We start from the raw sequence: 115,343 nt of genomic DNA on the forward strand, positions 1-115,343 counted from the left end.
CTTCCACCAGTCCTTGATGCAAGAACATAACGTGATTCGAAACGTCACGTGCAAACGCCATTTCATGGGTCACCACGAGCATAGTTCTGCCTTCCTCGGCCAAATCGCGCATTACGCCCAATACTTCACCAACCAACTCGGGATCGAGTGCTGATGTAGGTTCATCGAATAGCATCACTTCTGGGTCAACCGCGAGCGCTCGAGCAATAGCGGCGCGTTGTTGTTGGCCACCAGACAGGTGCCCTGGGTAGTAGTCTTTACGCTCATATAAGCCAACTTTCTTGAGTAACATTTCTGCATTTTCAAGCGCTTGAGCTTTGGGAACCCCTAATACATGAACAGGCGCTTCAATAACGTTTTCAAGCACCGTCATGTGCGACCAGAGGTTGAACCCTTGGAAAACCATCGCGAGTCTCGAGCGAATACGCTGAACTTGTTTTTCGTTGGCAGGAATAGCCTCACCTTGGCGGTTATTTTTCATTTGAATCAATTCTCCATTGACCCAAATTTCTCCAGCGGTAGGCGTTTCGAGTAGGTTGATACATCGTAGAAAAGTACTTTTACCAGAACCAGAAGAACCGATAATCGATATTACGTCCCCTTTGTGGGCTTCTAACGAGATGCCTTTTAAAACTTCATTTTGTCCAAATGTCTTGTGCAGTTCTTTTATATCCAGCGCTGGTACATCTTTCATGCGCTTTTACTCCCTGATTTTATTATTCCCAGCGTTTCACCAGCGGCAAGCGGCGGGTTTTGGGTTCCACCCATATTTCGATACAAACTAGCACTCCCCCGGCCAAGTTGCAACAAATTATTAACCTAAAAATCAGCAATATATAGCCACTTTATATGAGTAATAATGCACCAAACAGTTAAAAAAGCTTCATTTGACGCATAAAACCTTTTAACCAGCAAATTATCAACAATAGTGATTGATTAACATTTTTATAAAAACAAGATCTGACTCAACTTCATCACACGCAGGCAATGGCTGAGTAGCGGCGACCTCTTTTACCTTTGTTAGTTTAATGAACAATATGAAATTTAGTTTCACCGAATAGCGCCTTGTTAATCTTGCCAACGCAAGGTTGTGTAGTTTTCTTTCACAACATTTCATAAAGTGATCTAAATCAATCACTCATCAGGGTTAGCACGTTAAACTCGGCGAAAAGATAAAAGCCTCAATGAACATCACTTTTTGTCTTTCAATCCTCTATGCTTTAGCACATAGTTAACGCGCTACTCAGAGGTAAAGTGACCATCAATTGCAGGAAGCTGTAGCAGGTTTTTACCGGATGACCGACACAAAATAATAATCGGGTCGTTCTTTGAAGAATTACTAACAATTTTGAATATGAGGAATCTATGTCAGACGCAGTCAAACAACCGCACTCTGATTCGGATATAGAAAACAAGAGCTATAATGAGCTTCACCGCCCAGCTTCTGAGTTTGCAAACCGTTCAGACTACCTAGACCACGAACTCCAAATCATGAAGCCACGTCGCTTCGGATTAAACTTACCCGGTCGTGATTTCCGTTTTGAGCTTGAAGACTTAGTCCCAGCGCTAGCAGGTACCATTGGTATTATTGCCATGTATTCTGCGGTCATGATGTCTTGGGCCGAAGGCCTAACGGCAGCATGGGACCACGTCAACTTAGGCAAAGAATTCGCTATCGAAGTGGCACGAGTAGAGATGCTGATCCCAGCATTACTATTCTGTATTCTTGCTTCTGGCTTTATTAACCCTAAAGCAAACCTCGCCGGTAACCACGGCCCAATGATCCCTCTTATCGGTACCATCGCGCTTGCTGGTGCTCACCCTCTTGCATTGGCCATTTTGATTGGTGTATTTGGCCTACTATTGAGTTTCCTCAAAGGGGGCTCCAAGCTAGTTAACTTAACCTCACAAGGTACCGCTGGCGGTTTGTTAATATTCTTGGGCCTTACGGGAACGATGAGCCAAATTAACTCCATTCAAGCATGGGCTGTGGGTCTTCAATCTGACACCGTTGCCGCTGGAAGTATGGGGTATGTTGGGCTGATCGTACTCGCAGTCACGATTGTACTTTACGCATTCTTGGCAAAAGTAAACAAACGTTGGTTAGCCATTCCAGTTTGTGCTTTCACAGGTTTAGCAATTGCATTGGTTCTAGGCGCCGGATTTGACATCAAGTTCGTGACTGAAACCGGTCTACCTAACCTAAACCCGGTTTACTGGTGGGGCAGTACAGAGCAAGGTTGGATGCTAGGTCTGCCTAACGTGGAACACTTCATTGCTTCGCTACCGTTTGCAATCCTTGCTGTTGCAATGTGGTCACCAGACTTCTTGGGGCACCGTATCTTCCAAGAACTTAACTACCCGAAAAAGACCGAGAAAGTGCTTATGGATGTCGATGATACGATGACCATGTGTTCAGTACGCCAAATGGTCGGTACTGCGGTTGGTGGTGGTAACATCACATCTTCATGGGGGACTTACATGATCCCTGCAGCTATCGCGAAGCGTCCAATCCCTGCAGGTGCAATTCTACTCGGTTCTCTGTGTATCATCGTCGCTATCCTTGGCTTCCCTATGGATATCGCAGTATGGCCACCCGTGATGCGCGTTGCCCTTCTGGTAGGTGTTTCTCTACCATTACTTGAAGCTGGCATGCAAATGGTGAAAGACTCTAAAGATTCACAAGCAGCAGGTATCTGTATCTTTGGTAGCGCTGTGGTTAACCCAGTATTAGCTTGGGCTCTGACAATGCTACTTGATAACAACGGTCTTATTGGTGACAAAGAGCGCGCAGCCCGCCTATCTTTCGTTGACAAGATTGTTATCCCTGTTGGCGTCCTTGCCATCTGTTTGATCGCCATGCTGGCGGTAGGCATGCTTGAAAGCCAATTTGGTATTCCTGCATTCTTGTAATACTTGTTCTAGAGTTGAGAGTCAGCTTTGGCTCTCAACTTTTTTTTAATTTAACGCAAATATTCTCAAAAATTTTAGTAAACGTGTCATTTATTGATTTAGTTTAAGGTTTGCAAAAAAATTTTAGTTTACCCTTAAAGCCAAGTTGATAAGGCAGCATCAAGAAACTAGTAACAATATTTATAGCTTTATGTTCTTTCGGTAAGTGTATTTAAAGGCTATACATATTGTTATTCATAAGAGTGTACCGTCCCAACCAAGGGAATCTGACTCGCTCAACGGATCAGATAGGTACGTGTTTTTTCTACTAAAAAGGTAGGTATGTCATGGCAGAGCAATTTGCTAAAGCTTGGGAAGGTTTTGCTGAAGGTGATTGGCAAAACGAAGTAAACGTTCGTGATTTCATTCAGAAGAACTACGCACCGTATGAAGGCGACGAATCTTTCCTAGTTTCTGAAGGTACTGAAGCAACTAACAAGCTTTGGGCTAAGGTAATGGAAGGTATCAAAATTGAGAACTCAACTCACGCACCTGTTGACTTCGATACTGACGTTATCTCTACCATCACTGCTCACGATGCAGGCTACATCGAAAAAGATCTAGAGACTATCGTTGGTCTACAAACTGATGCTCCTCTTAAACGCGCTATCATCCCTAACGGTGGTATCCGCATGGTTGAAGGTTCTTGTAAAGTTTACGGTCGTGAACTGGATCCTAAAATCAAAGAAATCTACACAGATTACCGTAAAACACACAACGCGGGTGTTTTCGATATCTACACTCCTGATATCCTAAAATGTCGTAAATCTGGTGTTCTAACGGGTCTTCCAGATGCTTACGGTCGTGGTCGTATCATCGGTGACTACCGTCGTGTTGCACTATACGGTATTGACTTCCTAATGAAGGACAAGCTAGCTCAATTCGCTTCTCTACAAGAGAAATTCGAAAACGGCGAAGATCTTCAAATGACGATGCAGCTTCGCGAAGAGATCGCTGAGCAACACCGCGCACTAGGCCAAATGAAAGTTATGGCTGAGAAGTACGGCTGTGATATCTCTCGTCCAGCTGAAACTGCGCAAGAAGCTATCCAGTGGACTTACTTCGGCTACCTAGCTGCGGTTAAGTCTCAAAATGGTGCTGCAATGTCTCTAGGCCGTACTTCTACGTTCCTAGATATCTTCATCGAGCGCGATATCGCTGCAGGTAAGATCACTGAAGAACAAGCTCAGGAAATGATCGACCACTTCGTAATGAAACTACGTATGGTTCGTTTCCTACGTACTCCTGAGTACGATGACCTATTCTCTGGCGACCCAATCTGGGCAACAGAATCTATGGGTGGTATGGGTCTTGACGGCCGTACGCTAGTTACGCGTACGAACTTCCGTTTCCTAAACTCTCTATACACAATGGGTCCTTCTCCAGAGCCAAACATCACTGTACTTTGGTCTGAGCAACTACCTGACGGCTTCAAGAAGTTCTGTGCGAAAGTATCTATCGATACGTCTTCTATCCAGTACGAAAATGATGACCTAATGCGCCCAGACATGGAGTCAGACGACTACGCGATCGCATGTTGTGTATCTCCAATGGTTGTTGGTAAGCAAATGCAGTTCTTCGGCGCTCGTGCGAACCTTGCTAAAACAATGCTTTACGCAATCAACGGTGGTGTTGATGAGAAGCTGAAGATGCAAGTTGGTCCAGCTATGCCTAAGATCACTTCTGAAGTACTAGACTTCGACGAAGTATGGAACAACCTAGACCACTTCATGGATTGGCTAGCTAAGCAGTACGTTGCTGCACTAAACAGCATCCACTTCATGCACGACAAGTACAGCTACGAGTCTGCACTAATGGCGCTACACGACCGTGACGTTTACCGTACTATGGCTTGTGGTATTGCTGGTCTATCTATCGCTGCTGACTCACTATCTGCAATCAAGCACGCGAAAGTTAAACCAATCCGTGACGAAGATGGCGTAGCGATCGACTTCGAAATCGAAGGCGACTACCCTAAATTTGGTAACAACGATGCTCGCGTAGATGACATCGCTTGTGAACTTGTTGAAGTGTTCATGAACAAGATCCGTAAGCTTAAGACTTACCGTGATGCTGTTCCTACTCAGTCTATCCTGACTATCACGTCTAACGTGGTATACGGTAAGAAGACGGGTAACACGCCAGATGGTCGTCGCGCAGGTGCTCCGTTTGCTCCAGGTGCAAACCCAATGCACGGCCGTGATGAGAAAGGTGCGGTAGCATCTCTAACATCGGTAGGTAAACTGCCATTTGCTCACGCGAAAGACGGTATCTCTTACACCTTCTCTATCGTGCCAAACGCACTGGGTAAAGAAGAAGATTCACAGCGCGCTAACCTTGCTGGCCTTATGGATGGTTACTTCCACCACGAAGCAGGCATTGAGGGTGGTCAACACCTAAACGTGAACGTTCTTAACCGTGACACTCTAGAAGACGCAGTTAAGCACCCTGAGAAATACCCTCAGCTAACAATCCGTGTATCTGGTTACGCTGTACGCTTTAACTCTCTAACCGCAGAGCAACAAGCTGACGTCATCGCACGTACCTTCACTGAGTCTCTATAATCTCAGTCGATGAATGAAAAAGCCCCGCTTGTCGCGGGGCTTTTTATTTGTCGTTACTTATCAGTCCAATTCAGTATCGCACAACTTGTTTGCGTAAAATTCGTCGCTAGCTTGCTTTTTTCCGTGCTTGGGTTAATCCTTAATTATCAGGCACCTAATTGAGTAGGCGAGTACTATGAGATCAGTCCGAAGCGATTATCTACTGCTATTGATTACTTCATTGACTTGTGCGCCTGCTATCGCGTCCGATGAATCTAGCTTGTCGTTTGCTATCGACAATGATGCACTCTTCCGTGTCGATTATGACTACACTAACGGTCTATTTTTAAGTTTTGCCACAGGCCGCATTGCCCCTGATGCACTATTGAGTCCGCTCAGCCTCTCTTCAAACGAGAACACTGCCTTAGATAAGTTTGAACTTGTGCTTGGTCATAAGATGTACACGCCATCCGACTTGGACGCGGCGGTCCCCTTAGCCAACGACCGACCATACGCCGGGGTGCTGTACGGGGAGGTCAATTACATTAGCCTCCAAGCTGAGCACTCTCATCGTTATAACCTGACTCTAGGTACAACAGGCAAGCACTCGTTAGCTGAACAAGCACAAAATGTGGTACATGATATGACCGACTTTTCTCAACCACGCGGTTGGGCGTATCAAATTGACGACACATTTGTCGCCAACATCGGTTACCTTCACCACTCTAATTTATGGCGTGATAACACGACCACGGGCATCGATTGGGAGCTGTCCAACATCTCGGAAGTCAACGCCGGTAACTTTCGTAGCGATGTGTCCACGGGTTTGATGTTGCGCTGGGGGGCTGATCTTGCCAATAACATGGGGGCGGCAAATATTGACAACGAGAACCCTTTCAGAGCGAGTATGCTTGGAGAGTCTAGCGAAGGCTGGTTCGTGTTTACTGGAATAAAGGTGCGCTACCGCTTTAACGATATCACCATTGAAGGCGAACGCTCAGAAGTCACACGCTATGCACAACTTGAAGGCGAGGATCCCAGCCTGTATGACGTTAGGTTAGAACCGGTACAAGCTTTTGCCGTTGCTGGCTTTGCTTGGTACCACCAAGACTTTGGCATCACACTGACCACGACGATTAAAACACCAGATTACAAACACGCGCCTGATAACCTCTACGGTACTGGCGCGCTGTCTTTGTACGTGTTTTTCTAATGCCGTGCTAAATAGTAAATTTCTGACAATCTTGATTGAGGCTCTCTGAGCGTTGCTCGACTACGCCACTGATACTGCGTAATTGTTCATTGTTCTCTTCTAACTCTTTCATTGCAGAAGAAATCTGCGTCATGTTGTCGGCCATGGATTGGCTAGTGGTCGCCAGCTCCTTGATAGAAGTAAAGATAACCTCTGTTTGATGCGAAGCTTCGTCGGCTTTTTCGGTAATCAACTTGAGTGCATTCATTGCTTCTTGGCCTCTTTCTCGTCCCGACGTCATTGAAGACTCAGATTGGCCGATATATTGAATCACCTCAGCACTCTCTTTCTTCATTGTATCTATGGTTCCGGAGATCTCAGATACCGCATCCACCGTTCTGACGGCTAAACTGCGAACCTCATCTGCGACCACGGCAAAACCTCTTCCTTGTTCACCAGCCCTCGCCGCTTCGATTGCCGCATTCAATGCGAGTAAGTTGGTCTGCTCTGCAATACCGTTGATGATCTCCATAACCGAGTCGACTTTCGATGACGCTTCCTCTAGCTGATTGATATGACTGGCCGCTGATGTCAATATCGCTCCAACTTCGTCAAGCGAACCAATCGCAGCAGAGATAACTTTGGCTCCCTCTTCAGCCGATTGCGTTGAAGAGCGACTGATTTCTGCCACAAACTCCAACGAGTTGGACACCTCTTGAGTGGTAACACTCACCTCTTCTGTCGCAGACGCCAGTAGTTGAGTTTGCCCCAACACTTCAGACTGATGGTGAGCGAGCCTGTCTAGCCCCTGATTGAGTTCAACCGCGTTGCTAGTTAGCGCCAAACTGCTGCTTTGAACCCCAGAGACCAACTCCCCCAAATTGTTGCAACTTTGATTAATGCTAGTCGCCAGTTGATTAAACTCATCGTTTGGGTTCTTACTCAGCTCAATACGCTGTGACAAATCACCTTTCGAAAGGCCATTGAGAATCTCTTTGGTGCGATTGAGTGAACGTGATAATGATACGTTTTGCATTGCTGATATCGCAATGGTGAACACAGCAAGCACCACACAGGCAACCAAGATAGACCACTGAGTTTGAGAAGATGCACTTGCCGCAACACGCTGGTACTCAGTACTGATCCCCCCAAGTTCCGAGGTAATAGACCCGATCAATTGGGTCATACTCGTTTTGGTAACTTCGACCTGCTGCTCAATGGTGGTCAACTGTTTAGAGATGTCACTGACACTGGTAAATGTTTGTTTATACTGTTCAATTTCTTCTTCATACAGCTCTAGCATGGCGTAGACATTCGACATGCTTTCAAAGGCGCCCATCGCGCGATTAAACAGTTTCAGGTTTTCTTCGGTAGGCTGTAACAAGTAATTTTGTTGGGCTTTAACCATCGCCTGAAAATCGGAGTTGAGTGTCACCATTCCTGTTTCAGCGATCTTTTTCTCAATGGTGGTGGCCAGTTGCTTTAACTGTCCCAGTTTACCTTCATCGATATTAAAGCCGAGTTCTTGTTTCATCGATAGCCAAGGTGACACTGCGTCTTTAAAATCAACCACACTTTGGGTCAGCTGTTCACTCTGGTTGACTAGCCCTACCTGCTTGAGAAACTGTGCATCCTGACCAATCGCCGCAACGATCTCTTCAATACGAGTTATTGTGGCGGGCACCTTGGCTCCCGTCATATTGTCAAGATCGCCACCTAACGCCAAAATGTGGCTTTGTGTTTGGTAAATAGACAACGATCCCGCAGCAATATCCGCACTACTTTGATACTGACTGGTCATTTGTGACAAGCGATCTGAAGTAAAAAAGGCGAGTGACGCAAATCCTATCGTTAATACAAGCAAAAACAGAGTGACCTTCTGTTTTTGCGAAAGCGCAAGCATATCCATATTAAAAGTCCTTCAGCAACAATCAGATGTTTAACACCTTGCCTGACGGTAAGCGTTATTTGTTATTGTTATTTATATTGTTTAAACATTTTTATAACATAAATTTTAGCAAATAAACCCATTTTTTCTCAATTCCTGTTTTCTTCCTGCCAAAGCCCGGAAAACCTATTTTATCCCTACCTTTTGTAATAAAATAACGGATAAATAACTAAGACGAGATGAGCACATGTCAACAACTGGTCGTATTCACTCTTTCGAGTCATGTGGAACGGTAGACGGTCCTGGAATTCGCTTTATCGTGTTTATGCAGGGCTGCTTAATGCGCTGCATGTACTGCCATAACCGAGATACCTGGGATACTCATGGCGGTAAAGAAGTGACCGTTGAAGAGATCATCAATGAAGCAAAATCTTATCGCCACTTTATGAATGCGTCTGGTGGTGGCGTCACTTGTTCAGGCGGAGAGGCGATGCTGCAACCTGAGTTTGTGCGCGATTTTTTCCGCGCAGCACAAGCGGAAGGGATTCATACTTGCCTCGACACTAATGGTTATATCCGTAAGCACACTGAAGTCATCGACCAAGTTCTTGATGCCACTGATTTGGTCATGCTCGATCTCAAACACATGAAAGACGAGATTCATCATGACTTTATCGGTGTATCCAATAAGCGTACCTTAGACTTTGCGCGCTATTTGCACAAAATCGGGCAAAAAACATGGATACGCTATGTGGTTGTCCCTGGTTACACTGACGATGAAGAAGCGGCCCACATGTTAGGTGCCTTCATCAAGGATATGGATAATATCGAGAAAATTGAATTGTTGCCGTATCACAAACTAGGTGCACATAAGTGGGAGGCGCTCGGAGTCGAGTACCCACTTGATGGCATCAGCCCCCCATCCAAAGAGACGATGGATAAAGTGGTATCAATCCTTGAGCAATATCACTCTAACGTAAAATACTGATATCAAATACCGGCAAAGTCGTAAAAAATACCAACAAGTTCGTTGGTATTTTTTTTGAGGTTATTTTGAGTCTGAATGCGATAGCTTGCTTACTACTCGTTTTCATTGCCACTGCTTTGGTGTGGCGCGACGTGACACAAATACTCCTACATAAACTTCAGACAGAACGGTCGTTTCAACACATCACGTTTGCCATCATCGTTGTATTTTGGGCTTTATGGTCAGCGGAAGCTGGCGTCAAGCCGGGCCTGTCGATTCATTTTCTTGGCCTGACAAGCTTAACGCTAATGTATGGTTGGCGCAGTGCTTTCGCCCTCTCTTTACCTATCACGTTACTGATGAGCTTACTCGGCCCACTCACTTGGGCCAACGTCCCTGAATTTTTGGTTTTCTCGGCTCTGATACCGATTCTAATGAGCTACGGCGTATTTCTCGTCAGTTATCACTATCTGCCACGCAACATTTTTGTATTTATCTTTATCGCTGGTTTTCTCAATGGCGCTTTAACCGGTAGTGTCCACCTACTAATTAATTCGCTGTACTACCTGTTCGTCACCGAGTACGACTGGCAAACCATCTACAATAACTACCTGATGTTTACCCCGTTACTCGCGTTTCCCGAAGGGTTGATAAACGGTATGGCCGCCGCGATGTTAACGGTGTTCAAGCCAGAACTGTTGCGTGTTTTCTCTGATCGCGACTATATCTACAATCACTACCACAATAATGACCGGTAAATCTTGCTGAATTTGTGTGCTTTTCCTATTAAATATGTGTTGAGATCATGTTTCAGCGTATCGGGAAACGATAACCTAAGCACATTAAAAATGTATTAGATTGTACTAGTGAGGCCACTATGGAAATGACTAACGCTCAACGTCTGATTTTATCGAATCAGTACTACTTAATGTCACAAATGGATCCTGCTAACGCTGCCAAGTATCAACGTCTACAGACCATTGTTGAACGTGGTTATGAACTGCAGATGAGCGAGTTTAACAAAGATTTTGGCTGTTTAGTCGAAGCGGAATGTCGTGAAGTCATCGATATTATGGAGATGTATCACGCCATGCAAGAGTCTAATAAGATGCTGTCAGAACAAGAGCAAAAAGAGGTGGATCAACGTCGACTGACTTTCTTGGGTTTTGACATTGCCTCAGAAGCGCAGTTGGTAAACTACGTACGTTTCTTAATTGACTCTGAAGGCCTATACCCTCAATTTAGTAAAGGTGAGCATCACTTTAACGCGCAAATGCCAATGTTAGACAAGTACCGCCGCATGCTCGCCACTTGGCGTAACTGCCCAAGGCAGTACCATTTATGTGCTAATGAACTTAAGCAAATCTTTAACGCATAACGAGTGACAAACATGACAATGGGGCCAAGATGGCCCCATTTTAATGCGTGCAATGCAGTCCTTATGAAAGCTTAAAGGTCGCAACTTTTGCGCTCAGCGCTTCTGCCTGGCTCTTAACCTCATAAGCGCCTTGAGAGCTCTCATTTGCGCCAAGTACCAGTTGATCCGCCACATCCTTAATCGAAGTGATGTTTTGTGTGATTTCACTGGTAACGTGGGTTTGCTCCTCTGCTGCAGTCGCAATTTGCGTCGCCATATCACTGATCAGTGTTACTGCGGTATTGATTTCGGCAAGGGCATTCGCGGCTCGATCAGCATCAGAAACCGAGTGACCGGCCAGATCGGCGCTACTGCTCATTATCGATACAGCACGCGCTGTGGTCTCTTGCAGTACGGTAATGGTTTTATTGATTTCCTCTGTCGAAGAATGGGTACGTTGAGACAGTACCCTCACTTCGTCCGCAACAACCGCGAAGCCTCGCCCTTGTTCACCCGCTCTCGCGGCTTCTATCGCGGCATTGAGTGCTAACAAGTTAGTTTGCTCGGCAATATCTTGAATCGTCGACAACACGGTTGATATTTCTAAACCATGACGCTCCAACTCTCCCACAACAGCGCTTGCGCTTTGCAGTTCGCTGGCCAACTTGTTAATCGAACCTTTCGTTTGTTCGACCAATTGATGGCCGTTATCCGTGCTCGAGGTCGAGTCTTGAGCTGCTTGCGCTGTGCGCTCTGCGTGCGAGGCGATCTCTTGAGTGGCGCTCGCGAGTTCAGTGACCGCCGTCGCCACCATAGTGATCTCTTGTTGCTGATGATTGATTTCATCAACCGCGCTTTGCGCTCTGCTGGTGCTCAGATCGGACTGCTGGTTAAGCTGGTGTGACTGCTCGCGAATGTGGCCAATTAACTGTTGTAAGCTACCGACAAAGGTATTGAAGTTATGGGCGAGCTTGCCGACCTCATCGTTAGATTCAACATCAATGCGCTGAGTCAGATCGCCACTACCGTTGGCAATTTGCTCCAACGCAGATGAGACATTGTTGAGTGGTCGGAATAAAATATTGCACAGAATGTTGAACAGTAAGATACAGACTACTACTACGATTCCGGTGACCAGCAACTGGCCCCAAACCGCGCTGAACAATGGCGCAACCAAAGACTGACGATCAACCACCACTACGGTTGTTAAGTCGGTACCCTCAATATTTTGGGCATAAATCACTGATTCACGCCCCTTGATATCTGTGTAAATATCTTGGCCACTTGAAGAGGCTTGCTTAACATACGCGCTAGACAAGCCTAATTCGCTCAATGGTTGGTTCAGTAGTTTCGTGTTCTGATGGACAAACACATTGCCTTGCTTATTGGCAATAAACATATACCCATCACCTGGCAAGATCACTTTCTCAATACCACCGACAATGTCAGTGATTTCAACGTCAGCACCTAGCACCACTTGTTGTCCATGCAAGTTAAGTGCTTTGCCCAGTGAGACCACGTTTGCTCCTGTCGCGGCCGCAACTGTCGGATTATCCATAAATACTTTACTTGGCTGCTTCACCGCATTGGTGTACCAGCCCCACTTTCTTGGGTCGTCGTTACCTGGCGGTAATACCACGCCATTTGCGTTATCTTGACTACCATCAGGGTAAGCGAGGAACACATTATCAAATCCCGCAGAATTTTTGACTTGTTGTAGGTGGGTGACAATTGATTCGCGCTTTGAGTCTTGTGACAGCGAGGTCAATGCACGCTCTTTGGAGACAATCCAGTCTGATACATATTGGTTGTAGGAAGCAGTGGTGCTTTGCAAACGTTGCTCTACTTCTACATCAAGTCGATCTAATGCAGCTTGAAAAGACAACCCTTCCACCAATAGTCCCCCGATGACTATGGCAAGGCTCGCTGAAATCGCGAGCTTATTTTTTAACGATAGGTTTTTAAACATATTCTTCAGTTCACTTTAATTTTATTTATGCAATCAATAGTTTGATCTCAGGTATTATATTTTGAGGTCAAAAATAAATCATGATCTGCCTCGAAAGTTAACAAATAAGCTCAATAAGGATAGAAGCCCGTAGCACGTTACGACAGTGAATTATGTGTTTAACTTCATATTAAGCATAACTTTTCAACCTATGCCACATAATCGAAATATCATCATGGCGCGTACTAACGTCTGTGACCAATCACCCCGTACCCAGCAAAATGAACGATGGTTTGTCCATATTTGGCTATCGCGCCGATGATTTAAGCGGGATTAATCAGTGAGATAAATAGCTGGTGTGAGGGAGTGAAATCTACCGAACTCACACAACTAGTGCTTAGTCACAAATTGCAATTAAACACATATTTTTTAAGCAGAATTCTAAAAACCAACTAGGATTATATAAGAAAGGATTTGCTTTTCTATGCGGGTTTATTGTCAGTTCGACAAGTTCAGAGGGGAATTCATTATGAGTATTTTCGACCATTTCCAAGCGCGCTACGAAGCCTCCAAGGACGAGGAGTTATCGCTACAAGATTTTCTAGCGCTGTGTAAAGATGATAAGAGCGCTTATGCTAACGCTGCAGAACGACTGCTTATGGCTATTGGGGAGCCAGAACTCATCGACACAGCGCAAGATCCTCGACTCAGCCGCATTTTCTCTAACCGAGTTATCTCACGCTACGAAACGTTCAAAGATTTCTACGGCATGGAAGAAGCGATTGAGCAAATTGTCTCTTACCTTAAACATGCCGCACAAGGATTAGAAGAGCGCAAACAGATCCTATACTTGCTTGGCCCTGTGGGCGGGGGTAAGTCTTCACTAGCTGAAAAACTGAAAGCGCTCATGCAACAAGTGCCTATTTACGTACTCTCGGCCAATGGCGAACGCAGCCCGGTCAATGATCACCCATTTTGTCTATTTGACGTCAACGAAGACGGCGAGCTACTCAAGCAAGAGTATGGTATTGATAAGCGCTACTTACGCTCGATCATGTCTCCTTGGGCAGCGAAACGTCTGCATGAGTTTGGCGGCGATATCTCCAAATTCAAAGTAGTAAAAGTGCGCCCTTCTATTCTCGATCAACTCGCTATCGCCAAAACCGAGCCGGGTGACGAAAACAACCAAGATATCTCCTCTCTAGTGGGTAAAGTCGATATTCGCCAATTAGAACATTTCTCGCAAAACGACCCTGATGCATACAGTTACTCCGGCGCGTTATGTCGGGCCAACCAAGGTCTAATGGAGTTTGTCGAGATGTTTAAAGCACCCATCAAGGTGCTCCACCCACTATTGACCGCCACTCAGGAGGGTAACTACAACGGTACTGAAGGGTTATCCGCCCTACCCTTTGACGGCATGATCCTCGCTCACTCGAACGAGTCAGAGTGGCAGACGTTCCGTAACAACAAAAACAACGAAGCGTTCCTTGACCGTGTTTACATTGTCAAAGTGCCGTACTGCTTGCGCGTATCTGAAGAGGTCAAGATCTATCAGAAATTGCTTGATCACTCAGAACTATCGAAAGCACCGTGCTCACCTAGCACTCTAGAGTTGTTATCGCAATTTAGTATTCTCTCGCGTCTAAAAGACCCCGATAACTCTTCCATCTTCTCAAAAATGCGTGTCTACGATGGTGAAACGCTTAAAGACACCGATCCAAAAGCCAAAAGCTACCAAGAGTATCGAGACTTTGCTGGTGTCGATGAAGGCATGTCCGGCCTCTCAACACGTTTCGCATTCAAGATTCTTTCGCGCGTATTTAACTTCGATCAAACAGAAGTGGCGGCCAACCCCGTTCACTTATTCTATGTTATCGAGCAACAGATAGAGCGTGAGCAGTTCCCACAAGAAACCGCAGAACGATACCTAGAGTTCTTGAAAGGTTATCTGGTGCCGCGCTATGTCGAATTTATCGGTAAAGAGATTCAAACCGCATACTTAGAATCTTATTCTGAATATGGGCAAAATATCTTCGATCGCTACGTGACCTATGCCGACTTCTGGATTCAGGACCAAGAGTACCGCGATCCTGAAACTGGCCAGTTGTTCGACCGCTCTGCGCTCAACAACGAGTTAGAGAAAATTGAAAAAACTGCAGGTATCAGTAACCCTAAAGACTTCCGTAATGAAATCGTGAACTTTGTGCTTCGTGCACGCGCTAACAACAACGGCACTAACCCCGTTTGGACCAGTTACGAGAAACTACGCACAGTGATCGAGAAGAAAATGTTCTCTAACACTGAAGAGTTATTACCTGTTATCTCGTTCAACACTAAGACCTCTTCCGAGGATCAGAAAAAACACGACGACTTTGTCGCACGTATGATGGAAAAAGGCTACACAGAGAAACAAGTTCGCTTGCTCTCTGAATGGTACTTACGCGTGCGCAAATCTTCTTAGTAGCAGTGTTCAGCCCAAATTCCATCGGCCTTCCACGTGAAGGTCTGATGGGAAGCAGTAACTATGGCAGCCTGTTAAAAGGTATGTGCGAGATAAGGGGTAACTCATGGCGCAATTTATTGACCGACGTCTGAACGGCAAAAATAAGAGCGCGGTTAACCGCCAGCGTTTTTTACGCCGCCACAAAGAGAAGATTAAAGAGTCTGTGGCTGATGCAGTAAATCGCCGTTCAATTACGAACACAGAGACCGGAGAAGACGTCTCTATTCCACACAAAGATATTAATGAGCCGGTTTTTCATCAAGGCAAAGGCGGGCTAAAAGAGCGAGTCCATCCCGGTAACGACCAGTTTACTACCGGTGATAAAATTGAGCGCCCTAAAGGCGGAGGGCAAGGAGGTGGCTCTGGTGAGGGTGACGCGAGTCCAGACGGCGAAGGCCAAGATGAATTCGTTTTCCAAATCTCTAAAGATGAATATCTCGATATCTTGTTCGAAGATTTGGAGCTACCTAATTTAGAAAAGAACCAAATCAACAAGATTACCGAGTGGAAAACCCACCGTGCTGGCTACCAGACCGCGGGGGTACCAGCCAATATTTCTGTGGTTAAATCATTGCAGCAATCACTCGCTCGTCGAACCGCTATGACCGCGGGTAAAAAACGCATGCTGAGAGAGCTCGAACAAGAGCTTGATCGGGTAAAAATGTCCGAGCCTGCGCAGCTTCTTGAAGAGCAGCGCCTACAAGACGAAATCAAAGCATTACGACATAAAATCCAAACCGTTCCCTTTATCGATACATTTGATTTACGCTTTAAAAACTATGAGCGTCGCCCTATCCCATCCAGTCAGGCCGTTATGTTCTGTCTTATGGATGTCTCTGGTTCAATGGATCAAGCGACCAAAGACATCGCTAAGCGTTTCTATGTTCTGCTGTATCTGTTTTTAACACGTACTTATGAAAACGTGGATGTAGTCTTTATTCGCCATCACACCCAAGCGAAGGAAGTCGATGAACATGAATTCTTCTATTCTCAAGAAACCGGCGGAACCATAGTGTCAAGTGCGCTAAAACTAATGCATGAAATCGTCGCAGAGCGCTATCCCACAGGTGAGTGGAATATCTACGCAGCCCAAGCCTCAGACGGTGATAACTGGGCTGACGACTCACCGCGCTGTCGTGAACTACTGACCAAACACTTGCTGCCAAACTGTCAGTACTACTCGTATATCGAGATCACACGCCGTTCGCATCAAACTTTATGGCACGAGTACGAAAAGCTGGAAGGAGAGTTCGCCAACTTTGCGATGAAAAACATTCGCACGGTTGAGGATATTTTCCCTGTATTTAGAGAGCTTTTCAAAAAAGAGCACGCTTAGGGAGGCCATATGACAACGACTAAAGCAAAGAAAAAACCGGCCAAAAGTAAGGCACTTCCTGACGGCCCAGATTGGACATTCGAACTGCTTGAGCGTTATCACGTAGAAATTAAACGCGTCGCAGATCACTACCGCTTAGACAGCTACCCAAACCAAATTGAAGTCATCACGTCCGAACAGATGATGGATGCTTACTCCAGTATCGGTATGCCGATTAACTACAATCACTGGTCATTTGGTAAGAAGTTCATTCAAACGGAACAAGGCTACAAGCACGGTCAGATGGGCCTTGCTTATGAAGTAGTGATCAACTCCGACCCGTGTATTGCGTATCTGATGGAAGAGAACACGGTCACTATGCAAGCACTGGTTATGGCTCACGCATGCTACGGGCACAACTCTTTTTTCAAGGGTAACTACTTATTTCAAACCTGGACCGATGCCAGTTCGATTATCGATTATTTACTCTTCGCCAAGAAATACATTGCTGAGTGCGAGCAAAAGTACGGTGTAAAAGAGGTAGAAGAGCTGCTCGACTCATGTCATGCGCTGATGAATTTTGGGGTCGACCGCTACAAACGACCTGAAAAAATCTCCATTGCCGAAGAGAAACTTCGCCAAGAGGAGCGAGAGAGCTACTTACAGTCCCAAGTTAACGACTTGTGGCGCACGGTGCCCAAATCGAAAGTAGAAGAAGAAAGCCAAAAGATTCGCTTTCCTTCCGAGCCACAGGAAAACATTCTCTACTTTATTGAAAAACACGCCCCGTTACTCGAGTCGTGGCAACGCGAGATTGTGCGTATCGTGCGTAAGATAAGCCAATACTTTTACCCACAAAAGCAAACTCAGGTCATGAATGAGGGGTGGGCAACTTTTTGGCACTACACCATCCTAAATCACCTTTACGATGAAGGCTTAGTAACAGACCGCTTTATATTGGAGTTTCTCCACAGTCATACGAGTGTTGTCGCTCAACCTCCATACAACAGTCCATACTTTAGTGGCATCAACCCCTATGCGTTAGGGTTTGCTATGTTTCAAGATATTCGACGCATTTGTGAAAACCCCACCGAAGAAGACAAAGAGTGGTTTCCGGAGTTGGCAGGGACTGATTGGCTGGACGCGGTCCATTTCGCCATGCAAAACTTCAAAGACGAGAGTTTTATCAGTCAATATTTATCGCCGAAACTTATCCGCGACTTTAAGCTGTTTGCGATTGTCGACGACGACCGGAAAAACTTTATCGAGGTCAGTGCAATTCACGACGACACGGGGTATCGAGCGATTCGTGAAAAGCTCGCCGCGCAATACAACCTAAGCAACCTAGAGCCCAACATACAGGTGTATAACGTCGATGTGCGCGGGGACCGTTCACTGACATTACAATACGTTCCTCATGATCGTATTCCATTAGACGATAGCTATGAGGAGGTATTGAAGCACCTCTATCGCTTGTGGGGTTTTGATGTTGTCCTTGAGGAAGTTAAAGAGAGTGGACGGCGCGAAATCTTGGCAGCGTGTCCAAAACGCAATGATTACGACGCTAAAATCTAACCCAGAAACAATAAGGCCCTTGTTAGGGCCTTATTTTATGGTCATCGGTTAGCAATGATTTGTCTCACAACCTCTAGGTCATGAGGCGTATCGACTCCCGCGGCAGGCGCTTGTTTAGCGACAGCGACATGAATTTTTTCACCATGCCACAACACTCGAAGTTGTTCTAAGCATTCAATTTTCTCTAATGCTGTAGGCTGCCAGTTAATGTAGGTATTAATAAAACCTGCCCGATAGGCATAAATACCGATATGGCGCATCAAAGGTTGGGCGATGAGCTTTGGCTCTCCCGCGAACTGATCGCGATCCCAAGGAATCGTCGCGCGACTAAAATAGAGAGCGTAACCGTCTTTATCGGTGACCACTTTGACCGCATTCGGGTTAAACACTTCAGCTTCGTCATTAATTTCCACGGCAAGCGTTGCCATAGGAGCATCGCTGTCGGCCAGGTTGTCCGCTACTTGTTTGATGATACTCGGAGGGATTAACGGCTCGTCTCCTTGAACATTGACGATTATATGTTCATCAGGAATCGACATCTTATCCACCACCTCCGCCAAGCGTTCCGTGCCTGATTGATGATCCGGTGACGTCATACAGACCTCGCCATTAAACGCCTTCACCACTTGCTCGACACGCTGATCATCAGTGGCAATAATCACTTTTTCGGCGCCAGCTTGAATCGCTTGCTGGTAAACCCATTGAATCATGGGTTTACCAGCGATATCCGCCAACGGTTTGCCTGGAAGGCGAGTAGACTGGTAACGCGCGGGAATCACAACAGTAAATGACATTATCTGCCCTCGTCCATGTTCATTTTGCGCGCTTCTGGTTCGAGGAGAACAGGAATGCCCTCTTTAATCGGGTAGGCAAGACGGTCAAATTTACACACAAGCTCTTGCTTCTCTTTATCAAATGCGAGTTTACCTTTACACACTGGACAGGCAACAATCTCAAGCAGACGGTGATCCATACTTTTCCTTAACCTCTTTAATTATATTTAGAATATGCGTTTGGTCTTGTTGCCCAAATGAGGCACTAACCGGTAAAAACCACCAATTCTGTTTGGCGTCATCCGCACATTTTACGGCATCTTTTTCGGTCATGATCAAATGCTGCCCTTTTTGGGCTAACTCATCTAATCGCGATACTTGAATCTCTTCATGATCAGCAAAGCCTTGTGCATGAACGAGTTTGGCACCCAGCTGTTCTAATGTATGAAAAAATCTTGGTGGATGACCAATGCCTGCAATCGCCACTAGGCCATCGAGCTCTGTCACATCAACCTGCTCACCCGTTAGAAGATTTACTGCGAGTTGCGGCTCTAACGTCATCGCTAGCTCTCCAGCATGGGCATCTCCGCCATTGGTAATGATCAAGTCGACTTCATTCAATCGCTGCACTGACTCACGCAACGGCCCCATTGGCAGTAAGGCCTGGTTACCAAAACGACGTATACCATCTACTACGACGATTTCTATATCACGTTGCAGCGCGTAATGTTGCAGTCCGTCATCGGTAATGATGATATCGACTCCAAGTGGCAACAAGGCTTTAACCGCATCACTTCGGACCGGGGAAACAGCCACAGGCACACCTGTTCGTCTATGGATCAGTTTCGGTTCGTCTCCACAATGCTTGGTTGATGTTGTCGATTCAACCAATAGCGGGTAGCTCGGCGCTTTAGCACCATAACCACGAGAGACCACCCCAGGCTGGTAACCAAGCTGTTGCAACTGTTCGACTAACCAGATAACGACAGGGGTTTTACCGTTTCCTCCCGCGGTGATATTCCCGACCACAATAACAGGCACTGGCGCGCGATAACTACGCTTCTTACCACTTTGGTACTCATAGCGGCGTTTAGTGCTGATGAAAGAAAATAGCTTGCTGAGTGGCCACAAAAGCGGCCACAACAAATATTTCACCGGGTGCGCAGAAAACCAGACTTTGTCAATCAAGGTTAAGCCCCAAACTGGATACGGTGCAACTGTGCATACGCACCACCTTGCTCGATTAACGTCGGGTGGTCACCGCGCTCGACAATTTCACCTTCATCAACGACCAAGATTTCATCGGCATTTTCAATCGTGGACAGACGGTGAGCAATCACCAATACTGTTTTGTTCTTTTGCAGTTCATCAAGCGCCGCCTGAATCGCTTTCTCTGACTCAGTATCAAGCGCTGATGTTGCCTCATCAAGAATCAGCACTGGTGCATCACGTAACAGGGCACGAGCAATCGCAATACGTTGACGCTGACCTCCCGAGAGACTAGCACCATTTTCACCAATCACAGTATCTAAACCATCGTCCATCGCTTCAATAAAGTCCATCGCGTAAGCTAGCCTCGCTGCGTGTTCGATTTGCTCTCGACTGTACTTATCGGTTGCCGCATAGGCGATGTTGTTGGCTATAGTATCGTTAAACAAGTGAACATTTTGCGATACCAAAGCAAAGTGCGAGCGTAGATTACTTAACTTGTAGTCACGAATATCGTGGCCATCGAGACAAATCGTTCCAGCATCCACATCATAAAAACGGGTGAACAGGTTAGCGATGGTACTCTTGCCCGAACCTGAACGCCCGACTAAGGCAACTGTTTTCCCCTGTGGGATGGTAAAGCTAACATTGCTAAGCGCTGGCTTCTCTTTACCCGCGTAAGTGAAGGTGACCTCTTTCACTTCGATATCACCACGGGCTTTTTCGACTTCATATTGGCCCGTATCGCGTTCAGTTTCTAAATCCATCAGAGCAAACAAGGTTTGGCTTGCAGCCATACCGCGCTGAAAATCTGACGTCACGTTGGTTAAGGCTTTGAGCGGTCGCATTAAACCAAACATCGCAGAAAACACCACGGTGAAGGTGCCGGGTGTCAACTCTGAGCGAATGGAATCGACACTGGCTAAGAATAGAACCACAACCAAAGCGATAGAAGCAATCAGTTGAATTACCGGATTAGCGATTGCTTGTGCGGCGACCAGCTTCATCGACTGCTGACGCATCTTGTTGCTCACCACATCGAAGCGCTCACTCTCAATCCGCTGACCGCCATAACTCAATACCACTTTATGGCCTTTAAGCATCTGCTCTGCCGATGAGGTGACGTGGCCCATCGCGTCTTGCATGTTTTTAGAGATTTTACGAAAGCGTTTTGAGACAACACCAATACCCCAGGCAACCAGAGGAGCGACAACAAATAAAACCAATGACAGTTCCCAACTGTTCCAAAACATGAGAACAAGTAGACCGATAATACTGGCACCTTCGCGAACTATGCTCACTAACGCTCGACTGGTTGCGCCAGCAACTTGCTCTGAGTCATAAGTAATTCGAGACAACAGACCGCCCGCTGACTCTTTGTCGAAGTAGGCCACAGGCATCTGCATAAACTGGTTAAAGATGGAACGACGCATTTCCATAACCACATTGCCCGAGACCCAGCTCAAACAGTAAGTGGAAATAAAACCACTTAAGCCTCGCACCGCCATCATGCCAAAAATAATAAACGGCAGGATTCGCAAAAAGTTGGATTCAGTATCACCAAATCCTTCATCAAGGAGCGGTTTAAGTAAAGAAACCATGTAAGTATCGGCCATCGCATTGACAATCAATGCAACAACCGCAACCGCCAGACCTGCTTTGTATAAACGAATATAAGTCCATAATCGTTTAAAGGTTTGCCAGGTTGTTTCGTCTTGATTCAGAGACATAGAAGTGCTTATTTTTCTTTTGCAATAATCCGCCTATTCTACTCCCTTACGCAGCATCTGCCTATACCAAGTCGCCCCTTTCCTTCCCCTTAACGTGGTGTAGTGATAGCCATCAGAATAGAAATTAACCGTTATCTGGCCTTGACTGCCGCTATCGAGCCATTGAGCGCCAGATTGACGATATCGGTCAACAACTTCAGGATGAGGTAGCCTCCAACGCCCCTCTTTTTCAGTCGAGGCTAGTGCTAGAGTTGGCTTGATGCGCTGAATAAACAGAGGGAGTGACGAAGTTCGACTGCCATGATGCGGTACGGTCATGATGTCGGCCTCTAGACCTTCGGGGCTTCTCATCAGTAACCATTCTGCAATCGTTTCAATGTCGCCAGTGAGCAGTACCGCCAGATCAAGCTGTGGATCATAAACACGTATCACGCACGAATGGGGGTTGAAGGCACGAGTCACCAGTTTAGGAGGCCAAACGACCTTTAAGCTGAGAGCTCCCCAACGCCACATCGCTCCCGCGACACAAGCACGATTTCCGACACCTTGTTGACTGGTTACAGTATTGCTAGGTTGCCACCGCCTGTTTAAGTCATCCCACCCACCAGCGTGGTCATTGTCCATATGACTGGCAATTAGCCAGTCTACTTGGTCTATACCGTGTTTGATCAAATACGGAGTAAGAATTTGCTCGGCAATACTTCCTGTGTCCCACCCAGCGCCCGTGTCGTAGATAAGCGCACGTGAATCTTGACGAACAATCACAGCCAACCCATGGCCGACATCTAACATATCCAGAACCCAACTTGGCTTTGTACGCCAAGAATCGCTGAGCGACATAGCAATCAAAACCGCAAACAGAATAGCCAAGCGAGAGAACAACAGGCACATTGCGAGAGCAATCATCACCACCAGTAACACGTACAACTGCTGATGCGAAACTGACCACCAACCCCAAGCGGAGTTTTGCAGTGCCCAATCGAGCGGAGCCAATAACGCGTCGGTCACCCCCCATAACACGTCAGCGCCTCCGAACAATAGAGTCATACACATGGCAACGAACAAGCATGGAATAACAACCCAGCTAAACCAAGGCACCATCAACAGATTGTTGCCCAACGCCGCTGCACTTACCCCGTAAAAAAGCCAGCCAACCAAAGGTGCCATCGCTACGACTATTACCAACTGAGTCAGTAATGCTTTTACCGCCCAATGCCAGTCGCGTGGACATAGAGCAACACACAGCATCACACAAGCCACCGCATACATAGACATCCACAAACTGGCACTCACGACCGAAAAAGGCGCAACAAACAAAAGTAGTGACAATACGATGAGCCACTTTAAGGGGAACGGAAGATGCCCACCGCGCAGTTGAACAATGCACAGCAGCACACACATCAAACGCGCTCGCTGAGTCGGAATCAAAAAGCCTGCTAACCATGCATAGAGTGCAGCTAACCCAAGCCCAAGCAACACAGGCAACCATGACAGCCTCGGGAAAACTAGCATCAGCGTTAGACCAAGTATCCACCCTATAGAGAACGCAATGCCAATGTGTAATCCAGAAATCGCCACTAGGTGGCTGAGTCCACTCTGTTGCAGTTGTTGCCACGTGGGCGAGGAAATATCCTCCCTAAGACCAAACAGCAGGGCTTTAATGACAGCTGCATGCTCGATATTGCTCGTGGCTTTGTCGATAGTCTCTATCCATTGATTTCTTGTTCGAGCGTCACTCACCACATAATAACTTTGACTCGCCTTTATCGAAGCGCGTCCAACGACACCTCTCACTAACGCATGCTGCTCAGCGTCAAACCCCACTTCATTCAACTTGGCGACTATCGGGCGTAGACGCACAGTAGCCGAAACACGTTGACCAGGTTGCAACCGAGAAGGCGAAGAGAGAGTCACTTTTGGTCGCTCTAATCTGGTTAAAGCTTGGCCGTTAATTGATCTAACTATAACTATGCCCTGAAAGCCGTATTTTATTGGCGTAAAAAAGCTGTCAACCTCGGCAATTATGCTAATATCGCTTCCTGCTTGGAAAAGTGTTTCGCTTTGCAGCCGCATCCAGTTACCGTGCGCCAAAGTCACAACACACGCTAAAGCTAAACCAACAAAAACTCTTACTCTCCTATACTTAATCGTTATCACTAAAACTAGAGTGGCAATAAATAAGTAATCCCACCCTGGCATAATGGGCCAGAGCGGGCTGGATAGAACCAGAAACGAGAACGAGATTAGCGTCCAATAATGTAAGTAGAGAGTCATATTCCCTTATGCCAAGAAAATTCATTAAGCGCTTTATGCCTGACCACGAACTTATTAAGCGTCAAAAGGCACTAAAGATTTTTGGCAATGTGCTATACAACCCAAACCTATGGTGCTTGAACCGACGCTCTGCCGCTGGTGCTTTCGCTGTTGGGCTCTTTATGGCTTTCGTTCCACTACCGAGTCAGATGATCATGTCTGCGGGTCTCGCCATCGCATGCGGGGTAAACTTACCTTTGTCGGTGGCTCTGGTGTGGGTCAGTAACCCTGTCACTATGCCGGTGCTTTTCTACTTTGCTTATAAAGTGGGCGCTTGGGCGATGCACGTCCCGCCGCAACATTTTCACTTTGAGTTATCGTGGGAGTTTCTTCTGCATCAGATGAGCACCATAGGACCACCCTTCCTTTTGGGCTGTCTGATATGTGGCCTTGCTTCCGCTATGCTGGGTTACTTCGGCATCAAAGCACTTTGGCGCTACTCTGTGGTAAGAAGTTGGCAGAAACGTCAAATCAGAATAAGAAACCTACTGAAGAAATAAATACCGCCGAGATCGAGTTTCGATCAGCTCGTTTAATCAATGAATACGTGATGTACTCAAAGAATGAAAAAAGGACCACTGAGGTCCTTTTTTGCTTTTGACTATTATTTTGCGCTCAGAACCGACGCAGGATTGAGTTTGCTCGCTCTCGATGCGGGATACCAGGTGGCTAACAAGCTTAAGACAACCGCAGTACTTGACACCATCATTACGTCAATAATATTGACTTGCGAGGGTAAAAAGTCGACAAAGTAGATATCTCCAGACAGAAACTGATGGCCCACTAACTGCTCAAGCGCGGCGACCATTGGCGTTAAGTTAAGCGCCATCAACACGCCGACAATACTGCCAGCGACACTGCCCAACACGCCGGAGAAAACACCTTGCCAGACAAAAATCCGTTTGACCAACCCGTCGCTGGCCCCCATGGTTCTTAAAATAGCGATTTCCGCAGCTCGGTCTTTCACCGCCATCATCAAGGTGGAGACGATATTAAAACTCGCCACACCAATCACCAACACCATGACGAGATACATAATGGTACGGACCAACTGAATGTCGCGATATAAAAAGCCATATTTCTGTTGCCAACTGCGCAAATAAACGTAAACGTTGAGTGTGTTGCCCACTTCACGCACGATCTGCGTTGCAGATAAGACATCACTGACCTTAACCGCGACCCCCGTCACCCCTTCGCCCATTTTGGTATAAGCTTGCGCATCCGCGAGCGGAACCAATGCAAGGTTGTGATCAATCTGTCCATTTAGGGTGAGAAGCCCAGCAACTTTGACTCGCACTCGTCTTGGCGCTTGGACTTTGGTCGTTGCACCCCGGGTTGGGATCATCAAAGTCAGATAGTCGCCGGGTTCAACATTGAGAAGGTTCGCGACCCCCTTGCCCAAAATCACTTGTTGCTGACCAGACTGGAACTGAGCCCAAACTTGCGGGTCGATAAATTCACGCAAACTCGACACTCGGCTTTCTGCGTCTCGGCGAATACCTCTGACTTCGAGCGCTTTGAGCTTCATCCCTTTTTCAGCCAAAGCGGTAAACTTGATAAATGGCGCCGCAGCTTGAATGTTCGGATGCGTTTCCACCTGCTCTACCACAGATTGCCACTCCAGCAAGGGGCCTCGCACGCCTTCAAATTCCCCGTGTGAAATCACAGACAACACTCGATTGTTAAGTTCACGCTCAAAACCATTCATAGCAGAAAGGCCGATGATGATCACAGCAACGCCAACGGCAATACCGATTGTCGACGAGAGAGAAATAAACGAAACCATTTTATTGCGCTGCTTGGCGCGGCTAAAACGACCGCCAATAAGTAGCGATAACGATGACAACATTTATCGCCCCTCTACGTTAACTAACAAACCATCTTGCATGTGCAACTGACGGTCCATCTTGGCTGCGAGCTCGCCATCGTGGGTCACGACTAAGAAAGCCGTTTGCGACTCTTGATTGAGCTCACGCATCAGGTCATAAATTGCCAGAGCCGTCGCATGATCTAAGTTTCCCGTTGGCTCATCGGCTAGCACCAAATCTGGACTGTTCACCAGCGCACGCGCTATCGCAACCCGCTGGCGTTCCCCCCCGGATAACTCAGAAGGACGATGTTCAAGGCGGTGGCTAAGACCAACCTTGGCTAGCAACTTGCTTGCCGCTTCTTTGGCCGCTTTCACTTTGGTACCACCGATCAAAAGGGGCATCGCAACATTCTCTATCGCGCTAAAATCCGCCAGTAAGTGATGAAACTGATAAACGAAACCAAGATGTTGATTACGTAACTTAGCTTGATGGTTCGAGCTAAGTTTGGATAAATCATGCCCCAAGAATGTCACGTTGCCTTCGCTGGCATCGTCGAGCGCGCCCAGAATGTGCAACAGCGTGCTCTTGCCTGACCCCGAGGTTCCAATAATTGAAGCCAGCTCAGCGCGCTGCAGTTCAAAGCTCACTCCCTTAAGCACTTGAGTATCAAAAGCACCTTCACGGTAAGTTTTACATACATTGTGACACTGGAGAAGGTTACTCATATCTTAAAGCCTCAGCTGGTTTAACGGTGGACGCACGGTAAGAAGGAAATAATGTGGCCGCTAGACTTAACACAATCGCCAACAACACCACCACAGTGATTTGCATTGGGTTGATCATAATTGGCAGCTCGCCGCCCACAGAAAATAGCACCACACCCACGCTTTCTAGTACGGCATTGAGATTATTGGCCAGTATCACTCCAAGGCTACCGCCAATCAGTGCGCCAATCACACCACTGCTAGCACCTTGAACCATAAAAATCGCGAGCACTTGTCTGTCACTCATCCCTTGGGTTTTCAGAATCGCCACCTCAGATTGCTTTTCCATCACCACCATAATTAGGGCAGAGATAATATTAAAAGCCGCAACACCAATGATCAGACCAAGCATCAAGCCCATCATATTCTTTTCCATACGAACGGCTTGAAATAGTTCACCACGCTGTTCGCGCCAATCCTGCCATTGCCAACCTTGCGGCAAAAGCTGGCTGCTGAGCTCACCAACCACAAACGGGTCATCGAAAAACAGTCGCCAACCACTGATTTGGCCTGATTTCATACGCATCAGTTTTCCTGCATCGTCAATATGAGTGAGCATTAACTGTCCATCCACATCTGAGCCGGTATTGTAAATGCCCGCCACGGTAAACAGACGCTGGCTCGGTATTCTGCCTAAGGGAGTAAACTGGCTAGCACTGGTCACCATCAAACGTACCTTGTCACCCAACGACACATCCATTGCGCGCGCCAAAGTATGACCGATAAACAGTTGATATTGACCCGGCTGAAGACTGGATAAACGACCGGCTATCAGGTGCGCTTCGATGGGGTCATTTTCAATGGGTGAGATTCCGAGCAGTAAACCCGCGCTCAACTGACTCGGGCTTTGAATAATAGCTTCACTCGTTACGATAGGTTTTGGCACACCGCCGTTGGAAAGCTGAGTAATAAAACTGGGCGCTTGTGCTTGAAACTCAGTATGACCCGATTGCTGCGAGATCATCGCCTGGGGTAACACACCAAGAATGCGCCCTTTGAGCTGGGCTTCGAAACCATTCATGACCGATAGCACCGTCACCAACGACATCACACCGATAGTAATACCCGCGGTTGACATGTAAGAGACAAAACGACTGAATCTATCACCGGACCGCCCGCGGAGATAGCGCAGGCCAATAAAGGTGGAGACAGGATGAAACATAGTGGAAACCTAATACCCAGTCACAAGACGTAATAATGGGCCTTACTCTACCGATTAATTCCAGACACTTGTAGTGTTTAATTGCCAATTAGTCGTTAAAATATGGCATAAACAAAGGGATAGCTTGATTACTTGACAGCTATAACGATAATCAATGCTATAAGCAGAAGGAATCAAGCATGTCTGACCAAGAGTACTTTACTGTCAATCACACTATGACCGTCAACGTCGAGCCCTTACCACAAGGAAGCGCATTGCCCAGCATAGAAAAATTTGAAAGCGAGATTCCTGCGCCTTTTATCGTGGCCAGTGAGTTCAGTCACCTTGATCTCTTGAATGACAGTGCTCGTAACGAGTTAAAAAATAACGAGTTTAAACACGTGATCCAACTGCTTGACACCCAGAACTCTAAGCTCAACCTGCTGCTGACGTTTATGCTCTCTCAACAAGACGATGAGCAGTTACGTTATAAAACCCATGCTTTTGGTGCCAGTCAGTTTACTTACATGTCAGCGAGAGAATTGGCGCTTGAGACTCAGGTTCGTGTCAAGCTGTTCCTAGACCATCCAGCGGCGGCTATTTATTGCTATGGTCACGTCGTTAACGTCGAGCACAATGAGGACACTTACCTCATCACCATCAAATATGACCTGCTTCGTGATGTCGACCAAGACTTACTGATCAAAGCGGCCCTATTCCAACAACAAAAATTACTTCGTCAACGCTCGCTAGAGCGAGACCGATAAATACGTTATGCCCAATACATCACTACTCAACCTCGTTTCCGCCAGCGGTGCAGGAGACAAAAAACAGTTTGGCAACCTTCGCGGCGCAGGGCTTGCTTTAGCCATCGCTGACATTGCCGATAATCATGACGCCCATACCCTGTTGGCGGTACCCGACCCGCAAACCGCGCTCAAACTGCAACAAGAAATTGAGCAGTTTACTCGACAAGAAGTGGCGCTTTTCCCTGACTGGGAAACCTTACCGTATGATAATTTCTCCCCTCATCAAGAAATTATCTCAGATCGAATTGCTCGCCTGTATCAATTGCCAACGCTAACGGACGGGATAACAATCGTACCGGTAAGTACCCTGTTGCAACGTCAATCGCCGCGTGAGTTCTTGCTACAGCATACATTAATGGTAAAAGTCGGCGACTTGTTCTCACTAGAGAAACTGCGCATCCAATTGGAAAAGTCAGGCTACCGTCACGTCGACCAAGTCTTTGGCCCGGGTGAGTATGCCAGTCGCGGTTCGATCCTTGACCTTTATCCAATGGGGGCGACCAGCCCTTATCGTATCGATTTTTTTGATGATGAGATTGATACGATTCGAACGTTTGATCCCGACAACCAGCGTTCGATTGAGGACACGCAAGAGATCCGCTTACTGCCTGCGCATGAATTCCCCACCAGCGACTCAGCCATTGAGGACTTTCGTATTCGCTGGCGTCAGCGTTTCGAAGCGCGGCGCGAACCTGAATCGGTCTATATGCAAGTTTCCAAAGGAACTTGGCCATCTGGTATTGAATATTGGCAACCGCTGTTTTTCGAACACACTGAGACACTGTTCGACTATATCCCAGACAACACCCAGCTATTAACCGTTGGTGACATTGAGTCAGCAATGGATACCTTTCTTGCTGATGTCGAGTATCGTTACGACCAACGTAAAGTCGATCCGCTGCGTCCCCTTTTACCGCCAAATGAACTGTGGCTGAAAAAAGATGAGTTGTTTAGCCACTTTAAACGACTACCGAAGAACTGTTTATTTTCGACAACCATCGATACCAAACAAGGTCGAAGTAACCTAGCGCTTTCTGCGTTACCCGAGTTAGCCGTTCAGCACCAAAATAAAGAGCCAATGGCCGCTTTACGCCAGTTTAGTGAAAGCTTTAGTGGAAAAATCGTCTTTTCGGTCGAATCAGAAGGCCGACGCGAAGCGCTGTTAGAATTACTACAACGCATCAAGCTCAGACCCGACTCGGTACAGAGCTTTACCGATGCGGTGACAGGTCAGCATAAATTCAGTCTGGTGTTAGGTGCTGCTGAACATGGCTTTATCTATGGCGATGATCAAATTGCACTGATTTGTGAAAGTGACCTACTGGGTGATCGCGTTATCCAACGTCGTCGTAAAGACCGCAAGAGCACTAACAGTGACGCTGTCATTCGTAACCTGGCAGAACTGCAACCCGGTCAGCCTGTGGTGCATATCGATCACGGTATAGGTCGTTACGTTGGTCTACAAACGCTTGAAGCCGGCGGGATGACGACCGAGTATGTGACGCTTGAATATCAAAATGACGCCAAACTCTACGTGCCCGTTGCCTCGCTGAACCTAATTAGCCGCTATTCTGGCGGTGCGGAAGACGGAGCTCCACTGCACAAACTGGGCGGCGAGGCTTGGACTAAAGCTCGTCGCAAGGCCGCGGAAAAAGTACGTGATGTCGCTGCCGAGCTGCTCGACGTTTACGCTAAACGCGAGCTCAAACCCGGACACAAATTCGCACTCGATCGTGGTCAATACGCCACCTTCAAAGCGGGTTTTCCGTTTGAAGAAACCGACGACCAGTCAATGGCAATAAACGCCGTCTTATCAGACATGTGCCAAGCCAAAGCCATGGATAGGCTAGTCTGTGGCGATGTGGGCTTTGGTAAAACGGAGGTGGCAATGCGCGCCGCCTTTGTTGCCACCGACAATGGTAAGCAGGTTGCGGTATTGGTACCGACCACCTTGCTTGCTCAGCAGCATTTTGAAAACTTCCGTGACCGCTTTGCCAATCTACCTATTCGCGTCGAGGTTCTGTCTCGCTTTAAAACCGCCAAAGAGCAGAAACAGGTGCTACAGGATATCGAAGACGGCAAAGTCGACTTAGTCGTCGGTACTCATAAGCTGCTGTCGAATGACATTAAGTTCAAAGATCTTGGACTGCTGATCGTTGATGAAGAACACAGATTCGGAGTGCGCCAAAAAGAGAAGATGAAAGCGATGCGCGCTGATGTCGATATTCTTACCCTAACGGCAACGCCTATTCCACGTACTCTCAATATGGCGATGAGTGGTATGCGCGATTTGTCGATCATCGCCACCCCGCCTGCGCGTCGTTTAGCGATCAAAACCTTTGTTCGCCAGCAAGACGATGCCGTTGTACGCGAAGCCGTGTTACGGGAAATCATGCGCGGCGGTCAAGTCTACTTTTTACATAACCAAGTAGAAACGATTGAAAAAGTCGCTGCCGACCTCGAGAAACTGGTTCCTGAAGCGCGAATTACTGTGGCTCACGGTCAGATGCGCGAACGCGAATTGGAGCGCATCATGAATGATTTTTATCATCAACGCTTCAACTTATTGGTGTGTACCACGATTATCGAAACCGGTATTGATGTGCCAACAGCGAATACCATTATCATGGACCGAGCGGATAACTTAGGTTTGGCACAGTTGCACCAGCTACGTGGCCGTGTCGGTCGTTCGCACCACCAAGCGTATGCCTATTTACTCACTCCGCACCCAAAAGCGATGACGAAAGACGCCATTAAACGCCTTGATGCCATCGCCTCTTTAGAAGACTTGGGCGCTGGCTTTACGCTCGCAACGCATGACCTTGAGATTCGCGGCGCAGGCGAGCTGCTCGGTGATGAACAAAGCGGGCAGATTCAATCGGTGGGCTTTACCCTTTATATGGAAATGCTCGAACAAGCCGTTGAAGCGCTTAAAGAGGGCAAAGAGCCCTCTTTGGATGAGCTACTTCGTGAACAAACCGAAGTGGAAATGCGCCTCCCTGCACTGCTTCCAGATGACTACATCCCAGACATCAACACACGACTGTCTATGTACAAACAGATCGCCAGTGTCACTAGTAGCGAAGATCTCAGTGAGCTAAAAATCGAACTGATCGACCGCTTTGGACTGTTACCAGATGCCGCGAAAAACTTGCTCTCTGTCGCTGAACTGAAGCTCACCGCGGCTGGCTTAAAAATTAAGAAAGTAGAAGCGCACGACAAAGGGGGCTACATCGAATTCTATCCAGATGCTGACATTAACCCGATGTATTTGGTTAAACTATTGCAGTCTCAGCCACAAAAATTCGCGATGGATGGCCCCACTAAGTTCAAGTTTACGATACCATTAGTCGATAGACGCAAACGCATCCAGTTTGTGAATGATATGTTGGCAGAGTTCCAGCAGAATCTATTGCCTAAGGCTTAACCGTCTCTTAATAAAACCAAAGGTGTAGACCACCTTTACCATGGAGTTGTAATGAAGAAACTGATCCCGCTGTTGCTACTGCTAGTTGCAATGCCGTCGATGGCACAGCGTCAATTTGATATCGAAGTGATCATTTTTAAGCGAGCGGTCGATGCCGAGCAAACCTCAGAGTCTTGGCCCAACCGTTTACCTGCGATTGATCTAGAGCGCGCAGGCTCTTTTGCCGATGCCAGTTTTCGAGCGAGCAAAGGGGTTCAGATGCTGCCCTACTCGGAGTATCAGTTGACTGGCGAAGTCCAAAAGCTTAATCAGCATGCTGGTTTTGAAGTCTTGATGCACAAAGCTTGGCGTCAAGGAGATCAAGGCCGTTTTGGCGCACCGACCTTCCATGTACAGGCCGGCAGAGACTACTCAAGTCTGTTCAATACCGATGGCTCAATGCGAGGTGATAGCTCCAACCAAATCCTCGATGGCGTCACCGAAGAGAGCATTCCTAAGCCTCTTTACGAGTTAGACGGTAAGTTACAGGTCTACGTAGAGCACTACCTTTATGCCGATGTTGAAGTAGACTTGAAACACCCAAGCGTGCGCAATGTTAGCTTACGAGAGCGTGAACCTCAGTTAACGGCGCAAGCGTCAACTGAAAGTGCGCCAGCGCTCACAGATTCAACCACTCAAGTCGGTTTGATGGAAGAAATTTCACCGACCGTCGTCAAGCAAGAGTTTCTCAAGAGCTACCGCCTCGACCAAAAACGTCGCATGCGCAGCACAGAAACCCATTATCTTGACCACCCATTGATGGGCCTAATCATTCAGGTTCGTCGAGTCAATCAGTAGCGAATAGCCCTCTTTCTGAGGGCTTTTTATCTTATGAGCCCAGACTATCAAATTATTACCCGTCAGCTTGTTTTACGCCTGATTGACGCTACTGAGAGCGCCGAGTTTCAGCGCTGTATTGCCCAGTCGCCAAGTTTGCATCAGTGGATTGACTGGTGTCACAGTGAGTTTTCCATTGAGGACGCTGAGCGGTTTCTGTTAGCCACTCGGCTTAACTGGGTCAAAGGCGATGCCTACGGATTTGGGGTATTCTGTCGTCAGACGGGCAAGCTGGTCGGAATGGTCGCTATCAATGAGCTGTACCACACCTTCAATATGGCGAGTATTGGCTATTGGATCGCTGACAATGCACAACGCAAAGGCTACGCCAAGAAAGCAGTCCAAGCATTGCTAGAGTTCTGTTTCGCACAACTCAAACTCACACGAGTCGAAATCGTCTGCGATCCTAAGAATATCGCCAGCCAAAAACTGATTGAAGCGTGTGGTGCTCAATTTGAGTGCTGCGCGAAAAATCGTTTTATTTTTGCAGGAAAGCCCAAAGCGGGAATGGTTTACTCGGTGATTCCTCAATAAAAAAGAGCGCCGAAGCGCTCTCTTTATCAATGCAGTTTTAGGTTTGGACGCAAGACCCGGTTGATGCGCCCCATCAAAATAATCAACGCGGTTTTAAACACACCGTGCAGCGCCATTTGGTGTAAACGATAGAGTGAAATATACACCACTCGAGCAATACGACCTTCAACCATCATCGACCCTTTGGTCAGGTTACCCATTAAGCTACCAACCGTTGAGAAACGACTCAACGAAACCAACGAGCCTTTGTCTTTGTAGATGTATGGCTTAAGTTCTCGACCGTTCAACTTAGCAACAATGTTGGAAAACGCACGACTTGCCATTTGATGAGCGGCTTGGGCACGCGGTGGAACAAAGCTGCCATCGGCTTGCGTGCACTGTGCCAGATCACCGATAACAAAAATATCGTCATCGCGCGTGGTTTGTAGCGTCTCTTTCACGACCAATTGATTGATACGGTTGGTTTCAAGACCGGCCAAATCTTTAATAAAGTCTGGCGCTTTAATACCTGCGGCCCAAACCATAATTTGAGCCGGGATCTTATCGCCTTCTTTGGTCACTAGACCATCGGCTTCCGCTTTGGTCACCATGGTCGCGGTGCGTACGTTCACGCCTAACTTAGTCAGCTCTTGGTGCGCAGCACCTGAAATACGCGGCGGTAGGGCAGGAAGAATACGCTCCCCTGCTTCGACTAAGTTGACGTTGAGTTTGCTTGAGTCTAAATCGCCAAAGCCGTAAGTGCGCAGTTCTTTAATGGCGTTGTGAAGCTCTGCCGAAAGTTCAACACCAGTAGCACCAGCACCCACAATAGCAATATCAACCGCTCCGTTACCGTTCTTAGCGTGTAACTTAAGGAACTGGTTGTTCATTTCGGTACGAAAGCGGTGCGCCTGCTCTGGACTATCAAGGAAAATACAGTGTTCACGAACACCAGGGGTATTAAAGTCATTCGACGTGGAGCCAATCGCCATGACAAGAATGTCATACTCTAGCTCACGACTTGGCATTAGCAATTCGCCCTGTTCATCTTTGAGCTCATGCAGTTTGATGACTTTGCGGTCACGGTCGATATCTTGAAGACTGCCCATTTGGAAGTCAAAGTGGTGGTTTTTCGCGTGCGCGCGATAACTCAGCGCATCGACCCCTTCATCAAGCGATCCCGTCGCTACTTCATGCAGAAGTGGCTTCCATAAGTGGCTTGCCTTACGGTCAACTAACGTGACTTTAGCACGTCCCTTACGGCCTAATGTGCGGCCTAGTTTGGTAACAAGCTCAAGACCGCCTGCACCGCCGCCTACTACGATAATTCGTGTCACAGCAACTTTCCTCAAAACTAATTTTAAATTGACTCAAGACGACGAATCGTCCTGATGGAATTCTGAATTTTGGGGTCACCTGCGGAGTCGGCTCCGCCTCAGGTGTCAACCTAGAGGTTCAATTATCGACACGCTTATTTGGATAAAAGAGTAAATCACTCAAAAACTGGCATTGATACCAGCACTTAATCTGGGCAAGTTGGTACTCGCTCTCAATTTTTTTTGATATTTATCAAAAAATTTGTAGTGAGTTCATTATATAGGTCAAACCAGCGTACGCAACCAAAGATTACACATATCGTTGAACTATTTACTCGCTAAGATAACCAGCAACAAAAAAAGCGACATTGGCTACAATGTCGCTTTTCTTACTCAGTTGATCGCGCTTAACTGTTTTTAAACGCTTTCATCGTTTGGAGATGTTGAGATATTTTTTTGAACTTATGTGTCTGAACATCATCCCAAATGATGTCGTAATAGTCTTCTAACTCAGCCGCCGTTTTTTGGTTATCATGTACCTCATCTTGTCGAGACAACACGACTAAACAACGTCCCTTATTCTTAGTTCTGAACTCCGATACACACTTGGTGGCAATATCTTCATACTCTTCAGGTCGGTCAATACGGCCTTGCATCGTCAGTTCTGGATGTAGGTTGGGGTTAAAAATAACCTGTTTGATACCGCACAAAAAACCAATCCGCTCTGACCAATAACCACCCAAGCCAACACCGCAGATCAACGCCTGTTTATCACCAGACTGTTCGATCACTTTATGCACCTCTTTCAACAAGTGTTGCATATCGTGCTTGGGATGCAGTGTGCTGTAATTAATAAAACGGACATCATCGTCAATAAACTGCAGTTGCAGCACTTTCTCGTGGTTTCCTGGGCTGGTTGAATCGAAACCATGTAAATAAATAATCATCGTAAATCCCCCGATCCTTGTGCTTTAAATCTACCACGAATACTAAGGTTTAAAAGCCAGTGACTTGATATATCTGGCCTCAAGCTTTGAAACAGTGATCTTAGCTGCAAAATGTCTCTTGTAGACACCGCGCCTGAACTAAGTACTGGTCATCGCCCCATAACTGATAGGCCAACAAATACCATAGCATCGCCATCATGGTTGCACGTGGCTGCCATGCCATCACACCTTCAACCCAATCATCCACACCGTCTATTTCGCGTAACTGACAATACCGATACACGGCTTCCAAGGGTTTTTGCTCCATCACATCGATACTTAAGGTTAAATCCAGCCGAGGATCGGCGATCGCGGCATACTCCCAGTCAATCACTTTGTTACCACTTTCGGTTTTGACCATGTTGTAACCCGCTAAATCAAAGTGGCATAGGGTATGCCCCACATCAGCTAAGCTAGGCACACTGCGCCATCGCTGATAGATAGATTGATAAGGTTCACAGCGATACGCTTCATTTAACTGCATCCAGTAGTGATCGACCCTAGCCGTAAAATTAAACGGTGCGACCGGGACACGGCTTGTATCTAAGGCGTGAATTTTGATCATGGCTTTGAGTAGTGAATCAAACGACAGCTCATTGGTTAACGATTGCCCTTCGACCCAATCCACCAGCAGGCCTTGATCGTTGATGAAAATGGCTTTCGGCGCAATATGACTAGACTCAATAGCCGCTAATATTTGATACTCTTGAAAGCGTGAAATGGAAAAAGCTTTGGTGATGGGGGTATTCGGTCGCCACACGTAAGACAAGCCCTCAGAGGTCACCACTTTCCAACAGCGGTTGGTTAGTCCTCCGGTGAGCGTTTGTGCATAGCAAGGAGGAACAGAAAAGAAGTGCTCAAGCGACAATAATGAGCGGTCGAGCTGTGTTGCTTCATCCCATGACATTCTTGCCATCGTACACCTCTTCCCTATTCTCTGTTTGGGTTATAGCCCTAGAAAGCTCTTCGACTCTTGCTTGCGAATTTCGGTCTCATCGGCCCACTCGATCAACCCAGTTTCTAAGTCCATCAAGCGCATGGTCATTTTGTAATACACGTCTTTGTCACTGCCGGCGTTTTTCGCAATGCTGGACAGGTTACCGTACAACATGTACTGAGCGCCGACCATTTTACCGAACTGAATCGCCGTGCTTTGATTCACTAACTCATCGTTGTTCTGGAAGTTAAGCTGGTCGCGAACGGACTCAACTCTGTCCATATCCACAAAACGGAACTTACCAGAATTCAACATCTTAGTGCTTACCGTATCAGTGATAGACTCGGTATCGATATGTTCACTGGTCTTATTTTTGATACGTTCAACAAAAACAATTGGGCGCGAGTCACGAGTAATCGCCGCAACCGATCCCGACATCATCATACTGTCGACCATTTCACTGGCGATTTTTTGTAAATCGGTCGAACCAAAATCGATGGTTGTGGTTTCTACCGCTTGGGCATCGCCATAGCTGACTTGATTTGAACAACCGCCTAGCACTACCGCTAAACCAAGCAGCGCAATCACACCTTTATTCATTGTTGTTTCCTCAAACTAGTTACTATTAATTATTGATCCAATTGACGAATCTGCACACGGAACTGACGACCATTAGGATTTATCGACACTTCAGAAATCGAAATTTCTTCGGTACCACGGATAATCGCCTGACGCCACGGTCCCAGTTTATTGTTCACTTCCAATCCTTGTTCGTCATACCAGTAAAAGCGGTATTGAACCGACTGGTCGCCCGAATAATTACTGACAAGTCGCACCACGCCACGCGCTCGTCCATCTACCTCACTCGTTGTGATGTCGTCAATGATCAAACGTCGGGCTAACACGTTGTCACCGAAAATTACCGTTTGAGAGGCGCCATCGATACGCAAACCTGCCGTGTTCTCTGCACAACCTAGCAGGGTTAATGCCATAACTGCTGAAATAAGCCATTTTTTCATCGTATGTTTCCTAACTGTTTATGCCAAATGATTGAGCTACTGCCTTGCCGAGCGATCCAAACCAGCGCTGTGCGACCCGGCTCAACAGTAAATGTATATTTTTGGTCAGCGACTTGCAGCGTCTGTTCACCAGGCTCGGTTTCTATGCTGGCACTGTAAACCTCAGCGGGCAGTGACAACCAGCTGCGTGTGTCGGGCTGCTCCGTCAAGGTATTCCAAACGTTAAATAATAGGTTACCTACATCGTCCTCTTTGGCGGCCTGACGACGCAACTCATCTTTCGCCCATACACGTAATGCCTGACGTAAGACCAAAGATGGCATGCGTTCAGATAAGTCTCGCTGTGCCATCAGGTTGACATCTGCGAGCTGGCTTTCCGTCAGCGGCGAACCATTTAACTTTAGTTGAGCAGCCGCTTCACTCTGAGATGGTGGGTAATAGGGCAGCGCAATAGAATACAACGCACCATTCCCACCACTGTCATATAAAGGTAAAGCTTGTCGCCAACCTTGCAAAGCTTCGACGACACCACGCTCATCAATGACGATCACTCTGCTAAGATCTCGCGCTAAATATTGGGCGTTACCATAGCGTTTTTCTAGCTTCGCCAAGTCTTCGACCATTGACAGTCGCTTAGCCACCCGCAAGGTGCCATCAATGACTTGTGCGTTGTCTGGCATCACCGCCAATGCTCGTCGATAATCGACATAAGCACTGTTTAAATCGCCATCCGCCTCATACAACAGTGCAGAGAGATACAGCAAGTAGCCATTTTGTACCGCTTGTAGCGTCTGACCTGCGTCGGGGTAATTCGATAATACACTACCGAGATTGGGCGTCAGCCCTTGTTGCTGCATTTGATTTTGCGCCGATTGGAGCTCTTTTTCCCGCTCTTTTCGCGCGCGTTCTTGAACTTGATTTGCGCGACGCATCTCAACCAAAGCACCATCTAAATCGTTGTTATAGATATAATTCAAGCCTAGATACAGATGAAGAAAGCCAAGTTCATAGTCCGCAGGTTGGTAAGATTTAAGGTTGTCGTTGACCGCTAAAGCCGACAAACTTTGTGCACTTTCAGAAATAGAGAGAGTCGCCAAGTCTTGTTGAGCACGTACCGCGTCATCACTTGCCGATAAGGCTTGCTGACTCGACACATAGTCTTGATTGAGCAAAAACACTCGACCTTTTTCGAAATTATCTAAAATATCGCCTGCGACACTTTCGTGGAGCGCTTGTTCAGCAGCAATATAGTCCCCGTTTTTTAACGCTAGATGCAACTCACTGTTTTGAGCGCTGTAGTGACTAAAGAGATTGCCCGCTGAGAAGTTAGCGCAAGCGGAAAGGACAAGCGTGCTCCCTAAAATCAGAGCGAGTCGAATGTGTGTTTGCACTTCGTACCCCAAGTTGATAACCAAAAGCATGACACAACTTAAGTCATGCTTTTCATAATGTCATTCTATGACAATCTATCGAGAGCTGAGTTCACGAAACGTGATTAGCTCATTAGCATTGGACCAAGTGGTCGACCACCCACTAAATGCATATGTATATGGTACACTTCCTGCCCGCCATGAGGATTACAGTTAACGATCAAACGATAGCCGTCTTCAGCGATACCTTCTTCCTTCGCCAACTTACGCGCGACAACAAACATGCGCCCCATAACAACCTCGTCGTCTTCTTCGATATCATTCACCGTTGGGATCAACTTGTTGGGAATGATTAAAATATGGCTCGGCGCACGAGGGTTAATATCGCGAAAAGCTGTCACCAAATCATCTTGGTACACGACGTCTGCGGGGATTTCCTTGCGAATGATTTTGCTGAAAATGGTTTCTTCGGCCATGAAGCACTCCATTGAGAATGATGAGAGGAAAATTGTCGCTTCGAGTATGCGTCAAGCTTCGCAAAATCACAATAAAAACAGTGTTCACATCAATTAATCACAAAACACCAATCTATCAATAATCAATTTTGTATTGTGCGTCATAAAATGCGTGTCTCGCTATCAATACAATGGTCCTCTTTTTGTTACTTTTTTAAGACATTATAATTATAGGGAGAGATCTATGAAGGGCTCAGTGATTAGGCGTATGTACGCTGGCTTTGCATTGATCATTATTATGTTCATCGTCACAACACTGATGATGATGCGAGGAATGCAACAGATCCACACTAACTTCGAAGATGTATCAAACACTTCATTGCCACTTGTCAATCAATCGAATCAAACCAGCGTCGCTTTACTATCTGCCGACAAACTGTTCAAAGACTTTCTCACCACCCAAAGCTTTGAGCGCATGGACCAGCTGGCTGCGCAGTTTTCTACGATGAAGGAAGCTTACACTGGCCAACTGCAAGCCCTAGAACAAGTCAGTATCGGTCAAGCGCAACTGGAACAATCCATCGCTGAGCTCAAACAGATGGAAGTGAGCTATTTTGCTGAAGCGGAGCAAGCGATGGCTAACTACCGCGCGATGTTTGAAGCACAAGCGAAAGTTCAAAAGTCGACACGCCAGTTTCAACGCCTTCATTCAGAGCTGAGTGTCGGCATGAAAGAGTATGTGGATGATCAGAGCAGTATTTCAGTCAAAGTGATGGCAAAAAGCTACTTTATTAAACTGAAAGACGCAGAAGTCACCACCTCCGACGCACTTGCCAGCAGCGATACTGAGTTCGTCTCGCAGGCTGTGGCAAAGAACAAAAAAGCCGTTACTCACCTAAACTACGCTTATCGTGGTCTAACTACCCAAATGCCCGAGATCAAAAAAGCGTTTGACGAGTCCGTACAGCAATTTACCCGCGACGTTGGACAAAAAGGCGGGGTCCTTGATCAGCACAATACCTACTTGATGGCTAAAGACGCGCTGTATGGCAACATTGCTAACCTGACCCAACAAGTCGATGCCACTATGGCACTGCTGAAATCATTCAGCCAGTACGCAGAACAAGGGCTAACCGAATCGCTAAACGAAGCAGGAGATGTTTACGAACAAGGCGTCGTGCGTTCGGTCGCTATTGGTGCCGTGGTGATCCTAATGGCATTGGCGATTGGCTATCACATTGCGCAAAGCGTGCGCGAACCGTTAACCCGTATCCTTGGTACGCTAGAATCCTTAACTCAAGGCGATATGACTCAGCGGATCGAGATTCGCTACAACAATGAATTTAGCCGCGTCAGCAATCACATTAATTCGTTGGCAGATAACCTTCACGGGATCTTGGTTAAGCTCAATGATGCCTCAGACAATTTGACGCAAACGGCAACCACCAACCAGCAAACGTCTTCTCAAGCGCAAAGCCAACTCAGTCAACAGCGTGAACAAACCGCCAATGTCGCGACCGCGATGACCGAAATGGCGCACTCAGTGCAAGAAGTTGCTCAAAGTGCGCAGAGCTCACAGCAGATGGTTGAACGTGTCGAGCAGGCCTCTGAGTCCGGTCGTCAGATCATGGGCACCAACATTACTACCATCAACCAACTAGAGACTCGCCTCAATGAGTCGGTAGATGCTGTTAAAGATCTTCAAGCAATGAGTAGTCAAATTGGGACCATTCTCGATGTGATTCGTAACATCGCCGAACAAACCAATCTGCTGGCACTCAACGCGGCCATTGAAGCGGCCCGCGCCGGAGAGCAAGGACGCGGCTTTGCTGTTGTGGCCGATGAGGTGCGTGTGCTTGCACAAAGAACCACAGAGTCTACCAGTGAAATAGAGAGCATGATCAGCAACTTGCAATCGAGCTCTTCTTCAGCAAACAAAGTGATACAAAGCTGTATGGACGACATGGAGCTGTCGGTTGAGCAAGCGTCGAGCGCCAACAGCGCGATGGAAGAGATCCAAGGCCTGATACTAGAAATCAGTCAGATGAGTGGTCATATTTCTCAGGCTGCCGCTGAGCAGAGTGAAACAACGGGTGATATTGCTCGAAATATTGAAGAAATTAATCTCATTGCAGATAGCAGCTATCAAGCAATGGCGCAAATCGCTCAAACCAGCAGCAACCTATCATCGCTCGCTAACCAACAGGGCGAGCTGGTACATAGATTTAAACTTTGATCCGTCAACAGACTGTCATTTATTAGCCAAGGGCGACTATTTTCTATAGTCGCCCTTGTTTTTTATTCCCCATGTCATTATATGGTTAATAGGCTTGCCTACTTCTCTCTTCCCTTTTCGCAAGCCAACTATGAGGAATTTATATGGCAGTTCATGTTGGCATTATCGACCAAGATCCTATTCGCTTGGTAACGCCACTGCTTGATAACCGCACGATCAGCAATCACATTGTTTTTATCGGCGTCGAATCTCAGCAAGATATGTATCAACGCCTTCACAGCGTATTGGCGAAAAGAAACATCACCTCTGAGTTTTTCGAAATACCTAACGTCGCCACCACATCCAAAATTAAGCAAGCCATCTACACTCTCGCTGAGGATCTCAAAACCCGCGGCGAAGAGGTCAAACTCAATGCCAGCTGCGGTCTTCGCCATCGCCTACTTTCTGTGTATGAGATTTTCCGCAGCTATCACTGGCCAATTTTTGTTGTCGAGCCAAGCAGCGACCGCCTTTGTTGGCTTTACCCTGACGGCCATGAAGATACACAAGTTCAAGACCGAATCACCATCGACGAATACTTAACTGTGTTTGGTGCACGCGGCGAGTTCAGTGATCACCAGTTACCTCCGCTTCTCGATCAAAAACTCTATGAACTGGGCGAACGATGGGCAAGCAATGCACTCGAACTAGGGCCAGGTCTGGCGACGCTTAACTACTTGGCGACGACTTGCCGTAAAGAGCAGCGTTTGGATGTCGCCTTATCAGAGAAGCAACAAGGTTACCGAGAGCTCAATATTCTCCTGAACGACTTAGTCGAAACCGACATTGCCACCTACCAAGACGGCGTCCTGACTTTTGCCAATGAGGACGCCCGCAGGTTTTCAAACGGTGAATGGCTCGAAACCTTGGTTCATAGTACGGTGCGACAAATTCAACAAGATATGCCAACCATTCAAGATCGATCACTCAACGTGCAGGTTTATCGTCAACTCGGTGACCGTGAAGTGCGCAACGAGCTTGATGTCGCTTCGGTAGTCAACAATAAGCTGCACATCATCGAGTGTAAGACCAAAGGCATGCGCGACGATGGCGATGACACTCTGTATAAGCTCGAATCGCTGAGAGACCTGTTAGGCGGACTGCAAGCACGAGCCATGCTGGTGAGCTTCCGCCCTCTGCGCCACAACGACATAACACGTGCTGAAGACCTCGGACTGGCGCTGATTGGTCCTGATGAACTTAAAGACCTCAAACGCCACCTTACACTATGGTTTAAAGAGGCTGGAGGCAGCGACGACGAGTGTGCCGACTGCTAACAGCGATTGTTTATCGATTCTAAACCAACAAAAAAACCGCCCGAAGGCGGTTTTTTAATTTTGCTAATGTTATACCAAACAGCATAAATATCTGGTCATTCTTACTGGTTAAAATCGCTGATAGCAGCGTTATAGCTCTGTTTTCAAGGAATGGTGTAGCTAGGTCAACTAGATAGCTGCAATCTATGCCTTGCTCTCAGCGATTTATCCTGCGCAATTATCTGATCAGCTATTTATCCCGTTTGGTATTAGCTGTCATCTTCAGTAAAGTTCGTTGGCAAGGTCGTTTTCATCTGATTCCAGATTTGCGCACTCTCGATGCCATAGTGACGAACAACCACCAAGATCTGCTCTCGATTACCAGTCTGGCACACTTCTAACAAGTCTCGATAGAAGGTCAACGCCAACTGACGAGCTTCTGGGTTTGAGAAGTAATAGCTTCCTACGCGATCGTATAGCTTTTTCAGGCCATTGAAAATCAAGCCGTAAATTTGATTACCGGAATGGAAAGCCAAGCGTTGGAACAGCATGTAATCGTAGTAGTTAAACGTTTTCGCAACCAATGCAGCTTGTCGCTTCGCTTCATCCTTCTCGCCATCGTCTTTAATATGCTGACGAATTTTGTCGGCGTAGGGAGAGGTTTCCATAAACTGGTCCCAAGAGTCAGCTTTGATCAGCGCCTCACAGGACTCGATCACGTTGGAAATGGTTTTTTCCGCTGCGTCTTTGTTGGCTTTAAACGCATAGCGCATAAAAATCGGGCTGATGTTAGTGCGTGCCGCAAGCAAATCTTCAACAATAGAGGTGGCATTGTCGGCATCTAATGTCATTAGCGTATCAAGGATATGCAAACCTGACGTTTCCATAAACTGATTTACACGGGTTGGTTTGCCATGCTGAATCGTCAACCACCCATCACGAGCAAGTCGCTGTAGCACTTCGCGCAGTGTGGTGCGTGTCACGCCGATGAGTTCAGAAAGCTCACGTTCTGCTGGTAAAATAGAACCCGGAGGGAAACGCCCTTTCCAAATGCTTTCAATAATGTACTTTTCAGCGAATCCTGCAGGGCTCTTTGCCTTAATGACCATTTATGTATTATCCAAACTTGTCTTTATGGGTCCAATGCAACTCATCATACCACTAGTTATTGGATATCGAAAACTGTCGGACAGTAAACGTGGCGCAAAACCACAATAGAGTGAAAGCTCTAACTTTTCACGGATTTATTAGCTGTACATTCGATGAATAGACCAAGTTATTTGCCATTTTAACAAGTTGTAAACACCTCTACCCCCCGTAAAGCTTACCCTCAAGAGTGAAATGTTAGATTGAAAAAATGCAAACTAACTCTCCATTTCCATTCAGAATTATCACATATTCTTTCTTATTCTTTATCTTCACCACTTTACTTGCACTAACGCCCACTTTTAACAACTATTAGTCTTGTTTAACGCCACTTTGATCGCGTTTTTAAACAAAAATTAGCGTTCAGAATCGCTATTCTAATTTTCTAATTGACTAAATTTTGTTGGAGAGTAGAGTGGCGACCGAAGTAAGGAGTGCTTGTCTTTCTCAGGGAGTGACTTGGCAAGACCACATGGTTGTGAACAGAATGTTGTTTTTCTAAGTCACTGTTGCATCGGGTTCATTTTCGACGCAAAAACGTCTCTCGTTTTTTCTATTTGTCTCTCAATGCCCGACAATGGATACAAGCATGCGTAGTGTCTATCTATAACAACATTAAGAGTATCTAAATCATGCCGATGTCACTCGGAAACGCTTTTATTAAGAACTTTCTTGGTAAAGCCCCAGATTGGTACAAAGTTGCCATCGTTTCATTTCTTGTTATCAACCCCATTGTTTTCTTTCTGATTGACCCATTTGCTGCGGGTTGGCTGCTGGTCGCTGAGTTCATTTTTACACTTGCAATGGCCCTCAAATGTTACCCACTGCAACCAGGCGGCTTGCTGGCGATTGAAGCCATAGCCATTGGCATGACCAGTGCAGATCAAGTTAAGCACGAACTGGTCGCTAACATCGAAGTGTTGTTGCTACTGGTGTTTATGGTCGCAGGTATCTACTTCATGAAGCAGCTATTGCTGTTCATTTTTACCAAAATCCTGCTTGGTATTCGTTCAAAAAGCATGCTGTCGCTCGCTTTCTGCTTTGCTGCAGCGTTCCTTTCTGCCTTCTTAGACGCGTTAACCGTGATTGCTGTTGTCATCAGTGTCGCTGTTGGCTTCTATGCGATCTACCATAAAGTGGCTTCAGGTCAGGGCCCTCACGCAGCCCATGATCACACTCAAGACGACCACCTTTCTGAGTTAACACGCGATGACTTAGAGAACTACCGAGCATTTTTGCGTTCACTTCTGATGCATGCGGGTGTGGGTACGGCACTAGGCGGGGTAATGACCATGGTTGGTGAGCCTCAAAACCTGATCATTGCCGACCAAGCAGGCTGGCAGTTTGGCGAATTTATTGTGCGCATGCTACCTGTTACCGCCCCTGTATTTGTGTTTGGCCTGATGACCTGTGTGCTAGTAGAAAAGCTCAAAGTGTTTGGCTACGGCGCGCGCCTACCCGACAATGTTCGCCAAATCTTAGTTGACTTCGACAACGAAGAGCGTAAAAACCGCACTAACCAAGACGTCGCCAAACTTTGGGTTCAAGGCATTATTGCCGTTTGGCTTATCGTGGGTCTCGCACTTCACCTTGCGGCTGTCGGTCTTATTGGTTTGTCGGTGATTATTCTTGCGACCTCATTCACCGGTATTATAGAAGAGCACTCTTTAGGTAAAGCATTTGAAGAGGCATTGCCGTTTACTGCCCTACTTGCCGTTTTCTTCTCGATTGTGGCTGTGATCATCGACCAAGAACTGTTCAAACCTGTTATCGACATGGTGCTTAATGTCGAAGATAGTGGCACTCAGTTGGCCCTGTTCTATGTTGCAAATGGTCTGCTTTCAATGGTTTCTGATAACGTATTTGTCGGAACCGTTTACATAAATGAAGTCAAAACAGCCTTGATCGAAGGCCAAATCACCCGCGACCAATTCGACTTACTCGCTGTTGCTATCAACACAGGTACTAACCTACCATCTGTTGCGACACCTAACGGTCAAGCCGCTTTCCTCTTCTTGCTGACATCGGCATTGGCACCATTAATTAGGCTCTCTTACGGACGTATGGTGGTGATGGCGCTGCCATACACGGTTGTGCTCGCACTGGTAGGTCTAACCGGCATTGTATTCTTTGTGGAGCCCATGACCGCATGGTTTTATGACTTGGGTTGGATTGCACACCATAGCGGTGAGGTCACTCATGCTCTCTCTAGCGGCCATTAATCGCTAAAAATCTAAAGTTTTTGTTGCTCACGAAACTTTTCCACGCTAAAAAGCTCTGATTACTCAGAGCTTTTTTATTACTACAGGGAATCAGTGTGAACATTCTTTTCACTCTCAACTCATTTTCAAAAGGACGCCTATCTTGGGCGTTACTTCTGCTGTTCGTGGTTTTCTTCGAGGCGTGTGCGCTCTTCTTTCAACATGTGATGATGCTGTCACCCTGTGTCATGTGTATCTACGAGCGTGTAGCCATGCTTGGCATTGGCGGCGCTGCGCTTGTCGGACTTATTGCACCACAAAGCCCAATCTTCCGTTGGCTTGGTCTTGGGTTATGGGGAGCGAGCGCTTATAAAGGTCTAGCCTTATCAATGCAGCACGTTGACTATCAGTTTAATCCGTCGCCTTTTGCTACATGCGATCTATTTGTTACATTCCCTGATTGGGCCCCTTTGAACCAATGGGCACCTTGGATGTTTGAAGCCTATGGCGACTGCAGCAAAGTGGTATGGCAGTTTTTAACTCTGTCTATGCCACAATGGCTAGTCGTGATTTTTGCAGGCAACCTAGCGGTATTGGCTGTGATTGTTTTGGCACAGTTTGTCAAACAGCAAAAATAGAAGCGAGAAGCGAGAAGCGAGAAGCGAGAAGCGAGAAGCGAGAAGCGAGAAGCGAGAAGCGAGAAGCGAGAAGCGAGAAGCGAGAAGCGAGAAGCGAGAAGCGAGAAGCGAGAAGCGAGAAGCGAGAAGCGAGAAGCGAGAAGCGAGAAGCGAGAAGCGAGAAATTATTTAGGGTTGGCACAATGTGTCAACCCTTTTTTTCTGGCACGCAGGCCATCTCGTTAGTTCATATCTCTACCTGGTGCAGGCGCCAATACCTCACGATTCCCGTTATGGCCAGGCGCGCTGACAATACCCTGAGCTTCCAACTGTTCGACAATGCGCGCCGCTCGGTTGTAGCCAATCTTGAATCGACGTTGAACACCCGACACCGAACCACGACGGGATTGAACAACATGCTCAACCACTTGATCGAAGAGTGGATCCATCTCCTCATCAGCTTCCGCTTTTTCGCCCGGTAACAGCGCTTCTGGTCCCTGGTCACCGTTGGTGATTTCATCAATATAATTAGGCTTACCGCGCGCTTTCCAGTTGTTGACCACCGCGTGTACATCATCGTCAGACGCAAACGCGCCATGGACACGAACCGTATGACTAGAACCAGGCGGCAAGTAGAGCATATCACCCATGCCCAGTAGTGATTCTGCACCACCTTGGTCTAGAATCGTGCGTGAATCGGTCTTAGTCGAAACGGTAAACGCGACACGCGTTGGAATATTGGCTTTGATTAAACCGGTAATCACATCAACTGAAGGACGCTGTGTTGCGAGGATAAGGTGGATACCTGCCGCTCGGGCTTTTTGTGCCAGACGAGCGATCAACTCTTCCACTTTCTTACCCACCACCATCATCAAATCGGCAAATTCATCGACAATGACCACGATATAGGGAAGATTCTCAAGCAGTGGAGCTTGCTCATCCATACTGTCACCCGGCTGCCATAGTGGATCATGGATGGGGTGACCAGCCTCAGCGGCCATTTTCAGTTTATCGTTGAAACCTTTTATATTACGTACACCTAATGCTGACATCAGCTTGTAGCGACGCTCCATTTCACCGACACACCAACGTAACGCGTTTGACGCATCTTTCATATCGGTCACCACTTCCGATAATAGATGCGGGATTCCCTCATACACCGACAGCTCGAGCATCTTCGGGTCGATCATAATAAAGCGAACCTCTTCGGGAGTCGCTTTATACAACATACTCAAAATCATCACGTTGACACCGACCGACTTACCTGAGCCTGTAGTACCCGCAACTAAGACGTGCGGCATCTTTGATAAGTCCGCCACGACCGCTTCTCCGGCAATGTCTTGACCTAAAACCACCGTCGTTGGCGATTTGGCGTCGATAAACTGCTGACTGCCGACCACATCGGAGAAATACACCGTTTGTCGACTCATATTCGGCAGTTCAAGGCCCACATACGGCTTACCCGGAATCACCTCGACGACACGCACCGCCATCGCAGATAACGAACGAGCTAAATCCATCGACAAACTAGAGATACGACTCACTTTAACCCCTGGGGCTAGGTCTAGCTCAAAGCGGGTAATCACGGGACCGGGGAAAATATCCACCACCGTGGCTTGGATTTTGTAATCAGCCAGTTTGGACTCAACCAATCGAGCGATATGCTCTAGTGCCTCACGATCAATGAAACTCTCGCGTTTTTCTGGATGATAAAGCAGCTCAAGCGTTGGCATTGGCTCAGAAGGTTTCGGGAGATTCGGCTCCTGCTGAACCAAAAATGGATTCTGCTGCGCGGCAACTTTGGCTTGTGCTTCTTCGACAAGATTATGCAGCGCTGCAGCATCTTGATCTGGAGTGACGTGGTCTTGAGTAACCCTCTCCTCTTCCATCTCATCGGCAACATCAAACGATGATATGGTTGGCTGCTGATTATCGTGTTTAGGTTCAACTTCGGTGGAAATCTGGTCGAGATCGTGCTCACTGATCGTAGGCTGAGTGATCGTCTCTTCTGCCGTATCCTGATGCCAAGGTAGCGAATCGGATGACGGTGGCAACTCATCTTGCGCGTCTAGAGAGGGACAAGGTACGGCTTCATCTTGCGCAGGTGAGGCAACATCTTCTGACACCAAATCACCTTGGCACAGCGCCGCTTGTTCTAGCTCTGCGATAGTCGCATTCAAATCTTGATAGCACTCTGTCTCCACATCTGGTTGAAGAGAAGGTTGAGGCTCAGATTCAGCAGCGCTTGCAATCTGGCTTGAGTCCGCAGCCGCCTCTGGCATATGGATGTTAAAGCGACTTGGCGCTTGAGTATTGCTTTGAGACTCGGCCTCTGGCGCTAACCCCTCTGTCTCAGAAAGTGACCTTTCCTTTTCTTGCGGCTGAGGTCGCAAAGTATTGAATTCTTGTTGGTGAGTAAGCTCGGCGACGATGACTTCATCGTCACGCCCACGCAGCTTATTGACCAAAGCAGTGAACAGCGTGATGGTTTTCTCCCCTAACCAATCAACAATAGTCAGCCACGAGATCCCAGTTAATAAAGTGAAGCCCGCCCCCCATAGAAACAGGAACACCAGCGTGGTACCAAGGAGGTTGAGCGTAGGTAGCGCCAAGCTTGTAAGAACATCTCCAATCACACCTCCCGACGAAAAATACCAGATATCATCAAAGTTAATATCCGCTAAGCCGCAACTGGTCAGAATCAGGATGGTCAGACCAAGTAGACGCGTTCCCCACAGCATCAAATCAATTGGGTCATCTTCATCGCGTTTTCGTAACATGGCCCAAGCGGCCACGCTAAGAACGACTGGCAAAACATAAGCCAGTGAACCAAAGGTGAAGAAAAGAGTATCAGCGAGCCAGGCACCGACGATACCGCCCGCGTTATTGATTTCGCCGCCCCACGCAGTCTGTGACCAAGAAGGATCCGCCGCACTAAACGTCAATAACGCGACAGCGAGCAAAATCGACGCAAGCACGGCCACAATAAGAGTGCACTCTTGAAGGCGTTGCGGCCCGTTGAGGCGAGAAGGTTGTGCGTCTTCTCCGGTTTTGATGATGGTTTCCACTTTATTTTTGGTCTCTTTGAACATAACCAACTTTATCTTTATATGACGCGACGTGTTCCAGGTTGGAACTGAATAATAAGAAAAAAATAGTCCGAGCAGCTATGCTACTCGGACTATCGATTTAACCATATCAAGGGCAAAAACCCAATTGCTTAACGTCAGAATATGGCAAGCTATTCAGACTTAATCCCTACGCTTTAGCAAAGTTAGCGAGTTTTGATCACCAACTGGTTGGTTTGCTTCACTTCTTCCATCACCACGTAGGTGCGAGTATCGTTCACGCCCGGTAGACGCAGTAGCGTGTCCCCTAGCAATTTACGGTAAGCACTCATGTCGGACACACGAGTTTTCAATAAGTAATCGAAATCACCTGAAACGAGATGACACTCTTGGATATCATCCAGTTTCTGTACTGCGGTATTGAACTGTTCAAATACGTCTGGCGCACCACGATTTAACGTTATTTCAACAAATACCAGCAGCGAGGCATCGAGGTATTGAGGGTTCAGCAACGCTGTATAACCCGTAATATATCCTTGACGCTCTAATCGACGAACGCGCTCCAAACATGGCGTGGGAGAAAGCCCGACGCGCTTTGAGAGCTCTACGTTCGAAATACGACCATCTTTTTGCAACTCATTAAGAATGTTGCGGTCGATACGGTCTAGATCCTTGGACGGCTTTTTATTGTTGTCTGCCATTTTTTATTCCACCTTATTACTTCCTTGCAAAAAAATATACTACAACTTTTTAATATTCAGTATCAAATTTTAATAAAAGCTATCTATACTAGATATTAATTCGACAGAATTACCCTACATACAGTTAAAGCAACTAACATAGTTTATACAACCAATATAAAATGAGGACTCAGGATGATTATTGGCGTACCTAAGGAAATCAAAAACCACGAATACCGTGTTGGTATGATCCCAGCTAGCGTTCGAGAGCTAGTGTCTCAAGGTCACCAAGTTTTTGTTGAAACTAATGCCGGCTCTGGCATCGGTTTTTCAGACGATGATTACATCGCTGTAGGCGCATCCATTCTTCCTACTGCTGCTGACGTATTTACGAAAGCAGAAATGATTGTAAAGGTTAAAGAACCTCAAGCTGTCGAGCGCGCTATGCTACGAGAAGGGCAAATTTTATTTACTTATTTGCACCTAGCACCAGATTTTCCACAAACTGAAGAGCTAATCAAGAGCAAAGCTGTCTGTATAGCGTATGAGACTGTAACAGATAATATGGGTCGCTTGCCACTACTTGCGCCAATGTCTGAGGTGGCAGGTCGCATGTCTATTCAAGCGGGTGCACAAACTTTGGAGAAATCTCACGGTGGTCGTGGTCTGCTACTTGGTGGCGTCCCTGGTGTTGAGCCTGCGAAAGTGGTTGTAGTCGGTGGTGGTGTTGTGGGTGCAAATGCTGCGCGCATGGCCGTTGGCCTACGTGCTGACGTCACTATTCTAGACCGTAACGTCGACACACTACGTCGCCTAGACGAAGAGTTCCAAGGGCGTGCAAAAGTGGTTTACTCTACTGAAGACGCGATTGAGAAGCATGTTCTAGAAGCTGACTTAGTGATTGGCGCGGTACTTATCCCAGGTGCTGCAGCGCCTAAGCTAGTCACAAAAGAGCACATCGCTAAGATGAAACCAGGTGCCGCTGTCGTGGACGTTGCTATCGACCAAGGCGGCTGTTTCGAAACGTCACACGCGACTACGCACGCTGACCCAACTTACATCGTTGATGACGTCGTTCACTACTGTGTCGCCAACATGCCAGGTGCTGTCGCGCGCACTTCTACTTTCGCCCTTAACAATGCGACACTACCTTACATTGTTAAGCTTGCAAACAAAGGCTACCGCGAAGCATTACTTGAAGACAAAGGTTTCCTTGAAGGTCTGAATGTCATTCACGGTAAAGTAACTTGCCAAGAAGTCGCTGAAAGCTTCGACCTAGAGTACGTCGATCCAGCGGACGCGATTGCGATGTTCAACTAATGTTGCACTATAGATAACAGAAAACGCCCACTTCGGTGGGCGTTTTTTATTTGGATCGGGAGCTGGAAATGCTTTTGGTCTAGAACCAACGCTCTAACGCGCTTTTATCAAGCTGGCGAAATGCACGATTGAGGATTTGAGCCAACTCTTTATAGCGAGGGCGAGACTTCATCGGCTCGAGCGCAAAGCCGCTATCTGCAATTTTTTGGTGGATTTCTCGATACCAACCAGCTAGCGCAGGTGGCAGTTGAGTATTGGAGCGGTTACCTAACCACCACATGCCTTGAATTGGCATACTGATCGCAAACAAAGCAATAATCACAGCCTGAGGCATTGATTGGTAGTTATTAAACGCCATTTGAGTGAGAACACTGATGGCTGCAATAGCAGGCATGACCTTGACACCAAAGCGCGTCGCTTTAATGATGCGTTGTTCTGGAAATAATAGGTTCAGCTCTTTGCGCATTGGCCAAGTATCCATGTACTTCTGTCCGTCACGTAGGCTGTGAACTATACCGACTTTATTACTCATAGGGCTCTCTCACTTCACTTAGCAATAGGTCCGAGTTAAAAATAAGTTGAAAGTTTCAACTATTGGGACAAAAAATTGATGAAAGTTAATATTCTTTCAAATTTTTTTGTTATTATTGCCCATTATCGTTATCCTCTGCGGACCCACAATCTCATTGTTGCCGTTATTTACAATTTAAGCAACTTTAGAGACCTTTCTGCAGCGGATGCATGGGTGGTGATCAGGATCACCACTGTCTTATATACGGAATTCGAAGTTTTTTTGACCAAGATTAGTGCGCAGCTTTACCTGCATCGTCTATTCTTGTGGTTAATTTTCATCCTAACTGATTGTTACAGGTAGTCACACATGTCTAAGCTAGTTTTAGTTTTAAACTGCGGTAGTTCTTCTCTTAAATTTGCTGTTGTTGATGCAGAAACAGGTGCAGAGCACCTATCAGGTCTCGCTGAATGTCTTCATCTTCCAGAAGCACGTATCAAATGGAAGCTGGATGGTAAACACGAAGCTCAACTAGGCGAAGGTGCAGCGCACGAAGAAGCACTCGCGTTTATGGTTGAAACTATTCTTGCTTCTAAGCCAGAGCTTAAAGCTAACCTAGGCGCTATCGGTCACCGTATCGTGCACGGCGGCGAGCAGTTCACTCAATCGGCTCTTATTACTGATGAAGTGCTAAAAGGTATTCAAGACGCTGCAACTTTTGCACCTCTACATAACCCAGCACACATCATCGGTATCGAAGCGGCGAAGAAAAACTTCCCAGAGCTGCAAAACGTAGCGGTATTTGACACTGCATTCCACCAGACAATGCCTGAAGAGTCTTTCCTATACGCGCTGCCATACAACCTATACAAAGAGCACGGTATCCGTCGCTACGGCATGCACGGCACTTCACACCTATTCATTACTCGTGAAGTTGCAGCTCTGCTTAACAAACCCGTTGAAGAAGTGAACATCATTAACTGTCACCTAGGTAACGGTGCATCTGTTTGTGCGATTAAGAACGGTAAATCCGTTGATACTTCTATGGGTCTGACTCCTCTTGAAGGTCTAGTGATGGGTACTCGTTGTGGTGACATCGATCCTGCTATCATCTTCCACCTACACGACGCGCTAGGCTACTCCGTTGAGCAAATCAACAACATGCTAACTAAAGAGTCTGGTCTTGCTGGTCTAACTGAAGTGACTTCTGACTGTCGTTTTGTTGAAGACAACTACGGTGAAAAAGAAGAAGCGACTCGCGCAATGGACGTGTTCTGCCACCGCCTAGCGAAATACGTAGCAGGTTACACGGCTTCAATGGAAGGTCGTCTAGACGCCATCACTTTCACTGGCGGTATCGGTGAAAACTCAGGTCCTATCCGTGAAATGGTACTAAACCGTCTAGCTATTTTCGGTATCGAAGTAGACAGCGAAGCTAACCTGAAAGCACGCTTTGGTGGCGAAGGTACGATTACTACAGCTAACAGCCGCATTCCAGCTATGGTTATCTCTACCAACGAAGAGTTGGTCATTGCTGAAGATACCGCGCGTCTTGCAGCGCTTTAATTGACTTAACCGGTTGGCCAATGCCAACCGGTTTTCTTACAGGGGCTTAATTGAGAGTTCTCCCTCGACGACAATGCTCAACTAAGCTTTTATCCCAATAGCTAAAGGTACTCTACGAATGTCTCGTACTATTATGCTTATCCCTACCAGTGCTGGTGTTGGTCTTACTAGTGTTAGCATGGGTGTTCTTCGCGCTATGGAGCGCAAAGGCGTTAAAGTTTCTTTCTACAAACCAATTTCACAGCCACGTTCTGGCGGTGATCAACCAGACCTGACTTCAACCATCGTAGCGCATAACAGCGATATGAAAATTGGTCAACCTATGGCGATGTCTGTTGCTGAAAGCCTGATCGGTAACGACAACATGGACGAACTGCTAGAAACCGTCGTTGAACGTTACAATCAAATCAACAAAGACGCAGACGTCACGCTTATTGAAGGCCTAGTCCCAACTCGCAAACACCCATTTGCTAACCAAGTGAACGCTGAAATTGCAGCGACGTTGGGTGCGGAGATCGTGCTAGTTGCGACACCTGGGACAGACAACCCAGCCCAGCTCAAAGAGCGCATCGAAGTCGCCTGCTCTAACTTTGGTGGTACGAAGAACAAAAACATCTCTGGTGTCATCATCAACAAGCTAAACGCGCCTGTTGATGAAGCGGGCCGTACTCGCCCTGACCTATCTGAAATCTTCGACGATGCAGATAGCGCGAAACAGAACGAAATGAAAGTGATGGAGATCTTTAACACCTCTCCAATCCGCGTATTGGGCTGTGTGCCTTGGAGCATCGACCTTATCGCTACTCGTGCGATTGATATGGCGAAGCACCTCAACGCTGACATCATCAATCCAGGTGATATCAATACGCGCCGTATTAAGAGCATCACTTTCTGCGCGCGCTCACTACCAAACATGATTGAGCACTTTAAGCCAGGTTCTCTATTGGTGACCTCTGCTGACCGTCCTGACGTTATCGTTGCTGCGGCACTTGCTGCAATGAACGGCGTGGACATTGGTGCGGTGTTGTTAACAGGTGGCTACGACATTCCTCAAGAGATTGAGGGTTTATGTAAGCCTGCGTTCGACACAGGCCTACCGATTTTTAAAGCTCAAGGCAATACGTGGCAAACCTCGCTCAACCTACAGAGCTTCTCAATCGAAGTACCTGCAGACGATAAAGAGCGTATCGAGTTCATCAACGAACACGTTGCTGGTCACATTGATGGCAACTGGATTGAGTCGATGACAGAAGGTACACAAAAGTCTCGTCGTCTAAGTCCTCCAGCGTTCCGTTACCAGTTAACCGAGCTCGCTCGTAAAGCTGGCAAGCGTATCGTGCTACCTGAAGGTGATGAACCACGTACGGTGAAAGCGGCGGCTATCTGTGCTGAACGCGGTATTGCGGAATGTGTGCTTTTGGGTAACCCAGATGAGATTCGCCGCGTGGCTGCTCAGCAAGGCGTTGAATTGGGCGCTGGCGTACAAATCATCGATGCTGATGCCGTGCGCAATAACTACGTCGCTCGTTTGGTTGAACTACGTGGCGCGAAAGGCATGACAGAAGTTGTGGCTCGAGAGAAACTGCAAGACTCAGTCTTCCTTGGCACCATGATGCTTGAGAACAACGAAGTTGACGGTCTGGTATCTGGCGCGGTTCACACCACGGCCAATACTATCGTGCCTCCGTTCCAAATCATTAAGACGGCGCCAAATGCGTCTATCGTCTCGTCTGTTTTCTTCATGCTGCTGCCTGACCAAGTACTGGTTTACGGTGACTGTGCGATCAACCCAGATCCGACCGCAGAGCAGCTAGCAGAAATCGCGATTCAATCAGCGGATTCAGCGACTGCCTTTGGGATCGAACCACGTGTCGCGATGATTTCTTACTCAACAGGTGAATCTGGTAAGGGTGCAGACGTTGATAAAGTACGTGAAGCGACCAAACTTGCTCAAGAGAAACGTCCTGACCTAGTGATCGACGGCCCTCTTCAGTACGATGCGGCCATCATGGAAAACGTGGCGGCTTCTAAAGCGCCAAACTCTCCAGTAGCGGGTAAAGCGACGGTATTCGTATTCCCAGACCTCAACACAGGTAACACGACGTACAAAGCGGTACAACGTAGTGCCGACCTAGTGTCTATCGGTCCAATGCTGCAAGGTATGCGTAAACCAGTGAATGATTTGTCACGCGGCGCATTGGTAGATGATATCGTCTACACTATTGCTCTTACAGCAATCCAGGCGGACCAAGATCCAAAATAACTTGGTCAGTTAACCCTGCATAAATGATAAAGCCCTCGTTTGAGGGCTTTTTTGTATCGCGAGTTCATTGCGTTAACCCAAGTACCACCGCACCCGCGACCACACTCGTGGTCATCACCGGCGCCACTCTGAACCATAATTTGCGGTGTCCAATGGCGACCACCATAGCCATCTTGACCAGAGTATTCACCGACGCCGCTAGGATAATGCCAAGTGCCGCTGTCGTTACGGCGAGGCTTTGTGTACTCTGTCGCCCTAACGCGAGCGATATCGCATCGACATCGGTGATGCCTGATAAAGCCGCCAAAATCAACACCCCAGTATTACCTAACCATTCCGATAACGCGTGGGACAAAAGCATGATCATCGCTAATACCAAGCCAAAAAAGAGTGCGGATTGCAGTGCCAGTGGGTTGGTCTGTTTGTTGTTCTGCTCGACTTTTTCAATCTGACACGAACGCCAAATCCACCATGCTGGCACATAAATAGCCACCATCATGGTAATAATCACTGGCCATATCAAGCTGACCAACTGTGGGTTTATCACCGACAACACAATGAGTAAACGCGGAAACATAGTGCCGCAACTAAGTAGAATACCGCTGGCCAATAACGGGCTAATCCCTTCTTGTTCACGCGAGAGATTAGAAAATTGCAGCGTTAGTGCAGTAGACGAGCTCAAGCCAGCAAACACCGAGGTGAACAAAATACCGCGTTTCGCTCCGCCTATTTTAATCGCGAAATAACCGACGAAGGAAATGCTGGCAATTAACACCACCATCCACCAGATTTCGTAAGGGTTTAACGCATTCCACGGACCGAAGGTTTGATTTGGCAGCAATGGGAGTAACACCACAGAGATAAGCATCAAACGTAGCGCCGCATCCAACTCATACTCCTGCAACCGCTGAAGCGCTTGATGCAGCTCTTTTTTATTGTCTAACACAACAGCAGTGATCACCGCTGCCGAGGCGGCCACCACCACTTGTCCCGACACCGCCAAAGTCCCGTTGATGAAAGTGATCAATAAACTCACAACGCCAGTGATACTAATGTCTTTACTTTTCTTTTGTTGGATAACAAACGCGATGCAGGCCAAAATCACTAACGCAATCAAGCCAAAGCCAATCAAATAAGGAGAGTAACGCTCAGCGACAGCACCTACCAAACCACCGAGCAGGCCCACCAATGAAAAAGTGCGTATCCCAGCAACACGGCTACCCTCGACGCTATTTCGCATCACCCAACCACGCTGAGTGCCAACAATCGCCCCGAGCATCAACGCGATAAATAGATTCCAGACAAGGTGTTCGCCACTGACAAACTCATGAATATCCATTCGCCCTCCGCCAAGAGATCGTTCGCTATATCATTAGTTTATATAAATAATGGAATGGAGTTGTGACCGCGAGAGAATATTGAACAATCATTCTCAAAGCGAACCATGGGGTTAATCCGCAAGTCATGGGTAACCTTGGCGCGGCGAAAACAAAACAGCGCCATGACCGCGGCGCTGCTCGTTATTTGGCAATGTACTAGAAAGCCTCTCGCCCATGTGGTGAGTCGAGATCGAGTTCCGGTCCCTTTGGTACCACTTGGGTTGGATTGATACCAGTGTGACTGAAATAGTAATGCCGTTTGATATGATAGAAGTCCGTCGTCTCTTTGATACCTGGCACTTGATACAATTCTTTCATGTAACCATTGAGATGCGGGTAATCAACAATACGTTTTTTGTTGCATTTAAAGTGACCGACATAAACCGCATCAAAACGAATTAACGTGGTAAACAATCGCCAGTCTGCCTCAGTGATCTGCTCTCCAGCCAAGTACCTCTGTGTCGCCAAGTGAGAATCCAACGTATCTAGCGCTGCAAACAACTGTTCATACGCTTCTTCATACGCCTCTTGAGTGGTCGCAAAGCCACAGCGGTAAACACCGTTATTCACATTCGGGTAGATAAACTCATTCCACTGCGCAATGGCGCTGGCTAAATGCTGTGGATAGTAGTCTTGCTCGTTGCCCGTCAAACGATTAAAGGCCGAGTTGAACATGCGAATAATTTCTGAGGATTCATTGCTGACGATCGTATTGTATTTTTTGTCCCACAGCACAGGGACAGTAACTCGCCCAGAGTAATCAGGTTTGGCTTGAGTGTAGATCTGGTGTAAGCGTGTGTGGCCAAAGAGGGGCTCAGGCAGCCCCATCTGCCACCCTTCGCTCATCATATCTGGACACACGACTGTGACGTCAATATGTGGTTCTAACCCTTTCAACTTTCTAAAAATCAACGTGCGATGCGCCCAAGGACAGGCGAGTGATACATATAGGTGGTAACGACCTGACTCTGGTTGAAATTTAGCGTCAGGTTGGTCAAGTACCCAATCACGAAAGCCAGCATCTTCACGCACGAACTTTCCTTGGCTGGCTTTGGTGTCATACCAGACATCATGCCATACACCTTCAACTAATTTACCCATGCAAACCTCCCATACTTGAAATCTAGATTTATTATAGGGAAGTCTTCACACGGCGTGGGTAGAGAAGCTTGGCTTAGATGTTCGAATAATTTGAACAACCAAAATGCTCACGACAAAAAAAGCGCGACTCCCGAAAGATGCCGCGCTTAAGCCCGTCACAGGCTGAATTTAGACGCTAACGTGTAAACACGATACCGCATGCACATCATTACCTTGAATGGTCGGTTTGGTTTGTGCACAAGCGTCTGTGGCTTTTGGACAACGTGTACGGAATACGCAGCCCGATGGCGGATTGATGGGCGAAGGCAGATCACCTTCTAGCATCTCAATCTGCTTGGCTCGCTCAATCTTAGGGTCCGGGATCGGAACCGCTGACATTAGCGCGCGCGTATATGGGTGCTTAGGGTCGGCAAACAAGGCTTCAGCTTCACCCAGTTCCACGGCATTACCCAAGTACATCACTAGCACTCGATCAGAGATGTGCTTCACTACCGATAAGTCGTGGGCAATGAAGACCAAAGACAGACCCAACTCTTTTTGGATCTCTTTCAGTAGGTTCACCACCTGGGCTTGAATCGACACATCGAGCGCCGATACCGGCTCATCACAGATGATCATCTTAGGCTTCAAGATAAGCGCGCGTGCAATACCAATACGCTGACACTGTCCCCCTGAGAACTCGTGTGGGTAGCGGTTGATAACATTAGGCAATAGACCAACCTTTGCCATCATCTCTTTAACGCGATCTTTGACTTCTTGCTTAGAAAGCTCTGGATAAAACGTTTGTAGCGGCTCTGCGATAATATCACCGACCGTCATACGTGGATTAAGAGACGCCAACGGATCTTGGAAAATCATCTGGATCTCTTTACGCGTTTCACGGCGCTGAACTTCTTGCATCTTGGTTAAGTCTTGACCCAACCACATAACGTCGCCGTCGGTAGCTTCAACCAAACCGATAATCGCGCGTGCGAACGTAGACTTACCACAGCCAGACTCACCTACCACGCCCAAAGTTTCACCTTCGTATAAGCGAACGTTAACGCCGTCCACGGCTTTTAAGTTTGAAGGCTTACTCCAAGGCCATGCGGACTTGGCGGCAATGCTGAAATGAACTTTTAAATCTTTTACGTCGAGTAGTAGTGGTTTATCGGCACTCATTTTTTCCAAGCCTCCCAATCAGAAAAACATGCACGCTGACGACCATCGGCAAATGGCATCAAAATCGGTGCTTCTTGCTTACAACGGTCTATCACGCGGTGGCAGCGCTCTTGATATGGGCAACCAGGTGGTAGACGAAGCAAGTTAGGTGGGTTACCTGGAATGGTTGGTAGAATTTCACCTTCTGTATCCAGACGTGGAATCGCTTTTAACAAGCCTTCTGCGTACGGATGGCTTGGGTTGTAGAAGATTTCATCAACAGTGCCGTATTCCATAGTACGACCAGCGTACATTACCAGCACTTTATCACATGAACCCGCAACCACACCTAGGTCGTGGGTGATCATGATGATGGCTGTATTGAACTCTTTTTTCAGCTCGTTCAGCAAGTCCATGATCTGTGCTTGTACGGTTACATCCAAGGCCGTAGTAGGTTCGTCCGCGATCAGTAGTTTAGGACGACATAGAAGTGCCATCGCAATCATCACGCGCTGACGCATACCGCCAGAGAACTCGTGTGGGTACATGGTAATACGTTTACGGGCTTCTGGAATCTTCACTGCTTCCAGCATACGTACTGACTCTTCAAACGCTTCTGCTTTACCCATGCCTTTGTGCAGCATCAGCACTTCCATTAACTGATCACTCACCTTCATGTAAGGGTTGAGGGACGTCATTGGGTCTTGGAAGATCATTGCGATCTGTTCTGCGCGTACTTTATTTAGGGCTTTCTCAGGCAGATTAAGAATCTCATTACCTTCGAACTTGGCACTACCAGAAATAATACCGTTCTTGGCCAACAGACCCATAATCGCGAACACGGTTTGTGATTTACCTGAACCCGACTCCCCTACGATACCTAGCGTTTCGCCTTGTTCGAGTGAGAAATTCAGATCGTTTACTGCGGTCACGATACCATCTTGAGTGGTAAATTCGACGCGCAGATCTTTGACATCTAATAAGCTCATCATTGCTTCCTTAATCTAATCTTCTAATTATCTGTCTTTTGGATCGAGCGCATCGCGCAGACCATCGCCAACGTAGTTGAAGCAGAACAGAGTCACAACCATGAATGCCGCTGGGAATGCCAGCTGCCAAATCGCGACTTCCATCGTTTGTGCCCCTTCTTGTAGAAGTGCGCCCCAACTTGTCATCGGCTCTTGAACACCCAGACCAAGGAATGAAAGGAATGATTCAGTTAGAATCATGCTTGGGATTAGAAGCGTTGAGTAAACCGCAACAATACCCAGTACGTTTGGTACGATGTGACGAGTAATGATTTTCCAATTGCTCACACCACAAACGTGTGCCGCTTCGATAAACTCTTTACTGCGTAGGCTCAATGTTTGACCACGTACAATACGCGCCATATCTAGCCAAGCAATCGCACCGATAGCAACAAAGATGAGAATGATGTTACGACCGAAGAATGTCACTAGAACGATAACTAGGAACATAAACGGTACTGCGTAGAGAATCTCTAGAATACGCATCATGATTCGGTCAACTTTACCGCCAATAAAGCCAGATGCCGCACCGTATAGTGTACCAATCAAAACCGCAACGAACGCGCCCATCACACCCACCATAAGTGAGATACGACCACCGATCAGTGTACGTACATAGATATCTCGACCGAGGCTATCGGTACCGAACCAATGATCAGCGTTCGGCGCCACGTGCATCGCGTACCAATCTGTATCATCAAAGGTGTACGGGGCAAACATTGGTAGGAAAATAACCGCCAACGTCATAATGAATAGGATAAACAAGCTCACCATTGCCGCTTTATTGCGCATAAAACGAATGCGAGCGTCTTGCCATAGACTGCGACCTTCAATTTCTAAGTTCTCAGAGAACTTCTCGATCGCATCAAGGTTTTCTTTTTTCGTTAACATAACCAAACTTCCCTGTTAGTAGCGAATTTTCGGGTCGATCATTGCCAGTAGGATATCTACGATCGCGTTGAATAAAATGAATAGGAAACCAATCAAAATGGTCACACCCATTACAAGCGAGTAGTCACGGTTGAATGCAGCGTTAACGAACAACTTACCGATGCCTGGAAGACCAAAGATGGTTTCGATAACAACTGAACCTGTGATGATACCGACGAACGCAGGGCCCATGTAAGAAACAACAGGTAGAAGTGCAGGTTTTAGCGCGTGTTTGATGATGATGTAACGGTAGCTCAAGCCTTTCGCGCGAGCCGTGCGAATAAAGTTACTGTTTAGCGTTTCGATCATCGAACCACGAGTGATACGGGCAAACGTTGCTACATAAAGTAGCGACATACCAATCACGGGAAGAACGAGGTATTTTAGTCCACCGTCATGCCAACCACCAGCAGGGAACAAGTTCCAGTGCAATGAAAACAGGTAGATGAGTGCAGGTGCCAATACAAACGATGGCATGACAACGCCTAGCATCGCTGTCGACATAATGGTGTAGTCTACCCAAGTGTTTTGCTTAAGCGCAGCAATTGTGCCGACACTCACTCCCATAATGATGGTAAAAATGAACGCGATGAAACCGACTTTGGCTGAAACCGGCAACGCACCGTAAATCAGTTCATTTACCGAGTAATCGAGGTATTTAAACGACGGACCAAAGTCACCTTGCAAAACGTTAGTTAGATAGGTGGTGTATTGTTCTAGTACTGGCTTATCTAGACCATATTTAGCCTCGATGTTAGCCATTACTTCTGGAGGCAACGGTTTCTCACTAGAGAACGGGTTACCTGGCGCGAAGCGCATAAGAAAGAAAGATACGGTGATCAATACCAACATAGTTGGAATCGCCTCAAATATCCTTTTCGCGATGAATTTAAGCATAAACTCACTCTTTCAGTCTGTGACAGTTTAATAATTAAAGGAACTCAACCAAATTTCTTTGAATTTCAGGTTGAATAAGGCACTGCATGTGAAAACACATGCAGTCCTTGTTTTTATAGTTCTATAGGCTCGAGATTACTGAGCTTTGATGTATAGATCTTTAGAGTAGATCTTCTCTTCCGCGTTGTTTGATGGGAAACCACCCACTTGCGGAGATAGAAGACGAGCACGAACGTACTGGTAGATTGGTGCGATTGGCATTTCTTTCGCGATCAACTCTTCTGCTTGAAGGTACAAGTTTGTACGCTCTTCTTCAGATGTTGAGTTTAGAGCCTTGTCGATGATGGCATCGTACTCTTTGTTGCCCCAGTGCTGACCAGCTGTTGTGTTCTTGCTAACCATTAGGGTTAGGAATGAAGAGGCTTCGTTGTAGTCACCACACCAGCCGGCGCGTGATACTTCGAAATCACCTTGGTCTTTCGTAGAAAGGTATGTTTTCCACTCTTGGTTTTCTAGTGTCACGTCAAGACCTAGCGTCTTCTTCCACATTGAACCTAACGCAACCGCAATTTTCTTATGGTTTTCGTTGGTGTTGTAAAGAAGCGTAAACTCTAGAGGGTTATTTTTATTGAAACCAGCTTCCTCAAGAAGACGCGCAGCTTCTGCATTACGCTCTTTTTGAGACATTTTAGCGAACTCAGGGAGTTCTGGGTTGAAGCCCGCAGTAATTTCTGGCGTTAGGAAGTAAGCAGGTTTCTGACCTTGCGCTAAGATTGCGTCTGTCACAATGTTACGGTCGATAGCGTAAGAGATCGCTTTACGAACGCGAACATCGTCAAATGGCTTCTTCTTAGTGTTGAAAGAGTAGTAGTAAGTACATAGGCTGCCTTCAACAGACACTGATTCTGGGTACTCTTTCTTAAGACGTTTGAAGTGCTCGACTGGAAGTGCAGAAGACGTGAAATCTAGCTCACCAGACAGGAAGCGGTTCATTTCTGCGACTTGGTTTTCGATCGGTAGGAAAGTCACCTGATCAAGAACAGTTTTCTCGTTGTCCCAGTATTGCTCGTTGCGCTTAAGGACCATACGCTCGTTCAATACCCATTTGTCGACAACAAACGCACCGTTACCAACAAAGTTCTCCGGCTTAGTCCATTGGTCACCGAACTTCTCAACTGTCGCTTTATGAACAGGTTTAGTCGTCGTGTGACCTGTCATCATAACAAAATAAGGTACCGCCGCTTCTAGCTCAACAACTAGAGTGTGATCATCCAATGCTTTAACACCTAGCGTGCTCTTATCCTTTTCACCAGCAACGATCTCTTTCGCGTTCTTCATCTTGGTATATTCCATGTACCAAGCGTATGGAGAAGCGGTCGCTGGATCAACGGCACGCTGCCAGCTGTACACGAAGTCTTCAGCGACAACTGGGTCGCCGTTAGACCATTTTGCGTCTTTACGGAGGTGGAAAGTGAAGGTTTTGTTGTCTGCTGTTTCCCAAGACTCTGCAACACCAGGGATTGTGTTGCCGTCTGCATCTTGGTTCACCAAGCCTTCTAGAAGATCACGAATAACGTGAGATTCTGGTACACCTTGAGATTTGTGTGGGTCGATGGTCGCAACTTCAGTACCGTTACCGCGAACGAGTTCTTGTTTTGCTGCTAGTTGAGTTCCGGCAGGAACATCTGCAGCTAACGTTGCGGTAGAGGCCATTGCGAAACCCGCACCTAGAAGAAGGGCTTGTGTGATTTTGTTCTTATACATGTGTAAAACTCCAAGTTTTTCATTTGCATCCATGACTTCTTTGCATAGCACCAGAACGGGTAGTGATTTAGATCTGTTTAGCTCAAAAAATAAGCATAATAACCTAAGACTACACAAAGATTGCGGCACACATTAGCAATCATTGAAGTAATTTGCCATAAAAATGTAGCAAAAAATCGTATAATACTGCGATTACGTCAATAAATTAGTAAAAATCACTACGAACAGCGAATATCTTAGTTGTTTAAAATAAGAATTCGCCACGTAGTAGATTGAAGTGCCATATTATCTACAAAGATGATATTTCATAGCATCTTGTGCTAGATAATGTGCAGGAAAATTAACAAAAGTAATGCAAACTAGCTAACAGTTAGCTACATTTGACTTTGCTAATGAAAGGTTCTGTGAAGCGAGTCACCCAGTTGCACTGTTTAAAAGCTCACTTCACCAAATTGGGTCATTGATTCAAGAAAAATCCAGCGCTCTGTTGTAGCGCTCAATCATTGATAACTCTGATTCTGTTATGTTTGTAAAACACCACTTTCGCGGCGAATAGATCGAATAGAGCAAAAAAAGAAGCCCTCTGCCGGGTGGAAAAAGAGGCTACACAATGAGCCTCTTATTAATGGCAAGTACTTATTGACTTGCGAGTTCAGCAAAAATCGCTTCGGCATCCACGATACCGCCTGAAATCGACAAACTGCTGAATGGGACGAGGTCTTCTGGGCTTGAAGGTTTCTTAACTAGCAGCTCTGGATAGGTACGTGATTGTGTCATTAGCAACTCTTTAAGCTCTTTCGCCTTTAGTTGTGGGTAATGAGACCAAACTAAGGCCGCTACCCCTGATACCACTGGCGCAGCCATACTTGTCCCACTGTATGCCGCATAATTATCACCTGGTGTCGACGATAAAACCCGGTAACCAGGGGCGAACACATCTACCGTTTCTTGGCCAAAGTTACTAAAGCTCGCAACCATAGAGTCGTCTGCGTACTTCGCCGAGGCACCGACATCCATCCAAGTCGAGACTGGGCGAGACCATTTATGCTTTGCGAAACGGTTAGGGAAGCTCGGTTTAATATCGTTATCAGTTTTACTGTTTCCAGCAGAGTGGACGATCAACACGCCTTTGCGTGCTGCATAGCGAAATGCGTGGTCAACAATATGTTTACGCGGTGAATAACTCTTACCAAAACTCATATTGATGATTTTGGCTCCGTTATCCACTGCATATCGTACAGCGTTTGCAATATCTTTATCGCGTTCATCACCGTTTGGTACCATACGGACTGCCATAATCTGCGCATGATTAGCGATGCCATCAATGCCCAATCCATTCCCGCGTTCAGCAGCAATGATACCAGCTACATGAGTGCCATGCGCGCCCACAGGGCCTTTGACATCATTGTTGCCATAACCCTTTTCCCACGGGTTATTGATGTTGTCCATCACGATATCTTTGCGAGTATCAAACTCTAGATTGTAATGATAATCCAAGGATTCCTGATAACGACTAGTGCGTGATGCCAAATAGTCAAACGAGTACCAAGTATCGAAAACGTTAAGCAGCCCTTGAGCAGCCGCAACGACTTCAGAGTTAGAGTGAGTCAGCAAAACCTGAAGGCCTGCTACGGTAAAGTCTTTGTGCTCAATCAGAGCTAGAATTGTCGATTTGTAAGCGTTTGCTTGCTCAGTGGCTGCGGTGACTTGTTCTAACGCCGATGTGTAATACTCGACGTTCTCTAAATAGTCGGCTTCAACACCTTGATAGTATTTGCGTTTTTTCGGTGAAATCCAATGATTATGTTCCTTTAGCTCAAGATACTTCTTATATTCACGAGTGACTTCGAGGGTATCGTGATCAACATTGACACCGAGTGAGTTGCCTAAGAAGTTCCATCCGTGTACATCATCTATATAGCCGTTGCGATCATCATCGATACCATTGCCTGGTATCTCGTCTTGGTTCACCCAAAGTTTGTCTTTTAAGTCTTCGTGGTCAATATCCACCCCCGAATCTAACACCGCGACAATAATAGGTTGAGGTTTAAGAGGGGGACGCATGAAGTCGTAAACAATGTCAGCACCCACACCTTGAACACTTGAATAATTAGCCGACATGTTAAACCAGTCACCCCGCTCTTCTGCTAGCGTATTAAACAGTTGCATTGATAACACTGCAGGCTGAGCAGAGCGAGTTGAGTAGTCCTCAATGATGTTGCCTTTTGCATCTTTGATAAAAGGTGAATTAATCGGATCTGGCTCAATATTGACGTTTGCAGAAACTGACGCAGAAGCCATGACTGCGACAGCGAGGGCGGAAAGTTTGTATCCGTTTTTCATTATGTTACATCCTATAAAATTGTGCTCAAAAAGCGCACAAAAGATAAAGTGCAACAACATGAATATCATTCATCGAATTGATTATTTGAGTTAAAGATCTCACTGTTTGGCCTATTTAGCCGCCAAAATTTGAGCAAAATTCTATTGACAAAATCCACATCTAAAAATACCGACTTATGTTCTGAAAAATGTTTGTAATCAATAGATTAAACAATACTGAACAATTTTTTTGCCCCATACTTCTGCGCACCAAGTGAACATTAAGCGGCCAACACTTACTGGTTATCTATGACTCTAAACCCGTCAAAGATCTCAATTTATTATCATTTATTTATCATTTTTTTAACATGGTGCAAAAACTCTCATCGGATGTGTTGAATAAAAAGTAACCGGCGATTAATCCTATTTAGCGAGCGAAAGTTGTTTCGATGTTTGAAGTTTTGCTCACTGAACACTAAGCAAGTAACGCTAATTTCAGGATTAAAAGGTTAATAACATCATGAAAATAATAACAAAGGTTGCCTCTATTGCAGTGGCAATAGCGTTTTCAGGTTTCACGCACGCTGCTATCGGAAACTACAAAGTGGTATTGATTCACGGCTTTCAATCGGATCAGTTGCAATCTAAACCAGACGCTAGACAAGTAACGTTAGAAGGCGAAGACTACTGGAAGGAGTATTGGCTGCAATATGCCGACGCTCGAATTGACTGGCCTTCTTATGAGCGCGTCGAAGGCAAAATCTCCAGTGACTACGCTTGGCCTAAACTGCAACAGCTATCGCGGAATGGCACTTGTCAACCTGGCTGTATTTTTGTCACACACTCCACCGGTGATCTTATTGCACGCTATCTGTTAGATAATCAGGAAAACTGGCTTATAAACGCTGGATTAGAGCCACTCAACATCGTCGCGACCTATGATTTTGCAGGCGCTGGCGGTGGCTCTGAACTTGGCGATACAGTGATCAATATCATCGAAGGGGGTGGCTGGACCAACAGTGCATTGCGCTATGCGATTTCATTGTGGTTGGGAGAAATCCCCAGTCAAAAAAATGCCGGGGTCTTGAACGATCTTAAGGTCGCTAACGCGCGTCAAATCGCTCGTCTATCCGACCATCGTACTCCACGTATTCGCTTTGTCGGGAATGGAACCGACTATTTCAAGACAACTTCTGCCTTTCTTCCTGGAAATGACGATGGTGTTGTGGCCGCGCATTCAGCATGTGGCGCAGCCGATGCCAAAAGCTATGACAGCTGTTCCACTCACTTAGCCATGAACGGTAAGATTGCCTCACAAAGCAAAGGCGTGACACACTTTATGCCTCAGCACTACCCTTTGATAATGGGTCATAGCTACAGTCATAGCGACGTTGTCGGTGCAAAACACAAGGGGGAAGTGACATCGAGCATCACTGATATCACATTGACGGATGGCCAGTCGGTGGGGGTAGACACTTACCAACAAAAAGGCTGGTGGGGAACAAAATATCTCTACGTGCAAGGCTCTGATCGAGACACTATGTCTGAAATTGCCGTTGGCCTACACTGATCGAACAAAGGGCGGGGACTCTACCCTGCCCTTGTGCATTTTTGGAGTCTGTAATGAAGATAAAGTTATGGCTAGTGAGTTTATTTAGCGTGTTTATCATCCTCGGCTTAATCATTTGGCCAAGTTCTGTCGACACCCATGACAAGGCCAAACACGATAGTCGCCAAGCATCTCGGCAGGTGACAAGGTCTGTTGCTGAACTTAACCTGACTCACGCAGCGCCACTATCTGTTCGCGCGCCAGAGACAACGAACAAGCGCGAGCTCGTCGAATTAGAGCTAAAGCAAGTCGCCATCAAACACCAACAAACGCTTCAATACCCGCCTTATTCCCAACCTATCACAAGCAAAAATAGCCCCTATTTAAACTGGAATGCGTTCGAGGCAGTCGAAGTTCCGGTTTTGGATGGTAAATCCAGCGCGACATTAAGCGTCGAGAAATACCGACATTTCTTTCCTGAACCGATACGAGTAGAACTGACAACATCACAAACCGTCATCGATGCATCACTCGATATCGTCGCAGTAGATACGCAACAGACTCTGGCAGCTTTACCGATTGATGGTATGGCGTGGCAGGTTACGCCAGCAGCAGATTGGCCTGAAGAACTAAGATTGGTCGCAAACATCAATTTTGCAAAAGGAACGGACACCATTAGCGCCGATATTCGCTTATATCACTCCGTCGCTAGCGTCGTTTCAGTATCTCATGGTTATGCTCAAGGCTCGGATATGATGATTCCTGTCACATTGCAAATCGATAAAGCTGGCATATTTCGACTTCGTGCCAATCTCTACCAACAAAATGGTGGTGTGATCGCCGCTTTAGTTGAGAAGAAAAGACTATCCGAAGGAGAACAAACTGTCGAATTACGAGCCTATAAGCAAGTGCTACCTCAAGGCGCGAGCGACCTGGAGCTAGGTGATTTCATGATCGAACGCATGTCCGGCTATCCCGGCGAAAGAGCGGGTTATGGCCAAAGTAAGGCAGAGATCTTTCCAATTGGTCGTTTTGACTCTGGCTCACTCACTGATGAACAATATCAAATGACAGAGCAAGAAAAACAGCAGTTGGCCTTTTTAAAACAACTCCTTTGAAGTCATAGGGCAGGCAATGTTAGTACTATTCGCCCCCAACTAAAGCGATCTGCTTGGTCAAAGAGTGCTGAAGTGTCTCTAGTACCAGGTCATGGCTTTTTACCACTATTATCTGTGGTGGCTACTTGAAGTGACTCAAATACACTTCGAGGTAATACGGCTGGGTTTTCTGCCTTAAACGAGAAAAGCCCGCTAAAAAGCGGGCTTTTAGATGGGTGGAAGCCCCAGCCACATCCCGGCACACAAGTCACTCGCTGCGGCTGCTTCCTTCCGGACCTGACCGAGTTCACGAGCTATTGTTGCGGGAGGACCAGGGCCTCCATAGATTCTTTTTTCTTAGCTTGGCTAAGAAGTGGGAGGATTATCAGTCATCCTCTGGGCTATTTCAAGTCCTGGTAGCAATAAAGTCGCTCTTTTCTCTTCAACTGCTTAATCAGCAACCATTATCTCAGATAATGGACCACCTTCCCTTGGTTCTGGTCGTCGGTTTGTGGCGTTTTTGAACCATGCTTATGACGATACATAGCTTCGTCTGCTTCGTTGAGCACTTCTTGTAAGCTCATAAATGTCGCCCGTGGAGGCGATATACCAATGGCAACGGAGATATCAAATGACAACTGACCATCTGCGGAAACAAAGGCGATCGTCGTCAGCTTAGACTGCAAATCATCAATTCGTGTCGCGTCAATTTTACCAATCAAGATGAACTCATCCCCGCCAACTCGGAAACTCTGACCATGCCAGACCTTGTCGATATACGCGGCAACGCTCTTGAGCACCTGATCACCGATTTCGTGACCATAGCTGTCATTGATAGGTTTAAACCGATTGACGTCAAGATAGAACACTGTTTCATCGGCGTTGACACCACCACGGAAATTTTGATGCATAGCGCGACGATTTTTCAGTCGCGTCAGTGGGTCGGTATTCGACTGACTGTGTAAATACATGGCCACAACCATCAAAAAGCCAAGCACGAGTAAAAACATGATTTGACTGTAGCGCGAGAAGGTTTGCTGTGCTTGTAGCGTCGCTTTCCAGTTTGGGTGAGCATCGTAACGGTCAATAATGGCATTGGTGTCGATAATCTTAATCGCCCGACTAAATAGCGGCGCTAACGATTGACCAATGCGATTTTTAGCGAAACCTATGGCGATATTAGATTGATAAAATTGACCAATCGCTGCATCTTCTTCAAGCGGAATGATGTCTCCCGATTCACGCATCATTTTATTAAAATTCGCACGACTTATAGCCATATAACTAATATCGCCATTAAGCAGCGCATGGTACAGCTCATCGGTACTCGTAAAAGATTTCAGGTGCTTATTAGGCAACAACTGCGACAACAAACTCTCAAAAAAGTCATCTTTCATCACGCCGATATCTTCGACGATCAGCTCAGACACATTGCTGTATACGCCATCTTTATAGCCTTCACGCTTGATCATGATCGCTTTGGGGAAGTAGTAAGGCTCACTGAACTCCATCAGCGCTTTGCGTTGCTCTGAGATGACTATCGGAGCCAAAATATCAATCCGTTTTTCGACCAAATCTTGATACATGCTTTCCCAACTTTCATCGGCGTCACTGACAATGTCACACTGCAATAGCAAGATTTGACACGCCTGCTGCACGACATCGGCACTGATCCCTTTGATCTCACCATCACGTCGATACTCAGCATATTGGCCAACGTTATGCAGTTTGACCCGATAATGACGGTTAATGTTGACGCCACTATCAATTACCGATTGACGTAAGGCTTGCTGCCTAATCTCAAACTGATAGGTTTTAACCGACTCACGTAGCATTTTTTGTATTTCAGCACTGTGAATGTAATCGACAATGTTACTCAACAAGGCTTGGTGACGGCCCTTGGGGGTAATGATGGAGACAGGTTTGATTGGAATTTGATGGTTCAGAAGCTGGGCATCAAAGCCGGCCATCAACATGGGTTTGAGCTGATTTATCGCATCAATAACGCCATCGACAACGCGCGCTTCAATCAGGTTTCGTGCCTGCTGATGCCCACTGTACTCGACTTGCTTAATGTGCGGATAGTGCGTCTCGACCAACGCAGCATAGACGGTACCTTTAGGCACACCGATAACCTCAGCGGTGGCTAAGGTGGCGTTAGTTATACTGTAGAGATAGGTATATTCGATGTTAGTTGGGCTTGAAAAATCAAAGCGCGCTGCGCGCTGCTCAGTGTAAGTGACGTTGGCTGCAAAATCGCTCTCTCCTCGCTCGACAGCATTTAAGATAGCGTCAAAGCTGGGATAGTAGACGTATTCAATATCGAGATTGAAATGCTGGCCTGCAGCGTCAAATAGGGTTCGGGTGACAATATCATCCGCTTCTATCCCCACTTTGTAGGTTGTACTCGCCTGGGTGACAGGGAGCATTAGCAAAGTGGTCAGTATTAGCCCAACTGCACGCCAAAAAAGAGCCATCGCGTTATCGTCCTGTTTGAATCGTTATTTAGCCCTAGTCTGCGCGAATAATAGTGTTCCTTTACTCAATAACGCGCAAAAGTTCGCCAATTCTGACACAACCACGCGCATATGCCAAGTGGCGATAACAATTCAAACATATTGATAACTTATATATCTTGCTGCTCTTCGACACTGCGTAAGACATAGTCCGTCATCCATGCAGTACCGAGCAGACATAGCCAAACAACAAAGACCGGATTGGGCACATCAATATTTGGCCAAACCACTAGCGCGGCGAACCCCACTGTCGGGAGTGTCCAGCACAATAATTGATTCCAGCGAAATGATTTCAAGCGCGATAAGCTTTCTGTTGAAGCGATAATTCCAGTCACACACAAGGCTAATAATGCCGCATAGGGTAAGTCTGCTATCCATAACGGAATCACTAACCCAAGTGCCCACCAACTGTGTTGATGACTCGGCTGCCAGTGCGAGGCGGCCCACCACACAATGCCAATCGCCAGTGTTTGTATCACAGTGACCAGAGGTTCACCGGGCAATTTCCCCGCGTTTTGAGTCACCATAATGCCGACGAGTAAGGTAGTCACAATCAATAAGCTAGTTAACACAACCGCCACGCTGCTGCGTTTTGAAAACGCAACCATCAAAAGCGGAAATAAAATCCACAAGCTAACCGATAGCGTGAATGGCTGATGTGACAAGGTCAGACCATAGCCAGTCATGGCAGCTAGAAGAACAAGACCGCGTAATCCGCCTTGTGGTAGGATCCATAACGCTGGAATGATGAGCGCAAGAACTGGGATCTCGCCGTCACTCAAACTCATCGCACGAGCACAAACAACGGCCAGTAAGGTCGTGATCACAAATTGGAAGGTTGAAAATATCATGCCCTCTCCTTATCCATTCCTTGGAAATCTGAACTAGGACAGTGTCATTATGGACCAGTTTTTGATGCAAATCTTTGCTGTGATTCACCAAATTCCGCTTGGCAAAGTCACAACCTACGGCCAAGTTGCAAAAATGGCGGGCTACCCGGGTTACGCGCGTCATGTCGGTAAAGCGCTAGGAAACTTACCTGAAGGTAGTAAGCTACCTTGGTATAGGGTGATTAATAGTCAAGGTAAAATATCGCTTAAAGGGCAAGATTTGGAGCGTCAACGCAACGCACTATTGAAGGAAGGGGTCGAGGTGTCATTGCAAGGGAAGATCCGCTTAAAACTGTATCAATGGCAGCCATAATGACTGCCATTGAAATAATCGCTAGTGACCAACGCCCACTAAGCGAAGATCGACACTCTCAGTCTGTGAGTCATCTGTGATCACTGGGTGTACAGTATCGGTAATAAAGCGTAACTGGCCGCCCACCTCGATTCGGGCACTCACACTGTAGCGGTGACGGGCATCGATCTTTTTCGTGTCATACGCGAGATCAAATTCAAAAGGGACTTGCGCGCCGTTGCTTTCAAAACGATGCTTGGCAATCACTTTCGCTGGCGCGTCCGCCAAAGAAATGTCTTGCAACGTCACTGTGATGACAGCGTCATCGGGTAAAGCAATACGCTCACGATAAGCAAGAGTGCCGGTAATGTGATCGATCTTAGCCTGCGGTGATTTTTGCTCAGAATTTTGGCAGCCCACCAACACCCCGCCAACAACGACGGCTAACACTAAACCCAGTACTGTTTTCATAACGCCTCACGTAACTTATTAAAATCTCGCTGATTATAGGCAGTCACTATACTAATGTCATGGACAGTGACCTTTATTTAACAAGACTCTGACCCAATCAACCATGTGATGACAATCACAGCAATCAGCTGTTTTAATTGTCACTAATATGCGTAAAATATCGGCATAAGATCAGATTAAGGGTTAAATAATGAGTAAACCACTCAATGAGTTATTAGATTTGCTGCAACTGGAAAAACTCGAAGAAGGGTTGTTTCGCGGTCAGAGCGAGAACTTAGGATTACCACAAGTCTATGGCGGACAAGTCATAGGGCAAGCCCTATCAGCGGCTCGCTATACCGTTGATGCCGATCGTACCGTACACTCATTTCACAGTTACTTTCTCTACCCTGGTGACCCTGAGAAACCCATTGTTTATGATGTAGAAAATCTACGCGATGGGCGAAGCTTCAGCACTCGCCGAGTGAAAGCGATTCAAAATGGACGCCCAATTTTCTACCTAACCGCTTCCTATCATGGCGAGGCTCCAGGTTTTGAACATCAAAACACCATGCCCAATATTCCGGGGCCAGAGAACTTCGCTTCCGAGACCGAGCTCGCCGCACAAATTGAAGCGTTTTTACCCGAAAAGCTCAAGAAAACCTTTTGTGGGGAAAAGCCGATAGAAATGCGCCCTGTCACTGTCGTTAATCCATTGCAACCCGAAAAGGTTGAAGCCAAACAGTACTTGTGGATCAAAGCGAATGGCGAAGTGCCCGACAATCAGCTTATTCATCAATACCTGCTTGGCTACGCATCAGATTGGGGCTTTTTGGTGACAGCGCTGCACCCTCATGGAGTATCGCTGATGACGCCAAAATTTCAAGTGGCGACGATTGATCATTCCATTTGGTTCCATCGTCCTTTCAAAATGGATGAGTGGTTGCTCTACGCTATCGAAAGCCCCACAGCGTCCAACACGCGTGGTTTGGTTCGTGGTGAAATATATAACCGCGCGGGGGACTTAGTCGCCAGTGCAGTACAAGAAGGTGTGATGCGTTTTACCGAATAGCGCTCTAAGACAACGCTCTGACTCAGTCAGAGCGTTGTGACTCTTGTGGGAGCAGCTTCGCCACTAGGGTTTCACACTCATGCTGACTCATCACTTCCGGCACGGGATACTCTCCAAACGCTTCCGCCAGTGCTTGCGCGGCGATGATTTCTACATCTCGTGGCTTTAACGCGTCAAGCTGGCTAGCCACTCCCATCTCACTTAACATTGCTTCAATGCGCGCGATGAACTCTTCACTACCACTAAATCCAAGCTCAACGGCAAGTTGAATCAATACGGGGTTATTGCGCTGCGCGATAAAACGCAGGACGTGTACCAATACTAATGCATTGGCGAGACCGTGAGGCGTGTGGTAGATAGCGCCGAGTTGATGGGCAATAGCGTGAACGTAACCGATATAAGTGCGGGTAAACACCAATCCCGCTTCATAGCTTGCGAGCGCCATTTGTTCACGGGCTTCGCAATCTTCCCCATGAAAAAAAGCTTTAGGTAACCAGCGAAAAATTCGCTCTATTGCACTGAGTGAAAGCGCGCGTGTGGTGCGGTTAGCATAGCCACTCAGGTAAGATTCAATGGCATGCGTCAGCGCGTCTATCCCGGTTTCGGCGGTGATTTTTTGGGGTAACCCCAGCATCAGTGTCGGGTCGATGATTGCGACCTTAGGCACTAGGAAAGGGTCGGTAATCGAGTATTTTCGCTGCGCTTTACGATCACTGACAACCGCGGCCACGGTTGCCTCGGAACCCGTTCCCGCTGTGGTTGGCAACGCAATAATCGGCAGCACGCGCCGCCGCACTTTAAGTAGTCCCGTTAATCGAGAGACATCTTTACGTGTACTCACACTGGCGGCAATCGCTTTGGCACAATCTATCGCCGATCCGCCCCCCAAAGCAATGATGCCATCACAAGCGGTGGTGTTATAAAAAGTCACGCCTTCGCGTACCAGTTCAAAACTAGGGTCTGGTGTCACTCGTTCAAACAATTGTGTGCCTATATTGGCTTGGTCGAACGAGGAAGCGACATTGTCGAGTAGCCCGAGTTCAACCAGCGCACTTTCGGTCACAATTAACGGCTTTTTGATGTTTAGCTGTTGGCAAAAGCGAGCAACATCAAGGCTTTTGTTTGCCCCGCACTCTAGGTGGGGGGTCGCGACGGGGACCATCTTGATGAATGGTTTTTTGAGTGCGACGAGTAACTGGTGCCACATTGTTTGCGTCCTGCAGTGAATAGATAATCATCGACTTATATAGAGTTAAAGTTCTAAGTTAACAAGAGCAATACCCTACAAGTGAGATGAATCACCCGCAATCGGTAAAGCCGTGGTGTATTTAAGTGGCTCCATGGCAAAAGTCGACGTCACATTCGACAGCCCTGCGACTGAATTGACTAATTTCTTATAGAAACGGTCAAAACTCGGCATATCCTTAACCAGTACCTTCATCATGTAGTCATACTCCCCCGCCATTCGGTAAAACTCCATCACCTCCGGAAATTGGGCAGCAGTCGAAACAAACTGTTGATACCATTCGTGAGAGTGGTCGCTGGTTTTGACCAATACAAACGCAGTAAATGACAGGTCGAGCTTCTCTGGGTTGAGCAACGCCACTCTTTTTTGGATAACCCCCGCTTCTTCAAGCTTCTTGAGCCGTTTCCAACAAGGGGTCGTGGTTAAGTTAACCGCTTCAGCGAGGTCGTTGAGTGACAACGTCGCATCGTTTTGTAAAAGATCGAGTATTTTTCGGTCAACTTTATCTAGTTCAGCATCCATACACGGCTATTTGTAGAAAAATTTTCTCCAAATAAAACAAATAAAAGTATAAATAGCAAAGCTTTTCTCTCGGGACATCGATAGATTATCCCTATAACGATTCCAAGGAGAAACCCTATGTGTACTAATCATAACTGGATCAACACTGCTGTACGCAAGATAGAAGCCGATTATCAACGCAGCGCCGATACACATCTGATTAAACTCGATCTACCTAGCGTGGCAGGTATCGATATCTACTTGAAAGATGAAAGTACACACCCCACTGGTTCCCTCAAACATCGCTTAGCTCGTTCACTGTTTCTCTATGCCATTTGTAACGGCTGGGTAGGACCAGACACTACCATTATCGAGTCCTCTTCTGGCAGCACCGCCGTCTCTGAGGCCTACTTCGCTCGCTTACTGGGTCTCCCTTTTATAGCCGTAATGCCTAGGTGCACCGCACGAAAGAAAATAGAACAAATTGAGTTTTATGGTGGTCAAGCCCATTTAGTGGATCGCTCTGATCAAATCTATGCTGAGTCACATCGCTTAGCGCAAGAGCTAAACGGACACTACATAGACCAGTTTACTTATGCAGAGCGTGCGACAGATTGGCGAGGTAACAACAACATCGCCAACTCGATTTTTAGTCAAATGGAGATGGAAGATCACCCTATCCCAAGTTGGATAGTGATGAGCCCTGGCACAGGAGGCACATCCGCAACCATAGGTCGCTTTATCCGCTATCAAAAGCACGACACCAAGTTGTGCGTGGTCGACCCGGAAAACTCAGTATTTCATGACTACTACCGCACAGGTAATAGACAGTTAACCGCTGAGTGTGGCAGTAAAATTGAGGGAATTGGCCGCCCGAGGGTCGAACCGAGTTTTATCCCTGGTGTGGTTGATGAAATGCGTACCATCGAAGATGCAGCGTCGGTCGCAACGGCTCATTGGCTTGAGAAAATCCTCGGGCGTAAAGTGGGAGCCTCAACAGGCACTAACTTATACGGTGTACTGCAACTGGCCGCAGAAATGAACGCGCGCGGTGAAACAGGGTCGATTGTCACACTATTGTGTGACAGCGGTGAACGCTACCTTGATACCTACTACAACAGTGAGTGGGTAAAAGAAAATATTGGTGACTTACACCCTTACCTTGCAAAACTAGAGCACTTTGAAGCGACAGGTCAGCTAGGCTAAGTGGTCCCCCTCCTAGATATAACAAAACCGCCACTGTCAAAGTGGCGGTTTTGTTATTATTTTTTGTTCTGACGGGCGGCAAACGCGGCCATTTGCTCTGGGGTCGCTTCTAGCTGATGGTGTTGTTTCCACTCATCGTAAGTCATGCCATAAACACGCTCTCGCGCATCATCAATATCGAGTGCTAAGCCTTGATTATCCGCTTCCGCTTTATACCATTTACTAAAGCAATTGCGGCAGAACCCCGCCAAAATCATTAAATCGATGTTCTGTACATCTTTGTTGTCATCGAGGTGAGCGAGTAGGCGACGAAACACCGCAGCGTCGAGCTTGTCTTGTTCAGCTTGAGATAGGTTTTTATATTTAAATTCAGCCACTTTCCTTACCTTTTGTTGTGATTATCTCTCTTCAGTGTATCAGTGTGAGCCTCGTTCTCTCAATAGTAAAACGCCCAAGCATATTGCTCGGGCGTTTAGTGATACTCAACCGTTTTGGTTAGCCTTGAATGCCGACGATCAACCACGGCGCGTTAGGTACAGTCAAGTCACGCTCAAGGTGCCAAACGTCTTCGATGTTTTCTTCGATACCTTCAACCGCATCGCGGTAACGACCGCTAAACTGCAAACTCAATTGCGCCTTGCTTGCGTCATAGTCGGCGCGTACAATTTCTGCGTCAACATACATCACATCAGTATGCTGCTCACCATCAAGTTTAGCACGCTCTGATTTGAGATCTTCAAATAGGCTTGGCGACACATACTCTTCGATCGTATCAAGTTGGTTATGGTTCCAGGCACCTTGCAGAACTCGGTAGTGCTCACGCGAACCATTGATAAACGCGACTTGGTCAAAGCCCGGTGGGTAGTTATGTGGGACGTCTGTTTGTGCGCCAAAACCAAATCCGCCACTTTGAGCGCCCGGTTGCTGCTGCTCAAAGTTGTGTACATTTGGCTGCTCAAACTTAGTCGCATTGCCACCAAAGGCAGGCTGCTGGCGGTGCTGATTCATACTGCCTTGTTTCGAACCCAGCATGCCGCGCATTAGCTTGAAGATCACAAAGGCAATCAAACCCATAATGAGAATATCCATAAACTGGATACCTTCAAAAGCGCCGCCAAAGAATGCCGCTAACAGGCCACCAGCGAGCAAGCCACCAAGCAGCCCGCCCATAAGCCCTTTTTTGCTCGATTGAGTTTTGGTTGTGGTTTGATCTTTACCCACAGTGTTGGTGTTTTGTTGCTGCTGCTTTGGTGCCGGCGCTGTTTTAAAGCTCTTACCAAATGATTTACCACCACCAAACTTCTTAGCCTCTGCAATCGGTGTGATTGCGACAGAGACCATAAGTAAAGCAACAAGGGAAAAAAGTCGTTTCATGTTCTTCCTTTCAGGTTCCTAACGGAATAAATCTTTTATTTATCGCCCCATATTAACGCTCGTGACACCAGTTTCAACCAAAAGGTTGCAGTATCATGTATCAGAATATTGCAAATAGTGACGTGTAAAGTTGACGCTCTAATCACCGCCTCATAGAATATCGAACATTGTTCATTACAGACTTTAATCATGGCTAGACGCAACGATCACACCCGTGAAGAGCTGGTAACTCTCACTCTTGATACCGTCAAACAGTTTTTGACCAGCAACTCCTATCATGAGCTTAGCTTACGCAAAATAGCCAACATGATTGGATACGTGCCGAGCACCTTGGTAAACGTGTTTGGTAGCTACAATCTGCTGCTACTTCACGCGGTGGCTCAAACACTGGATGAACTGTCATCTGAAGCCAATCAGGTGGTCAATCAGAGCCAAGACACCGAAACCGCCTTGTATGAACTCGCTTACTGCTATCATGATTTTGCTCAGCGTCACCCGTACCGCTGGCAACTGATTTTCGAGCACAATATGAATGGCGAGCCCCTCCCACAATGGCAAGCGCAGCGCATTGAGAGCATGACCAGTATGTTGGAGCAGCTTCTGCAAGTGCTGGCTCCTCATCGTAAAAGTGACGATGTGCTAAAAGCGAGCCGAGTGTTATGGTCTGGCGTACACGGAATTACGCTATTGAGTGTGGATGATAAGTTTTTTGCCTCTGAACCTATCGATGGTAAAGAGCTAATTAAAAACCTACTCTCTAACTATCTAAGCAATTGGTAAACTCTCACCAACTAAGGACAAACCATGCCACACAGCCAGGCATCTTTGATGAAGCAAAAACGTTTTCTGCCCTACTTCATCACCCAGTTCTTTGGCGCATTCAACGACAACATCTTTAAGAATGTCTTGCTGCTATTCGTGGCCTTCGCTGGCGCTGGGGTGCTGCCCGTGTCGAGTAACTTGTTTATTAACCTCGCGGCAGGCTTATTTATCTTGCCTTTTTTCCTCTTCTCAGCGTCTGCCGGAGTGCTCGCTGATAAGTACGAAAAAGCCTGGTTTATCCGCAAAGTGAAACTGGCAGAAATAGGCATTATGTGTCTTGGTGCCATCGGCTTTATTACCGAGAGCTACGCCATCTTGTTAGTGCTCCTGTTTTTAATGGGCACACAATCCGCTTTTTTCGGTCCGGTCAAATACGCCTTGCTACCACAGCAGCTAAAAGCTAACGAACTCGTTCCGGGAAATGCACTGGTCGAGACCGGTACTTTTTTGGCTATTCTACTGGGAACCCTTGGGGCTGGCGTGATTGCCTCTGTCGAGCACGCTAAGTATGTCGCTGCGGGCTCTGTGGTACTGTTTGCCCTCTTTGGCTATCTGTCGAGTCGTGCGATCCCATCAGCCCCGGCCAGTAACCCGGAATTGAAGTTTCGTTGGCAGCCAATAAAACAAACCAGAGACACTATTGCCATAGCCAAAGCGGATCCGACCATTTTTAAATCACTGATGGCGATCAGCTGGTTTTGGTTTTTAGGCGCCGCTTATTTAACTCAGTTCCCAAACTTTACCAAGCTCCATCTCAATGGCAGCGAAAGCGCGGTGTCATTTTTACTGGCGCTGTTCTCGATTGGTATTGCTCTTGGCTCACTCGCATGTGACAAGCTATCAAACCACCGTATTGAAGTGGGAATCGTCCCAATCGGAAGTATCGGCATCACCATTTTCGGTGGGTTAATGGCCACATCAGTGCCCGACTCTCTACCCGCATTGAACGATTTTGCCCAATTCATTTGCTATCAGCCGTTATGGCCCCTCTTTACTTATCTGCTACTGCTGGGTATGTCTGGTGGTATTTTTATTGTTCCGCTCTACGCCCTAATGCAACAGCGCGCACGCGTAAAAGAACGCGCCCAAGTGATTGCCGCGCTCAACATTTACAACTCACTATTTATGGTAGGTAGTGCGCTACTCGGCATTGTCTGTTTGTCGTTGTTAGGATTGTCGATTCCTCAACTGTTCTTGCTGCTTGCCGTGGGCAATTTTTTGGTGGCGGCTTATCTCTTTTTTCAAGTCCCCGTTTTTGTCGTGCGTTTTTTGGTTTGGGTGTTAACCCACACCATGTACCGTGTATCACATAAAAACCTCCACCACTTACCAGAAAAGCAAGGCGCGCTTTTAGTTTGCAACCATGTCAGTTACATGGATGCACTATTACTGAGTGCAGTTTGTCCTCGTTTGATCCGCTTTGTGATGGAGGAAGAGTATGCCAATACGCCGCCGTTACGTAAGTTTCTCAATCGAGCGGGCGTTATCCCCATTTCAGCAACCAATCGCCGTTCGATCATTCGTGCATTCAATCAAGTAGAACAGGCTCTGAATCAGGGGCACATCGTATGTATCTTCCCTGAAGGACGTTTGACCCCAGACGGCGAGATTCATCCCTTTATGCGCGGCATGGACATCATACTAAAACGTAGCCCTGTCCCTGTCATTCCTGTTGCACTAAAAGGGATGTGGGGAAGTTACTTCAGTCGTCACAAGGGCTCGGCGTGCAAAGGCTTACCTTCGCGCTTCTGGTCGAGAATCGAAATTGAAGCGGGGGAGCCCGTTCAACCTGAGTTCGCCAGCACGGATACCATGCACCATCGAGTCGCGCAACTAAGAGGCGATTGGCGCTGAGTCACTCAGACCTAAACAGGCGTTCAGTTTTTCTTAACGCCTGTTCAAAACATTCACATCTCTTTATTTCACTCGATTGGCTAAACTAGCCACTTTGTTCTCTCTTTACGCTGACTATGACTCGTTTTCTCCAAGCTTTGCCATTTTGGCTTGCGATGCTGGTGTGCCTCACCCCCATTGTTTCCTCTCCGACTGCGCTGGTTATCGGCTTCCTACTCGCATCACTTGGCTTAGTCCCTCAACACATAGAGCCGGCTAAAGTGACCAAAAAACTGCTCGCGTATTCGATAGTCGGTCTAGGATTTGGCATTCAATTTCAACAAGCTTTGGCGGTGACCAGCGACGGGATCGGGTTAATCATCACCACGATAGTAGGCACTTTAGCGATCGGCTGGTGGTTTGCGAAAGCGATTGGATTGAGGCGCGAGACCGGATACCTAATTTCATCTGGTACCGCTATTTGCGGTGGAAGTGCGATTGCCGCGATTGCCCCAGCGATCAATGCCAAAGACGATCAGATTGGCCTCGCGCTCGCTACCGTGTTTGTACTTAACTCGATAGCCCTGTTCGTGTTTCCAGTGATAGGTCATGCGCTCGACCTAGACCAAGTAACGTTCGGTACTTGGGCCGCAATCGCCATACACGACACCTCATCTGTTGTCGGTGCAGCGTCGGCTTATGGCGAACAAGCACTGACCACGGCAACCACACTTAAACTAGCCCGAGCGCTGTGGATTGTTCCCGTCGCCCTGTTCAGTAGTTTTCTATTTCGTAGCGACAGTAAAGCCATCACTCTGCCCTATTTCATCTTATTTTACTGTTTGGCGATAGGTATTAGTGATGGGTTGCCGCAGTTTGAATGGCTTTATCAAGCGATTTTTGACATCGCTAAACGGGCGTTAGTGGTGTGCTTATTTTTGGTGGGATGTGGTATTTCAGTCACTAAGCTTAAGGCCGCTGGCCCTAAGCCACTAATGTTTGGCATTACACTTTGGCTGTTGATCTCCACCACCTCACTTGCATGGCTGACTTTGACCTAATCCTGCTTTGCGCCAGAGAGCCGTTTTGTTCTCACTCTAGGCTTAAGGTTGTACACCAAAACCAGAGTAGAAACAAACGCGCCTAACTCGGCCAATGAACGCAATAACCCATGGCTTTGAGTCGCGATAATGATCTGGACTAAGATAATACCGACCAGTGCGAACCTGAGCATCTATATACCCTAACTATGAAAAAACATGGTTTATTATGAATTAGAGTTATATCTTTGCTAAATTCAGATTTGCACTATCAAATTCCTAAATTAACTAAGTCAGCTTAGTGGGTTCGCCAAGATAAAAGCCTTGTAGGTAATCCACCCCAAGTTCAGTGGCAATGTCACACACCGCCTGATTATGGACAAACTCCGCTACCGTCTTAGCACCAAATACATTGCACAAACGGACCAACTGAGAAGCGACTTTACGCTGTTTAGCGTCGACATCGATATAGCGTATTAAACTGCCGTCTAACTTGATGATATCAGGTTCAATTTTGATGATTTCATCGAGGTTCGAGTATCCAGAGCCGAAATCATCGACAATGATCGTCACCCCCATTTGACGAAAATGATTACACACCTCACTCATGCGCTCAAAGTCATGAATCTGCTCAGACTCAACGATTTCAATCCCGACTCGAGTAGGGTCTTGTAGGCCGAGAATGCTCTCTTCAAGTAGCTCCAAAGTGGTGTCATTGACGATATCTTGGTGAGATAAGTTGAGAGAGAACTTCTCGCTTCGTGGTTGCATCAGTTCAAAGCTACGCTTGATCATCAGTTGACTCATTTTGTTGTATAAGCGCGTTCCTTGAACCAGAGGTAAGAAGTACCCCGGTGACAACACCTGCGAACCATGAGTTAAACGCGCAAGGCACTCATAGTTGCTCAGAGTGCGGGTCGTTGCATCAAAAATGGGTTGTACATACGGCTCAATATTTCGCTGTGCAATAGCATGGTTCGTAATCGACAGCTTCTCTAATCGTTCACGGCGTTGAGTCTCTTGCTGGATCAGATCATCGGCATCAACAAATGATTGGTTCGTCTTGTTCGCGTGACGACGCGCTTCGATTGACTTAAACAACAACGCATCTGCAGAGCACATCAAAAACGATTTTTTCTGCGCAATACCCGCACTGATCGAAACCGCAAGGTGTGTGCTGTCTAAAAACGATAGATCTTTAAAATCCATCGACTCGACTTGCTCCAGCAATACTTCAAAGCGGCGACGCACCTCTTGCATGGGCAATGGGTTGGTAAAAACAGTCGCCCACTCACCGACACCTATGCTGTATAACTTGGCCCCCTCAGGCAGGTTCTCTTTCACCAACTGAGCAAAAAATGAGGTCAGCATCACCAATAGGTTGTCCCCTACTGAATAGCCGTACTTTTCATTGATATCGGTCAGATTATTGATTTTGACATTCAGCAAGCAGTCTTCTAATGCCATCTGTGCAATGTTTTCTAACAGCACAGCGCGATTGGGCAGCCCAGTGCGACGATCAGTTCGGTAACTGGACACTAAGGCATTGGCTTGGCTCTCTATCTTATCTTGCATCACCTGATTGTAATTCTCGAGGTCGGCAAACGAGTTACGGATCATCGAAAACAGAGGAGAAATCGTGGAGGATTCGTCGACCTTGGGCAATGCGATATCTTGAGTCGCCTCACCTTCACGCATCGCAATCAGTGTCATGCTGTGATGCAAGATCATCTGCTGTAGTTGATCTTTATACAGCTCTCCCATGCAGTAGAAGCCATAACACCCGGCCACAGATTGCAAAGGCTCTAACTCTGCATTACCTTCAATAAAATCAAGCCGTGAAGTGCAGTTATACACCCAAATAGCCTCTGGTTGCTGGTGGGCAAGATGGAAGGCGCCCTGTTTGACTTGCTGGATGGTTAACTCTGGATGGTCATAACAAAAACGGACCTTATCGCCTTTCTGTAGTGGCTTATCAAACTCTATACTCAAATCATCGAGCATGCTAATCGGAGTTGAAAGCGCTTGGTCTTGCGGATCCCCTTTCATCAGCGGAAAGCCAATTAACATCTCAGGAGGAAATTGTTCCCCATCGGCTAAATAGCGGCGATAAACCTGACCGATGGCTTGATGATTGAGTTCAAACACCCTGTTTCCGCGCACCTTAGTCACAACAAATGTTTGTCCGATTGGGTTCCATTCATTGTATGCCTTATGCCATACGTGAAGGTGCTCCGAGTGCAAAGCCACAGCGACGAGCGCACTGTGATAAAACTCACCATTGAGCATCGCCCAGCGGCCGTTGTCGGTCGTCACGGTGACGCCGCCCGCGACAGGAATGGTGTCGTGGCAAAAAGCAGCAAATAGATCGTCATCTGTTGCGGTGAGTCGATCCCCAAAACAAATGACTGCTTTGGTGTGGCGCGTAATCTCTAATTGTTGGTGCAATCGCTGCTTAGCTTGACGTTCAGTCGAAGAAAAACACGCCACCGCCGTGGAAAAATGAACGGTATCAAACTGACTAACCACGGCAACCGTCTGTTGTGAAATAATAGTTCCGCTGTCAATTTTGTGCTTGGCGCTACTGCCGATCACCACCGAATTCGGCCATTTTTGCACGATCAAGCGATAATACTCTTTCACCTGTTGCTCAGTCTGATCCGAAAATAGTTGAATGAGCAAATTATCGTGGCGCGCGTGATCGTCTTCGAGCAGGCGGTTCAATTCCTGCTGATTTGAAAAGGTGATCGAGGTGCTATCCATACTACAAAAATCCTGACTAACGACACGCGATGATTATCTCGCTGAATGACTGACGATTGCAAAATCAGTCAAGCAAGCTGTGATTTCAACCCATAACTATGCGGTAAAACCACATTTTTGATCACGGTCTGTTCTTAACGACGGAGAGTTGACTCGCCAACCACTGCTGCAGCGCATAACGCGACACCTTGATACCTGCCGATTGCAACTCATTTGGCATCGGATAATAGCGGACAGGCCACTTAAAACGGCTCAACCTAGGAGTGAGGAACTCATCTAAGGAGTTGAGATTTAAAGTATTAGCGTGTTGAATAATCGCCACAGGGCGTTGACCAAATTCACTATCATCAACCGGAACCACGACCGCAAGTTCAATCAGAGGATGCTGGTTGAGCACTCGCTCTATCTCTTCGCAGTGAATATTCTCACCACCAGAAATAAACTGATTGTCGGCTCGGCCAATAATCACCAACTCATCGCCCTGCCATTGACCGAGGTCTTTACTATCGAACCAGCCATCTTGAGTTATGGGCTTAAGCTCGCCGCGTACGTAATATCCCGCCGCAAGCGTATCGCCACCGATGAAGATCCGTCCATCTTCCACCTTTAGTTGTCGATTAGCCAAGATACGCCCAGCTGTTGCCCTGTCATCAACTCGCTTTGCCGTCACCGTTGACGCCGCTTCCGTCATGCCATACCCAAGCCAAGCATCAATACCTTGACTGGCAGCACGTAGGCTTAACTGCGGGTCTATATGACTGCCCCCCAATAAGACTTGCTTGAGCGCCAACGGCTCACCACTGCCCAATAGCCTGTGCAGTTGGGTCGCCACAAGCGACGCATGCGTGACCCCTTTCACGTCTTGCTGCAGCTCACCGCTACCTAACTTGATCCACGCCCCGCTGAATAACCAACGATAAACAATGGCCAATCCCGAAACGTGGTACAAGGGTAAACTCACCAGCCAACCATCTCCTCGCTGAAAGGGGAAAACCGCCAATAACCCTTGCGCCGAGGCGATATGTTGCTGTGACGTGTGAGCTACCGCTTTGGGGTTACCGGTTGAGCCAGAAGTAAACACGACTGTGGCCAACGCGTTGGGTTGATATTGGTTGGATGGATACGAGGAAGGAGACTGAGTATAGAAGTTAAGGGTGGATTTGCTCGCTTGACCCGTATTGGCGGCGTACCAAACATGGCGCGTATCGCAATCTGGGTAGAGCGTGGTGAGCTTTTGTTCCAGCTCCCTCTGCGATTGAGGCATTACTAAAGCATTAATGGCGCCGAGCTCTAAACAGGCAAGTAAGATAAACAGTTGCTCAGGACAGTTTTTACCTATGCTGGTCACAACGCTGCCTGCGCCAACCCCTTGCGCGCGCAATCCGGCCGCCACTCTGTTTACCTGTTCAGCCAGCTCAGACCAAGTATAGCTGGCTTCTGGCGTTCTCAATGCTAACGAACAAGGGCTCTTTTGAGCCCAATATTGCAGTGGTGAAACGGGGCTTTCAGTCATGACTGCCAGATAAGCGATTGTTGGCTAAGCGCCACTAAAGGTAAATCACAGCCTGGCCATGGCACTTCTAGTTGCTGAGTAAACAAGCCAATGGTGTCGAGCCCAGGTACCTCTTGCGGCAATTGCCAAGCAGATAGACGAGCAAGTTGAGTTAAGCCCAAGCTCGACTCGATACTCGAACTGATCACGGCTTTAATGCCCAAAGCCTTGGCGGTCGCAATCAACTCGACGCAACGCTCAACCGAACCAATTAAGGTCGGTTTGATGATGATCGCTTTGGCGCCATTAAAGTCTTGCAGCTTGAAGCCGTCCCGGCGCACCGCGTGTTGCAAGGTCTCATCCCAAGCAATAGCAATCCCCGTATTGATGGCAAATGAGAAACTGTCACCGGGTGACTGGCAAGGCTCTTCAATAAAATCGATACGTTGGCGTAGCGATGGAGCGACCTTGTTGGCAAATTGCTGCGCTTTCTCGGATGTCCAAGCTCGGTTGGCATCTAAACGTAAGGTTAAATCTGGAATCGACTCCAAGAACAAGCTAACCAACATCCCATCGCGAATCGGCTCGTACAGGCCGACTTTGATTTTGGCGACTTTGCTGCCGGACATCGCGTCTAGCTTGGGAATAAGCTCATCTGGGTCTCCAGAGCAAAGCGGCGCGGCTTGAAAACAGCCTGGCTGTGGCAAGATGGCGTCTAACTCAAGCTGCGCCATTGATAAGCCAAATCCAACAGACGGATACAGCGGCTCTAGATCAAGCTCAACGCCGCGAGACCATAGTGCCAACTGCTCTACAAGTTGACTGTAGGCCTCATCAAGCGTTTCTAGACTAAATCCCGGCAGCGGGGCAACTTCTCCGCGTCCTACTCGTCCATCCTCACTGAGTTCGATAATAAAACCTTCTCGTACTGTTAATCGCTGTTCGCGTAGAATCACCCCACTGTCCATCGGCAACTCATAGCGATAGAGTTTGGCTGATCTCATAACTGAATCCTTTAGTAATAATTTTATTATTTGCGTCATCATCTAAATGTAGCAGCACTGTAGACAATGATTTACCCGTTTTTGCAGTCGATGTTTGGGCGTGTTTATAGAGCCTAATACGTCATACGCAAAGGCTCATTAAACCAACCAGCGACCCGAGATTAAGGGTTACGAGGAAACTTATTGAAGTCTGGACGGCGTTTTTCATTGAACGCGTTACGACCCTCCTGACCTTCGTCAGTCATGTAGAACATCATGGTCGCGTTGCCTGCGAGTTCTTGAAGCCCGGCTTGGCCATCACAGTCTGCGTTTAGTGCCGCTTTCAGACAACGCAGCGCCATTGGGCTGTGTTGAAGCGTCTCGCGGCACCAACGAACCGTCTCTTTTTCAAGGTCTTCAACCGGCACGACAGTGTTAACCAACCCCATATCGAGCGCTTCTTGTGCGTCATAAAAACGACATAAGAACCAGATTTCGCGCGCTTTCTTTTGGCCGACAATACGCGCCATGTAAGAAGCGCCCCAACCGCCGTCAAAAGAGCCCACTTTGGGCCCCGTTTGGCCAAATTGCGCATTCTCGGCTGCAATCGTTAGATCGCACATCATATGCAGCACATGACCGCCCCCAACCGCCCAGCCAGCGACTGCAGCGATAACGGGTTTAGGGCAGGTACGAATTTGACGTTGGAAATCGAGTACGTTGAGATGGTGAGTACCAGACTCATCGCGATAACCGCCGTAATCGCCACGAATTTTCTGATCGCCACCCGAGCAGAAAGCTTTCTCGCCAAGGCCAGTTAAGATGATCACGCCTACGCCTTCGTCGTAACGAGCATCCGCTAGAGCCTGAATCATCTCTTTTACCGTTTGAGGACGAAACGCGTTGTGAACTTGCGGGCGTGCGATGGTGATTTTGGCGATCCCATCAGCGGATTTATGGTACTGAATATCTTGGTATTCACCGCTGCAGTCATTCCAGTTTACTGGAGCGTAGAGTTCTTGTTCTGAGATACCAACTGTTTTTGCCATGGTGATTCCTGTTCTATTACTCTTTGACTCAATTGAGACCATGCTGGCGCAACTGAGTGGTGATAATGTTTGCAAACGCGTATGGCTGCTCTACATGAGCATTGTGTCCAGCGCCTGCCACTCGGCTATAAGACAAACCGCTGCGTTCAGCCAACTGACTAAACTTACTGTCTTTTTCGCCACAAATATAATGAGTGGTAATCGAAGCGCTTTTTAGCGCATCCAATAAATAATCTTGCTTAGCGAGTGACGTGGCCTCAAGCATGTTCGCCACAGCGGGGCCAAGGTTAGCACTGCGCTGGGTGATGAGGTTTTGTCTTTGCTCATGGTTTAGCGAACTAAACACCGGTTGCTGATACCAATCGGCTAACACTTGCTCAATCGGCTCGCCCCGCAACCTCTCTGCCCAGCCGCGATCGCTTTGCCACCTCGCTTGCCGCTCTTCTGGTCGAGACAAGCCAACATTCCCGCCTTCGGCCAGTAGCAACTGAATATTCAGTTGCGAGAACGCTTGTCTCGCGACGCCATACATAGCTATACGTGCACCCAGTGAGTAGCCAAGCAGAACTATAGGCCGATGTGGCTCGATGTGGGTAAGAAGTGTGTCAGAAATTTGATTGCAACAATCGCGAAAATTGCAACAAGAGGTAAGCGCGCTCATGCCATGACCCGGAAGGTCGATACTGATACTAGGAAGATGGGCCAATGCTTGTCGTACTGAGTGCCAATCTTTACTGCTGCCGAGTAAACCGTGTAAATAAACCACAACGGCTTGGTTTGTCGTGTCTAGATTGGCACTGGCTTGACTATAAAGCATGCACGTGTCGCACAAATTCTTTTAGTTGACTCACCGCCTGATCCGGTGGGGTTTGTAACTCGACCAACAGACACCCCTGTCCAGATGCTAAGTGCTCACTGACTTGTTGCTGATAGTGCGATAAGGTTTGAGCGCGTACATAGGCGAGCTTGAACTGCTTGGCTGCCGATGCAAAATCAAAACCATGCGGCATCTGATATAACGCCTGTTTTTGCGCGTCTGGCACGGGTAATAAATCGAAGATCGCGCCGCCGTCATTGTTGGTCACCACAACGACGACTGGCACAGACTGGTGGGTAAATAGCGCGAGAGAGTTAAGGTCGTACAGCAGGGAAGTATCGCCGATAAAGACTGCCGTTGGCGCCTTGGTTGCCCGCACAACCCCAGCGGCGGTCGCTATCAAACCATCGATACCGGACGCACCGCGGTTGGTAAACACCTCGCGTGCGTCTAGCGCTGAAAACATATCCACTAAACGGACAAACAGACTGTTGCCAAAAAATATCTGCGTATTTTCCGGCAAGCAATCGACCGTTAATGCCAGCGACACCTCATCCAACGGCGCATTTCGATTTAGGTGCGATGCGGCGAGCGAGCCAACCTGATGTGACAACTCAATCAAATCATTCGCCCAGCCAAATGTATCGCTGCCCAAAGGCCGTTCCGCCATAAGTAGTGGTTCGACAAACCCTTCCACACTGCAGAGGTGGTGAATTTGCCGCAAGTGACTGGGATTATTACGTGATACGTTCGGGGCCACATAGTGATACTCAGCGCCGCGGATTTCAACTTGCGTCGCGAGCCAGTGGTTGAGCCGTTTCGAAATTAAACGCGAGCCAAACTGGAGGACTAACTGGCATTGATTGAGCAGCGCACTTTGGGCCTCATTCTGCAGCCATAAGTCATAGTGTTTCCATTCTGAGCTGACGCCCGACTGTGGGTCAGCCAGCAGTGGCCAACCGAGTTTTTGTGCTAACTGCACAGCCTTGCTTGCCTGGTGTTTACTCACGTTTCCGAGCACAATCACGCCTTTTTTGTGCGCAATTTCCGCGATGTTCAGCGAGCTAAACTCACATGATTTCCGCTGCAAACAATAAGGCTGCTGCCCCCGCCACCAATGGTCAACACTTTGAATATAATCTTGATAGAGCGTCTTTGGCTGATCGCTATAAAGTGGCTCTGGGAATGGGCAGTTGATATGAATTGCGCCGCCCTGCTGTTGCTGAATGTGCATTACCTGATCGAGTGAAGTGAGTAGCCACTTTAGGGGCGTTGTAATGCTAGGGCTCGGTAGATCCAACACCGCACTCACATGTGACGAGTAAATCCCCGACTGAACAATGGCCTGATTGGCGCCACAATCGACCAGTTCTGCAGGTCGATCAGCAGTGAGAACCACCAACTTCTCGCCAGTGAGCTTGGCCTCGGCTATGGCGGGCAATACATTGGCCACGGCCGTACCGGATGTCACTACAATCGCCACAGGTCTGGCACTCGCTTTCGCAAGGCCTAAGGCTAAAAAACCTAGGCCACGCTCATCAAAATGAGTATGTAAAGTCAGCTTGCTGTTCTCATCCGCTTCGAGTGTCAGCGGGGTCGAGCGCGATCCGGGTGCGATGCATACATCCTCGACACCTAATCGGCTGAGTTCTTCAAATAGGGTGCAACACCAGATACGGTTGATGACCGCTTGATCCATGTTCATCTCGCGCATTATGAAGCGACTCCAAGCGGCGGGTGGTCAGAAATTAACGACAACAAAGTCGACATCTTCTTATCTAGCTCTTGCCATTCGTGTTGGGCTATCGAGCCGGGCACGATTCCTGCGCCGGCAAACAGTTGCACTTGGTTGTTCAATACCAAAGCACTGCGTATTGCCACACAAAACTCAGCGCGCTGATGACTGATAAAGCCCATAGAGCCCGCGTACCATCCTCGAGCAAAGGGCTCGTGCTGTTGAATAAAGGCCATCGATTCTCGCCGAGGTAGACCCGCAACAGCGGCTGTGGGTTGCAACGCCGCCAATAGTTGTACGCCATTGGTGCCCTTGTGCAGATGGGCATGAATGCTGCGCTTAAGGTGCTGAACTTTACGTAACCGGACCAACCTCGCCTCTTGTTCCACTGTCACACTTTGTGAATGGGGAGACAAGCGCTCGATGATATCGTCGACCACATATTGGTTCTCATTGAGGTTTTTACTGTCATTGGCTAACCAGCTCGCCAGTTCCATATCTTGGCTAGCGCTTCGTCCACGCCCTATGGTGCCCGCTAACGCTTCAGTGTGTAGCTCTTGCCCTTGGCGTGCATAAAGCCTTTCAGGCGTTGAGCCGATAAAACAGTGCTGCTTATCGAGCGCGAGTAGGAAGTGAAAACTGTGGTGGTTTTGCAAGTAACTGGATTTGAGTAACTGCGCGGCGCATAACGGTTTGTCTAGGTTCAACGTCGTTTTGCGTGCCAAGACCACTTTTTTAAACTGTTGCTGCTCAATCCCATTTAAAACTTTGTCTACCAGCTGCGACCATTGCTCTTTTTCGGGAAGGTGCTCAATCGACTCAATGTGCGAAGTAATCGGCCTAAGCGGTGTGATCTCGGTCTGCAGCTTGTATAAAGACGCCAAAGTGCGTTGTTTGTCGCTGCTAAGATTGACGGCCAGCGACCAACTCTGGTCAAAACGGATTAACTCAATTTGCGGAAGAAAGAAAAAAGAAGACATGCAACGACGATTTTTGTCGGTTTGACCGTCAAATGAGCGGCCACCCCAGACGCGTTGATCGTCCGCCAAAATGGTATAGGCAGGAGCCGGGTCAACAAAAGTGTGGACTTGCCCCAATGCCACTACCTCTTCACGAGTATCACGAGACTGCCAGTAAAATTTCGGGAACAACGGCTGCGCATCGAGCCAATCGATAAATGCAAAGTCAGGTTTTTCCTCAACTTTCTGCACTAAGCGGTTCGCGCCTTGTTGCGCTTGCTTCACGCGTTCAATCAGTTGAGAAACGGCTTGATGAAAATAAGACAAATCAGCCTCGTGTGCATTGGAAGTATTAATAATTTTACCTCGCTACTCTATTTATAGACCTTACTCAAATCAAGGATGTAAGCAATGTTTTAGCAATTCCTGTGATAAAGGGCGTGCTACAACGATGGATTTATGCGCATTCATTCAGATTTTTATTCTAAAGAAGGGGTTTTTAAGTTACTTTAATAAAGAAATGTAAATAAATTTAGGTTTTATTCAATGCAAAATATCGGGATGTCGTCAAAACTCGACAATGTCTGCTACGACATTAGGGGGCCTGTACTTAAACATGCTAAGCGCATGGAGGAAGAGGGGCATAAAATACTGAAGCTGAATATCGGCAACCCCGCCCCATTTGGTTTCGACGCCCCTGACGAAATTCTGGTCGATGTTATTCGTAACCTACCGACTTCACAGGGTTACTGCGACTCCAAAGGTATTTACTCGGCGCGCAAAGCCGTGGTGCAACACTATCAGCGTAAAGGTATCCGCTCGTTAGATGTCGAAGACGTTTATGTTGGCAATGGTGCCTCTGAACTGATCGTGATGGCCATGCAAGCGCTGCTCAACAACGGCGACGAAATGTTAGTGCCCGCACCCGACTACCCGCTGTGGACCGCCTCGGTGGCACTCTCAGGCGGTAAGGCCGTTCACTACCTGTGTGATGAGCAAGCGGACTGGTATCCTGACCTCGACGATATTAAGAGTAAAATCACCCCCAAAACGCGCGGTATTGTGCTGATCAACCCCAACAACCCAACGGGCGCGGTGTACAGTCGCGACTTCCTGCTCGAAGTGATCGAAATTGCTCGTCAGCACAAGCTGATTATTTTTGCCGACGAGATCTACGACAAAGTCCTTTACGATGGCGCAACACATACCTCAGTCGCGACGTTAACCGAAGATGTATTGGTGGTCACTTTCAATGGTCTATCAAAGGCTTATCGAGTTTGTGGCTTCCGTGGTGGTTGGATGTTCCTTACCGGGCCAAAGCATCAAGCCCAAGGCTATATTAACGGTCTCGACATGCTGTCATCGATGCGCCTTTGTGCCAATGTCCCGATGCAGCATGCGATTCAAACGGCGCTGGGTGGCTACCAGAGTATTAACGAGTTGATCCTACCCGGCGGGCGCTTACTTGAACAACGCGACCGCGCGTTTGAGTTGATCAACCAAATTCCAGGGGTCTCTTGTGTTAAACCTAAAGGGGCAATGTACTTGTTCCCTAAGATTGACACCAAGATGTACAACATCAAAGATGACCAAAAAATGGTGCTCGACTTCTTGATTCAAGAGAAGGTGCTACTGGTTCAGGGCAGCGGCTTTAACTGGCCCAAACCGGATCACTTCCGTATCGTGACCCTGCCACATGTTGAAGATCTTGAAATGGCAATTGGCCGCTTTGAACGTTTCTTATCGACTTACAGTCAGTAGTAATTAGACACTATTTTTCATATGCTTAAAGGGTACTCATCGAGTACCCTTTTGTTTTCACGCTAAGGAGTCTCAGCATGCCCAACACCAACCCAAAGGAAAGCCACTTTTTCGCTCACCTTGCTCGCATGAAACTCATCCAGCGTTGGCCTTTAATGCGTTCCATTTCAACAGAAAACATTTCCGAACATAGCCTGCAAGTTGCCTTTGTTGCGCACGCGCTGGCCGTGATCAAAAACAAGAAGTTCGCCGGTAACCTAAACCCTGAACGTATAGCGATATTAGGCATGTACCACGACACCAGCGAAGTCTTGACTGGTGACTTGCCGACCCCAGTTAAGTACTACAATCCAGATATCGCCAAAGAGTATAAAAAAATTGAAGCAGCGGCCGAGCAAAAGCTGCTGTCGATGTTGCCTGAAGAGTTTCGCGACGACTTTGCGCCCTACTTGGTGTCGCAATCCGCACACCCTGAAGACTCTGCTATCGTTAAGCAAGCCGACACCATTTGTGCATATCTTAAATGTTTAGAAGAACTCAGTGCAGGCAATCACGAATACGCCCTAGCGAAAAAGCGCCTCGACGTGACACTTAATGAGCGCCGAACCGAAGAGATGGATTACTTCCTAAACACCTTTGCCCCCAGTTTTGAGCTCTCACTCGATGAGATCAGCTAATACGCTATTTTGTCCGGTCCCAATATCTATAGGATGTTACCTATGACATTTGAAATCAGTGATTTATGGCATCAACGCCACGATGATGAACATAAGATTCGTCGCGATGATCACCGCAGCCCCTATCAACGTGACCGAGCGCGTATTCTGCACTCCGCAGCCTTTCGCCGTTTACAAGCAAAAACCCAAGTGCATGGCAACAGCTTTGACGACTTCCACCGTACTCGCTTAACGCATTCGCTCGAAGCGGCTCAATTGGGGACAGGCATTGTCGCGCAAATCAAAAAGAAGCAGCCAGAATTTAAAGCGTTACTACCTAGTGATAGCCTAATCGACTCTTTGTGCCTCGCCCATGATATTGGTCACCCACCCTATGGTCACGGCGGTGAAGTGGCGCTCAACTATATGATGCGTGAACACGGTGGCTTTGAAGGTAACGCGCAAACCTTTCGTATTGTCACCAAACTTGAGCCCTACACCGAGCAATTCGGTATGAACCTAGCACGGCGCACTCTACTGGGTTTGATCAAGTATCCCGCCCTACTTAGCCAAACTCGGGCCGCCGTCATCCCAGACAGCGTCTCCCATCAACGTCAATTGCGCGCGCGCGATTGGGCACCCGCTAAAGGCTTATATGATTGTGATGAAGCACTGTTCGATTGGGTGCTAGCGCCTTTGTCGGCCTCGGATAAAGCGCTGTTTAGCCAAATGCGTGAGGAAACGTTAAGCGACCACCAGCACAGCAAAACCCGCTACAAGTCGATTGATTGTTCGATTATGGAGTTGGCTGATGACATTGCCTACGGCGTTCATGATTTAGAAGATGCATTAGTGCTCGGTATGGTCAATAAGCACCAGTGGATTGAGGGCGCGGCAAGTCTACTGGCTGACTGTGGTGACGCTTGGTTTGAACAGCATATTGATTCCATCAGTGACATGCTGTTCGCTGGCACCCATTATCAGCGTAAAGACGCGATTGGCGGTATGGTCAACGCCTTGTTAACCAGCATTTCGATCAAGCCGCTCGATGCGCCATTCGACTGTGAGCTGCTCGCGTTCAATGCGGTCTTAGAGCCGAGCATGGCAAAGGCACTAGATATTTTAAAGCACTTTGTCAGCGACTATGTCATTCAAGTGCCCCACGTACAAGTAGTGGAGTACAAAGGCCAACAGATCATTATGGATATCTTTGAAGCGCTCAGTGCCGACCCAGAAAGGCTGCTGCCTATTAACGTCCGACAGAAGTGGCTTGATCGCGACTGTGAGAGCTCAGGGTATCGCGTGATCGCGGATTATATTTCCTCGATGACCGACGGTCACGCTCAGCGCCTTCACCAACAGCTGTTTTCATCCCATTAACTCTCCGCGTGCTCAGCAAAATAGTGGCTGGGCAGCTTAGTAATGGCTTTTTTCAGCGCGTCAAAGCAGCGCTCATCAATCGCGGTATGTAAGTTCTCTTCCATGATTTTTAGCGTTTTCGGAACCGGCACTGCGCCGCGATAGGGGCGCTCTGCGGTAATCGCATCGAAAATATCGGCGGTGGTGATGATTCGTGTTGAGAGAGGGATCTCATCCGCGGATAGCTGTTTGGGGTAACCGGTACCGTCAAGCTTTTCATGGTGCGCTCCGGCCATCCAAGCCATCTCTTTGAACGGTCTTAGGTGGTTGAGGATCTGCTCAGTTAACGCCGCGTGAGATTTGACCGCTTCCCATTCATCGTCATCTAGCTTACCCGGTTTGTCCAAAATGGTGTTACTGACGCCAAGCTTACCTAAATCGTGCAGTAACGCCGCACGCTTTAACCATTGCCTCTCGTGGTGCTCAATGCCAAGTTCTTGCGCTATGAGGTCGGTATATACCGCAACCCGCTCGCTGTGCCCGGCGGTATAAGGGCTTTTCGAGTCAACAATTTTACCAAACGCACTCACGATGCAGTCGAGGTACTCTTCATCAACCATTACGCCCGCTTGCGCTGGAGCGAGGCCCATCACTCGCTGCGCGACGTCAGGTGCTGCTAACCCTTCAACAAAGCTTGGCTGCTTAGCAATAGCTTGAAAGGCTTCCACCAACTCTGGGTCAAACCAAGTACCGCTGCGGGCCTGTACCTCACTCACTGCCGTAGAAAGATTGTGCTCAAACTGAAACACATCCACGACTTGTGACAGCAGCGCGATGCGCGAAAATAGCGGGATCTGCTGCTGTTGCAGTTGTTCTGGCCGACCCGTGCCGTCCCAATGTTCATCTAAACTATGCACGCCCTTTGCCACCGCTTCACTAAATCTCAGCTCACGGGCAACCTCGGCGCCGCGGGTACAACGGGTCTCAATCAGTTCTTGCGCGTAGTCTGTGCCATTTTTCAAAATGTCGATAGTGGCCGAAATACGCGTTACCCAGCTCTGCCCTATCCCAGTGTTTTTCACCACAAAGTTAATCGCACTCGAAAGGCTAGTTCCCACCGTTTTATAGTTGCGCTTAAAGGCTCTATCGTCGGTCATGTACAGTTCGCAAATACGCGCAGCATTACTGCTACAACCCGCATCTTTGAGCAATAAAGTAAAAAACAGATCATAAAGTGACGTTTTGCTCAGGCCGATATGCTGGCCGATGTTCATCCCGATCCAGCAGCAACGGATACAGTGCTCTGGCGGCTGGCCTTCGGTCATGTCGAGCGCAGTGGTCAAGGAGAGCATCAACTCTGAGAGTGGGATGGTTTGATCAATATGAGGCTGCATAGGACTCCTTAGCAAGCAAAGAGATAAGGTGACGCTCCATGCCACCTCTTGAACCGATCAGACGTTTGTCGCTGTTGTCATGCTAGCCAAATCAAGCGTCGTCAGCAACAAGGCATGTTGGCTAATCGCGTCAACGTGTTAAGTTTAGCCTCGATAGTTGTTTTCAAAAACACCTGGTGGCATTTGTTTGATCTGAAACTCGATCATCTGATTAAACGCAGTCAGCAGTGGCGAGAAATCGTGCCAAGGCTCTAGCAAGGATAAAATGTGGTAACCCGCCTCTACGGTAGACAAGCTATTATCACTCGGAGCCTTGCGAATTCGATAGTTGCCTTGCAAATCGCTAGGCAATCGAACCAAAGGCAAAGCGTGTAAGTTGGTCGACAACTGCCACATTTTGTACGCCTTCTTCCAAGTCCCATCGAGCAAGATTATACGGATTTTCTTACCCTGACTGGCGTTAACCACCTGATGATGCTCCAGAGCATCGTCTCCTGGATAGAGAATAAAATGGCAGTAGTTTTCATCGCTGAGCATATCATTGAGTGGCTGATGCTCACTAAAGTCTTCGCCAACCAAGCAACAACTGTTTGCCAGCGATAAGGCCAGAATACGGGCGGTCCCCATTGGGCGATGAGTTTCGCTGTGATGTTGAAGGATGACCAACTCCACATTCGATGTTAGGCTTTGAATCCACTTACAGATACACGCTTTGCGTGATTTTCCACATTGAGAACAGTATCGGGACATAATGTGCGTTTATTTGCTTTATTGATCGCTATCAGCTTAGTTTGTATTGGGCTCCAGTTCGAACCACTGGCGTCACAATTTAACTGGCATCGTCAGCTCATTGTTGACGGCCAGTGGTGGCGAATCCTAACAGGAAATGTCACCCACACCAACTTTCCCCATTTGGCGATGAATCTTGCAGGGTTGTGGGTGATAAGCTTTATCTTTAAACCCAATGAAAAATCGTTGCTGATTCTGCTACTCCTGATTAGTTTGGCCGTTGGCTCGCTCAACTTCCTCTCAAGTATGACGAGTTACGTTGGCTTGTCTGGCACCCTGCACGGGTTATTCGCTTTCTTTGCCTTACAAGAAACCTTACAGGGGCGAAAAAGCAGTGTGTTCCTCGTTGTGGGGGTACTCGCCAAGGTCGTCTGGGAGCTCACCATGGGCGCATCGCCCTCCACCAGCGAGCTGATTAATGCATCGGTCGCCGTAGAATCGCATCTCTACGGCGCTCTAAGCGGGCTAGTACTCGCCTTTGTCTGGCACTGGTGGCAAAGAAAACGGCCCGTTTCCCAACCAGGCGTATAATTCAGTTGATGTTCCTCGTTAAAGGGCGCAGAATGGCGCCCTTTTCGTGTTCGAGTGATTTGGACACGATGTATCCGACTGACCATTTGAGAACATACTATGGGTTTTACCTCTTTAGGCCTTTCTGCTCCAATTCTTAAAGCCATTGAAGAACAAGGCTATGACACTCCCTCTCCTATTCAGGAGCAAGCGATACCAGCCGTGTTAGCTGGCAGAGATGTCATGGCGGCAGCGCAGACAGGTACAGGTAAAACCGCTGGATTTACCCTGCCTATTCTCGAGCGATTGGATAACGGTCAACGCGTTCGTGGTAACCATGTTCGTGCACTTGTTTTGACCCCCACACGTGAGTTGGCGGCTCAAGTTCAAGAAAATGTGTTTAAGTACAGTCGTCATCAGCGGTTAACTTCTCTTGTCGTGTTCGGCGGCGTTAAGATTAACCCTCAGATGCAAAAGCTACGTAAAGGCTGCGATGTATTGGTGGCCACCCCGGGTCGCTTGCTCGACCTCTACCAGCAAAACGCGGTTAAGTTCGACCAACTGGAAGTGCTAGTCCTCGATGAAGCCGACCGCATGCTCGATATGGGATTCATTCGTGACATTCGTAAGATTCTCGACGTATTGCCGAAGAAACGTCAGAACTTACTGTTCTCAGCGACCTTCTCTCCCGATATTCGCCAGTTGGCCAAAGGCCTAGTGAACGATCCGGTTGAGGTGTCGGTCAGCCCAGAAAACTCGACGGCGGTGACCATTGAACAAAGCATTTATCCGGCGGATAAGCGCAAAAAAGCCCCGATGCTAGTCAAACTGATCCAAGATGGCGATTGGAAACAGGTTCTCGTTTTTTGTCGTACTAAGCACGGTGCGAACCGTCTGGCTTTATTCCTTAACAAAGAAGGCATTACCGCTGCGCCAATTCACGGCAATAAGAGCCAAGGCGCGCGAACTCGTGCGCTAGCCGAGTTTAAATCTGGTGAAGTGCGCGTATTGGTTGCGACCGATATCGCGGCGCGTGGTATCGACATTCCTCAGCTGCCACAAGTGGTTAACTTTGAACTGCCCAATGTGTCTGAAGACTACGTTCACCGTATTGGCCGTACTGGACGTGCGGGCGAAGTTGGCAAAGCCATCTCTCTGGTTGAAGCCGACGAAGCTAATGATTTGTTCGGTATCGAACGCTTGATTCAACAAGTGCTGCCTCGCTTTGAACTAGAAGGCTTTAAGCCCGTCAACGAGTTACCCGAGTCAAAACTCAATACTCGACCAATCAAGCCTAAGAAGCCTAAAAAACCAAAGGCGAGCCATCACGATGGACAACGCTCTGGAGACAATGCCCGCGGCCATAAACCCGCGGGAAAAAACAAGCGTCACTTTGGTCACAACAAAGCCAGCAGCGACAATGCGAATAAAGGCAAACGCGCAGACAGTAACGCGGGCAGCAGTAAAACGAAAAGCTCAGCGACAAACAACGGCCAAAAACGTCGTCGCCCTGCTAACCGCAAGCCGAGCAACACTCAACCAAAAGCTTAACTTCAATAACGGCTTATAGCGATTCCCAACCCCACCAACGCGTGGGGTTGATTGTATTTAACAAACTAATTTGAGCGTTTGCCCAAGTCTCAATTAAATAAATTTAACTTCGAATCGCGTTTGGTTAAAGTGGCCATCATGAATTCTTAATTACCTAACGTCATGCTCTCAACCGCTCAACGCAGAAACGAAATCCTGCACTATATCCAGACCCACCAAAAAGGTGAGGTGTCCTATTTTGCTGAGCAATATGGCGTATCAGAAGTCACCATTCGCAGTGATCTTAATCAGTTAGAGCGCCAAGGTTGTGTGACTCGCTGCTATGGTGGCGCGCTGCTTAACTCTCAATTCGCGTTCGAAAAACCCCTCAACGACAAAAAGCAACTCAACAGCGATATCAAGGCCAAGTTAGGTCAATACGCGGCGTCTTTGATCCAAGACGGCGACAAGATCATCCTTGATTCCGGCTCCACCACAGAGCAAATTGCCTACTATCTGAAAGACAAAAGTAACCTTACCGTAATGACCAATGGCATCAACATTGCCTACCACCTCGCCAATCAAGCCAATATCGAAGTCATGGTCACGGGCGGCCTAATGAGGAAAAATTCCTACTCATTGCACGGTGCCAGTGGTGAAGCATTCCTCTCTGGTTTCCGTTTCAACAAATTGTTTTTGGGCGTCGATGGCTTCGACAAATTGGCTGGCGTTACCACGCCGCACCAAGGTGAATCGGACATCAACCGCCAAATGGTCGAAGCCGCACAAAACATCATTGCGATTACCGATTCATCTAAGTTTGATCGCCAAAGCTTTTGCCTAATCGCTCGTCCAGACCAACTCAACACTCTGATCACCGATAGCGGGATTCCTCAAGACTACGTGGAAGAACTCTCTGCACTGGGCGTAGAAGTGCATATCGTTGAATAGTGTGGAGTGACAACTTCCTCATCTATCAACTCGAAAATATCTTTCCTGACAACCCATTCAGACCTCCAGTTATTTACCCAAATATAAAAACTGTGAAGTCACGCAGTTTGCATTTCGAAACCCCCACTTTTTCTCCTATTTGCTGACCACTTTCACTGTAAAAGTTAACCATCCTTTTATTTATGCACATTTCGGCACGACGTTTCAGTTTTAGAGTGAAAGAATTGACTTTCACTTTCATCCAAACGAAAGGTTTTCATGGCTAAAACCGAAAGAAAAGCGAATGTGATCTCGCGTTTAATTTCCTTTTCTGCCACCTGCTTTAATACCAATCAAAAGAAATCGAAACATTTCATCCAACAACCGAAATGTAGCGAAAGAGGAGTTGGTGATGACAAGTGCAGAACGAAGACAACACATGATGGCGCACATTCGTGCTCATGGCGCTGGCAAGGTCGATGAGTTTGCCAGTCAGTACAAAGTATCTGCTGTCACTATCCGCCATGACCTCAACTTACTTGAGAAAGAAGGGTGCGTATTCCGCTGTTACGGCGGGGCAACACTTAATCCAAATTTTGCTTTCGACCAGCCTTTGTACCGCAAAGACCAACTCAATCGAAGCGCGAAACAGCGCATTGCTCAAGCGGCGGCCGCCTTGGTGAAAGATGGTGAGGCAATCATCTTAGACTCAGGAACCACTATTGGCCTCATGCCTCAGTACCTCACCGAAAAACAGCAGTTGGTGGTCATGACCAACGCACTTAATACCGCTTATCAACTCAGCAGCATTGAGAACATCGACTTGCACGTGGTCGGTGGCAGTTTACGTCGGGCGTCTTGTTCTCTGATTGGCCACCACGGCGAACAGCAAATCCGCTCCTATTTATTCGACAAGTTGTTCCTTGGCGTCGATGGATTTGACCTGCTATCAGGCATCACCACACCAGACAACCATGAAGCACAGATCAACCGCGCCATGTGCGATGTCGCGAGACAAGTCATTGCAGTGACCGACTCCAGCAAGTTCGGTCGCAAAAGCTTTTGCATGATCCGCCCAGCGAGCCAGATCGACGTTCTGGTGACCGATAGCAATATTCCCCACGCCACCCATCAGGCTCTGCTTGATATGGGTGTTGAAGTCATTCTTGCTGACCAAACCATTAACTAGGATTTGCCATGAAGTCGTTACTTTCGCTTATCGAACAACACAAACAAGGACATACCAAGGGAATTTATTCCGTTTGCTCTGCGCACCCACTCGTGCTTGAAGCGGCGATCAAACAAGCAGCCAATGACAACCAGTTGGTGTTGATTGAAGCGACATCTAATCAGGTCAACCAATTTGGCGGCTACACCGGCATGACGCCGCAAGACTTTGCTTACTCTGTTTTCCAGCTCGCGAGCAGCCTCAACTTTCCAGTCGACAACATAGTGTTAGGCGGTGACCACTTAGGTCCAAACTGCTGGCAACATCTTAGCGTGACACAAGCGATGGAATATTCCGCCCAGATGATTCACGACTATGTCTGCGCCGGCTTTAAGAAAATCCATCTTGACTGCTCTATGCCTTGCGCCGATGACCAACTGCCATTGAGTGAAACCATTATGGCAGAACGCGCAGCGCAGCTTTGCCTAGTGGCCGAAAGTGCTTGGCAACAAACAGGTGGAGAAGCGCCTGTTTACGTCATCGGTACCGAAGTGCCTACCCCTGGCGGTGCGCTGGAATCACTTGCAGACGAAGGCATCGAAGTCACCAAACCCGAACAAGCCCTGGCAACCTTAAACGCCCATCACCAGGCTTTGAGCGATATCGGAATCGCTAACGTATGGTCACGCGTGATCGGCTTGGTCGTTCAACCCGGCGTCGAGTTTGACCACCATCACGTCCACCACTACGACAGTGCCAAAGCTCAGGCGTTAAGCCAACTTGTTGAACACCAGCCAAACATGGTGTTTGAAGCGCACTCTACCGATTACCAAAACCCACCCGCTTATCACCAGCTGGTGCGTGACCACTTTGCAATATTAAAAGTTGGTCCGGCTTTAACCTTTGCCTTGCGTGAAGCCCTTTACGGCTTAGACCGAGCAGAAAAAGAGTGGCTTGGGACGCATCACGCCTCTCACCTGCGCGACACCATCGAACAGGTTATGCATGAGCAACCTAACTACTGGCGCTCACACTATTCGAGCAAAGGACACCAACAGTTTTTAGATTGCAGCTACAGCTTGAGTGACCGCATTCGCTACTACTGGACGCACCCAGAAGTGAAAGCGGCTCAGCAAGCCCTGTTTGACAACCTGCTTGCTAAGCCGTTGCCCGTGACTCTCCTTAGCCAATATTTGCCAAATCAAGCTAAGGCTATCTCTCAACATAAAATTCAAAATCTGCCCGCTGAAATTGTGATGCACAAGATCATGGAAGTCACCGAGGTGTACTCCAAAGCCTGTTATTCCAACGCAGTGGCGCAAAAGGAGACAATTCAATGACTGCTTTTTTAGGCTATGAGTGCTCTTGGTTAGAGCAGTGCAACGGTATCCACACCGCGCGAGAAATCAGCCACCAGCCGCATCTATGGCGTGCGCTCGCAACCCTACTTGAACAGGGCTATGACCAATTGAGCGCCTTTATTGACCCAATACTCGCGCGCCAAGATCTGCGCATCATCCTAACTGGCGCCGGAACGTCTGCCTTTGTCGGAGACGCCGCAGCGCCCTTTATCCAAGCAGGATTACGTTTTCAAGTAGAGTCGATTCCGACCACCGATTTGGTCTCAAACCCCGAGCAATATTTAGACCCGAGCCGCCCAACGCTTTTGGTCTCCTATGCTCGTTCGGGTAACAGCCCAGAGAGTGTTGCCGCTGTCGCGCTGGCCGATCAATTAGTTGAAGAGTGCTACCACCTCTTTTTGACCTGTAACGGCGAGGGTGAGCTCTCTCGTCATGCAGAAAACGCCAACAATGCTCGCTGCCTGCTGATGCCAGAAGGCTCAAACGATAAAAGCTTCGCTATGACCTCAAGCTTTAGCTGTATGTTGATGTCAACGTTGACGCTGCTGGGTGGTGGAACACCGCAGCAGTGGCAACGCCAAATCAGCGCCACCGCCACATTATGTGAAGCCAAAATTGAACAGTGGCAAGCGAGCATCAAATCCCTTGCGTCTCTGCCTTACCAACGTTTGGTGGTTCTAGGCAGCGGCGGTTTTGCCGGACTCGCCCGTGAAGCCTCTCTGAAATCATTGGAGCTGAGCGCGGGCAAAGTAATGACCACTTTCGACTCTTCTTTGGGTTTTCGCCATGGGCCAAAGTTTTCCATCAACGAACAGGCCCTCGTGATTCAACTGCTTTCCAGTGACCGCTACACCCGTCAGTACGATTTGGATCTGTTTCATGAGATCCGTCGTGACAACCAAACGCTCGCGCACATCGCGATCAGCGAAATTGCCATGAGTGAAGACGATGTATTCGAGCTCGGCCAACTTGGTTTAGGTGACCCATGGCTCTGTTTCCCATTCATTCTGTTCTGCCAAATGTTGGCATTTGAAAAGTCACTCCAATTGGGACTAGGGCCGGATAACCCGTGCCCGACAGGTGAAGTTAACCGTGTGGTGCAAGGTGTCACCATCTACCCATTCAATTACTCATTTTAAAAGGAATAAACCATGCCAAATATTGTTTTAAGTCGCATTGATGAGCGCCTTGTGCACGGACAAGTCGGTGTGCAATGGGTAGGTTTTGCCAACGCAAATATCATCGTCGTCGTCAACGACGAAGTGGCGGAAGATTCCATTCAACAGCACTTGATGGAAATGGTGCTCGCCGACGGTATCGCGATCCGATTTTGGAGCGTACAGAAAACCATAGACACCATTCATAAAGCCGCTGACCGTCAACGTATTCTATTGGTATGCCGCACGCCAAAAGACTTCCGCCAATTGGTGGAAGGGGGCGTACCAATTAGCAATATCAACGTAGGTAACATGCACTACGTGGAAGGTAAAAAACAGATCGCCAAAACGGTGTCAGTGGATTCTGACGACCTGGCGGAGTTTGCACAATTAAAAGCGCGAGGTGTGGCTTGCACGATCCAGGGCGTGCCCACTGAAAGCGCAACAGACCTCTTTACTCTTATCTAAATATTAAGGACACCAATCATGGAAATAGGACTATTTCAGGCCTTGATGCTCGGCATTTTAGCCTTCTTCGCCGGCCTAGATTTATTTAACGGTCTCACCCACTTCCACCGTCCCGTAGTACTCGGTCCACTTGTCGGTCTTATTTTAGGCGACTTGCAAACTGGTATTTTGGTCGGCGGTACTCTAGAGCTGATCTGGATGGGCCTCGCCCCTCTCGCAGGAGCGCAGCCGCCCAATGTCATCATAGGTACCATAGTCGGAACGGCGTTTGCGATTACCACGCAAGTCGAGCCCAATGTCGCGGTTGGTGTCGCGGTGCCATTCGCGGTCGCGGTTCAAATGGGTATCACCCTACTCTTCTCGGCAATGTCCGCCGTGATGTCTAAGTGTGATGAATATGCACAAGCCGCCGACACCGACGGCATTGAACGTGTCAACTACACGGCTCTTGCCGTACTCGGGACGTTCTACTTCTTGTGCGCCTTTTTACCTGTCTATCTTGGTGCTGAGCACGCTGGAAAAATCGTTGAAGTCTTACCCAAAGACCTCATCGACGGCTTAGGCGTCGCCGGTGGCATCATGCCAGCGATTGGTTTTGCCGTACTAATGAAAATCATGATGAAGAACGCATACATCCCTTATTTCATCCTTGGCTTTGTCGCCGCAGCGTGGATCCAGCTACCCATCCTCGCGATTGCTGCCGCAGCGACTGCGATGGCGATTATCGACTTTATGCGCAAATCAGAACCCACCCCAGTAACAGCATCAGCAGAGGACTTTGAAGATGGTATCTAATGTAAGTAATGAACTCGACCTACGTGGACAAAACGCTGATGTGCAACCTGCACCCGGGGTGTCTTCTGACGAATACGAGAACAAAGAGATTGGCGCAGAGTTAACCAAAGCCGACATCAACCGAATGGCATGGCGTTCACTCTTATTGCAAGCGTCTTTCAACTACGAACGTATGCAGGCCTCCGGTTGGCTGTACGGCCTGATCCCAGCACTGAAGAAAATCCATACCAACAAGGCAGATCTGTCCAAAGCGATGCAAGGCCATATGGGTTTCTTCAACACTCACCCGTTCTTGGTGACATTCGTTATGGGCATCGTACTGGCGATGGAGCGCTCAAAGCAAAACATCAACAGTATCCAAAGCACCAAGATTGCCGTAGGTGCGCCCATGGGCGGTATCGGTGACGCCATGTTTTGGCTCACGCTACTGCCAATCTGTGGGGGCATCGGCGCTGACTTAGCTCTGCAAGGCTCCATTATGGGCGCGGTGTTCTTCTTCGTGCTGTTTAACGCGGTGCACTTTGGTCTGCGCTTTGGTCTTGCGCACTACGCCTACCGAATGGGGGTGGCGGCGATTCCGGTCATCAAGGCCAACACCAAGAAAGTCGGACACGCGGCTTCGATGGTCGGTATGACGGTGATTGGCGCATTGGTTGCCACTTACGTACGCCTATCTACAACCGCTGAAATCACCGCAGGCGACGCCGTGGTGAAACTACAGGGCGATGTTATCGACAAGTTGATGCCAGCGTTTTTACCTCTGGTTTACACCCTTACGATGTACGCCTTGGTGAAACGCGGCTGGAGCCCACTCAAGCTTATCGGTATCACGGTCATTCTTGGTGTGGCTGGTCGCTTTATGGGCTTCCTATAACCTTTACTTCCACACGCAGTATTGGGGCTGTTAAGTCAGCCCCTATAAGGATAAAAACATGATTGCAGTAATTCTTTCTGGCCACGGTGGGTTTGCATCGGGCATTGAGAAAGCGATTCACCAAGTGATTGGCGAACAGCAACAATTTATCGCATTGGACTTTCCTGAACAGTCCACCACGCAGCAACTTGAAGCGCAGATGCGCCAAGCGATACAAAATCTCGACTCCGGCGAAGGGGTGGTTTTTCTTACGGATCTGCTCGGTGGCACTCCTTTTCGTACCGCATCGCTACTCAGCCAAGAGCGCGAGGATATTCAAGTCGTGACCGGCACCAATCTACAAATGGCAGCCGAAATGCTGCTCGAGCGCGACGAGCTCACTCTTATCGAGTTTCGAGACCAAGCGGTTGAATGTGGTCATCGCGGAATCACCTCACTCGCGGCTGAAATGGCAGTGAAAGAGAACGCAGCGATAGTGGAAGAACATGATGGTATCTGAACCTCTTCGCTACCGAGCCCAAAGGGTATTGCACGGCGAGCATTGGCTAGATGACGCCGTGGTCACTGTTGTTGATGGCACCATTGACGCCATTGCACCTTTTGACCCACAGCAGTACGACGATTATACCGATTTAGGCCAAGTCAGCCTGATGCCGGGCTTAATTGACACCCATGTGCACGGTGCAAAAGGCTGTGATGTGATGGATGCAGAGCACAGCAGCTTAGACGCCATGTCTTGCTTTTTTGCCAGCCAAGGGGTCACCGCGTTTGTTGCCACAACGGTGACAGCGCCAGTCAGTAAAATTCGCGCAGCGCTGCAGCAAGTTGCCAAAAGCAAACAGCGCGGCGTACAAGGCGCTGAAATTCTTGGCGCATATTTGGAAGGGCCTTATTTCACCGAGAAACATCGCGGCGCTCATCCTATCGAATGGTTTAGAGAGCTATCTGTTGAAGAGCTAGATCAGTGGATTTCATACAGTGATAACCAGCTAATCACCTTGGCCCTTGCTCCAGAAAAACGGGGCGCGCTAAGCGCCATCCGCTACTTAAAGAAACAAGGTATTAAGGTCATGTTAGGCCATACCGATGCCAGCTATGACCAAGTCCAACAAGCGCTCGATGCGGGTGCGAGCGGCATCGTACATTGCTACAACGGCATGCGCGGACTCCACCACCGAGACCCCGGCGTCGTGGGCGCAGGCTTGTGTCATCCCAATAGTTACGTCGAAATGATCGCCGATGGCCATCATGTGCACCCTGGGGCAATTGATGTTGCCCACCGCTGCTGCGGCACGCGCATGACCTTGATCACCGACGCCATGTGCGCCGCGGGCATGCCTGACGGGCACTATACCCTTGGCGAGTACACCGTAGAAATGAAAGGCGGCGTAGTCACCACAAATACCGGTGGCCTTGCGGGCAGCACACTGACTTTACTCAACGCCGTCGCCAATATTCAGAACTGGCTCAATTTGCCACTCGAACAAGCGTGGTTGATGGCATCGTTAACGCCTGCGCACTCACTCAATTTACAACATCAACTCGGCACTCTGGAAGTGGGCAAACGCGCTTCCATGGTGGCGATTCACTCAGATTTCTCAATTGCAAAGACTTGGGTTAACGGACGTCTCGTATTCGATTGCGACGCAGTATCCAGTCAGGAGGCTTTATGTATCTAATCTCTTCTCGCGAAATGCTTAAACGTGCTCAACAAGGTGGTTACGCTGTACCAGCATTTAATATTCATAACTTAGAGACAGTGCAAGTGATTGTCGAAACCGCATCGGAAATGGGCTCACCCGTCATTTTGGCTGGCACACCAGGCACGTACGACTACGCCGGCACCGATTATCTGATCAGCATCTGCAAAGAAGCGGCGCACAAACACTCGATTCCATTAGTGCTGCATCTTGACCACCATGAAGACTTGCAAGACATCCGCAATAAAGTCGAACACGGTATCCGCTCAGTGATGATTGATGGCTCTCACCATGCGTTCGATCAAAACATCGACATCGTTCGTTCTGTGGTCGAGTACTGTAATCGCTACGATGCCAGCGTTGAAGCCGAACTCGGCCGCTTGGGAGGACAGGAAGATGACTTGATTGTCGACTCTGCTGACGCCCTGATGACCGACCCCGCTTCCGCTGCAGAGTTTGTCCGCCGCACTGGTATCGACTCCCTGGCCGTCGCAATTGGTACCGCGCACGGTCTTTATAAAGCAGAGCCCAAGTTAGATTTTGCACGCTTAGAGAAAATCCGCTCGGTGGTCGATATTCCACTGGTGCTGCACGGCGCGTCTGGCGTGCCAGAGGAGATGGTGCGCCGTTGTATTGAGCTAGGTGTGTGCAAAGTCAATGTCGCGACTGAGCTGAAAATCGCGTTTTCAAATGCGGTCAAACAGCACTTCTGTGAAAACCCAGATGCTAACGATCCACGTAAGTACATCACCCCGGGCAAAGCGGCGATGAAACAAGTCGTGATGGATAAGATTTATATGTGTGGCAGTGAAGGGAAGTTATAGCCAACATTGTTCGCCATTTTCAGTTAACACCTCCCCCCTATGATGGTGTGTTAAGGAGCCTTAGTCAGGCTCCTTTTTTTTATACAGACTCGCTAAACAATCGGCCGTTGGCCTCGATCGATCAGCTTCATCAGCACGTTGTCTGCGGCTTCGCCGGCAATGCCTGCCAGTTTAGACGCCAGTTTTTTCTTCTCAACGTAATGAATCGCCAATACGGTTTTGTCTTTGCACGCTTCCACGACAATGTCGTCTGAGGTTTTAATTTCATCGACTAAACCCAGCTCGTGTGCTTGAGTACCAAACCAGTGCTCGCCAGTGGCGACTTTATCCAAGTCCAGATCTGGGCGGTGGTCACGAATAAAATTCTTAAACAGGCCATGGGTTTCTTCCAACTCTTGTTTAAATTTTTCGCGTGCTTTATCGGTGTTTTCGCCAAACATAGTCAGAGTACGTTTGTATTCCCCTGCAGTGAGCTGCTCATACTCAATGTCGTATTTTTTCAGTACTTTATTAAAGTTAGGAAGTTGGGCAATCACACCAATCGAGCCGACAATCGCAAACGGCGCCGAGACAACATTATCGGCGATACAGGCCATCATGTAACCGCCACTGGCCGCGACTTTATCCACCGCAATCGTCAAGGTCAGGCCTGCGGCTTTAATGCGATCGAGTTGCGACGATGCCAAGCCGTAGCCGTGCACCATACCGCCGCCAGACTCAAGGCGCAGTAGCACCTCATCGCCTTCACGCGCCACAGCTAGAATCGCGGTCACTTCTTCACGTAGCGACGCAACCTCTTTGGCATCAATGCTGCCTTTAAAGTCGAGCACAAACAGGTGTGGTTCGCGTTTGCTCTCTAAGTCGCCCTGTTTCGCCGCTTGCTTAATTTCTTTCTCGCGGGTTTTGTTTTTCTCTTTGTCGAGCTTTTTCTCGGCTTTGTCACGCGCTTTAATAAACGCGCTGTCGTGCAGGTGGTGTTCAAGCTGCTCTACCGTCTGCTTGTGCTGCTCGGTTAGGTTGATGATTTCCAGTTCGCCTTTCGCCGCACCACTCTTGCCGCCTACTGCTTTCGCTATCACTAAAATCGCGATAATCGCGACTACGACAGTCACAATCTTGGCCAAAAACAGCCCATAGTCTAATAAAAATTCCAATGTGGTTATCCTCTCATGTGCGAATTAGTGTATTGTAACCACCAACTTATGGATTCATAAAGCAGATCATTACAAAAGGATACACATCGTGGAATATGCTGTTTCTTCAGATGCCCTAAAAGGTAAAGTCATTCTCGTCACAGGTGCAGGAGCAGGCATCGGTAAACAAGCGGCACTCTCTTACGCCGAGCATGGTGCGACTGTGATTCTACTCGGTCGTACCGTGAAAAAACTGGAACAGACTTATGATGAAATTGAAGCGGCGGGCTACCCGCAACCTGCGATCATTCCGCTCGATATGAAAGGCGCGACCAAACAAAATTACCTCGATATGGCCGACACCATTGAAGGGCAATTTGGTCGTTTAGACGGCGTACTCCACAATGCCAGCTTACTTGGCGTGATCAGCCCATTTGATCAAATTGGTGAAGACACGTACGACGACATCATGCAGGTGAATGTTAAAGCGCAGTTTTTGATGACCCAAGCACTGCTGCCACTTTTGCATAAATCGGACGATGCACGGATTATCTTCACCTCGTCGACAGTGGGCCATAGCGGCCGTGCTTTCTGGGGCACCTACGCAATGTCTAAATTTGCCACTGAAGGCATGATGCAAGTCCTCGCCGATGAACTCAGCGACACCAAGATTCGTGTTAACGCGATTAACCCTGGCGCTACTCGCACCGCGATGCGTGCTAAAGCCTACCCTGCCGAAGATACCGAGTTGCTCAAAACGCCACAACAGATCATGCCGCTGTATCTCTACTTGATGGCGCCGGAAGGTCAAACCATCAATGGTCAGTGTATTGATGCGCAACCGAAAAAATAGCCGCTAAACCTTTTTTATAAATAACAACGCCTTGTGTCAGCTTTTAGCCAACACAAGGCGTTTTTGTTTCCACTCGATCTTTTCTCTCCTTGCTGATCATAGATAATTAATTATACTGTACATATATACAGGTATTTTGTTATGTATGAATTAATCGAAACTCTTAAGCAGAAACAATGGCTTTGGCAAGGTAGTCAAACCCCTGAGTCAGCAGAGCATAACCCGACTGGCTACGATCTTCTTGATCGTAAATTACAAGGCGGCTTTCCAAAGCATGGCGTGGTTGAACTGCAAGGGGCAACCGGCATTGGGGAGCTACGCTTATTGCTACCACACCTGAAAATCACCAGTCAGCAACGTTTATCGGTCTTTATTCAGCCTCCTGGCTATTTATGTGCTGAACAACTGGCGAATGAAGGATTGGATTGCAACCAACTACTGATTATCTATCCGAAAAGCGATAAGCAAGCATTATGGGCAGCAGAGCAGTGCCTACGCTCTGGTGCGTGTAGCAATGTATTGCTGTGGCATCCCGAACTTGAAGTGCATCAAGCTCGACGACTGCAAATCGCGAGTGAATATGGTCACAGCTTGCAGTTCTTATTTAAAACCGCGAATAAGAGCCTATTTTCGCTGCCTGTTAGCTTAAGTATGACCTTGCTACCGCACGCATTGGGTATTGAAGTCACCATTACCAAACGTAAAGGCGGCTGGCCGCAAGGCAGCTTTGTGGTCGAATTGGGCTCACAATGGCCAAGTTTGACTCTGCGACCACAAAACCCAGTGGTGATCCCTTTCCCGCTTCGTCAACAAGGTTAATTATGCACAGTTGGATCTACCTTCACTTTGCCACCTTGCAGCTCGACGCCCTGTTTACCGAGCAGCAAAACTTACCGATCGCGATTGTCGACAACCAACAATTTAGGATTGTGCAGTGCAATCTCTTAGCACAGCAGCAAGGTATCCAAGTCGGCATGGGGTTAGGCAGCGCCAGTGCCCTGTGTCATAATTTACAAGTTCACCCCTATGATGCCGAGACAGAGCAGCAAACCTTGCTCAATATCGCTCAGTGGCTATATATGGTGACCTCTGATATCGGCCTATTTCCCCCTCAGGGTGTGTTACTTAAAGTCACCAATATGCTGTCACTCTATGGTGACATAACCACTTATTGGCAAAAGGTGTCGCGGCACCTTAAATCTCTGGATCTCAATTACCACTATGCCAGTGGCTTTTCTCCGCTCTCGGCGATGTTGCTCGCTAAATCGGCCACAAATCACATTACGCTGGATAAGGAGCAGCTGATTAAAAAAGTCGGCCGCTTTCCTCTCAGTGCCACGGAGTTAACCAGTAAGCAGATTGATACACTACAACGGGTCGGCATTGATAAATTAAGCGATCTCCTCGCGACGCCGATGCCAGAGCTTGCACGCCGCTTTGATATTGAGCTGGTCAACTATATTGGGCGCTTAATGGGGCAATTTAAACATCCTATCGACTTCTATCATCCACCCGAGCAATTTGAACGCTATCGAGAGCTACTGTTCGATATCGAAACTATTCAGTGGCTCGAAAAACCACTGCGGACGTTGTTAGATCAATTGGAAGCGTTTCTTACCCTGCGCAATCACGTAGCATACGAACTGGAGTTGATACTTGAACAACGCGATCACGCCGATGCTTCACTGCGCTTCTACTCTGCCAGTGGTGACTACCTTGCGACGCGCTGGATGACCTTATGCCAACTCACCATGGAATCACTGCAACTAGAGGCACCCGTTCAAGGATTAACATTGCGCTTAATACGTGGAGGGGAGTTAGAGTCGAATAGCCCAGACCTATTTAATGGCCAGCAAGAGGCGCAGAGTGAACTTGAACTGATCGGGTTACTGCAGGCCAAGCTCGGCAACGATCAGGTATGCAAAATCGCCCCCAACCATGACCCACGACCAGAAAAAGCCACATTACTGTGTGAACCTACCCAATCAATACCGCCCCCAACTGCCACACAGCGGCTACGCCCTACTTTTCTTCTCGCTCAGCCACAGCCCTTAACGGAACAAGTCCAGTTCCAATTAGGGCCGGAGCGTATTGTGGCGGGTTGGTGGGACGGTGACGATATCACCCGCGATTACTTTATTGCTCGCAGTTGTGAAGGGCGCTGGCTATGGGTGTTTCGCAACCAAAACCAGCATTGGTTTGTCCACGGTTTGTTCAGTTAATTAGGAGAGACTGATGGCTTATGCAGAACTGTTCTGCCAAAGTAATTTTTCGTTTTTGACTGGCGCCTCTCACGCTCAAGAGCTGATTTTACAGGCGGATTTTTTACGTTATCGCGCACTAGCGATTACCGACGAGTGTTCAGTCGCTGGGGTCGTTAGGGCGTATAGCACCATCCAACAGCAGCAACTCAATATCAACCTGATTATTGGCAGCATGTTTTGGCTCAACTCACAGTGCCAAGTGGTGCTACTTTGTCCTAATCGGGCGGCTTATGCGGAACTCTGTCGTATCATTACCAATGCGCGCCGTCGCTGTGATAAAGGCGCTTACCAGTTGTCTGAGTGGGATTTAATGTCGATTAAACACTGCTTGTTGCTCTGGTTACCTAGCCATACTCGCAGTGATGACCAATGGGGGCTGTGGCTAACACAGCACCATAATCACCGCTTATGGATCGGCTTACAGCGACACTTAGCCGCCGATGATCACGCGTATATCACCCATTGCCAACGCTTAGCTCGCGAACTGGGTTTACCCATCACCGCCTGTGGTGGGGTTTTGATGCACACCGCAACACGTCTTCCCCTTCAGCACACGTTAAGCGCCATCAAACATGGTTGCACCGTTGAAGAACTTGCGGAAAAGCGACTGACCAATAGCGAACGCTGTCTTCGCAGCCAAGAAAAGTTGGCCAAGCTATTCAAACCAGAGTGGCGCCAAGAAAGCGTGAATATTGCTCAGCGTTGCCGTTTCTGCTTGAGTGAACTGCAATATGAATACCCCAGCGAGCTCGTCCCTGATGGCTATACACCAATCAGTTACCTAAAAGCGCTGGTCGAAAAAGGCAAACAGACACGGTTTAAACAAGGCGTGCCTGCCGAGATTCAAGCCACCATAGATAAAGAGCTAGCGCTAATAGAAGAACTCAATTACCCATTTTATTTTTTAACCATTCACGACATAGTGATGTTTGCCAAACAGCAAGGCATTCTCTATCAAGGGCGAGGCTCCGCTGC

The 115,343-nt window shown here is 47.8% G+C and carries 96 protein-coding genes and 1 other RNA gene (2 of these 97 cut by a window edge); 48 read left to right on the forward strand and 49 right to left on the reverse strand.

Features of this window, described 5'->3' with window-relative positions:
- Positions 1–694, reverse strand: the 5' portion of a protein-coding gene (locus FCU94_RS08345; protein WP_176288076.1) for an ABC transporter ATP-binding protein. 77 nt of this gene lie to the left of the window's left edge; only the first 694 of its 771 coding nucleotides appear in the window; it begins with the start codon at positions 692–694; its stop codon lies off the left edge, out of view.
- Between the two features lie 671 nt (positions 695–1,365).
- Between FCU94_RS08345 and FCU94_RS08350 the strand changes: the two genes are divergently transcribed.
- The 3 genes from FCU94_RS08350 (at position 1,366) to FCU94_RS08360 (ending at position 6,708) form a co-directional block, all read left to right on the forward strand.
- On the forward strand, positions 1,366–2,913 hold the full coding sequence (locus FCU94_RS08350) for a DUF3360 family protein (RefSeq protein ID WP_176288077.1): 1,548 nt from the start codon (positions 1,366–1,368) through the stop codon (positions 2,911–2,913).
- 326 nt (positions 2,914–3,239) lie between these two features.
- A complete protein-coding gene (pflB, locus tag FCU94_RS08355; protein ID WP_176288078.1) occupies positions 3,240–5,516 on the forward strand; it encodes a formate C-acetyltransferase in 2,277 nt (758 codons plus the stop codon).
- Between the two features lie 175 nt (positions 5,517–5,691).
- Positions 5,692–6,708: a lipid A deacylase LpxR family protein gene (locus FCU94_RS08360; RefSeq protein WP_176288079.1), complete on the forward strand. Its 1,017-nt coding sequence runs from the start codon at positions 5,692–5,694 to the stop codon at positions 6,706–6,708.
- A gap of 7 nt (positions 6,709–6,715) precedes the next feature.
- Here the strand turns inward: FCU94_RS08360 and FCU94_RS08365 are convergent, their stop codons facing one another.
- Entirely contained in the window at positions 6,716–8,596 is a 1,881-nt protein-coding gene (locus FCU94_RS08365) for a methyl-accepting chemotaxis protein (RefSeq protein ID WP_176288080.1), read from the reverse strand.
- Between the two features lie 226 nt (positions 8,597–8,822).
- Between FCU94_RS08365 and pflA the strand changes: the two genes are divergently transcribed.
- The 3 genes from pflA to FCU94_RS08380 all read left to right on the forward strand — a co-directional run bounded on the left by pflA (position 8,823) and on the right by FCU94_RS08380 (position 10,920).
- Entirely contained in the window at positions 8,823–9,563 is a 741-nt protein-coding gene (pflA, locus tag FCU94_RS08370) for a pyruvate formate lyase 1-activating protein (RefSeq protein WP_176288081.1), read from the forward strand.
- 65 nt (positions 9,564–9,628) lie between these two features.
- Positions 9,629–10,300: an energy-coupling factor ABC transporter permease gene (locus tag FCU94_RS08375; protein WP_176288082.1), complete on the forward strand. Its 672-nt coding sequence runs from the start codon at positions 9,629–9,631 to the stop codon at positions 10,298–10,300.
- Positions 10,301–10,419: 119 nt separating this feature from the next.
- Positions 10,420–10,920: a YfbU family protein gene (locus FCU94_RS08380; protein ID WP_176288083.1), complete on the forward strand. Its 501-nt coding sequence runs from the start codon at positions 10,420–10,422 to the stop codon at positions 10,918–10,920.
- Between the two features lie 61 nt (positions 10,921–10,981).
- On the opposite strand, the gene FCU94_RS08385 is transcribed toward FCU94_RS08380, so the two are convergent.
- Positions 10,982–12,868, reverse strand: a complete 1,887-nt coding sequence (locus FCU94_RS08385) for a methyl-accepting chemotaxis protein (protein WP_176288084.1) — start codon at positions 12,866–12,868, stop codon at positions 10,982–10,984.
- A gap of 508 nt (positions 12,869–13,376) precedes the next feature.
- On the opposite strand from FCU94_RS08385, the gene FCU94_RS08390 reads away from it, so the two are divergent.
- The 3 genes from FCU94_RS08390 (at position 13,377) to FCU94_RS08400 (ending at position 18,243) form a co-directional block, all read left to right on the forward strand.
- On the forward strand, positions 13,377–15,311 hold the full coding sequence (locus tag FCU94_RS08390) for a PrkA family serine protein kinase (protein WP_176288085.1): 1,935 nt from the start codon (positions 13,377–13,379) through the stop codon (positions 15,309–15,311).
- A 106-nt stretch (positions 15,312–15,417) separates the two neighbouring features.
- The gene (locus FCU94_RS08395) at positions 15,418–16,689 is read left to right on the forward strand and encodes a YeaH/YhbH family protein (RefSeq protein WP_176288086.1); all 1,272 of its coding nucleotides are present in this window, start codon (positions 15,418–15,420) and stop codon (positions 16,687–16,689) included.
- Positions 16,690–16,698: 9 nt separating this feature from the next.
- Positions 16,699–18,243 carry a SpoVR family protein gene (locus FCU94_RS08400; RefSeq protein WP_176288087.1) on the forward strand — a complete coding sequence of 515 codons (1,545 nt, stop codon included), beginning with the start codon at positions 16,699–16,701 and terminating at the stop codon, positions 18,241–18,243.
- Positions 18,244–18,284: 41 nt separating this feature from the next.
- On the opposite strand, the gene kdsB is transcribed toward FCU94_RS08400, so the two are convergent.
- Genes kdsB through FCU94_RS08425 form a run of 5 tightly spaced genes read right to left on the reverse strand, consistent with a single transcriptional unit; the run spans position 18,285 to position 23,869 of the window.
- Entirely contained in the window at positions 18,285–19,037 is a 753-nt protein-coding gene (gene kdsB / locus FCU94_RS08405; protein WP_176288088.1) for a 3-deoxy-manno-octulosonate cytidylyltransferase, read from the reverse strand.
- Positions 19,037–19,216 carry a Trm112 family protein gene (locus FCU94_RS08410; protein WP_176288089.1) on the reverse strand — a complete coding sequence of 60 codons (180 nt, stop codon included), beginning with the start codon at positions 19,214–19,216 and terminating at the stop codon, positions 19,037–19,039. The genes kdsB and FCU94_RS08410 overlap by 1 nt, the downstream gene beginning before the upstream one ends.
- Positions 19,197–20,204 carry a tetraacyldisaccharide 4'-kinase gene (gene lpxK / locus FCU94_RS08415; protein ID WP_176288090.1) on the reverse strand — a complete coding sequence of 336 codons (1,008 nt, stop codon included), beginning with the start codon at positions 20,202–20,204 and terminating at the stop codon, positions 19,197–19,199. Before lpxK ends, FCU94_RS08410 begins: the two co-directional genes overlap by 20 nt.
- A gap of 2 nt (positions 20,205–20,206) precedes the next feature.
- Positions 20,207–21,955: a lipid A ABC transporter ATP-binding protein/permease MsbA gene (msbA, locus tag FCU94_RS08420; protein ID WP_176288091.1), complete on the reverse strand. Its 1,749-nt coding sequence runs from the start codon at positions 21,953–21,955 to the stop codon at positions 20,207–20,209.
- A 33-nt stretch (positions 21,956–21,988) separates the two neighbouring features.
- Positions 21,989–23,869: a DNA internalization-related competence protein ComEC/Rec2 gene (locus FCU94_RS08425; RefSeq protein ID WP_369597238.1), complete on the reverse strand. Its 1,881-nt coding sequence runs from the start codon at positions 23,867–23,869 to the stop codon at positions 21,989–21,991.
- A 368-nt stretch (positions 23,870–24,237) separates the two neighbouring features.
- Here FCU94_RS08425 and FCU94_RS08430 point away from each other — a divergent pair, with 368 nt between their 5' ends.
- On the forward strand, positions 24,238–24,768 hold the full coding sequence (locus FCU94_RS08430; RefSeq protein WP_176288093.1) for a DUF2062 domain-containing protein: 531 nt from the start codon (positions 24,238–24,240) through the stop codon (positions 24,766–24,768).
- A 104-nt stretch (positions 24,769–24,872) separates the two neighbouring features.
- Here the strand turns inward: FCU94_RS08430 and lolE are convergent, their stop codons facing one another.
- From lolE to lolC, 3 genes are read right to left on the reverse strand one after another with little or no spacing between them, the layout of a single operon-like run.
- Positions 24,873–26,117 (reverse strand): lipoprotein-releasing ABC transporter permease subunit LolE, encoded by a 1,245-nt coding sequence (gene lolE / locus FCU94_RS08435; protein ID WP_176288094.1) that lies wholly within the window; start codon positions 26,115–26,117, stop codon positions 24,873–24,875.
- Complete coding sequence (lolD, locus tag FCU94_RS08440; RefSeq protein ID WP_176288095.1) at positions 26,118–26,804, reverse strand: lipoprotein-releasing ABC transporter ATP-binding protein LolD; 687 nt, start codon at positions 26,802–26,804, stop codon at positions 26,118–26,120.
- On the reverse strand, positions 26,797–28,005 hold the full coding sequence (gene lolC / locus FCU94_RS08445) for a lipoprotein-releasing ABC transporter permease subunit LolC (protein WP_176288096.1): 1,209 nt from the start codon (positions 28,003–28,005) through the stop codon (positions 26,797–26,799). The genes lolD and lolC overlap by 8 nt, the downstream gene beginning before the upstream one ends.
- A gap of 179 nt (positions 28,006–28,184) precedes the next feature.
- Between lolC and FCU94_RS08450 the strand changes: the two genes are divergently transcribed.
- From FCU94_RS08450 to FCU94_RS08465, 4 genes are read left to right on the forward strand one after another with little or no spacing between them, the layout of a single operon-like run.
- Positions 28,185–28,751: a PilZ domain-containing protein gene (locus FCU94_RS08450; protein WP_176288097.1), complete on the forward strand. Its 567-nt coding sequence runs from the start codon at positions 28,185–28,187 to the stop codon at positions 28,749–28,751.
- A 7-nt stretch (positions 28,752–28,758) separates the two neighbouring features.
- Positions 28,759–32,220 (forward strand): transcription-repair coupling factor, encoded by a 3,462-nt coding sequence (gene mfd / locus FCU94_RS08455; protein ID WP_176288098.1) that lies wholly within the window; start codon positions 28,759–28,761, stop codon positions 32,218–32,220.
- Between the two features lie 51 nt (positions 32,221–32,271).
- Positions 32,272–33,057 (forward strand): peptidoglycan binding protein CsiV, encoded by a 786-nt coding sequence (locus FCU94_RS08460; protein ID WP_176288099.1) that lies wholly within the window; start codon positions 32,272–32,274, stop codon positions 33,055–33,057.
- Positions 33,058–33,090: 33 nt separating this feature from the next.
- Positions 33,091–33,630, forward strand: a complete 540-nt coding sequence (locus FCU94_RS08465) for a GNAT family N-acetyltransferase (protein WP_176288100.1) — start codon at positions 33,091–33,093, stop codon at positions 33,628–33,630.
- 26 nt (positions 33,631–33,656) lie between these two features.
- Here the strand turns inward: FCU94_RS08465 and FCU94_RS08470 are convergent, their stop codons facing one another.
- The 7 genes from FCU94_RS08470 to hinT form a co-directional block, all read right to left on the reverse strand.
- Complete coding sequence (locus tag FCU94_RS08470; protein WP_176288101.1) at positions 33,657–34,946, reverse strand: NAD(P)/FAD-dependent oxidoreductase; 1,290 nt, start codon at positions 34,944–34,946, stop codon at positions 33,657–33,659.
- A 386-nt stretch (positions 34,947–35,332) separates the two neighbouring features.
- The gene (ycfP, locus tag FCU94_RS08475; RefSeq protein WP_176288102.1) at positions 35,333–35,872 is read right to left on the reverse strand and encodes an alpha/beta hydrolase YcfP; all 540 of its coding nucleotides are present in this window, start codon (positions 35,870–35,872) and stop codon (positions 35,333–35,335) included.
- Positions 35,873–35,972: 100 nt separating this feature from the next.
- On the reverse strand, positions 35,973–36,827 hold the full coding sequence (locus FCU94_RS08480) for a phosphotransferase (RefSeq protein WP_176288103.1): 855 nt from the start codon (positions 36,825–36,827) through the stop codon (positions 35,973–35,975).
- Positions 36,828–36,857: 30 nt separating this feature from the next.
- Positions 36,858–37,448 (reverse strand): penicillin-binding protein activator LpoB, encoded by a 591-nt coding sequence (lpoB, locus tag FCU94_RS08485; protein ID WP_176288104.1) that lies wholly within the window; start codon positions 37,446–37,448, stop codon positions 36,858–36,860.
- 29 nt (positions 37,449–37,477) lie between these two features.
- Positions 37,478–37,867: a YcfL family protein gene (locus FCU94_RS08490; RefSeq protein ID WP_176288105.1), complete on the reverse strand. Its 390-nt coding sequence runs from the start codon at positions 37,865–37,867 to the stop codon at positions 37,478–37,480.
- Positions 37,864–39,258, reverse strand: a complete 1,395-nt coding sequence (locus tag FCU94_RS08495; RefSeq protein WP_176288361.1) for a hypothetical protein — start codon at positions 39,256–39,258, stop codon at positions 37,864–37,866. Before FCU94_RS08495 ends, FCU94_RS08490 begins: the two co-directional genes overlap by 4 nt.
- A gap of 104 nt (positions 39,259–39,362) precedes the next feature.
- On the reverse strand, positions 39,363–39,713 hold the full coding sequence (gene hinT, locus FCU94_RS08500) for a purine nucleoside phosphoramidase (RefSeq protein ID WP_176288106.1): 351 nt from the start codon (positions 39,711–39,713) through the stop codon (positions 39,363–39,365).
- A 223-nt stretch (positions 39,714–39,936) separates the two neighbouring features.
- On the opposite strand from hinT, the gene FCU94_RS08505 reads away from it, so the two are divergent.
- Both FCU94_RS08505 and FCU94_RS08510 read left to right on the forward strand, forming a co-directional pair.
- A complete protein-coding gene (locus FCU94_RS08505) occupies positions 39,937–41,928 on the forward strand; it encodes a methyl-accepting chemotaxis protein (protein ID WP_176288107.1) in 1,992 nt (663 codons plus the stop codon).
- A gap of 143 nt (positions 41,929–42,071) precedes the next feature.
- Entirely contained in the window at positions 42,072–43,244 is a 1,173-nt protein-coding gene (locus FCU94_RS08510; RefSeq protein ID WP_176288108.1) for a DUF1887 family protein, read from the forward strand.
- Positions 43,245–43,492: 248 nt separating this feature from the next.
- Here FCU94_RS08510 and fadR read toward each other — a convergent pair whose 3' ends face one another.
- Positions 43,493–44,332, reverse strand: a complete 840-nt coding sequence (gene fadR / locus FCU94_RS08515) for a fatty acid metabolism transcriptional regulator FadR (protein ID WP_176288109.1) — start codon at positions 44,330–44,332, stop codon at positions 43,493–43,495.
- 669 nt (positions 44,333–45,001) lie between these two features.
- On the opposite strand from fadR, the gene nhaB reads away from it, so the two are divergent.
- Positions 45,002–46,591, forward strand: coding sequence for a Na(+)/H(+) antiporter NhaB (gene nhaB / locus FCU94_RS08520; RefSeq protein WP_176288110.1), 1,590 nt, complete (start codon positions 45,002–45,004; stop codon positions 46,589–46,591).
- 95 nt (positions 46,592–46,686) lie between these two features.
- Entirely contained in the window at positions 46,687–47,208 is a 522-nt protein-coding gene (gene dsbB, locus FCU94_RS08525; protein ID WP_176288111.1) for a disulfide bond formation protein DsbB, read from the forward strand.
- A gap of 221 nt (positions 47,209–47,429) precedes the next feature.
- On the opposite strand, the gene FCU94_RS08530 is transcribed toward dsbB, so the two are convergent.
- Together FCU94_RS08530 and lrp are read right to left on the reverse strand one after the other, a co-directional pair.
- Positions 47,430–50,279, reverse strand: coding sequence for a DNA translocase FtsK (locus tag FCU94_RS08530; RefSeq protein WP_176288112.1), 2,850 nt, complete (start codon positions 50,277–50,279; stop codon positions 47,430–47,432).
- 182 nt (positions 50,280–50,461) lie between these two features.
- Complete coding sequence (gene lrp / locus FCU94_RS08535; RefSeq protein ID WP_004414493.1) at positions 50,462–50,956, reverse strand: leucine-responsive transcriptional regulator Lrp; 495 nt, start codon at positions 50,954–50,956, stop codon at positions 50,462–50,464.
- A gap of 174 nt (positions 50,957–51,130) precedes the next feature.
- Here lrp and ald point away from each other — a divergent pair, with 174 nt between their 5' ends.
- The gene (ald, locus tag FCU94_RS08540) at positions 51,131–52,255 is read left to right on the forward strand and encodes an alanine dehydrogenase (RefSeq protein WP_176288113.1); all 1,125 of its coding nucleotides are present in this window, start codon (positions 51,131–51,133) and stop codon (positions 52,253–52,255) included.
- A 79-nt stretch (positions 52,256–52,334) separates the two neighbouring features.
- Here ald and yfbV read toward each other — a convergent pair whose 3' ends face one another.
- Positions 52,335–52,787 (reverse strand): terminus macrodomain insulation protein YfbV, encoded by a 453-nt coding sequence (gene yfbV, locus FCU94_RS08545; protein WP_176288114.1) that lies wholly within the window; start codon positions 52,785–52,787, stop codon positions 52,335–52,337.
- A gap of 348 nt (positions 52,788–53,135) precedes the next feature.
- Here yfbV and FCU94_RS08550 point away from each other — a divergent pair, with 348 nt between their 5' ends.
- A complete protein-coding gene (locus FCU94_RS08550) occupies positions 53,136–54,332 on the forward strand; it encodes an acetate kinase (protein ID WP_176288115.1) in 1,197 nt (398 codons plus the stop codon).
- Between the two features lie 118 nt (positions 54,333–54,450).
- Positions 54,451–56,595: a phosphate acetyltransferase gene (gene pta, locus FCU94_RS08555; RefSeq protein WP_176288116.1), complete on the forward strand. Its 2,145-nt coding sequence runs from the start codon at positions 54,451–54,453 to the stop codon at positions 56,593–56,595.
- 64 nt (positions 56,596–56,659) lie between these two features.
- Here the strand turns inward: pta and FCU94_RS08560 are convergent, their stop codons facing one another.
- The 8 genes from FCU94_RS08560 to FCU94_RS08595 form a co-directional block, all read right to left on the reverse strand.
- Complete coding sequence (locus FCU94_RS08560; protein WP_176288117.1) at positions 56,660–57,934, reverse strand: MgtC/SapB family protein; 1,275 nt, start codon at positions 57,932–57,934, stop codon at positions 56,660–56,662.
- Between the two features lie 196 nt (positions 57,935–58,130).
- Positions 58,131–59,075: a glutathione S-transferase family protein gene (locus FCU94_RS08565; protein WP_176288118.1), complete on the reverse strand. Its 945-nt coding sequence runs from the start codon at positions 59,073–59,075 to the stop codon at positions 58,131–58,133.
- 168 nt (positions 59,076–59,243) lie between these two features.
- Complete coding sequence (gene oppF / locus FCU94_RS08570; protein WP_303396529.1) at positions 59,244–60,236, reverse strand: murein tripeptide/oligopeptide ABC transporter ATP binding protein OppF; 993 nt, start codon at positions 60,234–60,236, stop codon at positions 59,244–59,246.
- Positions 60,233–61,204 (reverse strand): ABC transporter ATP-binding protein, encoded by a 972-nt coding sequence (locus FCU94_RS08575; RefSeq protein ID WP_176288120.1) that lies wholly within the window; start codon positions 61,202–61,204, stop codon positions 60,233–60,235. The genes oppF and FCU94_RS08575 overlap by 4 nt, the downstream gene beginning before the upstream one ends.
- A 27-nt stretch (positions 61,205–61,231) precedes the next feature.
- Positions 61,232–62,134: an oligopeptide ABC transporter permease OppC gene (gene oppC, locus FCU94_RS08580; protein WP_176288121.1), complete on the reverse strand. Its 903-nt coding sequence runs from the start codon at positions 62,132–62,134 to the stop codon at positions 61,232–61,234.
- Between the two features lie 15 nt (positions 62,135–62,149).
- The gene (gene oppB / locus FCU94_RS08585) at positions 62,150–63,070 is read right to left on the reverse strand and encodes an oligopeptide ABC transporter permease OppB (RefSeq protein ID WP_176288122.1); all 921 of its coding nucleotides are present in this window, start codon (positions 63,068–63,070) and stop codon (positions 62,150–62,152) included.
- Positions 63,071–63,205: 135 nt separating this feature from the next.
- Positions 63,206–64,834, reverse strand: a complete 1,629-nt coding sequence (locus FCU94_RS08590) for an ABC transporter substrate-binding protein (RefSeq protein WP_176288123.1) — start codon at positions 64,832–64,834, stop codon at positions 63,206–63,208.
- Between the two features lie 636 nt (positions 64,835–65,470).
- The gene (locus tag FCU94_RS08595; RefSeq protein WP_176288124.1) at positions 65,471–67,177 is read right to left on the reverse strand and encodes a S8 family peptidase; all 1,707 of its coding nucleotides are present in this window, start codon (positions 67,175–67,177) and stop codon (positions 65,471–65,473) included.
- A 499-nt stretch (positions 67,178–67,676) separates the two neighbouring features.
- On the opposite strand from FCU94_RS08595, the gene FCU94_RS08600 reads away from it, so the two are divergent.
- Positions 67,677–68,726: a hypothetical protein gene (locus tag FCU94_RS08600; RefSeq protein WP_176288125.1), complete on the forward strand. Its 1,050-nt coding sequence runs from the start codon at positions 67,677–67,679 to the stop codon at positions 68,724–68,726.
- Between the two features lie 53 nt (positions 68,727–68,779).
- A complete protein-coding gene (locus tag FCU94_RS08605) occupies positions 68,780–69,823 on the forward strand; it encodes a hypothetical protein (protein ID WP_176288126.1) in 1,044 nt (347 codons plus the stop codon).
- A 219-nt stretch (positions 69,824–70,042) separates the two neighbouring features.
- Here the strand turns inward: FCU94_RS08605 and ffs are convergent.
- From ffs to FCU94_RS08620, 3 genes are all read right to left on the reverse strand, one after another.
- An RNA gene (gene ffs, locus FCU94_RS08610) (signal recognition particle sRNA small type) lies at positions 70,043–70,139 on the reverse strand.
- 127 nt (positions 70,140–70,266) lie between these two features.
- Positions 70,267–72,279 carry a GGDEF domain-containing protein gene (locus tag FCU94_RS08615; protein WP_176288127.1) on the reverse strand — a complete coding sequence of 671 codons (2,013 nt, stop codon included), beginning with the start codon at positions 72,277–72,279 and terminating at the stop codon, positions 70,267–70,269.
- Positions 72,280–72,428: 149 nt separating this feature from the next.
- Positions 72,429–73,169 (reverse strand): hypothetical protein, encoded by a 741-nt coding sequence (locus tag FCU94_RS08620; protein WP_176288128.1) that lies wholly within the window; start codon positions 73,167–73,169, stop codon positions 72,429–72,431.
- A gap of 49 nt (positions 73,170–73,218) precedes the next feature.
- Here FCU94_RS08620 and FCU94_RS08625 point away from each other — a divergent pair, with 49 nt between their 5' ends.
- A complete protein-coding gene (locus FCU94_RS08625; RefSeq protein ID WP_176288129.1) occupies positions 73,219–73,521 on the forward strand; it encodes a DNA base-flipping protein in 303 nt (100 codons plus the stop codon).
- 21 nt (positions 73,522–73,542) lie between these two features.
- On the opposite strand, the gene FCU94_RS08630 is transcribed toward FCU94_RS08625, so the two are convergent.
- On the reverse strand, positions 73,543–73,971 hold the full coding sequence (locus FCU94_RS08630; RefSeq protein WP_176288130.1) for a YbaY family lipoprotein: 429 nt from the start codon (positions 73,969–73,971) through the stop codon (positions 73,543–73,545).
- Between the two features lie 190 nt (positions 73,972–74,161).
- On the opposite strand from FCU94_RS08630, the gene tesB reads away from it, so the two are divergent.
- The gene (tesB, locus tag FCU94_RS08635; RefSeq protein ID WP_176288131.1) at positions 74,162–75,022 is read left to right on the forward strand and encodes an acyl-CoA thioesterase II; all 861 of its coding nucleotides are present in this window, start codon (positions 74,162–74,164) and stop codon (positions 75,020–75,022) included.
- Between the two features lie 22 nt (positions 75,023–75,044).
- On the opposite strand, the gene FCU94_RS08640 is transcribed toward tesB, so the two are convergent.
- Positions 75,045–76,229, reverse strand: a complete 1,185-nt coding sequence (locus FCU94_RS08640; protein ID WP_176288132.1) for an iron-containing alcohol dehydrogenase — start codon at positions 76,227–76,229, stop codon at positions 75,045–75,047.
- Positions 76,230–76,304: 75 nt separating this feature from the next.
- Positions 76,305–76,790 carry an Lrp/AsnC family transcriptional regulator gene (locus FCU94_RS08645; RefSeq protein WP_176288133.1) on the reverse strand — a complete coding sequence of 162 codons (486 nt, stop codon included), beginning with the start codon at positions 76,788–76,790 and terminating at the stop codon, positions 76,305–76,307.
- Positions 76,791–76,907: 117 nt separating this feature from the next.
- Here FCU94_RS08645 and FCU94_RS08650 point away from each other — a divergent pair, with 117 nt between their 5' ends.
- Entirely contained in the window at positions 76,908–77,975 is a 1,068-nt protein-coding gene (locus tag FCU94_RS08650; protein WP_176288134.1) for a PLP-dependent cysteine synthase family protein, read from the forward strand.
- A 56-nt stretch (positions 77,976–78,031) separates the two neighbouring features.
- Here FCU94_RS08650 and FCU94_RS08655 read toward each other — a convergent pair whose 3' ends face one another.
- Positions 78,032–78,352 carry a DUF1244 domain-containing protein gene (locus FCU94_RS08655; RefSeq protein WP_176288135.1) on the reverse strand — a complete coding sequence of 107 codons (321 nt, stop codon included), beginning with the start codon at positions 78,350–78,352 and terminating at the stop codon, positions 78,032–78,034.
- Between the two features lie 118 nt (positions 78,353–78,470).
- Entirely contained in the window at positions 78,471–79,349 is an 879-nt protein-coding gene (locus tag FCU94_RS08660) for a Tim44 domain-containing protein (protein WP_176288136.1), read from the reverse strand.
- Between the two features lie 189 nt (positions 79,350–79,538).
- On the opposite strand from FCU94_RS08660, the gene FCU94_RS08665 reads away from it, so the two are divergent.
- The 3 genes from FCU94_RS08665 (at position 79,539) to FCU94_RS08675 (ending at position 83,065) form a co-directional block, all read left to right on the forward strand.
- Positions 79,539–80,129 carry a TetR/AcrR family transcriptional regulator gene (locus tag FCU94_RS08665; RefSeq protein WP_176288137.1) on the forward strand — a complete coding sequence of 197 codons (591 nt, stop codon included), beginning with the start codon at positions 79,539–79,541 and terminating at the stop codon, positions 80,127–80,129.
- Positions 80,130–80,153: 24 nt separating this feature from the next.
- Positions 80,154–82,025, forward strand: coding sequence for an MFS transporter (locus FCU94_RS08670; RefSeq protein WP_176288138.1), 1,872 nt, complete (start codon positions 80,154–80,156; stop codon positions 82,023–82,025).
- A gap of 116 nt (positions 82,026–82,141) precedes the next feature.
- On the forward strand, positions 82,142–83,065 hold the full coding sequence (locus FCU94_RS08675; RefSeq protein ID WP_176288139.1) for a YeiH family protein: 924 nt from the start codon (positions 82,142–82,144) through the stop codon (positions 83,063–83,065).
- Here the strand turns inward: FCU94_RS08675 and FCU94_RS08680 are convergent.
- The 8 genes from FCU94_RS08680 to FCU94_RS08715 form a co-directional block, all read right to left on the reverse strand.
- Positions 83,062–83,238 (reverse strand): hypothetical protein, encoded by a 177-nt coding sequence (locus FCU94_RS08680; protein WP_176288140.1) that lies wholly within the window; start codon positions 83,236–83,238, stop codon positions 83,062–83,064. The two genes, FCU94_RS08675 and FCU94_RS08680, sit on opposite strands and share 4 nt — an antisense overlap.
- 94 nt (positions 83,239–83,332) lie before the next feature.
- On the reverse strand, positions 83,333–85,807 hold the full coding sequence (locus FCU94_RS08685) for a bifunctional diguanylate cyclase/phosphodiesterase (protein ID WP_176288141.1): 2,475 nt from the start codon (positions 85,805–85,807) through the stop codon (positions 83,333–83,335).
- 121 nt (positions 85,808–85,928) lie between these two features.
- The gene (menE, locus tag FCU94_RS08690) at positions 85,929–87,320 is read right to left on the reverse strand and encodes an o-succinylbenzoate--CoA ligase (RefSeq protein WP_176288142.1); all 1,392 of its coding nucleotides are present in this window, start codon (positions 87,318–87,320) and stop codon (positions 85,929–85,931) included.
- Entirely contained in the window at positions 87,317–88,303 is a 987-nt protein-coding gene (menC, locus tag FCU94_RS08695; protein ID WP_176288143.1) for an o-succinylbenzoate synthase, read from the reverse strand. Before menC ends, menE begins: the two co-directional genes overlap by 4 nt.
- Before the next feature lie 161 nt (positions 88,304–88,464).
- Complete coding sequence (gene menB, locus FCU94_RS08700; protein WP_176288144.1) at positions 88,465–89,331, reverse strand: 1,4-dihydroxy-2-naphthoyl-CoA synthase; 867 nt, start codon at positions 89,329–89,331, stop codon at positions 88,465–88,467.
- A 28-nt stretch (positions 89,332–89,359) separates the two neighbouring features.
- Complete coding sequence (gene menH / locus FCU94_RS08705) at positions 89,360–90,148, reverse strand: 2-succinyl-6-hydroxy-2,4-cyclohexadiene-1-carboxylate synthase (RefSeq protein WP_176288145.1); 789 nt, start codon at positions 90,146–90,148, stop codon at positions 89,360–89,362.
- Positions 90,138–91,853: a 2-succinyl-5-enolpyruvyl-6-hydroxy-3-cyclohexene-1-carboxylic-acid synthase gene (gene menD, locus FCU94_RS08710; RefSeq protein WP_176288362.1), complete on the reverse strand. Its 1,716-nt coding sequence runs from the start codon at positions 91,851–91,853 to the stop codon at positions 90,138–90,140. Before menD ends, menH begins: the two co-directional genes overlap by 11 nt.
- Positions 91,854–91,861: 8 nt before the next feature.
- Complete coding sequence (locus tag FCU94_RS08715; protein WP_176288146.1) at positions 91,862–93,169, reverse strand: isochorismate synthase; 1,308 nt, start codon at positions 93,167–93,169, stop codon at positions 91,862–91,864.
- Between the two features lie 219 nt (positions 93,170–93,388).
- On the opposite strand from FCU94_RS08715, the gene FCU94_RS08720 reads away from it, so the two are divergent.
- The 3 genes from FCU94_RS08720 to FCU94_RS08730 all read left to right on the forward strand — a co-directional run bounded on the left by FCU94_RS08720 (position 93,389) and on the right by FCU94_RS08730 (position 96,639).
- Entirely contained in the window at positions 93,389–94,603 is a 1,215-nt protein-coding gene (locus tag FCU94_RS08720; RefSeq protein ID WP_176288147.1) for a pyridoxal phosphate-dependent aminotransferase, read from the forward strand.
- Positions 94,604–94,680: 77 nt separating this feature from the next.
- A complete protein-coding gene (yfbR, locus tag FCU94_RS08725) occupies positions 94,681–95,280 on the forward strand; it encodes a 5'-deoxynucleotidase (protein WP_176288148.1) in 600 nt (199 codons plus the stop codon).
- Between the two features lie 42 nt (positions 95,281–95,322).
- Positions 95,323–96,639, forward strand: coding sequence for an anti-phage deoxyguanosine triphosphatase (locus tag FCU94_RS08730; protein WP_176288149.1), 1,317 nt, complete (start codon positions 95,323–95,325; stop codon positions 96,637–96,639).
- On the opposite strand, the gene FCU94_RS08735 is transcribed toward FCU94_RS08730, so the two are convergent.
- Together FCU94_RS08735 and FCU94_RS08740 are read right to left on the reverse strand one after the other, a co-directional pair.
- Positions 96,636–98,012, reverse strand: coding sequence for an HD-GYP domain-containing protein (locus FCU94_RS08735; RefSeq protein ID WP_176288150.1), 1,377 nt, complete (start codon positions 98,010–98,012; stop codon positions 96,636–96,638). The genes FCU94_RS08730 and FCU94_RS08735 overlap by 4 nt on opposite strands.
- Positions 98,013–98,156: 144 nt before the next feature.
- A complete protein-coding gene (locus tag FCU94_RS08740; RefSeq protein ID WP_176288151.1) occupies positions 98,157–98,762 on the reverse strand; it encodes a tRNA-uridine aminocarboxypropyltransferase in 606 nt (201 codons plus the stop codon).
- A 3-nt stretch (positions 98,763–98,765) separates the two neighbouring features.
- Between FCU94_RS08740 and rrtA the strand changes: the two genes are divergently transcribed.
- The 12 genes from rrtA to FCU94_RS08800 all read left to right on the forward strand — a co-directional run bounded on the left by rrtA (position 98,766) and on the right by FCU94_RS08800 (position 110,118).
- Positions 98,766–99,332 (forward strand): rhombosortase, encoded by a 567-nt coding sequence (rrtA, locus tag FCU94_RS08745; protein WP_176288152.1) that lies wholly within the window; start codon positions 98,766–98,768, stop codon positions 99,330–99,332.
- A gap of 99 nt (positions 99,333–99,431) precedes the next feature.
- Entirely contained in the window at positions 99,432–100,862 is a 1,431-nt protein-coding gene (locus FCU94_RS08750; RefSeq protein WP_176288153.1) for a DEAD/DEAH box helicase, read from the forward strand.
- Between the two features lie 162 nt (positions 100,863–101,024).
- Positions 101,025–101,792 carry a transcriptional repressor AgaR gene (gene agaR / locus FCU94_RS08755; RefSeq protein WP_176288154.1) on the forward strand — a complete coding sequence of 256 codons (768 nt, stop codon included), beginning with the start codon at positions 101,025–101,027 and terminating at the stop codon, positions 101,790–101,792.
- Positions 101,793–102,183: 391 nt separating this feature from the next.
- On the forward strand, positions 102,184–102,960 hold the full coding sequence (gene agaR / locus FCU94_RS08760) for a transcriptional repressor AgaR (RefSeq protein ID WP_176288155.1): 777 nt from the start codon (positions 102,184–102,186) through the stop codon (positions 102,958–102,960).
- Positions 102,961–102,968: 8 nt separating this feature from the next.
- Complete coding sequence (locus FCU94_RS08765) at positions 102,969–104,279, forward strand: D-tagatose-bisphosphate aldolase, class II, non-catalytic subunit (RefSeq protein WP_176288156.1); 1,311 nt, start codon at positions 102,969–102,971, stop codon at positions 104,277–104,279.
- On the forward strand, positions 104,276–105,439 hold the full coding sequence (locus FCU94_RS08770) for an SIS domain-containing protein (RefSeq protein ID WP_176288157.1): 1,164 nt from the start codon (positions 104,276–104,278) through the stop codon (positions 105,437–105,439). Before FCU94_RS08765 ends, FCU94_RS08770 begins: the two co-directional genes overlap by 4 nt.
- Before the next feature lie 12 nt (positions 105,440–105,451).
- Complete coding sequence (gene agaV, locus FCU94_RS08775) at positions 105,452–105,925, forward strand: PTS N-acetylgalactosamine transporter subunit IIB (protein ID WP_176288158.1); 474 nt, start codon at positions 105,452–105,454, stop codon at positions 105,923–105,925.
- Positions 105,926–105,943: 18 nt separating this feature from the next.
- Positions 105,944–106,720 (forward strand): PTS N-acetylgalactosamine transporter subunit IIC, encoded by a 777-nt coding sequence (agaW, locus tag FCU94_RS08780; RefSeq protein WP_176288159.1) that lies wholly within the window; start codon positions 105,944–105,946, stop codon positions 106,718–106,720.
- On the forward strand, positions 106,710–107,594 hold the full coding sequence (gene agaE / locus FCU94_RS08785) for a PTS N-acetylgalactosamine transporter subunit IID (protein WP_176288160.1): 885 nt from the start codon (positions 106,710–106,712) through the stop codon (positions 107,592–107,594). The genes agaW and agaE overlap by 11 nt, the downstream gene beginning before the upstream one ends.
- Positions 107,595–107,652: 58 nt before the next feature.
- The gene (agaF, locus tag FCU94_RS08790) at positions 107,653–108,093 is read left to right on the forward strand and encodes a PTS galactosamine/N-acetylgalactosamine transporter subunit IIA (protein WP_176288161.1); all 441 of its coding nucleotides are present in this window, start codon (positions 107,653–107,655) and stop codon (positions 108,091–108,093) included.
- Positions 108,083–109,273, forward strand: coding sequence for an N-acetylglucosamine-6-phosphate deacetylase (nagA, locus tag FCU94_RS08795; RefSeq protein WP_176288363.1), 1,191 nt, complete (start codon positions 108,083–108,085; stop codon positions 109,271–109,273). The genes agaF and nagA overlap by 11 nt, the downstream gene beginning before the upstream one ends.
- The gene (locus FCU94_RS08800) at positions 109,264–110,118 is read left to right on the forward strand and encodes a tagatose bisphosphate family class II aldolase (protein ID WP_176288162.1); all 855 of its coding nucleotides are present in this window, start codon (positions 109,264–109,266) and stop codon (positions 110,116–110,118) included. Before nagA ends, FCU94_RS08800 begins: the two co-directional genes overlap by 10 nt.
- A gap of 92 nt (positions 110,119–110,210) precedes the next feature.
- On the opposite strand, the gene sohB is transcribed toward FCU94_RS08800, so the two are convergent.
- Positions 110,211–111,272 carry a protease SohB gene (gene sohB, locus FCU94_RS08805; RefSeq protein ID WP_176288163.1) on the reverse strand — a complete coding sequence of 354 codons (1,062 nt, stop codon included), beginning with the start codon at positions 111,270–111,272 and terminating at the stop codon, positions 110,211–110,213.
- A gap of 88 nt (positions 111,273–111,360) precedes the next feature.
- On the opposite strand from sohB, the gene FCU94_RS08810 reads away from it, so the two are divergent.
- The 4 genes from FCU94_RS08810 to FCU94_RS08825 all read left to right on the forward strand — a co-directional run.
- Positions 111,361–112,104: a YciK family oxidoreductase gene (locus FCU94_RS08810; protein WP_176288164.1), complete on the forward strand. Its 744-nt coding sequence runs from the start codon at positions 111,361–111,363 to the stop codon at positions 112,102–112,104.
- Between the two features lie 141 nt (positions 112,105–112,245).
- Positions 112,246–112,923, forward strand: a complete 678-nt coding sequence (imuA, locus tag FCU94_RS08815) for a translesion DNA synthesis-associated protein ImuA (protein WP_176288165.1) — start codon at positions 112,246–112,248, stop codon at positions 112,921–112,923.
- 2 nt (positions 112,924–112,925) lie between these two features.
- Positions 112,926–114,326, forward strand: a complete 1,401-nt coding sequence (locus FCU94_RS08820; protein WP_176288166.1) for a Y-family DNA polymerase — start codon at positions 112,926–112,928, stop codon at positions 114,324–114,326.
- 13 nt (positions 114,327–114,339) lie between these two features.
- On the forward strand, positions 114,340–115,343 hold the start of the coding sequence (locus FCU94_RS08825) for an error-prone DNA polymerase (RefSeq protein ID WP_176288167.1). 2,068 nt of this gene lie beyond the right edge of the window; only the first 1,004 of its 3,072 coding nucleotides appear in the window; its start codon is at positions 114,340–114,342; its stop codon lies beyond the right edge, outside the window.

The sequence above is a fragment of the Vibrio sp. JPW-9-11-11 genome (assembly GCF_013369335.1).
Classification (GTDB): domain Bacteria; phylum Pseudomonadota; class Gammaproteobacteria; order Enterobacterales; family Vibrionaceae; genus Vibrio.

What these genes read in the sequence shown, in the direction of transcription:
- FCU94_RS08350 (WP_176288077.1), top strand. Translation starts at nt 1,366, where the DNA reads ATGTCAGACGCAGTCAAACAACCGCACTCTGATTCGGATATAGAAAAC.
- pflB (WP_176288078.1), top strand. Translation starts at nt 3,240, where the DNA reads ATGGCAGAGCAATTTGCTAAAGCTTGGGAAGGTTTTGCTGAAGGTGAT.
- FCU94_RS08360 (WP_176288079.1), top strand. Translation starts at nt 5,692, where the DNA reads ATGAGATCAGTCCGAAGCGATTATCTACTGCTATTGATTACTTCATTG.
- FCU94_RS08365 (WP_176288080.1), bottom strand. Translation starts at nt 8,596, where the DNA reads ATGGATATGCTTGCGCTTTCGCAAAAACAGAAGGTCACTCTGTTTTTG.
- pflA (WP_176288081.1), top strand. Translation starts at nt 8,823, where the DNA reads ATGTCAACAACTGGTCGTATTCACTCTTTCGAGTCATGTGGAACGGTA.
- FCU94_RS08380 (WP_176288083.1), top strand. Translation starts at nt 10,420, where the DNA reads ATGGAAATGACTAACGCTCAACGTCTGATTTTATCGAATCAGTACTAC.
- FCU94_RS08385 (WP_176288084.1), bottom strand. Translation starts at nt 12,868, where the DNA reads ATGTTTAAAAACCTATCGTTAAAAAATAAGCTCGCGATTTCAGCGAGC.
- FCU94_RS08390 (WP_176288085.1), top strand. Translation starts at nt 13,377, where the DNA reads ATGAGTATTTTCGACCATTTCCAAGCGCGCTACGAAGCCTCCAAGGAC.
- FCU94_RS08395 (WP_176288086.1), top strand. Translation starts at nt 15,418, where the DNA reads ATGGCGCAATTTATTGACCGACGTCTGAACGGCAAAAATAAGAGCGCG.
- FCU94_RS08400 (WP_176288087.1), top strand. Translation starts at nt 16,699, where the DNA reads ATGACAACGACTAAAGCAAAGAAAAAACCGGCCAAAAGTAAGGCACTT.
- kdsB (WP_176288088.1), bottom strand. Translation starts at nt 19,037, where the DNA reads ATGTCATTTACTGTTGTGATTCCCGCGCGTTACCAGTCTACTCGCCTT.
- FCU94_RS08410 (WP_176288089.1), bottom strand. Translation starts at nt 19,216, where the DNA reads ATGGATCACCGTCTGCTTGAGATTGTTGCCTGTCCAGTGTGTAAAGGT.
- msbA (WP_176288091.1), bottom strand. Translation starts at nt 21,955, where the DNA reads ATGTCTCTGAATCAAGACGAAACAACCTGGCAAACCTTTAAACGATTA.
- FCU94_RS08430 (WP_176288093.1), top strand. Translation starts at nt 24,238, where the DNA reads ATGCCAAGAAAATTCATTAAGCGCTTTATGCCTGACCACGAACTTATT.
- lolE (WP_176288094.1), bottom strand. Translation starts at nt 26,117, where the DNA reads ATGTTGTCATCGTTATCGCTACTTATTGGCGGTCGTTTTAGCCGCGCC.
- lolD (WP_176288095.1), bottom strand. Translation starts at nt 26,804, where the DNA reads ATGAGTAACCTTCTCCAGTGTCACAATGTATGTAAAACTTACCGTGAA.
- lolC (WP_176288096.1), bottom strand. Translation starts at nt 28,005, where the DNA reads ATGTTTCATCCTGTCTCCACCTTTATTGGCCTGCGCTATCTCCGCGGG.
- FCU94_RS08450 (WP_176288097.1), top strand. Translation starts at nt 28,185, where the DNA reads ATGTCTGACCAAGAGTACTTTACTGTCAATCACACTATGACCGTCAAC.
- mfd (WP_176288098.1), top strand. Translation starts at nt 28,759, where the DNA reads ATGCCCAATACATCACTACTCAACCTCGTTTCCGCCAGCGGTGCAGGA.
- FCU94_RS08460 (WP_176288099.1), top strand. Translation starts at nt 32,272, where the DNA reads ATGAAGAAACTGATCCCGCTGTTGCTACTGCTAGTTGCAATGCCGTCG.
- FCU94_RS08465 (WP_176288100.1), top strand. Translation starts at nt 33,091, where the DNA reads ATGAGCCCAGACTATCAAATTATTACCCGTCAGCTTGTTTTACGCCTG.
- ycfP (WP_176288102.1), bottom strand. Translation starts at nt 35,872, where the DNA reads ATGATTATTTATTTACATGGTTTCGATTCAACCAGCCCAGGAAACCAC.
- FCU94_RS08480 (WP_176288103.1), bottom strand. Translation starts at nt 36,827, where the DNA reads ATGGCAAGAATGTCATGGGATGAAGCAACACAGCTCGACCGCTCATTA.
- lpoB (WP_176288104.1), bottom strand. Translation starts at nt 37,448, where the DNA reads ATGAATAAAGGTGTGATTGCGCTGCTTGGTTTAGCGGTAGTGCTAGGC.
- FCU94_RS08490 (WP_176288105.1), bottom strand. Translation starts at nt 37,867, where the DNA reads ATGAAAAAATGGCTTATTTCAGCAGTTATGGCATTAACCCTGCTAGGT.
- hinT (WP_176288106.1), bottom strand. Translation starts at nt 39,713, where the DNA reads ATGGCCGAAGAAACCATTTTCAGCAAAATCATTCGCAAGGAAATCCCC.
- FCU94_RS08505 (WP_176288107.1), top strand. Translation starts at nt 39,937, where the DNA reads ATGAAGGGCTCAGTGATTAGGCGTATGTACGCTGGCTTTGCATTGATC.
- FCU94_RS08510 (WP_176288108.1), top strand. Translation starts at nt 42,072, where the DNA reads ATGGCAGTTCATGTTGGCATTATCGACCAAGATCCTATTCGCTTGGTA.
- fadR (WP_176288109.1), bottom strand. Translation starts at nt 44,332, where the DNA reads ATGGTCATTAAGGCAAAGAGCCCTGCAGGATTCGCTGAAAAGTACATT.
- nhaB (WP_176288110.1), top strand. Translation starts at nt 45,002, where the DNA reads ATGCCGATGTCACTCGGAAACGCTTTTATTAAGAACTTTCTTGGTAAA.
- FCU94_RS08530 (WP_176288112.1), bottom strand. Translation starts at nt 50,279, where the DNA reads ATGTTCAAAGAGACCAAAAATAAAGTGGAAACCATCATCAAAACCGGA.
- lrp (WP_004414493.1), bottom strand. Translation starts at nt 50,956, where the DNA reads ATGGCAGACAACAATAAAAAGCCGTCCAAGGATCTAGACCGTATCGAC.
- ald (WP_176288113.1), top strand. Translation starts at nt 51,131, where the DNA reads ATGATTATTGGCGTACCTAAGGAAATCAAAAACCACGAATACCGTGTT.
- yfbV (WP_176288114.1), bottom strand. Translation starts at nt 52,787, where the DNA reads ATGAGTAATAAAGTCGGTATAGTTCACAGCCTACGTGACGGACAGAAG.
- FCU94_RS08550 (WP_176288115.1), top strand. Translation starts at nt 53,136, where the DNA reads ATGTCTAAGCTAGTTTTAGTTTTAAACTGCGGTAGTTCTTCTCTTAAA.
- pta (WP_176288116.1), top strand. Translation starts at nt 54,451, where the DNA reads ATGTCTCGTACTATTATGCTTATCCCTACCAGTGCTGGTGTTGGTCTT.
- FCU94_RS08560 (WP_176288117.1), bottom strand. Translation starts at nt 57,934, where the DNA reads ATGGATATTCATGAGTTTGTCAGTGGCGAACACCTTGTCTGGAATCTA.
- FCU94_RS08565 (WP_176288118.1), bottom strand. Translation starts at nt 59,075, where the DNA reads ATGGGTAAATTAGTTGAAGGTGTATGGCATGATGTCTGGTATGACACC.
- oppF (WP_303396529.1), bottom strand. Translation starts at nt 60,236, where the DNA reads ATGAGTGCCGATAAACCACTACTACTCGACGTAAAAGATTTAAAAGTT.
- FCU94_RS08575 (WP_176288120.1), bottom strand. Translation starts at nt 61,204, where the DNA reads ATGAGCTTATTAGATGTCAAAGATCTGCGCGTCGAATTTACCACTCAA.
- oppC (WP_176288121.1), bottom strand. Translation starts at nt 62,134, where the DNA reads ATGTTAACGAAAAAAGAAAACCTTGATGCGATCGAGAAGTTCTCTGAG.
- oppB (WP_176288122.1), bottom strand. Translation starts at nt 63,070, where the DNA reads ATGCTTAAATTCATCGCGAAAAGGATATTTGAGGCGATTCCAACTATG.
- FCU94_RS08590 (WP_176288123.1), bottom strand. Translation starts at nt 64,834, where the DNA reads ATGTATAAGAACAAAATCACACAAGCCCTTCTTCTAGGTGCGGGTTTC.
- FCU94_RS08595 (WP_176288124.1), bottom strand. Translation starts at nt 67,177, where the DNA reads ATGAAAAACGGATACAAACTTTCCGCCCTCGCTGTCGCAGTCATGGCT.
- FCU94_RS08600 (WP_176288125.1), top strand. Translation starts at nt 67,677, where the DNA reads ATGAAAATAATAACAAAGGTTGCCTCTATTGCAGTGGCAATAGCGTTT.
- FCU94_RS08605 (WP_176288126.1), top strand. Translation starts at nt 68,780, where the DNA reads ATGAAGATAAAGTTATGGCTAGTGAGTTTATTTAGCGTGTTTATCATC.
- FCU94_RS08615 (WP_176288127.1), bottom strand. Translation starts at nt 72,279, where the DNA reads ATGGCTCTTTTTTGGCGTGCAGTTGGGCTAATACTGACCACTTTGCTA.
- FCU94_RS08620 (WP_176288128.1), bottom strand. Translation starts at nt 73,169, where the DNA reads ATGATATTTTCAACCTTCCAATTTGTGATCACGACCTTACTGGCCGTT.
- FCU94_RS08625 (WP_176288129.1), top strand. Translation starts at nt 73,219, where the DNA reads ATGGACCAGTTTTTGATGCAAATCTTTGCTGTGATTCACCAAATTCCG.
- FCU94_RS08630 (WP_176288130.1), bottom strand. Translation starts at nt 73,971, where the DNA reads ATGAAAACAGTACTGGGTTTAGTGTTAGCCGTCGTTGTTGGCGGGGTG.
- tesB (WP_176288131.1), top strand. Translation starts at nt 74,162, where the DNA reads ATGAGTAAACCACTCAATGAGTTATTAGATTTGCTGCAACTGGAAAAA.
- FCU94_RS08640 (WP_176288132.1), bottom strand. Translation starts at nt 76,229, where the DNA reads ATGTGGCACCAGTTACTCGTCGCACTCAAAAAACCATTCATCAAGATG.
- FCU94_RS08645 (WP_176288133.1), bottom strand. Translation starts at nt 76,790, where the DNA reads ATGGATGCTGAACTAGATAAAGTTGACCGAAAAATACTCGATCTTTTA.
- FCU94_RS08650 (WP_176288134.1), top strand. Translation starts at nt 76,908, where the DNA reads ATGTGTACTAATCATAACTGGATCAACACTGCTGTACGCAAGATAGAA.
- FCU94_RS08660 (WP_176288136.1), bottom strand. Translation starts at nt 79,349, where the DNA reads ATGAAACGACTTTTTTCCCTTGTTGCTTTACTTATGGTCTCTGTCGCA.
- FCU94_RS08665 (WP_176288137.1), top strand. Translation starts at nt 79,539, where the DNA reads ATGGCTAGACGCAACGATCACACCCGTGAAGAGCTGGTAACTCTCACT.
- FCU94_RS08670 (WP_176288138.1), top strand. Translation starts at nt 80,154, where the DNA reads ATGCCACACAGCCAGGCATCTTTGATGAAGCAAAAACGTTTTCTGCCC.
- FCU94_RS08675 (WP_176288139.1), top strand. Translation starts at nt 82,142, where the DNA reads ATGACTCGTTTTCTCCAAGCTTTGCCATTTTGGCTTGCGATGCTGGTG.
- FCU94_RS08680 (WP_176288140.1), bottom strand. Translation starts at nt 83,238, where the DNA reads ATGCTCAGGTTCGCACTGGTCGGTATTATCTTAGTCCAGATCATTATC.
- FCU94_RS08685 (WP_176288141.1), bottom strand. Translation starts at nt 85,807, where the DNA reads ATGGATAGCACCTCGATCACCTTTTCAAATCAGCAGGAATTGAACCGC.
- menE (WP_176288142.1), bottom strand. Translation starts at nt 87,320, where the DNA reads ATGACTGAAAGCCCCGTTTCACCACTGCAATATTGGGCTCAAAAGAGC.
- menC (WP_176288143.1), bottom strand. Translation starts at nt 88,303, where the DNA reads ATGAGATCAGCCAAACTCTATCGCTATGAGTTGCCGATGGACAGTGGG.
- menB (WP_176288144.1), bottom strand. Translation starts at nt 89,331, where the DNA reads ATGGCAAAAACAGTTGGTATCTCAGAACAAGAACTCTACGCTCCAGTA.
- menH (WP_176288145.1), bottom strand. Translation starts at nt 90,148, where the DNA reads ATGCTTTATAGTCAAGCCAGTGCCAATCTAGACACGACAAACCAAGCC.
- menD (WP_176288362.1), bottom strand. Translation starts at nt 91,853, where the DNA reads ATGAACATGGATCAAGCGGTCATCAACCGTATCTGGTGTTGCACCCTA.
- FCU94_RS08720 (WP_176288147.1), top strand. Translation starts at nt 93,389, where the DNA reads ATGCAAAATATCGGGATGTCGTCAAAACTCGACAATGTCTGCTACGAC.
- yfbR (WP_176288148.1), top strand. Translation starts at nt 94,681, where the DNA reads ATGCCCAACACCAACCCAAAGGAAAGCCACTTTTTCGCTCACCTTGCT.
- FCU94_RS08730 (WP_176288149.1), top strand. Translation starts at nt 95,323, where the DNA reads ATGACATTTGAAATCAGTGATTTATGGCATCAACGCCACGATGATGAA.
- FCU94_RS08735 (WP_176288150.1), bottom strand. Translation starts at nt 98,012, where the DNA reads ATGCAGCCTCATATTGATCAAACCATCCCACTCTCAGAGTTGATGCTC.
- FCU94_RS08740 (WP_176288151.1), bottom strand. Translation starts at nt 98,762, where the DNA reads ATGTCCCGATACTGTTCTCAATGTGGAAAATCACGCAAAGCGTGTATC.
- FCU94_RS08750 (WP_176288153.1), top strand. Translation starts at nt 99,432, where the DNA reads ATGGGTTTTACCTCTTTAGGCCTTTCTGCTCCAATTCTTAAAGCCATT.
- agaR (WP_176288154.1), top strand. Translation starts at nt 101,025, where the DNA reads ATGCTCTCAACCGCTCAACGCAGAAACGAAATCCTGCACTATATCCAG.
- agaR (WP_176288155.1), top strand. Translation starts at nt 102,184, where the DNA reads ATGACAAGTGCAGAACGAAGACAACACATGATGGCGCACATTCGTGCT.
- FCU94_RS08765 (WP_176288156.1), top strand. Translation starts at nt 102,969, where the DNA reads ATGAAGTCGTTACTTTCGCTTATCGAACAACACAAACAAGGACATACC.
- FCU94_RS08770 (WP_176288157.1), top strand. Translation starts at nt 104,276, where the DNA reads ATGACTGCTTTTTTAGGCTATGAGTGCTCTTGGTTAGAGCAGTGCAAC.
- agaV (WP_176288158.1), top strand. Translation starts at nt 105,452, where the DNA reads ATGCCAAATATTGTTTTAAGTCGCATTGATGAGCGCCTTGTGCACGGA.
- agaW (WP_176288159.1), top strand. Translation starts at nt 105,944, where the DNA reads ATGGAAATAGGACTATTTCAGGCCTTGATGCTCGGCATTTTAGCCTTC.
- agaE (WP_176288160.1), top strand. Translation starts at nt 106,710, where the DNA reads ATGGTATCTAATGTAAGTAATGAACTCGACCTACGTGGACAAAACGCT.
- agaF (WP_176288161.1), top strand. Translation starts at nt 107,653, where the DNA reads ATGATTGCAGTAATTCTTTCTGGCCACGGTGGGTTTGCATCGGGCATT.
- nagA (WP_176288363.1), top strand. Translation starts at nt 108,083, where the DNA reads ATGGTATCTGAACCTCTTCGCTACCGAGCCCAAAGGGTATTGCACGGC.
- FCU94_RS08800 (WP_176288162.1), top strand. Translation starts at nt 109,264, where the DNA reads ATGTATCTAATCTCTTCTCGCGAAATGCTTAAACGTGCTCAACAAGGT.
- imuA (WP_176288165.1), top strand. Translation starts at nt 112,246, where the DNA reads ATGTATGAATTAATCGAAACTCTTAAGCAGAAACAATGGCTTTGGCAA.
- FCU94_RS08820 (WP_176288166.1), top strand. Translation starts at nt 112,926, where the DNA reads ATGCACAGTTGGATCTACCTTCACTTTGCCACCTTGCAGCTCGACGCC.